104 protein-coding genes and 1 riboswitch (2 of these 105 running past the window's edge) are annotated in these 114,303 nt (G+C 68.2%); of the genes, 42 read left to right on the top strand and 62 right to left on the bottom strand.

What is annotated here, in order from left to right; translation table 11 throughout:
* A protein-coding gene (gene trpS, locus ACWDTI_RS07695) for a tryptophan--tRNA ligase (RefSeq protein ID WP_449737472.1) crosses the window boundary here: on the bottom strand, window positions 1-93 show its beginning. 942 nt of this gene lie to the left of the window's left edge; only the first 93 of its 1,035 coding nucleotides appear in the window; it begins with the start codon at window positions 91-93; its stop codon lies beyond the left edge, outside the window.
* A 52-nt stretch (window positions 94-145) separates the two neighbouring features.
* A complete protein-coding gene (locus tag ACWDTI_RS07700) occupies window positions 146-991 on the bottom strand; it encodes an exodeoxyribonuclease III (protein ID WP_449737473.1) in 846 nt (281 codons plus the stop codon).
* A 126-nt stretch (window positions 992-1,117) separates the two neighbouring features.
* Between ACWDTI_RS07700 and ACWDTI_RS07705 the strand changes: the two genes are divergently transcribed.
* From ACWDTI_RS07705 to ACWDTI_RS07715, 3 genes are all read left to right on the top strand, one after another.
* Window positions 1,118-1,300 (top strand): (2Fe-2S)-binding protein, encoded by a 183-nt coding sequence (locus ACWDTI_RS07705; RefSeq protein ID WP_449737738.1) that lies wholly within the window; start codon window positions 1,118-1,120, stop codon window positions 1,298-1,300.
* Window positions 1,301-1,405: 105 nt separating this feature from the next.
* Window positions 1,406-1,891, top strand: coding sequence for a bacterioferritin (gene bfr / locus ACWDTI_RS07710; RefSeq protein ID WP_449737474.1), 486 nt, complete (start codon window positions 1,406-1,408; stop codon window positions 1,889-1,891).
* Between the two features lie 67 nt (window positions 1,892-1,958).
* Window positions 1,959-2,117: a hypothetical protein gene (locus ACWDTI_RS07715; RefSeq protein ID WP_449737475.1), complete on the top strand. Its 159-nt coding sequence runs from the start codon at window positions 1,959-1,961 to the stop codon at window positions 2,115-2,117.
* 47 nt (window positions 2,118-2,164) lie between these two features.
* On the opposite strand, the gene ACWDTI_RS07720 is transcribed toward ACWDTI_RS07715, so the two are convergent.
* On the bottom strand, window positions 2,165-4,075 hold the full coding sequence (locus tag ACWDTI_RS07720) for a PE-PPE domain-containing protein (RefSeq protein WP_449737476.1): 1,911 nt from the start codon (window positions 4,073-4,075) through the stop codon (window positions 2,165-2,167).
* Window positions 4,076-4,256: 181 nt separating this feature from the next.
* A riboswitch (SAM riboswitch) is annotated at window positions 4,257-4,376 on the top strand.
* A gap of 63 nt (window positions 4,377-4,439) precedes the next feature.
* Between ACWDTI_RS07720 and ACWDTI_RS07725 the strand changes: the two genes are divergently transcribed.
* Together ACWDTI_RS07725 and metX are read left to right on the top strand one after the other, a co-directional pair.
* A complete protein-coding gene (locus ACWDTI_RS07725) occupies window positions 4,440-5,759 on the top strand; it encodes a bifunctional o-acetylhomoserine/o-acetylserine sulfhydrylase (protein ID WP_449737477.1) in 1,320 nt (439 codons plus the stop codon).
* 61 nt (window positions 5,760-5,820) lie between these two features.
* Window positions 5,821-6,969 (top strand): homoserine O-acetyltransferase MetX, encoded by a 1,149-nt coding sequence (metX, locus tag ACWDTI_RS07730; protein ID WP_449737478.1) that lies wholly within the window; start codon window positions 5,821-5,823, stop codon window positions 6,967-6,969.
* Between the two features lie 29 nt (window positions 6,970-6,998).
* Here the strand turns inward: metX and ACWDTI_RS07735 are convergent, their stop codons facing one another.
* The 3 genes from ACWDTI_RS07735 to ACWDTI_RS07745 all read right to left on the bottom strand — a co-directional run bounded on the left by ACWDTI_RS07735 (window position 6,999) and on the right by ACWDTI_RS07745 (window position 9,817).
* Entirely contained in the window at window positions 6,999-8,432 is a 1,434-nt protein-coding gene (locus ACWDTI_RS07735) for an Hsp70 family protein (RefSeq protein ID WP_449737479.1), read from the bottom strand.
* A 159-nt stretch (window positions 8,433-8,591) separates the two neighbouring features.
* Window positions 8,592-8,942: a DUF3017 domain-containing protein gene (locus tag ACWDTI_RS07740; RefSeq protein WP_449737480.1), complete on the bottom strand. Its 351-nt coding sequence runs from the start codon at window positions 8,940-8,942 to the stop codon at window positions 8,592-8,594.
* Complete coding sequence (locus tag ACWDTI_RS07745; RefSeq protein ID WP_449737481.1) at window positions 8,939-9,817, bottom strand: bifunctional methylenetetrahydrofolate dehydrogenase/methenyltetrahydrofolate cyclohydrolase; 879 nt, start codon at window positions 9,815-9,817, stop codon at window positions 8,939-8,941. Before ACWDTI_RS07745 ends, ACWDTI_RS07740 begins: the two co-directional genes overlap by 4 nt.
* 74 nt (window positions 9,818-9,891) lie before the next feature.
* Here ACWDTI_RS07745 and ACWDTI_RS07750 point away from each other — a divergent pair, with 74 nt between their 5' ends.
* Entirely contained in the window at window positions 9,892-10,356 is a 465-nt protein-coding gene (locus tag ACWDTI_RS07750; RefSeq protein ID WP_449737482.1) for a tRNA (cytidine(34)-2'-O)-methyltransferase, read from the top strand.
* 10 nt (window positions 10,357-10,366) lie between these two features.
* Here the strand turns inward: ACWDTI_RS07750 and ACWDTI_RS07755 are convergent, their stop codons facing one another.
* Both ACWDTI_RS07755 and ACWDTI_RS07760 read right to left on the bottom strand, forming a co-directional pair.
* Window positions 10,367-10,597 (bottom strand): DUF167 domain-containing protein, encoded by a 231-nt coding sequence (locus ACWDTI_RS07755; protein ID WP_449737483.1) that lies wholly within the window; start codon window positions 10,595-10,597, stop codon window positions 10,367-10,369.
* Between the two features lie 14 nt (window positions 10,598-10,611).
* Complete coding sequence (locus ACWDTI_RS07760; protein WP_449737484.1) at window positions 10,612-13,872, bottom strand: error-prone DNA polymerase; 3,261 nt, start codon at window positions 13,870-13,872, stop codon at window positions 10,612-10,614.
* A 168-nt stretch (window positions 13,873-14,040) separates the two neighbouring features.
* Between ACWDTI_RS07760 and ACWDTI_RS07765 the strand changes: the two genes are divergently transcribed.
* Window positions 14,041-15,963: an SDR family oxidoreductase gene (locus ACWDTI_RS07765; protein WP_449737485.1), complete on the top strand. Its 1,923-nt coding sequence runs from the start codon at window positions 14,041-14,043 to the stop codon at window positions 15,961-15,963.
* Entirely contained in the window at window positions 15,960-17,102 is a 1,143-nt protein-coding gene (locus ACWDTI_RS07770) for an alanine racemase (protein WP_449737486.1), read from the top strand. The genes ACWDTI_RS07765 and ACWDTI_RS07770 overlap by 4 nt, the downstream gene beginning before the upstream one ends.
* Window positions 17,103-17,221: 119 nt before the next feature.
* On the opposite strand, the gene ACWDTI_RS07775 is transcribed toward ACWDTI_RS07770, so the two are convergent.
* The 3 genes from ACWDTI_RS07775 to ACWDTI_RS07785 all read right to left on the bottom strand — a co-directional run bounded on the left by ACWDTI_RS07775 (window position 17,222) and on the right by ACWDTI_RS07785 (window position 20,745).
* Window positions 17,222-18,811, bottom strand: a complete 1,590-nt coding sequence (locus tag ACWDTI_RS07775) for a DNA polymerase Y family protein (protein WP_449737487.1) — start codon at window positions 18,809-18,811, stop codon at window positions 17,222-17,224.
* Complete coding sequence (locus tag ACWDTI_RS07780) at window positions 18,811-19,575, bottom strand: hypothetical protein (protein WP_449737488.1); 765 nt, start codon at window positions 19,573-19,575, stop codon at window positions 18,811-18,813. The genes ACWDTI_RS07775 and ACWDTI_RS07780 overlap by 1 nt, the downstream gene beginning before the upstream one ends.
* A 129-nt stretch (window positions 19,576-19,704) precedes the next feature.
* Entirely contained in the window at window positions 19,705-20,745 is a 1,041-nt protein-coding gene (locus ACWDTI_RS07785) for an Rv2578c family radical SAM protein (protein WP_449737489.1), read from the bottom strand.
* A gap of 79 nt (window positions 20,746-20,824) precedes the next feature.
* On the opposite strand from ACWDTI_RS07785, the gene ACWDTI_RS07790 reads away from it, so the two are divergent.
* Window positions 20,825-22,039, top strand: coding sequence for a serine/threonine-protein kinase (locus ACWDTI_RS07790; RefSeq protein WP_449737490.1), 1,215 nt, complete (start codon window positions 20,825-20,827; stop codon window positions 22,037-22,039).
* A 167-nt stretch (window positions 22,040-22,206) separates the two neighbouring features.
* Here the strand turns inward: ACWDTI_RS07790 and ACWDTI_RS07795 are convergent, their stop codons facing one another.
* Both ACWDTI_RS07795 and ACWDTI_RS07800 read right to left on the bottom strand, forming a co-directional pair.
* A complete protein-coding gene (locus tag ACWDTI_RS07795; RefSeq protein ID WP_449737491.1) occupies window positions 22,207-22,875 on the bottom strand; it encodes a LuxR C-terminal-related transcriptional regulator in 669 nt (222 codons plus the stop codon).
* Window positions 22,872-24,161 carry a PspC domain-containing protein gene (locus tag ACWDTI_RS07800; RefSeq protein ID WP_449737492.1) on the bottom strand — a complete coding sequence of 430 codons (1,290 nt, stop codon included), beginning with the start codon at window positions 24,159-24,161 and terminating at the stop codon, window positions 22,872-22,874. Before ACWDTI_RS07800 ends, ACWDTI_RS07795 begins: the two co-directional genes overlap by 4 nt.
* A 96-nt stretch (window positions 24,162-24,257) precedes the next feature.
* Here ACWDTI_RS07800 and ACWDTI_RS07805 point away from each other — a divergent pair, with 96 nt between their 5' ends.
* Together ACWDTI_RS07805 and ACWDTI_RS07810 are read left to right on the top strand one after the other, a co-directional pair.
* Window positions 24,258-25,568, top strand: coding sequence for a PspC domain-containing protein (locus ACWDTI_RS07805; protein WP_449737493.1), 1,311 nt, complete (start codon window positions 24,258-24,260; stop codon window positions 25,566-25,568).
* Window positions 25,565-25,780 carry a hypothetical protein gene (locus ACWDTI_RS07810; protein WP_449737494.1) on the top strand — a complete coding sequence of 72 codons (216 nt, stop codon included), beginning with the start codon at window positions 25,565-25,567 and terminating at the stop codon, window positions 25,778-25,780. The genes ACWDTI_RS07805 and ACWDTI_RS07810 overlap by 4 nt, the downstream gene beginning before the upstream one ends.
* Window positions 25,781-25,801: 21 nt before the next feature.
* On the opposite strand, the gene guaA is transcribed toward ACWDTI_RS07810, so the two are convergent.
* Window positions 25,802-27,382 carry a glutamine-hydrolyzing GMP synthase gene (gene guaA, locus ACWDTI_RS07815; protein ID WP_449737495.1) on the bottom strand — a complete coding sequence of 527 codons (1,581 nt, stop codon included), beginning with the start codon at window positions 27,380-27,382 and terminating at the stop codon, window positions 25,802-25,804.
* 78 nt (window positions 27,383-27,460) lie between these two features.
* Between guaA and ACWDTI_RS07820 the strand changes: the two genes are divergently transcribed.
* Genes ACWDTI_RS07820 through ACWDTI_RS07830 form a run of 3 tightly spaced genes read left to right on the top strand, consistent with a single transcriptional unit; the run spans window position 27,461 to window position 29,387 of the window.
* The gene (locus ACWDTI_RS07820; RefSeq protein WP_449737496.1) at window positions 27,461-28,069 is read left to right on the top strand and encodes a biotin transporter BioY; all 609 of its coding nucleotides are present in this window, start codon (window positions 27,461-27,463) and stop codon (window positions 28,067-28,069) included.
* A 44-nt stretch (window positions 28,070-28,113) separates the two neighbouring features.
* Window positions 28,114-28,788, top strand: coding sequence for an energy-coupling factor ABC transporter ATP-binding protein (locus ACWDTI_RS07825; protein ID WP_449737497.1), 675 nt, complete (start codon window positions 28,114-28,116; stop codon window positions 28,786-28,788).
* Window positions 28,785-29,387 (top strand): energy-coupling factor transporter transmembrane component T family protein, encoded by a 603-nt coding sequence (locus ACWDTI_RS07830; protein ID WP_449737498.1) that lies wholly within the window; start codon window positions 28,785-28,787, stop codon window positions 29,385-29,387. The genes ACWDTI_RS07825 and ACWDTI_RS07830 overlap by 4 nt, the downstream gene beginning before the upstream one ends.
* A 9-nt stretch (window positions 29,388-29,396) precedes the next feature.
* Here ACWDTI_RS07830 and ACWDTI_RS07835 read toward each other — a convergent pair whose 3' ends face one another.
* Both ACWDTI_RS07835 and guaB read right to left on the bottom strand, forming a co-directional pair.
* Window positions 29,397-30,557, bottom strand: coding sequence for a GuaB3 family IMP dehydrogenase-related protein (locus ACWDTI_RS07835; RefSeq protein WP_449737499.1), 1,161 nt, complete (start codon window positions 30,555-30,557; stop codon window positions 29,397-29,399).
* A 55-nt stretch (window positions 30,558-30,612) separates the two neighbouring features.
* Entirely contained in the window at window positions 30,613-32,124 is a 1,512-nt protein-coding gene (guaB, locus tag ACWDTI_RS07840; protein WP_449737500.1) for an IMP dehydrogenase, read from the bottom strand.
* A gap of 133 nt (window positions 32,125-32,257) precedes the next feature.
* Here guaB and ACWDTI_RS07845 point away from each other — a divergent pair, with 133 nt between their 5' ends.
* Entirely contained in the window at window positions 32,258-32,650 is a 393-nt protein-coding gene (locus ACWDTI_RS07845; protein WP_449737501.1) for a DUF5319 domain-containing protein, read from the top strand.
* Window positions 32,651-32,672: 22 nt separating this feature from the next.
* Here ACWDTI_RS07845 and ACWDTI_RS07850 read toward each other — a convergent pair whose 3' ends face one another.
* The 3 genes from ACWDTI_RS07850 to ACWDTI_RS07860 form a co-directional block, all read right to left on the bottom strand.
* A complete protein-coding gene (locus ACWDTI_RS07850) occupies window positions 32,673-33,716 on the bottom strand; it encodes an anti-sigma-D factor RsdA (protein ID WP_449737502.1) in 1,044 nt (347 codons plus the stop codon).
* The gene (locus ACWDTI_RS07855; protein WP_449737503.1) at window positions 33,700-34,287 is read right to left on the bottom strand and encodes a sigma-70 family RNA polymerase sigma factor; all 588 of its coding nucleotides are present in this window, start codon (window positions 34,285-34,287) and stop codon (window positions 33,700-33,702) included. The genes ACWDTI_RS07850 and ACWDTI_RS07855 overlap by 17 nt, the downstream gene beginning before the upstream one ends.
* A gap of 110 nt (window positions 34,288-34,397) precedes the next feature.
* Window positions 34,398-35,168, bottom strand: a complete 771-nt coding sequence (locus ACWDTI_RS07860) for a hypothetical protein (RefSeq protein ID WP_449737504.1) — start codon at window positions 35,166-35,168, stop codon at window positions 34,398-34,400.
* Between the two features lie 436 nt (window positions 35,169-35,604).
* On the opposite strand from ACWDTI_RS07860, the gene ACWDTI_RS07865 reads away from it, so the two are divergent.
* Window positions 35,605-35,901 carry a WhiB family transcriptional regulator gene (locus ACWDTI_RS07865; RefSeq protein WP_449737505.1) on the top strand — a complete coding sequence of 99 codons (297 nt, stop codon included), beginning with the start codon at window positions 35,605-35,607 and terminating at the stop codon, window positions 35,899-35,901.
* Window positions 35,902-36,026: 125 nt separating this feature from the next.
* Here ACWDTI_RS07865 and groL read toward each other — a convergent pair whose 3' ends face one another.
* The 20 genes from groL to eccCa all read right to left on the bottom strand — a co-directional run bounded on the left by groL (window position 36,027) and on the right by eccCa (window position 57,799).
* Complete coding sequence (groL, locus tag ACWDTI_RS07870; RefSeq protein WP_449737506.1) at window positions 36,027-37,646, bottom strand: chaperonin GroEL; 1,620 nt, start codon at window positions 37,644-37,646, stop codon at window positions 36,027-36,029.
* Window positions 37,647-37,728: 82 nt separating this feature from the next.
* The gene (gene groES, locus ACWDTI_RS07875; protein ID WP_006334733.1) at window positions 37,729-38,028 is read right to left on the bottom strand and encodes a co-chaperone GroES; all 300 of its coding nucleotides are present in this window, start codon (window positions 38,026-38,028) and stop codon (window positions 37,729-37,731) included.
* A gap of 225 nt (window positions 38,029-38,253) precedes the next feature.
* A complete protein-coding gene (gene tsaD / locus ACWDTI_RS07880; protein ID WP_449737507.1) occupies window positions 38,254-39,282 on the bottom strand; it encodes a tRNA (adenosine(37)-N6)-threonylcarbamoyltransferase complex transferase subunit TsaD in 1,029 nt (342 codons plus the stop codon).
* Entirely contained in the window at window positions 39,279-39,812 is a 534-nt protein-coding gene (rimI, locus tag ACWDTI_RS07885; protein WP_449737508.1) for a ribosomal protein S18-alanine N-acetyltransferase, read from the bottom strand. Before rimI ends, tsaD begins: the two co-directional genes overlap by 4 nt.
* The gene (gene tsaB / locus ACWDTI_RS07890; RefSeq protein ID WP_449737509.1) at window positions 39,809-40,519 is read right to left on the bottom strand and encodes a tRNA (adenosine(37)-N6)-threonylcarbamoyltransferase complex dimerization subunit type 1 TsaB; all 711 of its coding nucleotides are present in this window, start codon (window positions 40,517-40,519) and stop codon (window positions 39,809-39,811) included. Before tsaB ends, rimI begins: the two co-directional genes overlap by 4 nt.
* The gene (gene tsaE, locus ACWDTI_RS07895) at window positions 40,498-40,953 is read right to left on the bottom strand and encodes a tRNA (adenosine(37)-N6)-threonylcarbamoyltransferase complex ATPase subunit type 1 TsaE (RefSeq protein WP_449737510.1); all 456 of its coding nucleotides are present in this window, start codon (window positions 40,951-40,953) and stop codon (window positions 40,498-40,500) included. Before tsaE ends, tsaB begins: the two co-directional genes overlap by 22 nt.
* A complete protein-coding gene (locus tag ACWDTI_RS07900; RefSeq protein WP_449737511.1) occupies window positions 40,950-42,080 on the bottom strand; it encodes an alpha/beta fold hydrolase in 1,131 nt (376 codons plus the stop codon). The genes tsaE and ACWDTI_RS07900 overlap by 4 nt, the downstream gene beginning before the upstream one ends.
* Window positions 42,073-43,206, bottom strand: coding sequence for an alanine racemase (gene alr / locus ACWDTI_RS07905; protein WP_449737512.1), 1,134 nt, complete (start codon window positions 43,204-43,206; stop codon window positions 42,073-42,075). The genes ACWDTI_RS07900 and alr overlap by 8 nt, the downstream gene beginning before the upstream one ends.
* A gap of 54 nt (window positions 43,207-43,260) precedes the next feature.
* Window positions 43,261-44,694, bottom strand: a complete 1,434-nt coding sequence (locus ACWDTI_RS07910; RefSeq protein WP_449737513.1) for an NAD(P)H-hydrate dehydratase — start codon at window positions 44,692-44,694, stop codon at window positions 43,261-43,263.
* 8 nt (window positions 44,695-44,702) lie between these two features.
* Window positions 44,703-46,565, bottom strand: coding sequence for a glutamine--fructose-6-phosphate transaminase (isomerizing) (gene glmS, locus ACWDTI_RS07915; protein ID WP_449737514.1), 1,863 nt, complete (start codon window positions 46,563-46,565; stop codon window positions 44,703-44,705).
* 23 nt (window positions 46,566-46,588) lie between these two features.
* Window positions 46,589-47,539 carry a dienelactone hydrolase family protein gene (locus ACWDTI_RS07920; protein WP_449737515.1) on the bottom strand — a complete coding sequence of 317 codons (951 nt, stop codon included), beginning with the start codon at window positions 47,537-47,539 and terminating at the stop codon, window positions 46,589-46,591.
* Between the two features lie 9 nt (window positions 47,540-47,548).
* On the bottom strand, window positions 47,549-47,752 hold the full coding sequence (locus ACWDTI_RS07925; protein WP_449737516.1) for a hypothetical protein: 204 nt from the start codon (window positions 47,750-47,752) through the stop codon (window positions 47,549-47,551).
* 25 nt (window positions 47,753-47,777) lie between these two features.
* Window positions 47,778-48,782 (bottom strand): hypothetical protein, encoded by a 1,005-nt coding sequence (locus ACWDTI_RS07930; protein ID WP_449737517.1) that lies wholly within the window; start codon window positions 48,780-48,782, stop codon window positions 47,778-47,780.
* Entirely contained in the window at window positions 48,779-49,114 is a 336-nt protein-coding gene (locus tag ACWDTI_RS07935) for a hypothetical protein (RefSeq protein ID WP_449737518.1), read from the bottom strand. The genes ACWDTI_RS07930 and ACWDTI_RS07935 overlap by 4 nt, the downstream gene beginning before the upstream one ends.
* Window positions 49,115-49,213: 99 nt before the next feature.
* On the bottom strand, window positions 49,214-49,912 hold the full coding sequence (locus tag ACWDTI_RS07940; RefSeq protein WP_449737519.1) for an HAD family hydrolase: 699 nt from the start codon (window positions 49,910-49,912) through the stop codon (window positions 49,214-49,216).
* On the bottom strand, window positions 49,909-51,249 hold the full coding sequence (glmM, locus tag ACWDTI_RS07945) for a phosphoglucosamine mutase (RefSeq protein ID WP_449737520.1): 1,341 nt from the start codon (window positions 51,247-51,249) through the stop codon (window positions 49,909-49,911). Before glmM ends, ACWDTI_RS07940 begins: the two co-directional genes overlap by 4 nt.
* Before the next feature lie 2 nt (window positions 51,250-51,251).
* Window positions 51,252-51,842, bottom strand: a complete 591-nt coding sequence (gene rpsI, locus ACWDTI_RS07950) for a 30S ribosomal protein S9 (RefSeq protein WP_449737521.1) — start codon at window positions 51,840-51,842, stop codon at window positions 51,252-51,254.
* Window positions 51,839-52,282 (bottom strand): 50S ribosomal protein L13, encoded by a 444-nt coding sequence (rplM, locus tag ACWDTI_RS07955; RefSeq protein ID WP_449737522.1) that lies wholly within the window; start codon window positions 52,280-52,282, stop codon window positions 51,839-51,841. Before rplM ends, rpsI begins: the two co-directional genes overlap by 4 nt.
* A 184-nt stretch (window positions 52,283-52,466) precedes the next feature.
* Window positions 52,467-53,768, bottom strand: a complete 1,302-nt coding sequence (locus tag ACWDTI_RS07960; protein ID WP_449737523.1) for a type VII secretion-associated protein — start codon at window positions 53,766-53,768, stop codon at window positions 52,467-52,469.
* A gap of 11 nt (window positions 53,769-53,779) precedes the next feature.
* On the bottom strand, window positions 53,780-57,799 hold the full coding sequence (gene eccCa / locus ACWDTI_RS07965) for a type VII secretion protein EccCa (RefSeq protein ID WP_449737524.1): 4,020 nt from the start codon (window positions 57,797-57,799) through the stop codon (window positions 53,780-53,782).
* Window positions 57,800-57,906: 107 nt separating this feature from the next.
* On the opposite strand from eccCa, the gene eccD reads away from it, so the two are divergent.
* Together eccD and mycP are read left to right on the top strand one after the other, a co-directional pair.
* Complete coding sequence (gene eccD / locus ACWDTI_RS07970; RefSeq protein ID WP_449737525.1) at window positions 57,907-59,442, top strand: type VII secretion integral membrane protein EccD; 1,536 nt, start codon at window positions 57,907-57,909, stop codon at window positions 59,440-59,442.
* Window position 59,443: 1 nt separating this feature from the next.
* Window positions 59,444-60,847 carry a type VII secretion-associated serine protease mycosin gene (mycP, locus tag ACWDTI_RS07975; protein ID WP_449737526.1) on the top strand — a complete coding sequence of 468 codons (1,404 nt, stop codon included), beginning with the start codon at window positions 59,444-59,446 and terminating at the stop codon, window positions 60,845-60,847.
* Between the two features lie 69 nt (window positions 60,848-60,916).
* On the opposite strand, the gene ACWDTI_RS07980 is transcribed toward mycP, so the two are convergent.
* The gene (locus ACWDTI_RS07980) at window positions 60,917-64,000 is read right to left on the bottom strand and encodes an ATP-binding protein (RefSeq protein ID WP_449737527.1); all 3,084 of its coding nucleotides are present in this window, start codon (window positions 63,998-64,000) and stop codon (window positions 60,917-60,919) included.
* A 17-nt stretch (window positions 64,001-64,017) separates the two neighbouring features.
* Window positions 64,018-65,106 carry a class I SAM-dependent methyltransferase gene (locus tag ACWDTI_RS07985; protein ID WP_449737528.1) on the bottom strand — a complete coding sequence of 363 codons (1,089 nt, stop codon included), beginning with the start codon at window positions 65,104-65,106 and terminating at the stop codon, window positions 64,018-64,020.
* A 139-nt stretch (window positions 65,107-65,245) separates the two neighbouring features.
* On the opposite strand from ACWDTI_RS07985, the gene ACWDTI_RS07990 reads away from it, so the two are divergent.
* The gene (locus tag ACWDTI_RS07990) at window positions 65,246-66,691 is read left to right on the top strand and encodes an amidase (protein ID WP_449737529.1); all 1,446 of its coding nucleotides are present in this window, start codon (window positions 65,246-65,248) and stop codon (window positions 66,689-66,691) included.
* Between the two features lie 9 nt (window positions 66,692-66,700).
* Here ACWDTI_RS07990 and ACWDTI_RS07995 read toward each other — a convergent pair whose 3' ends face one another.
* Window positions 66,701-67,654, bottom strand: coding sequence for a 4-hydroxy-3-methylbut-2-enyl diphosphate reductase (locus ACWDTI_RS07995; protein WP_449737530.1), 954 nt, complete (start codon window positions 67,652-67,654; stop codon window positions 66,701-66,703).
* An 82-nt stretch (window positions 67,655-67,736) separates the two neighbouring features.
* On the opposite strand from ACWDTI_RS07995, the gene ACWDTI_RS08000 reads away from it, so the two are divergent.
* From ACWDTI_RS08000 to ACWDTI_RS08010, 3 genes are read left to right on the top strand one after another with little or no spacing between them, the layout of a single operon-like run.
* Window positions 67,737-68,423, top strand: coding sequence for a lipid droplet-associated protein (locus tag ACWDTI_RS08000; RefSeq protein ID WP_449737531.1), 687 nt, complete (start codon window positions 67,737-67,739; stop codon window positions 68,421-68,423).
* The gene (gene xseA, locus ACWDTI_RS08005; RefSeq protein ID WP_449737532.1) at window positions 68,420-69,673 is read left to right on the top strand and encodes an exodeoxyribonuclease VII large subunit; all 1,254 of its coding nucleotides are present in this window, start codon (window positions 68,420-68,422) and stop codon (window positions 69,671-69,673) included. The genes ACWDTI_RS08000 and xseA overlap by 4 nt, the downstream gene beginning before the upstream one ends.
* The gene (locus tag ACWDTI_RS08010) at window positions 69,670-69,906 is read left to right on the top strand and encodes an exodeoxyribonuclease VII small subunit (protein WP_449737533.1); all 237 of its coding nucleotides are present in this window, start codon (window positions 69,670-69,672) and stop codon (window positions 69,904-69,906) included. The genes xseA and ACWDTI_RS08010 overlap by 4 nt, the downstream gene beginning before the upstream one ends.
* An 11-nt stretch (window positions 69,907-69,917) precedes the next feature.
* Here the strand turns inward: ACWDTI_RS08010 and ACWDTI_RS08015 are convergent, their stop codons facing one another.
* Entirely contained in the window at window positions 69,918-70,484 is a 567-nt protein-coding gene (locus ACWDTI_RS08015) for a DUF4245 domain-containing protein (protein WP_449737534.1), read from the bottom strand.
* Between the two features lie 138 nt (window positions 70,485-70,622).
* Between ACWDTI_RS08015 and glpX the strand changes: the two genes are divergently transcribed.
* The 4 genes from glpX to ACWDTI_RS08035 all read left to right on the top strand — a co-directional run bounded on the left by glpX (window position 70,623) and on the right by ACWDTI_RS08035 (window position 75,626).
* Window positions 70,623-71,615, top strand: coding sequence for a class II fructose-bisphosphatase (gene glpX / locus ACWDTI_RS08020; RefSeq protein WP_449737535.1), 993 nt, complete (start codon window positions 70,623-70,625; stop codon window positions 71,613-71,615).
* A gap of 75 nt (window positions 71,616-71,690) precedes the next feature.
* Window positions 71,691-73,391, top strand: coding sequence for a fumarate hydratase (locus ACWDTI_RS08025; protein WP_449737536.1), 1,701 nt, complete (start codon window positions 71,691-71,693; stop codon window positions 73,389-73,391).
* 139 nt (window positions 73,392-73,530) lie between these two features.
* Window positions 73,531-74,931 carry a class II fumarate hydratase gene (locus ACWDTI_RS08030; RefSeq protein ID WP_449737537.1) on the top strand — a complete coding sequence of 467 codons (1,401 nt, stop codon included), beginning with the start codon at window positions 73,531-73,533 and terminating at the stop codon, window positions 74,929-74,931.
* Between the two features lie 5 nt (window positions 74,932-74,936).
* Entirely contained in the window at window positions 74,937-75,626 is a 690-nt protein-coding gene (locus ACWDTI_RS08035; RefSeq protein ID WP_449737538.1) for a PIG-L deacetylase family protein, read from the top strand.
* A gap of 13 nt (window positions 75,627-75,639) precedes the next feature.
* Here ACWDTI_RS08035 and ACWDTI_RS08040 read toward each other — a convergent pair whose 3' ends face one another.
* From ACWDTI_RS08040 to ACWDTI_RS08055, 4 genes are read right to left on the bottom strand one after another with little or no spacing between them, the layout of a single operon-like run.
* Window positions 75,640-77,496, bottom strand: coding sequence for an ABC transporter permease subunit (locus tag ACWDTI_RS08040; protein ID WP_449737539.1), 1,857 nt, complete (start codon window positions 77,494-77,496; stop codon window positions 75,640-75,642).
* Window positions 77,493-78,668, bottom strand: a complete 1,176-nt coding sequence (locus tag ACWDTI_RS08045) for a polyamine ABC transporter substrate-binding protein (RefSeq protein WP_449737540.1) — start codon at window positions 78,666-78,668, stop codon at window positions 77,493-77,495. The genes ACWDTI_RS08040 and ACWDTI_RS08045 overlap by 4 nt, the downstream gene beginning before the upstream one ends.
* Window positions 78,665-79,780: an ABC transporter ATP-binding protein gene (locus tag ACWDTI_RS08050; RefSeq protein WP_449737541.1), complete on the bottom strand. Its 1,116-nt coding sequence runs from the start codon at window positions 79,778-79,780 to the stop codon at window positions 78,665-78,667. The genes ACWDTI_RS08045 and ACWDTI_RS08050 overlap by 4 nt, the downstream gene beginning before the upstream one ends.
* A complete protein-coding gene (locus ACWDTI_RS08055; protein ID WP_449737542.1) occupies window positions 79,781-81,430 on the bottom strand; it encodes an amidohydrolase in 1,650 nt (549 codons plus the stop codon).
* A gap of 136 nt (window positions 81,431-81,566) precedes the next feature.
* Between ACWDTI_RS08055 and ACWDTI_RS08060 the strand changes: the two genes are divergently transcribed.
* Entirely contained in the window at window positions 81,567-82,958 is a 1,392-nt protein-coding gene (locus ACWDTI_RS08060) for an NAD(P)/FAD-dependent oxidoreductase (protein ID WP_449737543.1), read from the top strand.
* Between the two features lie 94 nt (window positions 82,959-83,052).
* Here the strand turns inward: ACWDTI_RS08060 and ACWDTI_RS08065 are convergent, their stop codons facing one another.
* The 5 genes from ACWDTI_RS08065 to ACWDTI_RS08085 all read right to left on the bottom strand — a co-directional run bounded on the left by ACWDTI_RS08065 (window position 83,053) and on the right by ACWDTI_RS08085 (window position 89,362).
* Window positions 83,053-84,057, bottom strand: a complete 1,005-nt coding sequence (locus tag ACWDTI_RS08065) for a L,D-transpeptidase family protein (protein ID WP_449737544.1) — start codon at window positions 84,055-84,057, stop codon at window positions 83,053-83,055.
* Between the two features lie 215 nt (window positions 84,058-84,272).
* A complete protein-coding gene (locus ACWDTI_RS08070; RefSeq protein WP_449737545.1) occupies window positions 84,273-85,577 on the bottom strand; it encodes a PhoH family protein in 1,305 nt (434 codons plus the stop codon).
* A 272-nt stretch (window positions 85,578-85,849) separates the two neighbouring features.
* Window positions 85,850-86,722, bottom strand: a complete 873-nt coding sequence (locus ACWDTI_RS08075) for an acyl-ACP desaturase (protein ID WP_449737546.1) — start codon at window positions 86,720-86,722, stop codon at window positions 85,850-85,852.
* A 70-nt stretch (window positions 86,723-86,792) separates the two neighbouring features.
* On the bottom strand, window positions 86,793-88,070 hold the full coding sequence (gene glyA / locus ACWDTI_RS08080; protein WP_449737739.1) for a serine hydroxymethyltransferase: 1,278 nt from the start codon (window positions 88,068-88,070) through the stop codon (window positions 86,793-86,795).
* 41 nt (window positions 88,071-88,111) lie between these two features.
* Entirely contained in the window at window positions 88,112-89,362 is a 1,251-nt protein-coding gene (locus ACWDTI_RS08085; RefSeq protein ID WP_449737547.1) for a DUF885 domain-containing protein, read from the bottom strand.
* A 61-nt stretch (window positions 89,363-89,423) separates the two neighbouring features.
* Between ACWDTI_RS08085 and coaA the strand changes: the two genes are divergently transcribed.
* Entirely contained in the window at window positions 89,424-90,365 is a 942-nt protein-coding gene (gene coaA, locus ACWDTI_RS08090) for a type I pantothenate kinase (RefSeq protein ID WP_449737548.1), read from the top strand.
* A 317-nt stretch (window positions 90,366-90,682) separates the two neighbouring features.
* Window positions 90,683-92,302, top strand: coding sequence for a PGRS repeat-containing protein (locus ACWDTI_RS08095; protein WP_449737549.1), 1,620 nt, complete (start codon window positions 90,683-90,685; stop codon window positions 92,300-92,302).
* A 273-nt stretch (window positions 92,303-92,575) separates the two neighbouring features.
* Here ACWDTI_RS08095 and ACWDTI_RS08100 read toward each other — a convergent pair whose 3' ends face one another.
* Window positions 92,576-93,355 carry an isoprenyl transferase gene (locus tag ACWDTI_RS08100; protein ID WP_449737550.1) on the bottom strand — a complete coding sequence of 260 codons (780 nt, stop codon included), beginning with the start codon at window positions 93,353-93,355 and terminating at the stop codon, window positions 92,576-92,578.
* Window positions 93,356-93,428: 73 nt separating this feature from the next.
* Between ACWDTI_RS08100 and trhA the strand changes: the two genes are divergently transcribed.
* Window positions 93,429-94,100: a PAQR family membrane homeostasis protein TrhA gene (gene trhA, locus ACWDTI_RS08105; protein ID WP_449737551.1), complete on the top strand. Its 672-nt coding sequence runs from the start codon at window positions 93,429-93,431 to the stop codon at window positions 94,098-94,100.
* An 11-nt stretch (window positions 94,101-94,111) separates the two neighbouring features.
* Here trhA and ACWDTI_RS08110 read toward each other — a convergent pair whose 3' ends face one another.
* Both ACWDTI_RS08110 and ACWDTI_RS08115 read right to left on the bottom strand, forming a co-directional pair.
* Window positions 94,112-95,182: a 3-deoxy-7-phosphoheptulonate synthase gene (locus ACWDTI_RS08110; protein ID WP_449737552.1), complete on the bottom strand. Its 1,071-nt coding sequence runs from the start codon at window positions 95,180-95,182 to the stop codon at window positions 94,112-94,114.
* A 273-nt stretch (window positions 95,183-95,455) separates the two neighbouring features.
* Window positions 95,456-95,902, bottom strand: a complete 447-nt coding sequence (locus ACWDTI_RS08115; protein ID WP_449737740.1) for an Lrp/AsnC family transcriptional regulator — start codon at window positions 95,900-95,902, stop codon at window positions 95,456-95,458.
* 97 nt (window positions 95,903-95,999) lie between these two features.
* Here ACWDTI_RS08115 and rocD point away from each other — a divergent pair, with 97 nt between their 5' ends.
* Complete coding sequence (rocD, locus tag ACWDTI_RS08120) at window positions 96,000-98,102, top strand: ornithine--oxo-acid transaminase (protein ID WP_449737553.1); 2,103 nt, start codon at window positions 96,000-96,002, stop codon at window positions 98,100-98,102.
* Here rocD and ACWDTI_RS08125 read toward each other — a convergent pair.
* Both ACWDTI_RS08125 and ACWDTI_RS08130 read right to left on the bottom strand, forming a co-directional pair.
* The gene (locus ACWDTI_RS08125) at window positions 98,092-99,345 is read right to left on the bottom strand and encodes an RNA polymerase sigma factor (RefSeq protein ID WP_449737554.1); all 1,254 of its coding nucleotides are present in this window, start codon (window positions 99,343-99,345) and stop codon (window positions 98,092-98,094) included. The genes rocD and ACWDTI_RS08125 overlap by 11 nt on opposite strands.
* A gap of 19 nt (window positions 99,346-99,364) precedes the next feature.
* Window positions 99,365-99,751, bottom strand: a complete 387-nt coding sequence (locus ACWDTI_RS08130) for a YciI family protein (RefSeq protein ID WP_449737555.1) — start codon at window positions 99,749-99,751, stop codon at window positions 99,365-99,367.
* A 144-nt stretch (window positions 99,752-99,895) separates the two neighbouring features.
* On the opposite strand from ACWDTI_RS08130, the gene ACWDTI_RS08135 reads away from it, so the two are divergent.
* Window positions 99,896-100,504, top strand: a complete 609-nt coding sequence (locus ACWDTI_RS08135) for a histidine phosphatase family protein (protein ID WP_449737741.1) — start codon at window positions 99,896-99,898, stop codon at window positions 100,502-100,504.
* Between the two features lie 22 nt (window positions 100,505-100,526).
* Here ACWDTI_RS08135 and ACWDTI_RS08140 read toward each other — a convergent pair whose 3' ends face one another.
* Entirely contained in the window at window positions 100,527-100,886 is a 360-nt protein-coding gene (locus ACWDTI_RS08140; RefSeq protein WP_449737556.1) for a cytoplasmic protein, read from the bottom strand.
* A gap of 67 nt (window positions 100,887-100,953) precedes the next feature.
* On the opposite strand from ACWDTI_RS08140, the gene ACWDTI_RS08145 reads away from it, so the two are divergent.
* Complete coding sequence (locus ACWDTI_RS08145; RefSeq protein ID WP_449737557.1) at window positions 100,954-101,574, top strand: TetR family transcriptional regulator; 621 nt, start codon at window positions 100,954-100,956, stop codon at window positions 101,572-101,574.
* A 14-nt stretch (window positions 101,575-101,588) separates the two neighbouring features.
* On the opposite strand, the gene ACWDTI_RS08150 is transcribed toward ACWDTI_RS08145, so the two are convergent.
* Genes ACWDTI_RS08150 through mca form a run of 4 tightly spaced genes read right to left on the bottom strand, consistent with a single transcriptional unit; the run spans window position 101,589 to window position 105,324 of the window.
* Window positions 101,589-102,095, bottom strand: coding sequence for an N-acetyltransferase family protein (locus ACWDTI_RS08150; RefSeq protein WP_449737558.1), 507 nt, complete (start codon window positions 102,093-102,095; stop codon window positions 101,589-101,591).
* The gene (locus tag ACWDTI_RS08155; RefSeq protein ID WP_449737559.1) at window positions 102,088-104,130 is read right to left on the bottom strand and encodes a thioredoxin domain-containing protein; all 2,043 of its coding nucleotides are present in this window, start codon (window positions 104,128-104,130) and stop codon (window positions 102,088-102,090) included. The genes ACWDTI_RS08150 and ACWDTI_RS08155 overlap by 8 nt, the downstream gene beginning before the upstream one ends.
* Entirely contained in the window at window positions 104,105-104,425 is a 321-nt protein-coding gene (locus ACWDTI_RS08160; protein WP_449737560.1) for a hypothetical protein, read from the bottom strand. Before ACWDTI_RS08160 ends, ACWDTI_RS08155 begins: the two co-directional genes overlap by 26 nt.
* Window positions 104,422-105,324 (bottom strand): mycothiol conjugate amidase Mca, encoded by a 903-nt coding sequence (gene mca / locus ACWDTI_RS08165; RefSeq protein ID WP_449737561.1) that lies wholly within the window; start codon window positions 105,322-105,324, stop codon window positions 104,422-104,424. The genes ACWDTI_RS08160 and mca overlap by 4 nt, the downstream gene beginning before the upstream one ends.
* A gap of 48 nt (window positions 105,325-105,372) precedes the next feature.
* Here mca and ACWDTI_RS08170 point away from each other — a divergent pair, with 48 nt between their 5' ends.
* The 9 genes from ACWDTI_RS08170 to ACWDTI_RS08210 all read left to right on the top strand — a co-directional run.
* The gene (locus ACWDTI_RS08170; RefSeq protein ID WP_449737562.1) at window positions 105,373-105,846 is read left to right on the top strand and encodes a DUF4307 domain-containing protein; all 474 of its coding nucleotides are present in this window, start codon (window positions 105,373-105,375) and stop codon (window positions 105,844-105,846) included.
* Entirely contained in the window at window positions 105,843-106,598 is a 756-nt protein-coding gene (locus ACWDTI_RS08175) for a queuosine precursor transporter (RefSeq protein WP_449737563.1), read from the top strand. Before ACWDTI_RS08170 ends, ACWDTI_RS08175 begins: the two co-directional genes overlap by 4 nt.
* A gap of 126 nt (window positions 106,599-106,724) precedes the next feature.
* Complete coding sequence (gene greA, locus ACWDTI_RS08180; protein ID WP_449737564.1) at window positions 106,725-107,219, top strand: transcription elongation factor GreA; 495 nt, start codon at window positions 106,725-106,727, stop codon at window positions 107,217-107,219.
* 194 nt (window positions 107,220-107,413) lie between these two features.
* A complete protein-coding gene (locus ACWDTI_RS08185; RefSeq protein ID WP_449737565.1) occupies window positions 107,414-107,611 on the top strand; it encodes an antitoxin Phd in 198 nt (65 codons plus the stop codon).
* Window positions 107,608-108,024: a type II toxin-antitoxin system death-on-curing family toxin gene (locus tag ACWDTI_RS08190; RefSeq protein ID WP_449737566.1), complete on the top strand. Its 417-nt coding sequence runs from the start codon at window positions 107,608-107,610 to the stop codon at window positions 108,022-108,024. The genes ACWDTI_RS08185 and ACWDTI_RS08190 overlap by 4 nt, the downstream gene beginning before the upstream one ends.
* A gap of 25 nt (window positions 108,025-108,049) precedes the next feature.
* Window positions 108,050-109,504 (top strand): DUF3375 domain-containing protein, encoded by a 1,455-nt coding sequence (locus ACWDTI_RS08195; protein WP_449737567.1) that lies wholly within the window; start codon window positions 108,050-108,052, stop codon window positions 109,502-109,504.
* On the top strand, window positions 109,501-110,094 hold the full coding sequence (locus ACWDTI_RS08200; protein ID WP_449737568.1) for a DUF4194 domain-containing protein: 594 nt from the start codon (window positions 109,501-109,503) through the stop codon (window positions 110,092-110,094). The genes ACWDTI_RS08195 and ACWDTI_RS08200 overlap by 4 nt, the downstream gene beginning before the upstream one ends.
* A gap of 4 nt (window positions 110,095-110,098) precedes the next feature.
* On the top strand, window positions 110,099-113,491 hold the full coding sequence (locus tag ACWDTI_RS08205; protein WP_449737569.1) for an ATP-binding protein: 3,393 nt from the start codon (window positions 110,099-110,101) through the stop codon (window positions 113,489-113,491).
* A gap of 13 nt (window positions 113,492-113,504) precedes the next feature.
* On the top strand, window positions 113,505-114,303 hold the 5' portion of the coding sequence (locus tag ACWDTI_RS08210) for a Wadjet anti-phage system protein JetD domain-containing protein (protein WP_449737570.1). 374 nt of this gene lie beyond the right edge of the window; only the first 799 of its 1,173 coding nucleotides appear in the window; its start codon is at window positions 113,505-113,507; its stop codon lies off the right edge, out of view.

The following is a 114,303-nucleotide window of genomic DNA, read 5'->3' on the forward strand; positions in this document are numbered from 1 at the left end:
GTAGTTGCCGAGGTGGAAGGAATCGCTCGTGGGCTGGATTCCCGACAGCACGCGCGGGCGCGTCTCGGGGGCCGTGGTGTCGGTGGTGCTCATGGGCTCCAGTCTCTCAAACGCGGGCCAACGGTTTTCGCGCCGTCGGTCGTGCTCAGTCGTAGACCACCGTCATCGGCGCGTGATCCGACCAGCGCAGGTCGTAGGCGTCCGCACGATCGACGGTCGCCTTGACCGCCCGCCGCGCGAGCAGACGATTGGCCAGCTGATAGTCGATGCGCCAGCCGGAATCGTTGTCGAAGGCCTTCCCACGCCACGACCACCACGTATAGGGGCCCTGCTCGCCCGGCGTGAGGTCACGATGGACGTCGGACCAGCCGGCGTCGAGCAGCGCACCGACCCAGGACCGTTCGTGCGGCAGGAATCCGGGACTCCGGAGATTGCCCTTCCAGTTCTTGATGTCGGGCTCGGCGTGGGCGATGTTCCAGTCGCCGCCGACGACGACGTTCCGACGACGCCGCGCCAGCGACCGCAGGTGCGTGCCGAACGCGTCGAGGAACCGCACCTTCTCGTCGTACTTGGCCGTGAGTTTGGTGTCGGTGGTCGCGGTCGGCGCGGCGGCACCCTTGGGCAGGTACAGGCTGGCCACCGTCGTCGGTCCGAGCGGACCGTCGACGTCGGCCTCGAGGTAGCGGCCGAGGGGATCGAACTCGTCGCTGCCGAAACCGACGCGGACCGCACCGAGCGGCAGGCGGCTGAGCACGCCGACGCCGGCGTGCCCCTTGATCACCGACGGTGACATGGCGAGCCCCCAGCCGTCGTCCAACGCCGGCGCGAGGGCCTCCCTGGCCAGATCCTCGTCGGCACGGATCTCCTGCAGCAGGACGATGTCGGCACCCGAGGCATCCAGCCACGAGTGGAACCCGCGGTTGGCCTCGGAGCGGTGTTTGACGGCGGCCCGGATGCCGTTGACGTTGACCGTGCTGATGGTGAGCGACACAGCGCATCAGCCTACTGCGAGCGAATTCCGCATCTTGGTGCGTCCGTACCAAAGGTTAGGCAACCCTTGCGCACAGTGAGGCTTTATGTAATCCTTGCCTAACTGAAGCAAGAAGAGGTGACCACGATGTTCGTATGTATCTGCCGGGCGGTGACGGAGGACGAAGTCCACGAGCACTGCTCCTCGGGCGCCATGTCGGTGGATGCAATCGGCGAGCGTTGCGGCGCCGGCGAAGGCTGCGGCACATGCCTCGAACGGCTTCAGCAAATCGTCAGCGAAAGGGTGGCAACCGCCAGCAGCGCCGCATGACCCACGGGCTCTGACCCACCCGCTCCACAACCCCGCGTCTATTGCAGACGCGGGGGCTTTTGCCGTGTTACGTTCTTATCCACCACGGCGAACGGAGACTTCATCATGCGCGGCGACGACGAGGTGATCGCTCTACTGAACGAGCAGCTCACCAGTGAGCTGACGGCGATCAACCAGTACTTCCTGCACTCCAAGATGCAAGCGAATTGGGGTCTGACGGAGATCGCGAGCAAGACCCGCGCCGAATCCATCGAGGAGATGACGCACGCGGAAATCCTCACCGATCGCATCCTGTTCCTCGAAGCGCTCCCGAACTATCAGAAGATCCTCCCCTTGCGCATCGGCCAGACACTGCGAGAGCAGTTCGAGGCCGATCTGGCCATCGAACACGAGGTGGTCGAGCGGCTGCGCCCCGGTGTCGCCATGTGCCGCGAGAAGGGCGACATCACCAGCGCCAACATCTTCGAGGACATCCTCAAGGACGAGGAACACCACATCGACTACCTCGAGACCCAGCTCGAGCTGATGGACCTGCTCGGCGAGCAGCTGTACCTGTCCAAGACCGTGGCGACGCCGCCGGACGTCGGCTGAGACCCGGTCGATCTCCCTTCTCTGCGTACCAATCGAATACGCGCCTTCCGGAGTCGGTGCGACGGAAGTGCCACGCCGCGACCTCGGACTCGCCGACGCGCAGGCGATACTCACGGGGTTGATCGACGAGTATCTGACCGAGGCGCAGCGCTACGACCAGTTGGGGCAGGCGGATGCCGCGGCACGGCTGCGCGACGAAGCCGACACCTTGCGCATCTACCTCTGATCGGTCCAGACCCATCGACCGATCGACTCATGCCGACGGCGGCGCGACTACGCCGACGGCGACGTGCCGCCACCCGTCGTCGCGCTCGTCACCCCACCCGACTGCGTCGCGCCTGTCGTGTCCGACTTCTTTTCGCCGGTCCCATCCGACGGGGTTCCGGCGGTGTCCGAGGTGGTTCCGGAGGTGTCCGACGAGGAGGGCGCGTCGGTGTTGGGCGCTTCCGTCCCTCCCTGATCTCCGCTCGGCGCACCGTCGTCGTGCGCGCCATCATTCGCCGTCGGAGTCGTGGGAGTGTCTGTCACAACGGGGTTTTCGTCGCCCGATCCTGCGTCGCCCGATCCCGCGCCGCCCGATCCCGTGTCACCCGTTCCCGCGCCGCCCGATCCGCCGTCGCCGGCGACGCTGTCGACCGCAGCCCCTCCGGGCGCGGCAGGTGCCCCGGCGTCAACCGGATCGGTGGACGCCGGTGGGGTCACCGCGTCGGTGGTCGGGTCGGACGGCACCACAGCGGATGCCGGTTGCGACTCGGGTGCGGGAGCCTCGGCGGGTTCTGAACCGCGGGAAGCGGTTTCGTCCGCGAGTGCCGACATCGGGGCGGGCGCGGCGAGGGCCTGCCGGGATGCCTGCGTCGTGACGGTCGTCTGCGTGGCCGTCTGCGGGCCGAGTGAGGCGATCCATTCCTTCAGCGCCTCCCAGGACGGGCGGTACGCGGGTCCGGGGAAGGGATTGGGCTCGACGCCGGCGACCCGATAGAGCCAGTAGCCGCCGGCGTTGACCGGGATCAAGACGATGCTCGCGGCGCTCGTCGCGAGTTCGCGGACACCGGCGATGAACATCTGCGGTTGCAGGGTGAACACGCCCTGGATGATGTTCTGGAAGGCGTATGCGCTGGCGAGTGTGCCGCCGTAGCCCAGATCGGGCAATTGCGGGAACCACCCCATGACCCACCGGATCGGGGGCTGGAAATCCGCCAGGGTGATGCCGAAGATATCGGGCAGGGTGAACCGGTACGGCAGCAGATCCGGCACCGACCAGTCGATGCCCAGCGCGTCGACGAACTGCTGCGTGAGGATCGCGGTCGACGACGGGGACGAGACGACGCAGGTGGTGACGTTGCTCGACGCACCCGTGCCCGCGGTGCAGGTGGACGGCTCGTCGGTGCCGTACATGTTCCAGCTCGCCCCGGTCGGCAGATACATGTAGTAGGGATAGAGACCGTGCTTGACCCAGTAGCCGAGCAGTCCGTCGAGCGCACCGATCGGGTCGTGCAGCAGATCCGGCAGGTCACAGATGGGGTCACCCGCGATGCAGTAGGTGGTCACCGGCAGACCACCGTAGTCGGAATCGGTGCGTGAACCGGCCATCGTCAGGCCCGGGATCACGCCCACGAGGACAAGTTCGATCCCTCGACCCCACAGGGTTCCGGCCTGGCGGGGGTCGGAGTACACCTCACCCGAGACGTTCGTCTTGTCGATCGTGTACTCGCCGGTGGTGCCATTGCCGATGTCGGTGAGCGTGTCACCGACGATCCCGGCCCCCTGGGAGTAGCCGGCGATGACCACCTTCTTGTCGGTGCCACAGTCGGCCTGATATTGCGCCACCGCGGCGAGGACCGCCTCCTCACCCTGGGCTTGACTGTCGTCGAAGCCGAAGGACCCCAAGGGCCAGATGGACGCCGGATAGTCGATGACCTCGGTGGTGTATTGGTCCTCGGGCGGTACCGGCGCCGCCGGCGGTGTGCCCTGGTAGCGCTGCTTGATCCCGACGACACTGTCGCCGGCACTGTCCCAGGTACCCCCGACGAGGAACACGCGGCCCGGCCCACTGCAGTCGGTGGACGTGTCCGCCCGCGCCACACCCGACCCGAACGACTGGCCGACGGTGAGCGCGACGGCCAATGCCACTCCGCTCATGCCCACCAGCACACCCCGGGCTCGCCCCCGACTGCGATGCGCCATCGTCGATCCTCACACTCATGGTGTCCGAGTCCGCATGTCGGACACGCGCCCGACGGAATCCTATCCGCATTCACGAATGCAAATGCGCACTTGATCATCTACGACCGACCGAGACTCGTTACAGCCACCGAGCGCGAGATGGTTTTCACGCTCATCGGGGCGTGCTATATCCTTGTCGCCAGGTCATGAGCATCAGCGCAAAGCCCCGGCTTGCTGATCGGCAACCCTCCAACCGCGGTGGGGTGCTCCGGGTGATGACCGGGTTGGGAGCACACAGCGTGTTTCCCGGCAAGCGCGGGTCCGAAGGTCGGACCCCACCAGGGTCGTGGCACCCTGCCGACCGTAGAAAGCGATCAACACAGTCATGTCCGACGCCAAAGACGTCACCAATCCGGAAACCTGGAGCTTCGAGACCAAGCAGGTGCATGCGGGTCAGACCGCCGACGCGAGCACCAACGCACGGGCACTGCCGATCTACCAGACCACGTCCTACACCTTCAACGACACCCAGCACGCCGCGAATCTGTTCGGGCTGGCCGAGCCGGGCAACATCTACACCCGCATCATGAACCCCACCCAGGATGCGGTCGAGCAGCGTCTCGCGGCTCTCGAGGGTGGCGTCGCAGCCCTGCTGCTCGCCTCCGGCCAGGCCGCCGAGACCTACGCGATCCTCAACATCGTCGAGAACGGCGGACATGTCGTGTCCAGCCCGCGTCTCTACGGCGGCACGTACAACCTGTTCCACTACACGCTGCCCAAGCTCGGTGTCGAGGTCGGCTTCGTCGACGACCCGGAGGATCCCGCATCCTGGCAGGCGGCCATCCGCGACAACACCCGCGCGCTCTACGGCGAGACGATCTCGAACCCCAACAACGAGATCCTCGACATCCCCGGCATCGCCGAGGTCGCCCACCGCAACGGGCTTCCGCTGATCGTGGACAACACCGTGGCGACGCCCTACCTGCTCAACCCCCTCGCGCACGGCGCCGACATCGTCGTGCACTCGGCCACCAAGTACATCGGTGGTCATGGCACCGCGATCGGCGGCGTGATCGTCGACGGCGGCACCTTCGATTGGCGTGTACAGCGTGACGGCAAGGATCTCTTCCCGGGCTTCACGACGCCCGACCCGAGCTACCACGGTGCGGTGTTCGCCGATCTCGGCGCGCCGGCGTACGCGCTCAAGGCCCGGGTGCAGTGGTTGCGCGACACCGGTGCCGCCATCTCCCCGTTCAACTCGTTCCTGCTGGCACAGGGCCTGGAGACGCTGAGTCTGCGGGTCGAGCGGCATGTGGCCAACGCGCAGCGCGTCGCCGCCCACCTCAACGACCATGCGCAGGTGGAGTCGGTCGCGTACGCGGGGCTGACGTCGTCGCCGTGGTACGACCGCGGGCAGAAGCTGCTCCCCAAGGGTCAGGGCGCGATCATCGGCTTCGAGATCGTCGGCGGGGTCGATGCCGGCAAGCGCTTCGTCGAAGGGCTGACCCTGCACAGCCATGTCGCCAACATCGGTGACGTACGGTCGCTGGTGATCCATCCGGCGTCGACGACCCACAGTCAGTTGACGCCTGACGAGCAGTTGGCCGCCGGCGTGACACCCGGTCTGGTGCGGCTGGCCGTCGGAATCGAAGGCATCGACGACATCCTCGCCGACCTCGAGCGAGGATTCGCGGCCGCGAAATGACCGCCGGGTCCCCATCGGACCCCCGAACGATTGACGAGGTGAATCGCAGAGTGAGTGACTTGTGTCGGTGAGCATCGAACCGGATATTGAGGCCGCGGACCGTCCCGACTGGGAGCAGTTGCCAGACGGGCAGACGATGCGCGTCGACATCGGGTCGGTCTCGCTCGACAATGGTGGGCAGATCGACGACGTCACCCTGGCGTTCCAGCGCTGGGGTGCGTTGGCCCCGTCGCGCGACAACGTGATCCTCACTCTGCACGCCCTGACGGGAGATTCCCATGTCACCGGGCCGGCCGACGAGCACAATCCGTCGGCCGGCTGGTGGGACGGGCTCATCGGGCCCGGCTGCGCGATCGACACCGACGAGTGGTGTGTCATCTCCGCCAACGTGCTCGGCGGATGTCGCGGCTCCACCGGACCGGCATCCCCGGATTCCCAAGGGCACCCGTGGGGTTCACGGTTCCCGCAGATCACGGTGCTCGATCAGGTCCGCGCCGAGCGCCAACTCGTCGACCGGTTGGGTATCAGAGGGATCGGTGCCGTCCTCGGCGGTTCCATGGGTGGTGCACGCGCCCTGGAGTGGGCGATCGAGTATCCCGAGATCGTGCGCAGCGCGCTCGTTCTCGCCGTCGGTGCACGTGCCACCGCCGATCAGATCGGTACCCAGACCACCCAGATCGCGGCCATCACCGCCGATCCCGACTGGCAGGGTGGCGACTACCACGGCACGGGCCGGGTTCCGTCCGCCGGAATGGGCGTCGCACGTCGGATCGCGCACCTCTCCTACCGCGGCGAGGTCGAGTTGGACCAGCGGTTCGTCAACGAACCACAGGGCAACGAAAAGCCTCTCGCCGGTGGACGTTACGCCATCGACAGCTACCTTCAGCATCAGGCGGACAAGCTCATCTCGCGGTTCGATCCGGGCAGCTACGTGGTGCTGAGCGAGGTCCTCAATCATCACGACGTGGGCCGGGGACGTGGCGGCGTGCGGGCCGCGCTGAACTCGTGCCGGGTGCCGACCATCGTCGGCGGAATCGTCTCGGATCGGTTGTATCCCTTGCGGTTACAGGTCGAGATCGCCGAGCATCTGGGCAATTGCGTCGGCGGTCTGCAGGTGATGCACTCCGACAACGGACACGACGGCTTCCTGACCGAGTTCGACGCGATCAGCGACCTGCTCAAGCGCACGGTCGAATTGGCCCGCGGCTGAACCGCTTCCGCGCCGGGTGACGGTCGGCGTCAGCCCGCCGCGTCCGGCGTGGTGGTCGGCGGCGTCGACCGGGGTGGTGCCGACCGGTCCGGCGTCTGCTGCGTGGGCGGTGCCGGCGGCACCGTGGTCGTCGGCGGTGCGATCTCGGGCGGGAGCAACCCCGGCGGAATCGTCGGCAACGACGGCATGGGGAATGGCGACAATGTCCGCGTCGACGTGTTCGACGCTTCCGGGGCGGGCGGCAATTCCGTTGTCGCCCAGCCGGGTCCGTCGTCCCAGCGGGGCTGGGTCGCCGGCGCGGCCGCGGTGGGCGCAATCGGTTCGGTCGGCACCTCCGGCCCTGTCCTCGGCGGAACCGGCAACGGCACCGTGCTCGTCGGCGCGCTCTGGACCATCTGATGCGACGACGACGCCACCGACGGGCTCGCCGACGACGAATACGCTCCGGACGCCGGCACCGACGTATTGTGTCCGGTCAGCGACGAACTGACCGCGTAGATCGTCATCAGCGTCGCGGCCAGAATCGCCGCGATCACGGCCAACGGCATGGCCGACAACCACTCTCGCTGCCGACTACCCCCGATGAACGCGAGACGGGACGTCGTGTCCGACGTGGTCTTGGTGCGCGCCAACAGCGCGGCCCCCACCGACGCCGCCAGTTCCGGTGTGCGTGGGACCACCAACTCCGCGTCGGTCCCCTCGACCATGCCGCGCACGGCGGTCAGGTTCGCCAGGCCACCGACCAGGACGATCGCATCAGCCGCGACGTTACGCTCGGCGATGTCAGAGAGATAGCGCTGCAACACTTTTCGCGCATCATCGACCATCGGCTCGGCCGCCTGCGAGATGGCCTCGGCGGTCAGCACGATCGTGCCGGCCCCGCCGGCCAGCAGGATCGGTGAATTGCCATCCGCCGCAGTCTCGGTCGAGACCTCCTCCTTCGCGGTGCGGCACGCGCTCAGCAGCGCACGCCGTCGCGGCCGTCCACCGGCGGTCTGGGACGGGTCGGCGAGCAACCGGTCGACGATGGCACGGTCGAGGGCACGACCGCTGATCGCCCGCGACCGCTCGGGCATCGAGATCCGCTTCGTCGACGGGTCCACCGTGTAGAGCGACATACCGGTGTCCCCGCAGTCGACCACCACGACCGCCGAGAAGCGGCTGATCTCGCCGGTCGCCGTCAGATATTCGACCGCCGCCGCGTCCTCGTCCACGAGGTGGATCTGACGGCGGGGCCCGGCGCCCCGTGATCGGAGTTCCCGACGTTGTGCTCCGGTGCGTGCCGCGACGCCGATCGGCCCGACACGCACACCGGCATCGCGAGCCGTCGTCAGCATCAGATCGATCCCGGCATTGACCCGGCCGGCCGGGTCGAGACCGTCGTTACGGTCGACGTCGATGACCCGGGTGTCGATGACGCTGCGGCCCACGTCGTCGCGGGTCAACAGAACGAAGTGGATCATCCCCTCGCCTGCCGACACACCCATCGACGCGGAGTCGTCCGGAATGGTCGAATCGCCGGTATCGAACGTCGAAGTGATACGTACCCTCCCGTGGTCTCGGTTCTGCCAGTTCACGCGACAGATCGAGCCCAAAAGGTCACGCGATGGTCTCTATTGTAATCAATCTGTGCCCAAAGAATCGACCGAGGTCGCCAGCCAGAGGATCAGCGCACCGACCGACGCCATCGCGGTGACGTCGAACAGACGCCCTCTGACCTGCAACAACCCCACGCGGGGCGTCGGGATGACGGCGCGCAGGAGCGCGCCGAGAACGAGTGCCGACCCGAACACGAATGCGCCTCGTCGCCATCGGTCGAAGAGGACGAAGATCGCCGCGATCACCAGTCCGAGGATGACGAGGAAGTAGGGGATCTGAATGAGGTAGGCCCGCACCCGGCGGGCGTGTCGAAGGCGCGCGACACGGCCCGGCCCGACGTCGTCGAGCCGCCTCGCGCGCGACGACGAACTCACCCGGCCACTCCCGCACCGGAACGCTCGGCCAGTTGTGCCTCGGCCCGCTCCACCACGTTGACGAGAAGAAAGGCGCGCGTCAGCGGCCCGACCCCACCCGGGTTCGGTGACACGTACCCGGCGACATCCCACACATCGGGGGCGACATCGCCCACGAGTCCGTCGTCGGTACGGCTGACGCCCACATCGATGACCGCGGCGCCCGGCTTGACCATGTCGGCGGTGATCAGGTGCGGCACGCCTGCGGCACCGATGACGATGTCGGCGCGCGAGACCTCGGCCGCGAGGTCACGCGTGCCCGTGTGACACAACGTCACCGTCGCGTTCTCGCTGCGACGGGTCAGCAGCAGACCGATCGGGCGGCCGATGGTGACGCCACGTCCGACCACGGTCACCCGAGCGCCGGCGATCGGGACGTCGTAGCGGCGCAGGAGATGGACGACACCGCGGGGCGTGCACGGCAGTGTCGACTCCTTGCCGAGAACCAGGCGGCCCAGGTTGATCGGGTGCAGTCCGTCGGCATCCTTGGCCGGGTCGATGCGCTCGAGGGCCGCGTTCTCGTCGAGGTGCTTGGGGAGCGGGAGTTGCACGATGTAGCCGGTGCAGGACGGATCGGCGTTGAGCTCGTCGATCGCCGAGTTGAGTTCGGCGGTGGTGGCATCGGCCGGCAGATCCTTGCGGATCGACTCGACCCCGATCCGCGCACAGTCGGCGTGCTTGCCCTTGACATAGGAGTGCGATCCCGGATCGTCCCCGACCAGGATGGTGCCGAGGCCCGGGAGGATGCCGGCCGCGCGGAGCCTGTCCACCCGCACTCGCAGATCGCCGAAGATCTCGTCCCGGGTCGCCTTACCGTCAAGTCGTATCGCGCTCACGGTGCTCCATTGTTCCATCCGGTCGCCGCTGCGGTGCCAAGCGCGTCGGTGTGACCTCATAGAATCGGCTGATCATGTTCCGCATCATGTTCTATCAGCCCTGCATCCCGCCCAACACCGGCAACGCGATCCGCCTGGCCGCCAACACCGGATGCGAGCTGCACCTCATCGAGCCGCTCGGCTTCTCCATGTCCGACGCCCAGGTCAAGCGCGCCGGGCTCGACTACCACGAAATGGCGACGGTCACAGTGCATCCCGATCTGCCGGCGGCCTGGTCGGCGCTGCGGCCGACTCGGGTGTTCGCGTTCACCGCGCACACGTCGCGGTATCACACCGATGTCGACTACCAGCCGGGCGACGTCCTGCTCTTCGGACCGGAGCCGACCGGCCTGCCCGACGAGGTGCTCGCCGACCCACAGGTGACGGATCGGGTGCGGATCCCGATGCTCGCCGGTCGGCGTTCCCACAACCTGGCCAACGCCGCGAGCATCGTCGTCTACGAGGCGTGGCGGCAGAACGGATTCGCCGGCGCGGTGTAGCCGGCGGGCCTCAGGAATCGACGCGAAACCGCTTGGTGCGTGCGGTGGCGCCGCCGACGAGGGCGATCTTGGACTTCGGGACGCCGAGATGCCCGGCCAGGATCTCGGCGACCGCCTTGTTGGCCCGGCCTTCGACGGCCGGTTCGCGCACGTAGATCGTCATCGACCCATCCGGACCGGTCTCCACGAGCGGCCCCTTGCGGCTACTGGGTTTCACCGTCACCACGACCTGCCTCGGCATGCGTCCTCCGCTTCCTAGTGCCAATCCCTCGAACGAGTCCCGACCCGAAGATCCAAGCGCTGCAATCGCTCTGCCACCACGGTCACCGCCCCCTCGGCGTTCTGCACGGTGCCACGGATCAGCAATGCCGATGCCGAGTGTGCCAGATTTCGGTAACGGTTCCACAACCCGACCGAACACACCACATTGACCATGCCGGTTTCGTCCTCCAGGTTGACAAACGTCACGCCCGACGCGGTCGCCGGGCGCTGCCGATGGGTCACCGCACCGGCCACCGTCACGCGGGAACCGTCGGCCACCGACAGCAATCCGTCGGCCGGTATCACCCCCATCGCGGTCAGTCGGGGTCGCAGGAATTCCGTCGGATACGACGTCGGGGTGATCCCGGTCGCCCAGGCGTCGGTCGCCGCCAGCTCGATGTCCGACAGCCCGGGCAATGTCGGCGTCCGGGCCGATGACGCGAGTGGTAGCTGATCGGCACGGACCGTCGCCGCCGCCCCGGCCTCCCACAGCGCCTGTCGCCGGCTGACGCCGAACCCGGAGAAGGCGCCCGCACCGGCGAGTCCCTCGAGTTGCCGGGCGCTCAGCTCGGCCCGGCGGGACAGATCGGTCACGTCGACGAAATCACCATCGGAATCACGGCATTCGACGATCCGTTCGGCGACGTCATCGCCCACCCCCCGCACCCCGGCGAGCCCCAATCGCACCTGCGTTCCCTCGCCTTCCAGCGTGGCGTGTGCCAGTGAACGATTGATGTCCGGCCGATGTACGACGACACCGTGCCGTCGGGCATCGGCCACCAGGGATTGCGGCGAGTAGAACCCCATCGGCTGCGCGCGCAGCAGTGCCGCGCAGAACGCCGCCGGATGATGCAGTTTGAACCACGACGAATAGAACACCAACGATGCGAAGCTCTGCGAATGACTCTCCGGGAAACCGAAATTCGCGAAGGCGGCCATCTTCTCGAAGATCCGGTCGGCGACCTCCCCGGTGATGCCGTGCAGTTCGGACATCCCGTCGTAGAACCGACGGCGCAACCGTTCCATCTTCTCCGTCGACCGTTTGGACCCCATCGCACGGCGCAACTGGTCCGCCTCAGAGGCGTCGAAGCCGGCCACGTCGACGGCGAGTTGCATCAACTGTTCCTGGAACAGCGGAATCCCGAGAGTCCGGTCGAGTGCCTTGCGCATCGACGGGTGTTCGACGGTCGGCTCCTCGATTCCGTTGCGGCGCCGGATGTACGGATGCACCGAACCGCCCTGGATGGGTCCGGGCCGGATGAGCGCCACCTCCACCACCAGGTCGTAGAACGTGCGCGGTTTCAATCTCGGCAGCGTCGCCATCTGGGCCCGCGACTCCACCTGGAAGACACCGACCGAGTCGGCCCGGCAGAGCATGTCGTAGACCTCGCGCTCGGTGAGATCCAGCGACGCCAGGTCGACGTCGATCCCCTTGTGCTCGGCAACCAGGTCGATGGCGTAGTGCAACGCCGAGAGCATACCCAGCCCGAGCAGGTCGAACTTGACGAGACCTATTGCCGCGCAGTCGTCTTTGTCCCACTGAAGGACACTGCGGTTCTCCATCCGCGCCCATTCGGTCGGGCAGACGTCGGCGATGGGCCGATCGCAGATCACCATGCCTCCGGAGTGGATGCCGAGATGCCTTGGCATGCCGAGGATTTCACTCGCCAGATCGGTGACGTCGCCGGGCGCCTCGTCGGGTGTCTTGCTCCAGGCGTCCTGCTGTCCGGTGGCGTACCCCAACGCCCGGGCCATGTCCCGGACCGCGGATTTCCCACGGTAGGTGATGACGTTGGCGACCTGCGCGCTGTAGTCCCGGCCGTAGCGCCGGTAGACGTACTGGATCGCCTCCTCGCGACGATCCGACTCGATGTCCACGTCGATGTCGGGGGGACCGTCACGTTCCGGCGCGAGGAACCGCTCGAACAGCAGCTTGTTGGCGACCGGATCGACGTTGGTGATCCCCAGGGCATAGCAGACCGCGGAGTTCGCCGCGCTCCCCCGGCCCTGGCACAGGATTTCGTTGCGTTTGCAGAAGTTCACGATGTCGGCGACCACGAGGAAGTACCCGGGAAAGGTGAGCGTCTCGATGATGGCGAGCTCGTGCTCGATCTGCCGATACGCCTGCGGATGCGCGGTCGGGGTTCCGTACCGATGCAACGCCCCGGCCATCGTCTGCTCGCGCAGCCAGCTGTTCTCGTCGTGACCGTCGGGGACGTCGAACGGCGGAAGCTTCGGGGCGATCAGGCCGAGCGCAAACGCACAGTCGGCGGCCAGCCCGACCGCGTTGTCGATGGCATCGGGGTGACCGGGCAGCAGGCGCGCCATCTCGTCGCCACTGCGCAGGTGGGCACCTCCGACGCCGGGCAGCCAGCCCTCGATGGTCTCGATGTCGGTGCGCGCCCGAACCGCGGCGACGGCCATGGCCAGTCGCCGGCGACGCGGCCCGGCGAAATGGGCGCCGGTGGTGGCCACCGTCGTGAGGCCGACGTCGCCGGCGAGGCCGGCCAGCAGTGCGTTGCGTTCGTCGTCGTCGGGCAGTCCCTGAGCGGTGAGTTCGACGGCCACGTTGTCCCGGCCGTAGCGGTCGACCAGATCGGTGAGCGCCGCCCGAGCCGCGCTCACGCCGCCACGGTCGAGAGCCCTGCGCACCGAACCCTTACGGCATCCGGTCAGGATCAGCCAATGCCCGCCCGCGGTGCCCGGGAGACGGTCCCGGTCATACCGCAGCAATCCCTTCTCCCCGGCGACCATGTGCGCATCGGCGATGGTCCGCGAGAGACGTCGATAGCCCTCGCTGTCGCGGGCGAGAACCAGCAGATGCTCCCCCGGTGGGTCCGGCACCCCGGTGCGGGTGACATCGGGTTCCAGGGACAGTTCCGCCCCGAATACCGTCGGCATACCGAATTCCCTTGCGGCTTCGGCAAATCGGACGATCCCGTAGAACCCGTCGTGGTCGGTGAGCGCAAGTGCGCGCAAATCCAGCCGCTGCGCCTCGGTGACCATCTCCTCGGGCATCGACGCTCCGTCGAGGAAGCTGTAGGCGCTGTGGGCATGTAGTTCGGCGAACGGGACCGCCGACCGCCCGCGCTCGATGTCGTCGGCGTGATAGGCGCCGCGCTTACGCGACCAGGCGGGGCTGTCGTTGCCGTCGCCGGGGCCGAACGCCTCGCCCGGCCGGCCACCGTCCGAAGGGCGGCCCGACAGCACGCGCTCCATCTCCGACCACGTCGGTGGACCCTGATCCCATCCCACACGACCAGTCTATAGAACATACGTTCGACACGACAGTCGGCGCCGCAGGTGTTCACGCGTCGCTGGTTGCCATCCGCCGATGTGAGTGTCACCCTATGACAGAAGGGTTCTTACTGAACGGTAAGAACGTGTCGCGAGCCACGTGCGCGGGAGAATGCAACCGACATCATGACCACCTACTTCATCACCGGCGGTACCGGATTCATCGGCCGTCGGGTCGTCGAGCGACTACGCGTCACCGAACCCGATGCCCGCGTCCTGGTGTTGGTCCGCGCGGCATCGATGCCGCGCTTCGCCGAGCACTTCGATGTCGACGGCGACTCCGATTCCCCGATCCCGGTCGTCGGCGACCTGACCGCACCGGGACTGGGCATCGCGACCGGCCAGCTGCCGCCCATCGACCACGTCGTCCACCTGGCCGCGATCTACGACATGGCGGCCGACGCCGAGAGCCAGCAGGCGGCGAATGTGGACGGCACGTCGCGTGTCGCCGACTTCGCACTCGCGCACGGCGCTATGCTCCACCACGTCTCGTCGATCGCGGTCGCCGGAGACCATCGCGGCACCTACACGGAGCACGACTTCGACACGGGCCAGGGATTTCCCTCGCCGTATCACCGCACCAAGTTCGAGGCCGAGAAGGTGGTACGGGAACGAGAAGGATTGCGCTGGCGCGTCTATCGGCCCTCGGTCGTCGTCGGCGACTCGCGAACCGGCGAGATGGACAAGGTCGACGGTCCGTACTACTTCTTCGGCAATCTGAAACACCTGGGTCACCTACCGTCGGCACTACCGCTGCCCATGCCCGACCTGGGCTCGGTGAACATCGTCCCGGTCGACTTCGTTGCCCAGGCGATCGTCGCGTTGATGACGGTCGACCCCACCCGCAGCGGCCTGGTGTATCACCTCGGCGATCCCCGACGACGGACCATCACCGCGATGTACAACGCGATCGCACCCGGCTTTCACGGCCCACGCGGATACGATGTGATCCCCAATCTCCTGGTCGAACCCTTCCTGCGCCTGGCCGGAACCGGGCCGTTGCGGGTGGGGCGGGACCTGCTCGCCGCCCAACAGGGCATACCGCCGGCATTGCTCGACACCCTTTCGCTGCCGGTGGACTTCCGATCCGACGAGACGCTCGCGGCGCTGCACGCGCACGGCATCTGCCTCCCCGATCTCGACGAGTACGGCCCGCGCCTGTACTCCTACTGGGCCGACCATCTCGACCCCACCCGGCACCGTCGGGACGATCCGCGCGGACCCCTCGTGGGCAAGCACATCCTGATCACCGGCGGATCGAGCGGCATCGGCAAGGCGACGGCACGGATGTGTGTGGCGCGAGGCGCGACGGTGTTCATCGTCGCCCGCGGTGCCGATGGCCTCGACGCGGCCGTGGCCGAGCTGAGCGCCACGCCGAGCAAGGAGGGCATCCCGCCGGGCCGCGTATTCGCCTATCCATGCGACATCACCGACGAGGCCGAGGTCGCCACGTTGATCAAAACCGTTCTCGCCGAACATGATCACGTCGACGTCCTGGTCAACAATGCGGGTCGGTCGATTCGGCGTGCGACGATCAACGCCACCGACCGCCAGCACGATTATCATCGCCTGATGGCGGTCAACTACTTCGGCGCGGTCAACCTCGTGCTGGGTCTGCTGCCGCACATGGTGCGACGGCAATCCGGGCATGTGGTGAACGTGACGTCGGTCGCGGTGCAGTCGCGGGGACCGCGATTCGGCGCCTACGCCGCATCCAAGGCCGCACTGGAGGCGTTCAGCGACGTCGTGCGCACCGAAAGCCTCACCGACCACGTGACGTTCACCAATGTCCGTCTGCCACTGGTCCGGACACGGATGATCGCACCGACCGAGGCCTACGACAACCAGGCTGGCATCTGGAGCGTGGACAAAGCCGCGGCGCGGGTGCTGCACGGCATCATCGACCGCCCGGAGCGCGTCGGTTCGCTGATCGGCGATCTGGCGGAGTTCGGCCATCGTCACGCTCCGCGGGTGACCACCCGCATCCTGCACCAGGAATTTCTGATGTCCGCCGAATCCGCTGCGGCGCTGGGCAAATCCCGGTCGTGACCGACACCCCGTTTCTTGCCGTCGACGTGACCCGCCTGGACCGTAACCTCGGCAGGATGGCGCAGCGGACGGCGGCCGCGGGCCTCGAGCTGCGTCCGCACGCGAAGACCCACAAGTGTGCGGAGATCGCCGAACGCCAACTCGCTCTCGGTGCAACCGGTTTGACCGTTGCGACCATCGGTGAGGCGGAGGCATTCGCGGATGCGGAGGCGTTCGCGGATGCGGCGGCGTTCGCGGATACGGCGGCGTTCGCGGATACGGCGGCCGATGCCGATGCGGGACGGGCAGACCTGTTCATCGCCTATCCCCTGTGGGTGACGGAGCACAAAGGGGCGCGGCTGCGCGCCCTGTCGGCCCGCGCCGGGTTGCGCCTGGCCGTCGACTCGGTTGCCGGCGCCGAGCGGCTCGCCGCCGAACTCCGCGATCACGACGTCGAGATCCTCGTCGAGATCGACTCCGGACAGCACCGGACCGGGGTCGCACCGGATGATGCGGGAGAAATCGCTGCCGCTGCACGGGCATCGGGCCTCGATGTGATCGGCGTGTTCACGTTCCCCGGCCACGGTTATGGACCCGGCGACGCTCGGCACATGGCTGCGGAACAAGAGGTCGACGCATTGGGGCGGGCAGCAGAACGATTGCGGGACAAAGGAATCGAACCGAGGGTCATCAGCGGTGGCTCGACGCCGACGGTGGCATTCGCCGATGGCGGCGTGCTCACCGAGGTGAGACCGGGGGTCTATCCGTTCAACGACGCGCAGCAGGTGGAACTCGGGTCGTGCGACTTCGACGACGTGGCACTGACCGCGGTGGCCACCACGGTGCATCGATCCGGTTCCCGCATCGTCACCGATGCGGGCAGCAAGATCCTCGGCGCCGACCGCCCGGTCTGGGCATCGGGTTTCGGTCGATTGCCCGACCATCCGCGGGCCCGGATTGTCGGCTTGTCCGAACATCATTCGGTGATCGAGTTCCCCGACGACACACCGTCGGCCATGGTCCCGGAACTCGGGTCGGTGGTTCGACTCGTGCCCAACCACGTGTGCACCGCGGTGAATCTCGTCGACGAGCTGGTTGCCGGGCACCCGGACGGTGCCGCGGCGCACTGGCCGGTGATGGCGCGCGGCGCGAACAGCTGACTGTTGCCCGGTAAGGCCGAGAAGGCCGCAGCCCGCTCCCGGAATCCGAGTCCGCTCCCTCGACCGACGGAGCGGATTCCGAACGGAGGAGCGGATCCCCCGCCGCCAGACCGCAAGGGTCACTCGTACACTCCCTCGACCACCCACCCCTCGTCGACATAGCTGAGCAGCAGTGCGCGGGAATCGTCGAGCAATACCTGCGCACGTGCCGTGATATCCCCGCCTTCGCCTGCCCGGCCGCCGAAGCCGGTCAGCCAAGGTCCGGCCCACCATCGCAATTCCCAGGTACTTCGTTGTCGACCAACCGTTTCCATCCGGATCGTGGTCGGTTCGGTCGAGAAGGCACCGCGGCCGGTGACCGCCACCGACTGCCCGGCGAGGTCGAGGACCTGTACCGGGGTCTTGAGCAGCACCGTCGGTGCCGGCCGCGGCAGACGTCCCGGCCAGGGCGCGCCCGGCGCCCGGTCGCCGACACGTTCGTCGCCGAGCGCGATCATGGTGATCTGTTCGCCGGGCCCCCGCCCACCACTCGGGATGGGGACCTGGACCGCGTCGCCGCCGAGCAACCCCTGCACGCGCACCAATGACCGTCGGGCACGCTCACCGATCTCCGGATCCTCCGGTAACCCATTGCCGCTCAACGTGTATTGAAGCGCTCCGGCGCTGACCACCTCGACCGGCTCGAGACGGAGCACACCGACCGGCGAGTCCGGCCTCCCCTCGGCACCGGACCGGCCGCCGGTCAGCCAGCCTTCGAGCTGCCAGCGAATCCGGTCGGCAGTCGCCTCCGGGGTCAGTGGCGTCGCACAACGCCAGGTCCGGGAATGCCGTTGGCCACGTTCGGTGATCGCCTCCACGGTGAGTCGGGTGCATGCCACCGCGGCGGCGGCCAACCGGTGCGCCAACTCATCCGCGAGCCGACGCCCCAGGAAGGCGGCGGCGTCCACGCGGTCGAGCGGCGGATCGCACGTGTGCTCGATCACCAGATCGACCGACGGCACCGCACCGGCCGGCGACCGGGACGGGCGGGCGTTGGCCAGTCGATGCGCGAGAACGGCATCGGCGGAGAAGCGGGTGGCGACATCGGTGATCGAGAGTGCGGCGAATGCCCCGATCGTGGAAACCCCCAGGCGCCGAAGCAGATCCACCAGCTCGGTGCGCGTCGGGTCACTCAGGCTGGGCTCGACGGCGAGATCGGTCACCGGCCGATCGGCCAGATAGTCGGCATCCCCACCCGGTTCCACATGGCGACCATGCCGGGCGGCGAGCGCCGCGGTGAACACCTCGTCGGCCACCCCCACCTGGCACTCCACCCCGATGGCGGCGACCGCATCGATCAACTTCTCGGCGACGGTCTCCTCCGTGCCGAAGTACCGGGTGGCGTTTCCCGACGGCACCACCAGCAGCCCCGGACGCAGCACCTCGACGACGGGGACCAGATCGGCCACCACCGACACCACCAGCTCGAAGACCCGGCCGTCACGGTTGTCGTCGGCGGCGACAACCGTCATCTCCGGGCAGGTCGACTGTGCTTGCCGTTTCCGCATCCCCCGGCGCACCCCGACCCGGCGGGCCGGTGCCGAACAGGCGATCACCCGATTCGCGTGCAACACCGCGATCGGCTGCCGTGGCGGGAGATCCGCATCGATCGCCGCCGCGGTGGCCGGCCAGTCCGGGCACCACAGGGCCAGCACACGTCCGGCGCTCATCAGTTCGCCACCGCCAACTCCGGTGCCCGACGATGCGGCACCGGCACCAACTCCAGCGCTCTGCTGTCGCCGAAACCGCTTGCCACCACATCGATCTCTCCGACATGCCGGCGTTCCCCGCGATCCGTGACGGCCACCTGCAGCGACATCCCGCCGATGCGGCCATACCCACGTGGCGCCGCGGCCAGGTCCGTCTCCCGGGTGTCGGCGGGGACGTGCCGATAGGTGAGCACCTCGGTGTCCAGCCTCAGATGCGCGCCCGGCCACCGCGCATCGGTCAACAGTGTCGACCCCTGCTTGCGCACCCGTCCCATCACCACCCGGGTCCGCGACGGCGGTACCGCGACCCCGGCCATGCCGAGCACCACCAGATCCATCCCGTCGAGCAGCACCCCGGCCACCTCGACCGGATCCACTCCCGGCTCCGGCACCGTGGCGATCCGCGACAGATCCCCACCCCACTCCACCACCGCCTCGAGATTGAGGGCCGGCATCCCCACGATCCCCACATGGGCACCCGAAACCGTGACCGCGGCGATCACCGACAGCAGGAGCGACCGGGCACCAGAGACCGTGACCACGCTGCCACGGGCGATGCCCCGCCTCGGCAACAGATCGGCCAATGCCGCCGGCACGGCCAGCATGTCCCCGGAACGATCCCGGACCTCGACGGACCGCTGATCCGGCCTGCCCGACATCACCGCGATCTGCCGGCGAAGTCGCTCGAGCTCAGGGTTCTCCCGAGCACCGACCACACCACTCATACATCCTCCTGACCTGCGTGTATCCGCAATCAGCACGCCGGGAAGATGCAAGCTGTTCGAACATGTTTTCGACTGAATTGATAGTAGGACGGCCCACCGACAACCGTCAACGCGTGCCGACCGAGGTGCTCAGAACAATGTGAGCGCCTGCTGCAACTCCGGTGCCGCGACCGTCTCGGCGACATCTGATGCCGAGTCCACGCCACCGGAACCGCGCGACGTCGACGACCCCGCCAGTCCGTACCGTTCGACGAGCGGAGCCAGCCGACCCCGAAGCCACCCCGAATACTCCGGCGACACGTACGCCCCACGGCCGTAGAGCCCGCGATACCGCCGCACCAGCGCCGGATGTGTCTGTGCCAACCACTCCATGAACCACGGCTTGGTCGCACCGCGCAGATGCATGGGAAAGGCGGTGATCCCGAACGCGCCGGCCTCGGCCAGGTCCGCCAACAGTCCATCGAGGTGCGCGACGGAATCGGTCAGATACGGGATCACCGGCGCCACCATCACGTGCGGGGTGAACCCCGCATCGGCCACCGCACGGATCAACTCCAACCGGGCACGCGGCGACGGCGTCCCCGGCTCGATCGCCTTCTGCAGATCGGCATCGCCGATCGCCAGCGAGATCGCGATACTCACCGGCACCTGCCGCGACGCCTGCCGCAGCAGCGGGAGGTCCCGGCGCAACAAGGTCCCCTTGGTCAGGACGGAGAAGGGGGTCGCGGATTCGGCGAGAGCCGTGATCACCCCCGGCATCAGCCGATACCGACCCTCGGCCCGCTGATACGGGTCCGTGTTGGTGCCCAGTGCGACCGTCTCCCGCGTCCAGGAACGCCGCCGCAACTCCTTGCGCAGCACCGCCGCGACATTGAGTTTCACCACCACCTGGGTATCGAAATCGCGCCCCGCGTCCAGGTCCAGATATTCGTGAGTGGGCCGGGCGAAACAATACCGGCACGCATGGGTACACCCGCGAAATGTGTTGACGGTGAATCGAAACGGCAGATGCGAGGCCTCCGGCACCTGATTGAGCGCACTCTTGGCCAGCACCTCGTGGAAGGTGATGCCCTCGAACTCCGGGGTCTGTACCGACCGCACCAATCCGGCCTTTCCCAGGCCCGGGAGTGCGCCGTCGTCGACCTCGATACCCTGGTCGGACCACCGCATGAGGCCAATTCGAACACGTGTGCGATGCCCTGTCAAGCCACCGTCGCCCACCACGGACAATCGGACACTCCCGACTATCATGCTGCCTATGTCGATCACCGATCCCGACGGCGCCGCGCGCCGCGACGGCCACCGGACACCAGGACCGCGGTACCTGGTGGCCGGTCGGTATCGGCTGCAGTCGCGCATCGGCGGTGGCGGCATGGGCACGGTCTGGCTCGCCCAGGATCAGCGCCTGCACCGCGAGGTCGCGGTCAAGCAGGTGGTGTCCACCGAAGGCCTGTCCGACGAGTCCGCCGACAGCATCCGGCAACGCGCCATGCGCGAGGGACGCAATGCCGCCAAACTGTCGCACCGCAACGCCATAGCAATGCAGGACGTCGCACTCGACGGCGGTGAGCCGTGGCTGGTCATGGAATACATGCCGTCGCGCAGCGTGGCCCAGATCCTGCACACCACAAGGACTCTCGACGTTACGCAGGCCGCGCAGATCGGTGCGCAGGTGGCCGACGCGATGGCCGAGGCGCACGCGGCCGGAATCATCCACCGCGACATCAAACCCGGCAACATCCTCATCTCGACGGCAGCGCGCAGCGCCGGACTGGTCAAGATCACCGACTTCGGCATCTCCCGCGTCAAGGACGAGGTCGCCGCCACCCAGAGCGGCGTGATCACCGGCACCCCAGCCTATTTCGCACCCGAGGTGGCCCGAGGTGCCGAGCCGTCGGAGGCCTCGGACGTCTACTCCCTGGGTGCCACCGTCTACACCATCGTAGAGGGCCAGCCCCCGTTCGGCGTGGACGACGACTCGCTCGCCCTCCTGCACAAAGTCGCACGCGCACAGATCAATCCGATGACCAAGGCTGGTGACCTCGCGCCCGTGCTGTTGCGCCTCCTCGAACCGAATCCCGCCAAGCGACCGACGATGGCGCAGGCGCGAGACCTCCTCGCCGGCGTCGCGGCCGGCCCTCGGCAGTCGCCTCAGCAGGTGCTCACCAGCCCACTCACCCGATCCGATGGCGGGGTTCCGTTGTGGGCGCAGCGTTCTCCGCGACTACCACGCACCGTCGACACCGTGGTGGAACCCGCAACGCCATGGCCCGCCGACGCAGGCACGGCGGCGGTCTCGTCGGATCCGCTGCCCACCGCGCTCGTGGTCGGACGGGCATCGGCCCCGGCGGCGGCGCACATCGAGCGCCGATCCGCCGCGCGGTCGCCGCTGTCTCCGAAAGTCGCTGTCGCCCTGGCTATCTTCGTGATCGTCTTGATCTTCGTGATCGCGATGGTGCTCTGATCACGGGCTGCACGGAGGCGTGCGACGGCGATCTCGATGCGCTCGTCGCTACGCTCCTCGCTTACTCGATCAGCGGGGAAAGTGCCCGACCTCGGGGAAAGTGCCCGACCTGCGGAGAACAGTGCCCAGCCCACGGAGGACGGTACCCGACCTGCGCCGAACCAACCTCACCCGATATGCCGGGTGGCCGCCCATCGAGTGAGGGCGTTGCGGTTGGACTGCTGGGTCTTGCGCAGCACGTTGGACGCATGGGTCTCCACGGTCTTGATCGAGATGAACAGCTCGTCGGCGATCTCGCGATAGGTGTAGCCACGCGCCAGCAGCCGCAGCACCTCGAGTTCGCGTTTCGTCAGCGAGTCGAGTTCGGGATCCAGCGGCGGCTCGGGGGCGGCGGATTTCCCGGTGAACGAGTCGAGGACGAATCCGGCCAGTCGCGGACTGAACACGGCATCGCCGTCGGCGACGCGGCGCACCGCGTCGGCGAGGTCCTTGCCGTCGATGGTCTTCGTCACATAGCCGCGCGCACCGGCGCGGATGGTCGCGATGACGTCCTCGGCGGCATCGGACACCGACAGCGCCAGGAACACCGGCGCTCGTTCGCCCATCGTGTCGGAGACCCCGCGGAGCACGGCGACGCCACCGCCGGCCGGCATGTGCACGTCGAGCAACACCACGTCGGGCGCCAGACGCACGATCCCGTCGACCGCCTCGGCGACGGTACCGGCCTCGCCGACCACGGCCAGTCCCGGTTCACCGGCCAATTCGGCACGCACCCCGGACCTGAACACGGCGTGATCGTCCACCAGGAACAGTCGGCAGACGGCGGGTTCGGTCATCGCTGTCCTTCCTGTTGAGGTTCGCCGTCGAGATGCGAATGCTCTTCTGCAGCAGCATTGTCGGTGTCGGAGTCGGGCCGCGCGACGCCGCGGCGCGGCAGCGTCAGGCGGACATTGGTGCCGCGCCCCGGCGTGGAGTCGACCGACGCGTCACCGCCCGCCCGCCGCATCCGGGCGCGGATCGAACGGGCGATGCCCTGGCGGTCCTCGTCGATGTCGCCGGGGTCGAAGCCGACGCCGCGGTCCCGGACGAACACCTCCACCTGATCGTCGGTCACCTCGCCGTACACGTCCACCTTGCGTTCGCCGGAGTGCTTCGCCGCGTTGATCAATGCCTCACGGGTGGCGCCCACCAGAGCACTGTATCGCCGGCGTTGGGCCGGCGGCTCGTCGTCCGGACGCAGATCGCCGACGGTGATCACGTCGACCTCGATCCCGTAGTCGTCCTCCACCTCGGCGCCGACACCGTCCAGGCTCGCCGACAGCGACCCCGCCCGCTGGGCAGGGTCGCCGAACAACCAGCCGCGCAGCTCGCGCTCCTGACTGCGGGCCAGCCGTGCGACCTCGTCGGGTTTACCGGCCTGCTTCTGGATGAGTGCGAGGGTCTGCAGCACCGAATCGTGCAGGTGCGAGGCGATCTCCTCGCGTTCGGCATTGCGGATCCGGGCGGCGCGTTCCTCGTTGAGGGCCCGCCACATCCGCATCCACAGCGGCACGGTGAGCAGGACCACCCCGATGAGGGTCGCGATCACGGCGAGCAGCGTGGTGGGCAGTGACCCGAAGCTCCGGTCGCCGGCCAGCACGATGACCACCAGGCCGCCGATCACCAGCATCGCGCCACCGATCAACCGGGTCCAGGTGAGCAGGGGCGCCCGCGGCGAGGTCCGGGTGGTGTCGAACTCGCGCCACACCAGGCTGGCGCCGACGACGACGAACACGAACGGCACGAGGTAGGCGGCCGGTGTCCCCGACGCGGCGAAGCCGACCACCGACATGGCGACCAGCCCGACCAGCGCGAGGCCGTAGGCCTGCCGTCGTTCCCCGGGGCGGGGTGGAGCGGTGTCGGTGCCGGGCGGACAGAAGAACCAGAGGAGCCCGTATGCCAGGACCCCGGCCCCGGCCAGGGCGGCGAGCACCATGAACACCACCCGCACGCGAAACGCGTCGACACCGAGGTGGTCGGCGACACCGCCCGCGACGCCCGCGATGACCCGGCCGCCGTCGCGGCGCACCAGCCGCGGCGCGGCGGCGGGCGATCGGGGTACGGGCACACCACTGCTCACCATTCGATAGTGGCACGGTCGGCCCGTACCGCACATCAGGGACGGTCTCAGGGTGTTCCCCCGATGCGCTGGGCCCTCGTCGCGCGTCACGATGGCTGCATGGACACGAAGCAGCTCGAAGGGATGTGGGCGACACGGCCGATCCGGCCGAACGCCGGACGCACCATCGCCGGTGTCTGCGCCGGCATCGGTGCGCGCTATCGCGTGGACCCCACGCTGGTGAAGGTCGCCTTCGTCGTGGCGACGCTGTTCGGCGGCAGCGGTCTGGTGCTCTACATCGCGGCCTGGGTCGCATTGCCGAGCCAGGACCACTCCGACGAGGTGGGACCGATGTTCGGCGGGCCGTCGGCCCCACACCGCGGACCCGGAAACCGGCCGCACCGCAACGGGAAACTCGTGTTGTTGATCGTGCTGGGGATCATCCTGGTGACGTCGTTCGGACCCAACAGCACATGGAGTTCCGGCGGTCTGGTCGGTGCCGCGCTGATGCTCTTGGGGTGGTGGCTGCTCTATCAACGCACGCCCGAACCGCCTCCCGGCACGAGCGCCGACACCCGCACACCGCCGGCACAGCCGTCGACGTACGGCGACGCCGATCTGCGACGATGGACCCCGCGCGGCATGACGTGGCCCCCACCGGCTGCCGAACAACCGGCGGCACAACGCTTCTCCACGACCTCCGCCGGCGCGACGCCCACGCCGGGACAGCCCACCGACTACGCGCAGCGCACGCCCCCGGCCTGGGATCCACTGGGCGCAGCCCAATTCGCCTGGGATCTGCCCGAACCCACACCCACCGACGTCCCCGCCGGCCGACCCGAACGACGGTCGCCGTTGACCCTCATCGTCCTCGGCGTCGCGGTGGTGGTGGCCGCGGCGGGAGCTGCGGCGCACGAGGCCGGCGCCGACTGGTTCACCCCAGCCCGCATCCTGTCGCTGTCGCTCGCGGTGGTCGCCGGCGGCCTGATCCTCGCGGGATTGCGCCGCCGCCGCTCCGGCGGCCACAGCACCGGTCTGGTCCCGCTCGCCCTGGTGTTGGCCGCTGCGGTGATCGCCACTACGGCCGCGACCCATTTCGACGGCCCGCCACCCGGCGGAGCGGGTGAACGTGTGTGGAAACCGTTGAGCGAGAACGATATCAAACCCGAGTACACCTTGACGGTGGGCAAGATGACCCTCGATCTGAGCGACGTCGACCTGACCGCCGACCGCACCGTCGACCTGCGCAGCGGTGTCGGTGAGATCCATGTCCTGGTGCCGCCGGACATGAACATCCGTGCGCACTGCAACACCACCGTCGGCGACTACACCTGTCCCGAGGGATTGTCCGGTGGCGGCGACGGCACCGACGGTCCGGTGCTGACGATCAACGCGACCAGCACCGCGGGAAAGGTGGAGGTGACCCGATGAACGACCCCACCGACATCGAACGCGGCGATACCCGCCACCGGGCCCCCGGTCTCGTCCTGCTCGGCGTGGCGGCTCTGCTGGTGGCGGGCTGGGGCATCGCGGGAGGCCCCGACCTCCCCGACGCCGCCTCGCTCGGCTGGATCGCGGTGGCGGCCGGGCTGTCGATCGGCCTGATCCTGATCGTCACCGGCGCACGGTCATCACGACGCTGAGGTGGCGTCAGAGCGTGGGCGTCACTCCCACTCGATGGTGCCCGGCGGCTTGCTCGTCACGTCGAGCACCACACGGTTCACCTCGGGCACCTCGTTGGTGATGCGGGTCGAGATCACCTCGAGCACCTCGTATGGCACGCGGGTCCAGTCCGCGGTCATCGCGTCCTCGCTCGACACCGGCCGCAGCACGATCGGATGTCCGTACGTCCGGCCGTCTCCCTGCACGCCGACACTGCGGACGTCGCCGAGCAGCACCACCGGACACTGCCAGATCTGGTTGTCGAGGCCGGCCGCGGTGAGTTCCTCCCGGGCGATCAGATCGGCCTTGCGCAACAGGTCCAGGCGGTCGGCGGTCACCTCGCCGACGATGCGGATGGCCAGGCCCGGCCCAGGGAACGGCTGCCGGGCGACGATCTCCTCGGGCAGGCCGAGTTCGCGGCCGACCGCCCGGACCTCGTCCTTGAACAGCAGGCGCAGCGGCTCCACCAGGGAGAACTCGAGGTCGTCGGGCAGTCCGCCGACGTTGTGGTGGCTCTTGATGTTCGCGGTGCCGCTGCCGCCACCCGATTCGACGACATCCGGGTACAGGGTGCCCTGCACCAGGAACTCGACGGCGTCGCCGTGCTCTGCCCGATCGCCGAGAACATCGGTGACCGCACCCTCGAAGGAGCGGATGAACTCACGGCCGATGATCTTGCGTTTGGTCTCCGGATCGCTCACCCCGGACAGTTCAGCCAGGAACGTGCCCGCGGCGTCGACGGTCACCAGTCGCGCGCCGGTGGCACTGACGAAGTCATGTTGCACCTGCTCACGTTCACCGGCACGCAACAGTCCGTGATCGACGAACACGCAGGTCAGCCGGTCACCGATGGCCCGTTGCACGAGCGCGGCCGCGACGGCCGAGTCGACACCACCCGACAGCCCGCAGATCGCGAGTCCGCCACCGATCTGGTCGGCGACGGCGTCGATCAGCTGGTCGGCGATGTTGGCGGGTGTCCAGTCGGCCTCCAGCCCGGCGATCTCGTACAGGAACCGGGTGAGCACCTGCTGACCGTGCGGCGTGTGGAGCACCTCCGGGTGATACTGCACCCCGGCCATCTGGCGCTCGACGCACTCGAAGGCGGCCACCGGGGCGCCGGGCGTCGACCCGGTCACCGTGAACCCCTCCGGTGCCACCTGGACCGCGTCGTTGTGACTCATCCACACCGGCTGGGTGTCGGTGAGACCCTGATGCAGGATGCCGTTCCCGTTGAGCGACAACGTGGTTCGACCGAACTCTCGCCCACCGGTGTTGGCGACCTCGCCGCCGAGTGCCCTCGCCATCGCCTGGAAGCCGTAGCAGATCCCGAACACCGGGACGTCGAGGTCGAACACACCGGGGTCGAGCGCGGGGGCGTCGTCGGCGTAGACCGATGCGGGACCGCCGGAGAGGATCAGCGCCACCGGGTTGCGCGCCCGGAATTCCGCGAGCGGCGCGTCATGCGCGATCACCTCGGAGTAGATGCGGGCCTCACGGACCCGACGGGCGATGAGCTGGGCATACTGTGCGCCGAAATCGATCACCAGAACCGGACGTGGAACCCCTGCGGAAGAATCGGTCACCTGAGCGAGTGTAAGTGGTGCGGGTCAACGGTGGCCCGGCGGTCGGGGCGTGCGCGCCCGGCAGCCATAATGCAAGCCATGTCCTCGAGTACCGACACGCCCTCGTCCCGGCGGTTCGCCTTCTCGGTGACCGATCTGACACAAGCGGCGGTGTTCGCGGCGCTCATCGCGGCACTCGGTCTGCCGGGCACCATCACCATCGGGTCGTCGGGTGTGCCGATCACGCTGCAGACACTCGGTGTGATGCTGGCCGGATCTATCGTCGGACCGCGCAAGGGAACCCTCGCGGTGCTCATCTTCGCGGCGCTGGCGATCGCGGGTCTCCCCATCCTCGCCGGCGGGCGCAGCGGTCTGGTCTCGCTCGCCTCACCCACCGCCGGGTTCTTCGTGGGGTTCCTGCCCGCCGTGATCGTCATCGGAGTGGGGACCGCGCTGATGATGCCGCGGTATCGAATCCTCTGGGGCATCGTCGTGAACATCCTCGGCGGCATGGTGGTGCTCTATGCGTGCGGCATCATCGGCCTGCTGCTGCGCACCGACCTGTCGCTGTGGGCCGCGATCTCCACCAACGGCATCTACATCCCCGGCGACATCGCGAAGGCGGTCGTCGCCGCACTCGTCGCATCACAGGTCCATCGCGCCTACCCGGGGCTGATCACCCCGATGCGATGGCGCCGGGCGGCATGACCGCGCGGCATTGATCGAGTTCCGCTGATGACCGAGTTCCGCTGATGATCGAGTTCCGTGACGTCGGGCACACTTTCGGGGATCGTGTCGTGCTCCGCGACATCACCCTCGAACTGCCCGAGCGGCGCATCGGGATCATCGGCGCGAACGGCAGCGGCAAGTCGACTTTGGCACGAATGATCAACGCCCTGGTCGTCCCCGACCGGGGGACGGTGTGTGTCAACGGGATCGACGCGGCTCGGGAGAAACGGCGGGTCCGCCGGGAGGTGGGATTCATCTTCAGCGATCCGGATCGGCAGATCATCATGCCGACGGTGTCCGAGGACATCGATCTCTCGTTGCGGCGCACCATCTCCGATCGCGCCGACCGCGCCCGGCGGGTGAGCGCGGTGCTCGACCAGTTCGGGCTCGCCGGCCACGCCGACCATCCGGCGCATCGGCTCTCCGGCGGGCAGAAGCAGCTGTTGGCGTTGGCGTCGGTGATGGTGACCGGCCCGGGTGTGCTCGTCGCCGACGAGCCGACCACCCTGCTGGACCTGCGCAACGCGTCGATGCTCCGCGACGTGTTCGCCACGCTCGACGAACAACTCGTGGTGCTCACCCATGACCTCGACATGGTCGCCGACTTCGACCGGGTCATCGTGCTCGACGAGGGCCGGGTCGTCGCCGACGACTCCCCCGGCCCGGCCGTGGCCGCCTACCGCGCGCTGATGTCATGACGACCCTCGGTGTCTACCGGCCGGGAACCTCGCTGCTGCATCGGGTTCCGGCCGGGGTCAAGCTCGTGGCGCTGGCCGTCGCCATTCTGGTCATCGGACTGTTCGTCCGGACGCCACTGTCGTTGGGGGTGACGGTGATCGGGGTGGCCGCGGTCTACGCGGTCGCCGGCATCGGGCCGCGCGAGGCGTGGCGACAACTGAAGCCGATGACCTGGGTCCTGGTGTTCATCTTCGTCTTCCAGGTGATCTTCACCGATTGGCAACGCGCGCTGGTGGTCTGCGGCGTCCTGGCCACCTCGGTGGCACTGGCCGCCGCGGTCTCGTTGACCACACGCACGACCGACATGCTCGACGCCCTGATGCGTACGCTGACACCGTTGCGGCGTTTGGGGATTCGCACCGACCAGGTCGCCCTCACGCTGGCGCTGGCGATCCGGTCGATTCCCCTCATGGTGGAGGTGGTCGGCCAGGTCGACGAGGCACGTCAGGCTCGCGGACTACGGCCCGGCGCACGGATTCTGGTGGCGCCCATCGTCATCGAGGCCCTGCGGATGGCCGACGGATTCGCCGACACGATGATCGCGCGCGGACTGGACTGACGCGCCGGCTCACACCCGCAGCGACAGGCCGACCTTCTGGAACTCCTTGAGGTCGCTGTACCCGGCTTTCGCCATCGACCGGCGCAGCGCACCAACGAGATTCAGCTCGCCGAACGGATCCTGCGACGGCCCGTTCAGCACGCACGCGAGGCTCGGCCGGTCGTCGGCGGTGGCCACCTGGAGCAGCGCACCGCGCGGGGTGTCGGGGTGGGCGGTCGCCGACGGCCAGTACCAGCCCCGGCCGGGCGCCTCGGCCGACGCGGCCAGCGGGGTCCCGAGCACGGCGGCATCGGCGCCACACGCGATCGCCTTCGCGAGGTCACCCGACGTGTGGATGTCGCCGTCGGCGATCACGTGGACATACCGCCCACCGGTCTCGTCGAGGTAATCGCGGCGTGCGGCGGCCGCGTCGGCGATCGCGGTGGCCATCGGCACCCCGATGCCGAGCACCTCGCCGGTGGTGGTGGCGCCGGTCGCCGAGCCGTAGCCGACGATGACACCGGCCGCACCGGTCCGCATGAGATGCAAGGCCGTTCGGTGATCGTGGACGCCGCCGGCGATGACCGGGATGTCCAGGTCCGCGATGAAGGTCTTGAGGTTGAGCGGTTCCCGCGCGGCACCGCCCATCGGATCCGCCTGTTCCACATGCTCGGCCGAGATGATCGTGCCGTGCACGACAAGGATTTCCACGCCGGCCTCGAGCAGAGCCGGCGTCAGTTCCAGCGCGTGCTGCGGGCTCACCCGGACCGCGGTGGTCACCCCGGCGTCACGGACGGTGGAGATCGCCTCCCGCAACAGTCCGGTGTCCAAAGGAGCCGAATGCAGTTGCTGGAGATGACGAATCGGCGCGAACGGATCGGCACTCTGTGTCGCGACCGTGATCAGCTCGTCGATCTTGGCGTCGACGTCGCGGTGGCGCGCCCACAGACCTTCGCCGTTGATGACACCGAGCGCACCGAGTTTGCCGAGCTCGATCGCCATCTCGGGCGAGACGAGCGCGTCGGTCGGGTGGCTGAGAATCGGTGAGGTGAACCGGTACGCATCGATCTGCCAGTCGGTCGAGACGTCCTTGGACGACCGTGTCCGCCGGGACGGGACGATACTGATGTCCTCGAGTTCGTAGGTGCGGCGCGCGATGCGCCCCATACCGATTTCCACGTCGTCACGCACCGTTGCGCCTTTCTATACGCGAGCTGAACTTTCGCACCGGACCCAGCGTCCGGTGTCAGCGGGAATAGTAGTTGGGCGCCTCGGCGGTCAGCGTGATGTCGTGCGGGTGCGACTCCTTGAGTCCGGCCGCGGTGATCTGCACGAATCGGGCGTTCTGCAGGTCGGCGATCGTCGACGCACCGGTGTACCCCATCGCGGCGCGGAGTCCGCCGACGAGTTGGTGGATCACCTGGCCGAGCGGCCCGCGGAACGGCACCCGCCCCTCGATACCCTCCGGAACCAGCTTCTCCTCCTTGAGGACATCGTCCTGGAAGTACCGGTCCTTGGAGTACGACTTGCCCTGCCCGCGACCCTGCATCGCCCCGAGCGAGCCCATGCCGCGATAGCTCTTGAACTGCTTGCCGTTCACCAGGATCAGATCGCCGGGGGCCTCCGCGGTGCCGGCCAGCAGCGACCCCAGCATCGCGGTCGACGCACCGGCGGCGAGCGCTTTGGCGATGTCCCCGGAATACTGCAATCCACCGTCGGCGATGACCGGGACGTCGTGCGACTTGCACACCGCGACGGCCTCGAGGATCGCGGTGATCTGCGGTGCGCCGACCCCGGCGACGACGCGGGTCGTGCAGATGGACCCCGGGCCCACACCGACCTTCACCGCGTCCGCACCGGCCTCCACCAGCGCGAGCGCTGCCTCCCGGGTGGCGACATTGCCGCCGACGACCTGAACCCGCTCTCCCACTTCGGCTTTCAGCTTCGCCACCATGTCCAGCACGAGCCGGTTGTGCGCGTGCGCGGTGTCGACGATGATGACGTCGGCACCGGCGTCGGCCAGCGCCATCGCGCGATCCCACTGTGGGTCACCGGTTCCCACGGCGGCCCCGACGAGCAGGCGGCCGTCGGCGTCCTTGGTCGCCAGCGGATGCTGCTCGGTCTTGACGAAATCCTTGACCGTGATCAGCCCGGTCAGCCGGCCGTTGCCGTCGACGATCGGCAGCTTCTCGATCTTGTTGCGGCGCAACAGTCCCAGGGCCGCCTCGGCGGACACCCCCTCCTGCGCGGTGATCAGCGGCGACTTGGTCATGACCTCGGACACCGGGCGCGACTGATCCACCTCGAACCGCATGTCACGGTTGGTGATGATGCCGACGAGTTCACCGCGTTCGTCGACGACGGGCAGCCCGGAGATGCGATAGCGGGCACACATCCCGTCGACCTCGGCCAGGGTGTTGGTCGGCGAACAGGTGACCGGGTCGGTCACCATCCCGGCCTCCGAACGCTTCACCGTCTCGACCTGGCCGGCCTGGTCCTCGATCGACAGATTGCGGTGCAGCACACCCATGCCGCCGGCACGGGCCATGGCTATCGCCATCCGCGACTCGGTGACAGTGTCCATCGCGGAACTGACGAGTGGGACGCGCAACGTGATGTTCTTGGTGACCCGCGAGGATGTGTCGGCATCGCTCGGGATGACGTCGGAGGCCGAAGGCAGCAGCAGGACGTCGTCGAAGGTGAGGCCGAGCATCGCGACCTTGCCGGGGTCATCTCCACCGGTGCGAACGTGCGTCATCGCTCCATGGTATCGGCACCGCCGCAGTGGCGACGCTCACCCTCGATCCGACCGTCGGACTGCCGGACACAGGCCGGGCGGGTCTGTGGAGTCCTCACCGCATCAGAGCCGGTTCATCGGCTACCGTGGACGTGTGCGTGACCACCTTCCACCCGGCCTCCCGCCAGACCCGTTCGCCGACGATCCCGGCGGCGACCCGGCGGCCGCTCTCGACTCGGTGGAACCGGGCATCCCTCTCGACGAGAACGAGCGGATGGCCGTCGAAGAAGACCTGGCTGACCTCGCGGTTTACGAGGCCCTCCTGGGCCATCGAGGCGTCCGTGGACTCGTCGTCGTCTGCGACGACTGCCAAGAGGATCACTACCACGACTGGGACATGCTGCGCGCCAACCTGTTGCAGCTGCTGATCGACGGATCCGTCCGTCCACACGAACCCGCCGTCGATCCGCGCCCGGACGCATACGTCACCTGGGACTACTGCCGCGGATACGCCGACGCGCACGCACACTTCGACGACGAGCGCTGAGCCCGTCCATCTGCCCCAACCGTCAGTGGAACGGTGCGTACCACCACGGCCACAACTCCGTCGTGGTTGTCGGTAGCGGTACCGTCGGTTGCGTCTGGACGGGTGGCAGCGGCTGGGTCGTCGGTACCGTCGGCACCGTCGTGGGCTCGGGTACCACGGTGGTCGCCGGCTCCACCGGTGGAATGGTCGTGGTCGTCGCCGGTGGCTCGGGTTGCGGAACAGTCTGATTGGTGACCGGTGGGGGGGTCTGCTCGGTGGTACCCGGATTCCCGGTTCCGGTTCCCTGGTCACCGCCACCTGGCTGCGGCTGCGGCGAGACGGTCACGGTGGTCGACGTATTGTCGCCACCTGAGCGCTGCAGATCACGCGGCGGCGTCGCCGGCCCGGTGACGGCAGGCGGCGTGAGCGGGGTGCCCGCGGACGTCGTGTCGGTCGCCGAGGTCGAGGCCGACGTCGGCGGCAACGAGGTGCCGGCATCGGCCGCCAACCGTTTCATCCACTCGTTCATCCGATTTCGGGTTTCGGTGTCCCGAACCGGCTGCAGATCGTTCTGCGCGCTCGCGATGAGTGCGGCGGCCTTGGACATGTCGCCGGCCGCGACGGCGGCCTCCGCCTTCTCCAGATTCGCCTGCACGTCCATCGACGCCTGCGTCTGTGTGGCCTCCTCGGCGAACACCACCCGCTTGACGCCCCAGAGCGGGTCGCCCGGGGACGATCCCTCGGCGAGAACCGTGAGCCCCGCCCCGGCCACGATGACCACCGCGGCCGCACCGGAGATGATCCGCAGATGCCGTGCGACCCCACGGCTGCGGCGTGCCCGCTCGGTCGCGGCGATCGCGGCCTCGACGTCGTCGATGGTCGGCATGTCCGGTGCGGGCGCCGCCACGACTTCGTGCCGCCAGCTCGAGAGCAGTTCGGCGAGTTGATATTCGGCGGCGTCCCTGGTGGGGACCGGACGATCGGCGGCGAGCGAGTCGAGGAACTGGTCGTCGGCATGCACCTCGGTCATGTCGATCGGCTCGGTGTGGTCCCAGCCGTCACCGGAAGGGTTATGCACGTCGTTCATCGGTCTCACCTGCCTCTCGCAGTTGGTCTTTCAGTTTTGCCAGTGCCCGGTGCTGAGCGACACGCACCGCGCCGGCCGTACTGCCGACCGCGTCGGCGGTCTCCTCCGCCGACAGCCCGGCCACGAGACGCAGGATGAGCACCTCACGCTGCTTCTCCGGCAGGATCGTCAACAGCTCCCGCATCTGACGGCTGGCATCCGCGTCCAGGGCAGACTGTTCGGGGCCGCCGGTCACGACGACGGTCTCCGGCAGGACCTCGACCGGGTCCGACTTGACCCGGGCGGCGACGCGCATCGCGTCGGCCACCTTGTGTGCAGCGATGCCGTAGACGAAGGCCATGAATGGCTTGCCCTGGTCCTGATACCGGGGCACGGCGGTCATCACCGCCATCAACACCTCCTGCGCAATGTCATCGGCAGAGAACAAGTGTCGTTCTCCGACGCCAATCCGCCCTCGGCAGTAGCGCAGAATCGGGTCCTGCACACTTTCGAGAACTGACGCGAGCGCGTCGCGGTCACCCTGCCTGGCGGCGCGGACAACCTCGTCGAGCTCAGCACCCGTCAGTTTCATCGTCAGTTGAGATCCCCGTGTTACATGTGTGCTTGTCGTTGCGTGCGGTACCCCCAAGTAACCTTACTGACGGCCGCAGACAATCCGGGGACCCCCACCCGTGCCGGGGCTCACGCAGCCTCGAACGGCACCCCGCGTCGGATCAGTTCGGCCCGGGTTTGTGCGAGTTGGCGCCGGGTTTCGTCGTCTGCCCCGTCCAGCCCCGCACGCAGCGCCCATGACGCCCACTCGAGCGGCAGCAGACCGGCGGCCCGGGCGCGGGTCGTCACCTGTGTCGCCCGGTTGCGCGCCAGTCGACCATTGCCGGCCGCCGCGTCGGCCGCCGCGGCGATGAGCAGGGTTTTCACTCGGTGCCGCTCGGGCGTGCCGTCGATCTCGCTGATCTCGAGCGCCGCCCGCGCGTGCCCGAGGGCAGCGGCCGGGTCGCCGGCATACATACCGAGTTCCGCGGACACCCATTCGATGCGCAGGGACGGGCGGCGATCGCCGAACCACTCCGCATCACCGTTCGTGGGGAAAGCACGGGCTCGACGAAGCAATCGGGCGGCGGCACCGAGGCGCAACCGGCCGAGGTCGTCGGCCGCGAGACCGACGAGGGCATCGAGTGTGGCCGCCCGATGCCACGTCGACGCGCGCCGGCGGACAGGCCCGGCGAGCAACAAGGCATGCCCGTCGAGGGCGCTCGCGGCGGCGTGACGGCCCGCCTGCCGGAGCAGTGAGGCGCGTGTCGAGAGAGCCAGGGATGCGAGCGAATCGTCGCCGGCCAAACGACCGAGCCGGGTGAGAGCCTCCAGTCGGGCCGTCGCACCCGCGGTGTGACCGAGACCTCCCTGTTCTACGGCCTGCTGCCAGACCAGTCGCCCGTCCGACCATTTGCCCATTTCAGACCCTATTTTCTCACGCCTTCCGAACGGTTCCGAAAGCGGTAACAGGTTGCAGTTAGCATGAATTTAACCTGTCGTCACAAACATTAATTCACCCAGAAGGTCACGAACAAATAAGCGGAATATGTCCACGAGGTTACGTGGACACATTCCGCGCCGCACCCGATCACGCGACAGGAATGAACGCCAATCACTCTGCCTTCCAAGAGAATTGCCAGGTCAGGAAGATTGTCCAGACATAATCGGGGGGCGGATGCACCTGTCCGAAAGGACATGGTATGCCAATCCGATCAGACAATCTCACGTTAACAACAATGGAATTTTCGCCATCGTTCAAAGGCTATTTGGCGGTATTGACTCGATTTCTTCCGCTTGCCTACTGTGAGCGTGCGCCGATGAAAACGAGTGCTCATGCAGACAAGGAGCAGCTGTCATGCCTCAGCCCAATCATCTCCCCGGACCCAACGCCGACATCTGGGACTGGCAAATGAAGGGCCTGTGCCGAGGGGTCGACTCGTCGATGTTCTTCCACCCGGACGGCGAACGCGGACGCGCGCGTGCCCAGCGTGAGCGTCGCGCCAAGGAAATGTGTCATCAGTGCCCGGTCATCGCCCAATGCCGCGAGCATGCGCTCGCGGTGGCGGAACCGTACGGGATCTGGGGGGGACTCTCGGAATCCGAACGCAGCATGTTGATGAAGCGCGGCGTCGGCCGTCGCATCGCAAGCTGAGCACACCGGACCACCCGCTCGTCTGACCCAAAACATGCCATCGGGGGCACCGATCGTTGCCGATCAGTGCCCCCGATTGGTGTGTGTCGTCGAGCCGGGCGGGCAGCCTTACCGAGCGTGTCCGCCTAGTGAGCGTGTCCGTGGTGGCCGTGGCCGCCCGCAGCAGCCTCTTCCGGCTTGTCGGTCACCGCGGTCTCGGTGGTGAGCACCATGCGGGCCACCGACGCGGCGTTCACGATCGCCGAGCGGGTCACCTTGACCGGGTCGATGATGCCGTCGGCGAGCAGGTCACCGTAGGTGAGCGTGGCGGCGTTGTAACCGTGCCCACGCTCGGCGGCGGCGACCCGATTGACCACGACCGCGCCGTCGACGCCGGCATTCGTGGCGATCCAGTACAGCGGCGCATCGAGTGCGTCGCGAACCACCCGCACACCGAGCGCCTCCTCCTCGGGCAGATCGGCCGCGAGCTTGTCGAGCACGACGGCGGCCTGCACGATCGCCGACCCACCACCGGGGATGATGCCCTCCTCGACCGCGGCCTTGGCTGCGGCGACCGCGTCCTCGACGCGATGCTTGCGCTCCTTGAGCGCGGTCTCGGTCGCCGCGCCGACGCGGATGACCGCGACGCCGCCGGCCAGCTTCGCCAGACGCTCGGCGAGCTTCTCCTTGTCCCAATCGGAGTCGCTCTGCTCGATCTCCCGACGCAGCTGCTCGGCCCGCTCGGTGATCGCCTCGCGGGTGCCTCCGCCCTCGACCAGGGTGGTGGCGTCCTTGGTGACCACGGCGCGCCGCACGGTGCCGAGCTGATCGAGCTCGACGTTCGACAGCGACAGGCCGATGTCGGTGGTGATGACGGTGCCGCCGGTGACCACGGCCAGGTCCTCGAGGAAGGCCTTGCGCCGGTCACCGAAGAACGGCGCCTTCACGGCGACGGCCTTGAGCGTCTTGCGGATCGAGTTGACGACCAGCGTCGAGAGCGGCTCGCCCTCGACGTCCTCGGCGATGATGAGCAGCGACTTACCGGCTCCCACGACCTTCTCCAGCAAGGGCAGGAAGTCGGGCAGCGAGCTGATCTTGTCGCGGTAGAGCAGCACGAGGGCGTCCTCGAGCACGGCTTCCTGGTTGTCGGCGTCGGTGATGAAGTACGGCGACAGGTATCCCTTGTCGAACTGCACACCCTCGGTGATCTCGAGTTCGGTGTTGAGTCCGGAGCCTTCTTCGACGGTGACGACACCGTCGGTGCCGACGGTGTTCATCGCCTTGCCGACCATGGTGCCGACCTCTTCGTCGCGCGACGACACGGTCGCGACCTGGGCGATCGCCTTCTCGCCGTCGACCGGGGTGGCGACGCGCAGCAACTCGTCGCTGATCGCGTCGGCGGCCTTGCCGATGCCGGCGCCGAGCGTGATCGGGTTCGCACCCGCCGCGACGTTGCGCAGGCCGGTGGTGACCATGGCCTGGGCCAGCACGGTGGCAGTGGTGGTGCCGTCACCGGCGACGTCGTTGGTCTTGGTGGCGACCGACTTCACCAGTTGCGCACCGAGATTCTCGGACGGATCCTCCAGGTCGATGTCACGGGCGATGGTGACACCGTCGTTGGTGACGTTGGGGCCGCCGAAGGACTTCGCCAGCACCACGTGGCGGCCGCGGGGGCCGAGGGTGACCTTGACGGTGTCGGCGAGCTTGTTGATGCCGCGCTCGAGCGCGCGCCGCGCCACATCGTCGTATTCAATGTTCTTGGGCATGGGTCTCTTTCACTCTGGGGAGACAGATCCGCCCCGGCGCCCACTGGGCACCGGGGCGGAACGGCGATGAGTTCGCGAGTCTCTACTTGCCGATGACGGCCAGGACGTCGCGGGCCGAGAGGATCAGGTACTCCTCGCCGGCGTACTTGATCTCGGTGCCGCCGTACTTGCTGTAGATGACGGTGTCGCCTTCCTTGACGTCGACCGGGACGCGGTTACCCTGCTCGGTCACGCGGCCCTCGCCAACTGCGATGACGGTGCCTTCTTGCGGCTTCTCCTTGGCGGTGTCCGGGATGACCAGACCGGACGCGGTGGTCGTCTCTGCCTCCACGGCCTGCACCAGGATCTTGTCCTCAAGCGGCTTGATGTTCACGCTCGCCACGATGTGGGTCCTCAACTTTCGTACTGAGTTCGTTGAACGGTGTAACGATTTGCACGTTCGTGACGCTGGGCCGAGGTCTCGTCGTCGCGGGTGCCGAGGCCCCAGACAGTGTCACTAGCACTCTATACACGAGAGTGCCAGCACTCAAGGGCGGAGGCTGCAAAAGTCCCGGTTCGGTGATCCGCTGACGGCGAACACGGCGGCAATACGGCCGGGCCGGACGGGTCAGAGCTGGCTGACCTGCACCGACATTCCGGGGTCGGTGGCCACGGTCAGCGGGGACGGTTCCGCGCCGCCACCGATGACGTGCGCCCCGAGCGTCGCGATCATCACGCCGTTGTCGGTGCACAACCGCGGCTTGGGCACGCGCAGCGTGATGCCGGCCGCCGCACACCGCTCCTGCGCCAGCGACCGGATGCGCGAGTTGGCGGTCGCGCCGCCGCCGAGGACGAGGGTGTCGACGTCGAGGTCGGTGCAGGCCCGGATCGCCTTGCGCGTCAGCACGTCGGCCACGGCCTCCTGGAACGAGGCGGCGACGTCGGGGATCGGCACCTCGCGGCCTTCTCGTTCACACTTCTCGACGTAGCGCGCGACGGCGGTCTTGAGGCCGCTGAAGGAGAAGTCGTACCGCGCGTCACGGGGCCCGGTCATCCCGCGGGGGAACGCGATGGCGCTCGGATCACCGTCGGCGGCGGCACGATCGAGTGCCGGCCCACCCGGGAATCCGAGGTCGAGCAGCCGCGCCACCTTGTCGAACGCCTCGCCCGCCGCGTCGTCGACGGTGGTGCCGAGTTCGACGATCGGATCGGCGAGGTCGGTGACGTGCAGCAGGTGCGTGTGACCGCCGGAGACCAGCAACGCCACGCATTCGGGCATCGGGCCGTGCTCAAGGGTGTCCACCGCGACGTGCCCGCCGAGATGATTCATCGCGAAGAGCGGCACGTCCCATGCCAGCGCATAGGCCTTCGCCGCCGACACCCCGACCAGCAATGCGCCGGCGAGGCCCGGTCCGATCGTCACCGCGATCGCGTCCGGCCGGTCGATGCCGGCCGCCTCACGCGCGCGCTGCATCGTCGGCACGATCGCCTCGAGGTGCGCGCGTGACGCGATCTCGGGGACCACGCCGCCGAACCGCGCGTGCTCGTCCACGCTGGAGGCCACCTCGTCGGCGAGCAGCGTGGCCGCATTCCCGTCCCAGGCGACGATCCCGACACCCGTCTCGTCGCAGGAGCTCTCGATACCCATGACGATCATGTGGGCCCTCCCGGCGCGTTCTCGGTTGACTGTTCGGTCGGCAGATCCGCCGCCCGGTTCGGCGCCGGCCGGATCATGGTGAACGCGTCGGCCCCCGACGGCTGATAGTAGTTGCGGCGAATCCCTGCCCGCACGAAACCATTTCGCTCATAGAGCGCGATCGCGCCGTCGTTGTCGGTGCGCACCTCGAGGAACACCGGGGCGGCACAGACCTCGGCGACCTCGAGCATGGCCGCCAGCAACGCGCGTCCGTACCCGAGGCCGCGGTGCGACTGCGCCACCGCGATGGTGTGGATCTCGCACTCGTACGATCCGGGCGTCCCGAGGATCGAGATCCCGGCATAGCCGACGACCTCCCCGGCCCGATGGTCACGGGCGGCGAAATACCGGTTGTACGGAGCGTTGAGTTCGGCCCGGAACGCCGACGCCGGCCATGGCGAGTCATCGGCGAACATCTCCTTCTCCAGCGCCGCACACCGCGCGATGTCGGAGTACTCGAGCCCGTCGATCAGCACGTCCGAGGCGGTCATCGACCCACCTCGGCGCGTTTGCGTTTCGTCGGCTCCTTGGCGTCCGGGCGCCGGAGATAGAGCGGTACCAGTGGATGTGGCATTGCGCCGGCAGCCAATTCGTCGGCGGCCGATGCGACGAGGCCGCCCACCGAGGGCGTCGTCACCGCGCCGACGGGACGGGCGAAGAGTTCCGCGTGTGCCGGCGACCCGACGACGAGATCGATCGGTTCGGCGGCGAGGTCCTCGACCAGATTCGCGGGTGCGATCACCGCCGGATCACCCATCCGGCGGCCGTCGAGGTAGCGGGCCCAGTAGACCTCCCGTCGCCGCGCGTCGGTCACCACCAGCAACGAGGTCGCCGACGGTGTCATCCACAGAGCTTGGCGCGCAAGGGCATCCAGCGAGCACACACCGTGGACCGGCAGTCCGAGCGCATCGCCGAACGCGGCGCCGGTCGCCATACCGACCCGCAGTCCGGTGAACGGCCCGGGTCCGCAGCCGACCACGACGGCGTCGAGATCGCTACGCGCCGTACCGGATTCGGCGAGCACCTCACCGATCAGGGTGGTCAGGATCTCGGCGTGGCGGCGGCCGTCGGACACCGTGCGCTCGGCCACGGTGTCGATCGTCTCCGCACCGTCGCCGAGGATCACCACCCCCGTCACCACGGCATCCGTGGCGGTGTCGATCGCCAGTACGCGTTTCACGATTCCACCCATTCCCATTCGGCGCGACGCACTTCCGAGTCGTCGGCGCGGCGCAACCGCACCCGCAGATGCCGGTCGGCGAGCCGTTCGGCGACGCCCTCGCCCCACTCCACCACGACCACCGACCGGTCGAGGTCGCTGTCGAGGTCGAGCGCGTCGAGTTCGTCGAGGCCGCCGAGTCGGTAGGCGTCGACATGGATCATGCCCGGACGCCCTGGGGCGCCGGCGCGATGCTCGCGCGCGATGATGAAGGTCGGCGACGACACCCGGCCGACAACCCCCAGCCCGGCGGCGATTCCCCGTGCCAACGCGGTCTTCCCGGCGCCCAGCGGCCCATCGAGGATGACCAGGTCGCCGGCGCGCAGGACACCCGCGAGCTCACGTCCCAGCTCTTCGGTGTCCCCGACCTCCGGTAGCACCCGGGATCCGTTGGTCTGCAACGCATCCGTCATGTGCGCTTCCGCATCTTCCGCCACCATCGACGCCGCGGTTGCGGTGCCGCCGCACGCGCCCGGTCGACCAGATCGGCGATCGCGTCGGTCACCGTGTCGGGTTGCTCCATCTGCACCATGTGCCCGGCCCCCTCCACCACCACGAGACGGGAGTCCTCCCCCAGTTCGCCATACATGCGAACGGATTTCGGCAGCGGGGTCAGCCGATCCCGATTGCCGCACACGACCACCGACGGAACCTGGGCGAGTACCGGTAACGCGGTGGACTCGTCGTGGTCCTCGAGGGCATGCAGAAAGTTGACGATCGTCTGGATCGGGGTGTTCTGGATCATCTTCTCCACGGCACGGCCCGCCGACGGACTGTGGAAGTCGGGTCCGAAACTCGCCGCGACCAGGACCGGTTCGAGAACCTGGCGGGTGATGCCACGCCCGGCCTGCACGAGTGTCGGTGCATGGCGCACCGACAGCCGGAACGCGTCGAGCACCGGATTTGTCAGGCCCTCGCCGAGTCCGGCCTCGGTCAGGCCGCGGCTCGCGGTCGCGACGAGCGCGACCCCGGTGACCTGTCCGTCGGGCCCGAACAGTGCGGGGTGACGTCGAGCCAGCCCCATCAGCGCCATACCGCCCATCGAATGCCCCACCAGCACAAGTGGTCCCGTGGGTACGACGGCCCGGATCACCGCGGCGACATCGTCGGCGAGCTGCGCGATGGTGCACGTGTCGGTGGGTGCGTCGTCGCTGCGACCGTGCCCGCGATGGTCGAAGAAGACCATGCGGATGGTCCGGTCGGCCCAGTGCCGCGCGAGTCCAAACCGCTGGAAGTGCCAGGCCGCCATCCGCAGGCTGAAACCATGGATGAACACGACGGTCAGTTCCGGGTGGCTGTGGTCGCCGCCGTCGGGTCCGGTGACGACCGTCCGGACTGCCAGCGACAGTCCGTCATCGGTGGTGACGGTCGTCGCGTCGTCGTCGTAGATCGTGGTGAAGTCTTCTCCGGCAAACGGATCGATGTGTCCGTCCATCCTGCGGCGGGTCATGTTCCGCGCCACTCCCCCGGCGGCCACCGCCCCGAGCGCGGCGACACCGGTGACGCCCGCCAGCCATCCGACACGTTCGGAACTATCCACCCGCACCACCCATGTAGCGCCGGATCGCACGCTGCCCGATGCCGGACACGATCTCGTAGTCGATGGTGCCGATCGCGTCGGCCCAGTCCTTGGCCGTGGATCCACCGTCGCGGCCCGTGCCGAAGAGTTCGGCGACGTCCCCCTCGCGCACCCCGCCGCCGTCGGGCCCCAGGTCGATCACGAACTGGTCCATACAGATTCGTCCCACCCCGGGGAAACTCCGATCACCGATCCGGGCGGTGATGCTGCCGGACAGCAACCGCGGCACCCCGTCGGCATACCCCGCGGGAATGACGGCGATGGTCGTGTCGATCGGCGACACCCAGGTGTGGCTGTAGGAAACACCTTGTCCGGCAGCCAGTTTCTTCACCAGTGACACGCCCGCGGTGAGGGTCATCGCCGGGATCAGCCCGAAGTCGCCGCGCTCGGGGATCGGCGTACGTCCGTAGAGCGCGATTCCGGGGCGCACGAGGTCGCGGGCGAGATCCGGACGGGTCAGCGCGGCAGGCGAATTGGCGATGTGCATCACCTCGGCGGGCGCACCGAGACGGCGCAGGTCGGCGGCGGCGGTATCGAGCCGCTCGGCCTGTGCCGAGTTGAGCGGGTGGTCGGGTTCGTCGCCGCGCGCGAGGTGGCACATGATGGCGCGGACCGTGACGGCCCCGTCCGCGCGCGCCTTGGCGAGCTGGTCGGCGAAATCGGCCCACTCGTCGACGGCCACCCCGCTGCGGTTGAGCCCGGTGTCCACCTTGACCGTGACCGTCGCCGTCGTGCCGCGTGCGGTCGCGGCGGCGATCACCGCGTCGAGCTGACGCGCCGAGGACAGGGCGACGTCGATGTCGGCGCCGATGGCCGCACCGAAATCGGCGTCGGGATGGTGGAGCCAGGACGTGATGTGAGCGGTGATCCCGGCGGCCCGCAGCGAGAGTGCCTCGGTGATGTGGGCCACGCCGAGTTCGGTTGCGCCGGCGGCCAGGACCGCGCGGGCGACCGGAACTGCGCCGTGCCCATAGGCGTCGGCTTTGACGACGGCGAGGACACCGACTCCGGCAGCGGTCCGCACGATATCGACGTTGTGCGCAATCGCATCGAGATCGATGGTCGCGGTCAGGGCAGATGAGGTCATCGTCGTTCATTGTCCCAGATGCGGTTGAGTGCATCGCGTATCGCGCACCGCGGGTCAGGCCAACAGTTCCCGGATCGCCGGTCGCAGCGCCGCCAGCAGGGCCGATGCCCCGATCGGTGCGCCGCGGCTGGCGAGTCGCGCGGCGTGCGCGTGCACCCTGGCGGCGGCGGCACCCGCCAGATGGGGGGCGATTCCGGCCGCCAGGAGGGAACCTGCGATCCCGGAGAGCACGTCACCGGCACCGGCGGTCGCCGCCCAGGAGCTGCCCGCGTCGTTGCCGAAGACCACGCCGTCCGGTTCGGCGACCAGGGTGATCCGGCCCTTGAGCAGCACCGTGACCTGCCACCGGGCGGCGAGGTCGCGCACCGCGCCAAGGCGATCGGGGCCGACCTCGGCACCGGCCAGCCGGGCGAACTCACCGGCGTGTGGCGTCAGCAGGGTTGGTGCGTCCCGGTCGGTGACCAGTTCGGGGTGCTGCGCCAGCAGGGTGAGTCCGTCGGCGTCGACGAGCACCGGCAGGTCGGTCGTCAGGATCTCGCGCAGCAGGCGCAACGCGGTGTCGTCGACACCCATCCCGGGTCCGACGGCCCAGGCCTGCACCCGTCCCGCATCGGCGACGGATCGGGCCGCGACGACCTCGGGCCAGTGTCCGACCACCTCGTCCGCGGCGGTGCCGACATAGCGGGTCATTCCCGAGGTTGCGGCGACGGCAGCGCCGCTCGCCAGGATCGCGGCGCCCGGGTATCTCGCCGACCCGGCGATGACGCCCACGACACCCTGGGTGTACTTGTCGTCGGTCGGGCCGGGCAGCGGCCACAGGGCCGCCACCTCGTCGTCTGTCAGGGACAGCAGCGGCGGATCGACATCCGGGACGTCGATGCCGATGTCGATCAGCTCGGTCCGCCCGCAGCGCGGCGCCGCCAGCAGATGAGCGTTGCGGTGCACGCCGAACGTCACCGTGAGATCGGCGTGCACCGACGGGTCGTGGATCTCGCCGGTGTCGGCGTCCACACCGGATGGCAGGTCGACGGCCACGATGACCGGGCCACCGGCATCGGCCGGTGTCAAGCCACCGAACACCGCGGCAGCGTTCGGGCGGAGTGGTCCGCGTCCGCCGATGCCGACGACCCCGTCGATCACCGCGTCGAGACCTGCGCGCAGATCTGCCACGACCCGGCCGCCGGATCGCCGGAACGCCCCGAGTCCGCCGGGATGGGCCTTGTCCGGTGCGAGCAGTACGGCCTGGCAGGCGACTCCGCGGCGCCCGAGCAGTGCACCGGCGTAGAGGGCGTCGCCACCGTTGTCGCCCGCCCCGATCACCAGGCCGACGCGTCGGCCGTAGCAGCCGCCGGTGCGTGACAGGTATCGGCCGACCACGTGCGCGACACCCGCCGAGGCACGCGCCATCAAGGTCCCGTTGGCCAGGAGATCCCCGGAGGCACGTTCGGCGTCACGGACGGCGTCGGCGGTGAGGTACGGGATCGGCATGCGACCGGCTATTCGACGGTGACGGACTTGGCCAGGTTGCGTGGTTTGTCGACGTCGTAGCCGCGGGACTGGGCGACGGTCGCCGCGAACACCTGCAGCGGCACCGTCGACACCATCGGCTGCAGCAACGTGGGCACCTTGGGAATGGGGATGAAGTGATCGGCCACCGCGCGGGCGGCGAGATCGTCTTCTTCGCAGATCACGATCGTGCGGGCGCCCCGGGCCTGGATCTCGCGGATGTTGCTGACCATCTTGGAGTGCAGTACCGCACGCCCGTCGGCGGACGGCATCACGACGATGACCGGCAGATCATCTTCGATCAACGCGATGGGGCCGTGCTTGAGCTCGCCCGCGGCGAATCCCTCGGCATGGATGTAGGCGAGCTCCTTGAGCTTGAGCGCACCCTCGAGGGCGACGGGGTAGCCGACGTGACGTCCGATGAACAGCACAGTGTTGTGGTGTGCGAGGGATCGTGCGAGGTCACGGACCGGTTCCATGGTGTCCAGCACCTCGGTCACCGCGTCGGCCATGAGCTCCATGGCGGCGAACTCACGGGACACCTCGTCGGCGAATTTGGTGCCACGGGCCTGGGCCAGCGCCAGGCCGACGAGGTAGGCGGCCGCGATCTGGGCGAGGAAGCACTTCGTCGAGGCGACCCCGATCTCGGGTCCGGCGTGCGTGTAGAGGACCGCGTCGGATTCCCGCGGAATCTGGGCGCCGTTGGTGTTGCAGATGGCCAAGACGCGGGCCTTCTGGTCCTTGGCGTGGCGGACGGCCTCGAGGGTGTCGGCGGTCTCCCCGGACTGCGAGATGGCCACCACCAGGGTGGACCGGTCGAGCACGGGATCGCGGTAGCGGAACTCGCTGGCCAGTTCCACCTCGACGGGCAGCCGGGTCCAGTGCTCGATGGCGTACTTGGCGAGGAGCCCGGCGTGGTAGGCGGTACCGCAGGCGACGACGAACACCTTGTCGACGTCGCGGAGATCCTGATCGGTCAGACGCTGCTCGTCGAGGACGATGCGGCCGTCCTGGAGGTGACCGAGCAAGGTGTCGGCGAGCGCGGCCGGCTGCTCGGCGATCTCCTTGAGCATGAAGAAGTCGTAGCCACTCTTCTCCGCGGCCGCGAGGTCCCAGTCGATGTGAAAAGGCTTGCCGGAGCGGACTTCTCCGTCGAAATCGGTGATCGAGTAGGTGTCGGCGGTGATCACCACCACCTCGTCCTGTCCGAGCTCGACCGCGTCACGGGTGTGCTCGATGAACGCGGTGACATCGGAGCTGAGGAACATCTCGCCGTCACCGACGCCGAGCACGAGCGGTGTCGACCGACGAGCAGCGACGATGGTGTCCGGGTGATCGGAGTGGGTGAACACGAGGGTGAACGCACCCTCGAGGCGACCCAGCGCCGTGTACGCGCTGGCCACGAAATCGCCGGCGGTCGGCCCGGCCGCGTACTCGCGCTCGATGAGGTGCACCGCGGTCTCGGTGTCGGTGTCGGAGCTGAACTCGATGCCGGCCTCTTCGAGTTCGGTCCGCAGGGCGGCATAGTTCTCGATGATGCCGTTGTGCACGACGGCGATCCGGCCGTCGGTGCTCACATGCGGGTGCGCGTTGCGGTCGGTCGGCTGACCATGCGTTGCCCATCGGGTATGACCCATACCGGTGCTGCCGGACAGACGGTCGCGGCCGACCGTCGCGATCTGCTTGTCCAGATTCTCCAGCCGGCCGGCCTTCTTCTGGATGACGGTTCCACCGCGCCCGTCCAGGATGGCCACACCCGCCGAGTCGTACCCCCGGTACTCCATCCGCCGAAGTGCCTCGACCACGATGTCCAGAGCATCGCGCTGGCCTACATATCCGACGATTCCACACATAGCTAGTCAGGGTACCGGGGAATTCACCCCTTCTTGCTACGGCGCTTCTTGGGTTTTGCTCCGAACAGCCGCGATACCGGATCCACCGTGATGGGCGGCGGGGAGTCGAGATCGATCAGACCCAGCTTGCCGACGGTCTCGGACGGATCGGCGAACCCCGAGTAGGCCGCCTCGCCGGCCACCGTGTGCAGCAGGAATCCCGTGCACAGCGCCCGCACCAGACCGTGCAGCGCCCGGTCGGAACCGTTCCGGCCGATGACCGCCTTGACGGTGCGCCGTTCGAGAAGGTCACGCGCGTTGCCCTTGGGGATGGTGCGCAACACCACATCGCCGCCATATGCCTTGGCCAGGGCCAGGGCATTGGAATCCATCGTCTCGAGGTCACCGGCCCCTGTGACGATCAGACCGGGTGCGGAGACGAGACCGGCGGCCGGCAACAGGATCGACGTCGTCGGTGCCGGGAAGAGCGCGGCCACACCGCCGACGGACGGCACCGGGAGACCACCCAGCGGCTGATCGGATGCGGCCACGACCGCCGCCGATGCGCCGAACCCGTGGCCGACGAATCCCAGTCGATCGGCGTCGACGGTCACCGCACCGAGCCCCAGCGGGATGTTGGTCACCACGCCGAGGGCGGACCGGAGATCGGTGGCCAGCCCGATGTCGGAGGCGAGAAAGCCGGTGTTCGAGTCGGGTGCGACGGTCACGAAGCCCCACGACGCGAAGTGATAGAGCAGGTCACGGTATCGTTCGCTGCCGGCCAGCCAGGTGTGACCGAACGCGACGGCGGGCAGTCGTCGCCCGGTCGCCGGTGTGAAGATCTGCCCTCGCATGCCGACGACGCCCAGGTTGCCGCGCAACACCTTGTGCGGACCGCGGCGCGCGAGCTCACCCATCAGCTTGCCGGGCGAGCCGGTTGGTTTCGTACGCCGATCCCGCGCGGATGTCGCCGACGCCTGTTTGGTTCCCGCCACGACGACAGCCTATTCGCCGGGGGCCGGTTGGTGGGGACCGGCCTCGGCCACGTCGGCGGGCACCATCGTGACATCGGACTCGTCGGTCGAGGACCGGTGCTCGGCAAGCTCCGTGGTCAGTCGCCGCTGCGTGGCGGAGAACTCCTTGGACGCGTCGACGACCCGGGTTGTGGCGGCCCGGGCGATCGCCTCGATCTGGTCGGCCAGGTTCATCGATGCCTCTCGTGTCTTCGGGCGTTCACTCGTCGCCGGCGAGGGCAAGGCTCCCGGACGGCGCCGTCTCCTCGGACCGCCCGGCACCTGCCGATGCGTCCGCCGGGACACCCGACGGCTGCGGCGCGATCAGGGCTGCGTCCCCGGCCGGCGCGGCCGGTTCCACCGGACCGAGCTGCAACGGGACGTCGAGATCGCCGGCCTCGTCGCTCGGGCCGTCATCGCTGCCGTCCGGCGGCAGATGCGGTGATTCGACGGCGTCCGGCACCGGCTCGGCGATGACCCCGGTCGGTGTCACCTCGACAGCGGAGTCCGGCGTCCGGTCGGGGTCGACGCGCGGGGCCGGGTCGACGCGCGGGGCGGGGTCGACGCGCGGGGCCGGGACAGGGTCTGTCGGGTATGGATCGGCGTCCATGTCGTCGGTGGCACGGGTGAGTTGTCGCAGTATCTCGTCGATACCGTCGACGGTGGTCGCCGCCGAGGTGAAGTAGAGACCGGCCCGCGAGGTGATGTCCTCGGCGACGATCTTGAGCGGCACCTGACCGCTCACGACGGCCTCGGGTACTGCCTCGATGGGCACACCCGCGACGAGTGGGGCGGTCAGCCGCACCACGGTGACGTACCAGGTGCGCAGGAGCTGGTCGATGCCCGATGCCGCCGCGCCGGTGGCGTCCGACAGTGTGCGCAGGGTGTGCAGGTCGGCCTCCGCACGGCGCTGATGCGCGACGACGGCGCCGACCGCCCGGGTGCCGCTGTCGCCGGTCCAGCCGCGGTCGAGCCGGATCTGTTGTTCGGGCAGTCGGTGCAGGTGATCGGCGACGGAACGGTAGGCGACGGCCAGGCGGTGACTGTCGGCGGCAAATGTGGCCGCGTCGAAGGCCCCCACCTTGAGAAACGGTGGCTCCACATCTGCCGGGTCGGCGGCATCGATGTTCAGCCGCTCGGCGAGACGGAGGATCGCGATCAGGTCGTCAATCCCGGACACCGCTCGATCACGCAGTGCCGCAAGCGAATCGGACCGCGCGGTCACCGAGTGACCTCACCCGGATCGCGGTCTGCCGGGCGTGTGAGATCATGCCGGATGTCGCTGTCGGCGTCGGTCAGCACGGTCAGTCCGTGTTCGAGCGCGATGGACAGGCGGTCGGCGGCGACGGACTGTTCGGCGAGTCGCAGGGCGATGATCCGCCCCATCTCGCGGTAGCGGTCACCGAGTTCGCGATAGTCGTCGTCGAGGGCCCAGTCCCCCAGCTCCTCGGCACCGAGATCGGCAGCGGCGGCACCGACGACCTCGGCCGCCGAGCGGTAGAAGGAGACCACGTCGGCGATCTCGTCGGCATCGATGAACAGCCGCGAATCCGGCATTGCCTACCCCCTTGCGCGCGTCCGCTTGAAGTTTAGACGCGCGCGACGGCCGGTGCGTTCCCCGTTTGTCGATCGAACAGGCGACGTCGAATCGCGCCGTCAGTCCCCGATCGCGATTCCGTGTGCTCGCACGGCGTCGAGCAGCGCGGTCGGTCGCTGTGCCGGCGCGGTGTCGTGGACCAGCTCGAAGGCACATCCGAGCTGACGCGCACCGCCGTCGGCGACCTCGCTGTCCCCGATCATGAGTGCGTCGGAAGGTTCCACACCGAGCGGCTCGAGGGCGGCACGGAAGATGTCCGGGCTCGGCTTGATCGCGCCGACCTCGTAGGAGAGCGCGTAGACGTCGACGAGGTCGTCGAGTCCGAACCGCGCCAGGACCTCGCGCACATCGAACGCGATGTTGCTGACCACGCCCACCGCGACACCGGCTGCGCGCAGTCCGCGCAATACCGTCTCGGTGTCGTCGAACCGGCACCACGACTGCGGGTCGAGGACGCGCGCGTACAGCTGCTCGGCCTGGCCCTGCACCGTCAGGCCCGATGCCCGCAGCATCGCCAGGTATGCGCGACGATGCTGCGCCGGGTCGAGATCGCGGTCCTCCCAGGCGGTTCGGTCGTAGTGGTCGATCTCTGCGGGGATGCCCACCGGCTGGGTCATACGTCGGATCAACTCGGCCTGGTGGTCGAGGTGCAGCGCGTTGCCCTGCTCGTCGTGCAGCCCGTCGAACCATTCGTCGCGCGCCTCGAACCGGAACAGCGTTCCCGAGAAATCGAACAGGACCGCCTTGGGCGCGTTCATGATCCGACGGACTCGACGATGTCGGCTATGCGCCGGGCGACCGCCTGCGCGGTCTGTGGGGTCGGAGCCTCGACCATCACTCGCACCAGTTGCTCGGTGCCCGAGGCACGCAGCAGGACGCGGCCGCCGTCCCCGAGTTCGGCTTCCGCCTCGGCGACCGAGCGGGTGACCGAATCCGAGTGCGCCACCGCATGTTTGTCCGCGACGCGCACGTTGATCAGTTCCTGCGGCAGCACGGTCATGCCGGCCGCCAGTTCGGCGAGCCGCTGACCGGTCGCGGCCATCTGCTCCATCAGCAGCAGGCCGGTGAGGATGCCGTCGCCGGTGGTGCCGTAGGCGGGGACGACGATGTGGCCGGACTGCTCCCCGCCCAGTGAGTAGCTGCCGCGTCGCAGTTCCTCGAGGACGTACCGGTCACCGACCGCCGTGGTCGCGACCGTGATCCCCGCGTCCCGCATCGCGATGTGCAGACCCAGATTGCTCATGACCGTCGCGACGAGAACGTTGTCGTGCAGGCTGTTTCGCCGCGACATCGCGGTCGCCAGGATCGCCATGATGACGTCACCGTCGACGATCTGACCTGTCGAGTCCACGGCCAGACACCGATCGGCGTCGCCGTCGTGCGCCAGCCCGAGATCGGCCCCGTGTTCGAGCACGGCGGCCTGCAGCTTGCCCATGTGGGTGGAGCCGCAGTCGTCGTTGATGTTGAGGCCGTCCGGCTCGGCGTGGATCGCGACGACGGTGGCACCGGCATCCGAATACGCTTGCGGCGCAAGCTCCGACGCGGCGCCATGCGCGCAGTCGACCACGACGGTGAGACCGTCGAGCCGATGCTCGAGAGCAGTGGCGAGATGGGCCCGGTAGCGGTCGCCGGCGTCGGGTGCGTCGACGACTCGGCCGACCGCCGCACCGATGGGGCGAACGAACTCGTCGGCCATCGCGGCCTCGATGCGGTCCTCGACCGCATCCTCGAGTTTGTGGCCGCCGCCGGAGAAGAACTTGATGCCGTTGTCCGGCATGGGATTGTGTGACGCCGAGATCATCACGCCGAAGTCGGCGCCGTAGTCGGCGGTCAGGAAGGCGACCGCGGGCGTGGGGACCACACCGACGCGGATCGCGTCGACACCGGTCGCGGCCAGGCCGGCGCAGACCGCCGCCTCGAGCATCTCGCCGGAGGCACGTGGATCGCGGCCGACGACCGCACGCGGGCGGACGTGGTCGGTGGAATCTTGTTCGAAGACGACCGCGGCGGCCGAGGCCAGGCGCAACGCGAGCTCGGGTGTGAGCTCGTCGTTGGCCAGGCCTCGGACGCCGTCGGTACCGAAAAGGCGTGCCAAGATCAGCGCTTGGAGTACTGCGACGCCTTGCGGGCCTTCTTCAGGCCGTACTTCTTGCGCTCGACCGCGCGCGGGTCACGCGTGAGGAAGCCGGCCTTCTTGAGGGCGGGACGATCCTCCGGGGTGACCTCGATGAGGGCGCGGGCGATGCCCAGGCGCAGCGCACCGGCCTGGCCCGAGGGGCCGCCGCCGACGAGCTTGGCGTAGATGTCGAACGACTCGGTGCGCTCGACGGTGACCAGCGGCGCCTTGATGAGCTGCTGGTGGACCTTGTTCGGGAAGTAGTCCTCGATGCTGCGGCCGTTCAGGTGGAACTGCCCGGAGCCCGGGACGAGACGCACGCGGACCACGGCCTCCTTGCGGCGGCCGACGGTCTGGATCGGGCGGTCGATGACGACCGGCCCGCGATCGACGACGGCCTCGGCCACGACGGCCTCGGTGTCGTAGTCGTCGGTGGCGCTCTCCACGGCCTCGACGGCGTGCTCGACCGCGGTCTCGGCGGCAGCGGTGTCGTCACCGGCATCGGCCTGCGCGGCGGCCGCATCTTCCACGGCGGCCTCGACGGCTGCGTCGCTGATGTTCTCGTTGCTCACTGGGCCACCTGCTTGATCTCGAAGGACACGGGACGCTGGGCCTCGTGGGGATGGTTCGGGCCGGCGTAGACCTTCAGCTTGGACGCCATGGCGCGACCGAGCTTGGTGTGGGGCAGCATGCCCTTGATGGCCTTCTCGACGACGCGCTCGGGATGGCTCTCGAGGAGCTCGGCGGTGGTCTGGACCTTGAGCCCACCCGGATGCCCGGAGTGGCGGTAGTTCAGCTTGCGCTCGGCCTTGTTGCTGGTCAGCACGACCTTTTCGGCATTGATGATGATGACGTAGTCGCCACCATCGACATGGGGCGCGTAGGTCGGCTTGTGCTTGCCGCGGAGCAGGTTCGCGCTCTGCACGGCGAGGCGGCCGAGCACCACGTCGGTGGCGTCGATGACATGCCACGTACGTGTGATGTCACCGGCCTTCGGGGTGTAGGTGGGCACAGTTGTCCTCAGCTCTGTTCGATTCGGGTACTGGTCGGGTGGCGTGGCAGAGGGCGTTCCGGCGACCAGCGGGGACCCGGACCTCGACGACCTCAGTCGGCCGTGCTGACGCACGGAGAGACGGAGGTGCCACGCACCAGCGATCCAGGGTACGCGACGGCGCAGGTCAGGGTCAAAACGCGCCTCACCGGGGCGGTGCGATCCGGGCGCTCGACACCGCGGTCTGACACTCGCGGTCCACGGACTGTCCCGCGGTGCCCGCCTGACAACCGATGGACACCTGCAGGGCGTCGTCGACCAGGACGTACCACCGGATGCCGCTCCCCGATGCCGGCGCCTCGCGGTAGCTGATCACGTCGCGGCCCATGAACCGGGTGGATGACGAGAACTCGGTGACGACGTCGTCGCCGCGCTGCCGGATGCGGTTGGTCAGGCTCGTCGCGACCGAGGCGAGCGTCGAATCCGACCGCACCTCGCTCTGCACCACCAGGATGCGGCGACCGTCGTCGCGGCCGGCGAACACGATGCGCGACGCGTCCGGAGTGCCCGCGCCGAGTTCGCTGCGCCGCCAGTCGGCCGGCACGGCGAGGCTGGTCCGGCCGATGGTCACCGTCTCTTGGGGGTGGGCTGCGTCGTCGCCCCGTTGCAGGAACCCGATGACCCCGGCGACGACCGCCACGACGACGGCCACCGCGCCGGCCGCCGCGATCCAGGTGCCGGATCGGCGCCGGCGGGGCGGCGAGTCCTCGGTCGGCGCGATGGGTGGGGCCACCCGATCGTCGGAGGCGTCGGCACGTCCGGTGCGCCAGCCGTAGCGGGCGATCATGTCCCGATCGACCGGGATCACCCGTCCGGCCAGCGCATGGGTGGCGACGACGTCGACGGCGTGGGCGATGTCACCGCGATCGTCGCCGTCGACGAGCACCATCTCCACCGAATCGTCGATGAACGTCTCGGTGCGCGGACCGATGTCGTCGGCGCCCGGTTCCAGCACGTCGGAGGCCTCGATCTCCCACCCGGCGGCGGTCCGGCGCAGGCGGGTGGCGCTCCACCACCCGGCGGACGGCCGCGCCGGATCGGTGGCCACCGTCGGCCGCTGCGTGGTCTCGACGACGACGCATCGTTCGACGGCCGGGTCCGTGTGGCTGCGCGCGATGAGGACCGCTCGGCCGACCAGCGTGACCGGAACCCCCAGGTCGGCCGCCGAGCGCGCCAACACCGAGGCCCGGCGCCGTCCCCACGTGCTGGGGTGACCGACGATCAGCGGCCGCGGCCCCGACCCGTCGCGCTCCGGCAGTCCCAGGTCACGCCACACGCCCTGCCACGCCTGGTGGTTGTACCGCGGCGTCCCGTCCACCAGCACGGTCGGCGCGTCCACCGCGTCGAGCAGGCCGGTGACGTCGGCACAGCGGGTGGCGTCGATCCGCACCTGGCCGTACGCGAGGTCGACCACGGTCGGCCGGGTGGTGGGAGAGGTCGATCTCATCGATGTCGCTGTCATGGTCCTGTCTCGGGTCCTTCGTAGCCGACCTGGATCATCTCCTGCGGCCGGTTTCTCGAGATGAGCTCACCGCGGCCCGGCACCAGGTCGGACATTCTCGCGCGCCCGGCGATGTATCCCTCGTCGCGGTCACCACTCATCAGGAGGATGTCGCAGGAGAGATCTTTGAGGTGGGCGATCAGCGGGTCGAACATCGCCCGGCCGAGGCCGCCGGACCGCCGGGCGAGTATCAGGTGCATGCCGATGTCCCGAGCGTGTGCGGCGAGTTCCACGAGCGGGAGCAGCGGGTTGCCGGATGCGGCGGACACCATGTCGTAGTCGTCGACGATGACGTAGACGTCGGGACCACTGCGCCACGAGCGGTCGCGCAGCTGCTGCGGTGTCACATCCTCCGGCGGGAGGCGGCCGGCGAAATACTGTGCGAGTTCGGTCATCATCGGCCCGGCGGTGACCGCCGAGCTCGCGTAGCCGGCCAGGTGGTCGCCGTCGATGATGCCCAGCATGGTCCGGCGATAGTCGACGAGGACGATCTTGACCTGATCCGGTGTCGCGGTGCGCACCAGTCCTCGAACGATGTTGCGCAGCAGCGTCGTCTTCCCGTGGGCGGCGTCGGCGAACGCCATCAGGTGTGGCTGCACGGTGAAGTCCAGAATCACCGGCGCGAGTTCGAGCTCGCCGACGCCGATCGCGATCTGATTGGGTCCCAACGCCATTCCCGACGATGTGACCAGCTCGTCGATGCGCTCCTGGGCGATGTGTGCTCCGAGTCTGCGGACCGGCATCGCGGTGCGCCCGGGGTACGCGCCGGCGAGCCGCTCGACGGCCCGGGCGACGCCCGCCGGCAACGACTCCGCCGGGGACTCCGTGTCGAGACGCGGAAGCGCGACCAGCATGTGCAACTCGTCGGATGTCAGTCCGCGGCCGGGTCGATCCTGCGGCACCGATGCCGCTGCACGCCGGCCCATCTCGGAGTCCATCGCGTCGCCGAGTCGCAGCTCGAGGCGGCTGCCGAGGAGGTCCTTGATCCCCGGCCGGATCTCCGCCCAGCGCGTCGCGGAGACGATGACGTGCACGCCGTAGGACAGACCCTGCTGCACGATGGCGTCGACCTGTTCCTCGACGAACTCGAGTTCGTTGCGTAGCACGGCGATTCCGTCGAGCACGAGGAACACGTCACCGTGCCGGTCACCGGCCGTCGGATCGTTCTGGGCGACCTGTCCGGAGCGCAACCACTCGGCGCGGCGGGTCCGGTAGTCGCGCATCGACTCGATCCCGAGTCGGCCGAAGAGTCGCTCCCGCTCACGGATCAGCGCGGTCAGCTCGGCGACGGTCCGCCGCACCGCGTCCATGTCGCCGCGGGACGCCACCGACCCGACGTGCGGCAGCCCGGCGACCGTGGCGAGACTGCCGCCGCCGAAATCCAGGCAGTAGAACTGCACCTGTTCGGGGGTGTGGGTGGCGGCCATGGACAGGATGATCGTCCGTATCGTGGTGGACTTCCCCGACTGTGGGCCGCCGACCACGGCGACGTTGCCGGCCGCGCCGGACAGGTCGAGACGGTGGACGTCGCGGCGCTGATCGTACGGCCGGTCGACGATCCCGACCGCCGGCCGCAGCTCCCCCATACCACCGGGCACTCGCCAATCACGTTTCCCGACAAGGTCTTCGACGGTCGGGGAGGCATCCAGCGGCGGCAGCCACACCGCGTGGGCGGGCGGGCCGTGACCGGCCATCCGGGCTACCAGCGTGTCGAGCAGACAGGGCGCCGACGCGGCGGCCGGATCGTCGAGTTCGGCCGTGTGCGGGGCACTGTCCCCGATCGGCACGGGCAGCGCGGTGAACATCGTCACCCGTCCCTGCCGCCCGTGGCCGTCACCGGCGACGGCGGGCTCCGAGGGCGGCGGGTGATACGGCCCGGAGACGTAGGAAGTGGTGAACCGCAGCGGCTCCGACGAATCGAATTTCAGAAATGCCGATCCGGGCACGCTGGGCAGATGGTAGGCGTCCGGCACTCCCAGGACCGATCGGGATTCGTTGGCGGAGAACGTTTTCAGGCCGATCCGGTAGGAGAGGTGACTGTCGAGTCCGCGGAGCCTGCCCTCCTCCAAGCGCTGCGAGGCGAGGAGGAGGTGAATGTGCAGCGACCGGCCGAGCCGGCCGATCGCCACGAAGAGTTCGGCGAAATCCGGTTTCTGCGAGAGCAATTCGGAGAACTCGTCGACGACGATGAACAGCGCCGGTAGCGGCTCGAGGCGAGCCCCGGATGTCCGGGCCCGTTCATAGTCGGTGACGTTGGCGAAGTTCCCGGCGGCGCGCAACAGTTCCTGCCGTCGGGTCATCTCGCCGGACAGGGCATCGCGCATCCGGTCGACCATCGACAGTTCCCGCTCGAGATTGGTGATCACCGCCGCCACGTGCTGCGCCCGTTCCAGACCGAGAAATGTTGCGCCACCCTTGAAGTCGACGAGAACGAGATTGAGTTCGGTCGGCGAGTGGGTGGCCAGCATCGCGAGCACCAAGGTCCTGAGGAACTCCGACTTGCCCGAACCCGTCGCGCCGACGCAGAGGCCGTGCGGTCCCATCCCACCGTGCGCGGCCTCTTTGATGTCGAGGTCGACGGGGGCGCCGTCGGGCGTGTAGCCGATCGGCACCCGTAGGCGCTCACGGCCGGTGCGGCCGCGCCACGCGACGGCGGGCTCGAATCGGCCAGCATCGGGAATGCCCAGCAGGGCGGGCAGTCCCGGGTCGGTCGGCGTGACCTCCGACTCCAGATCGGCGAGCGTGGCCGCGGTCGCCAACCGGTAACGGGCGATCCGGCGGGCCAGGCTCTCGGCCTCGGGGACGGTCAGCGAGTCCGTGTCGGCGAACTCCTCGACGCCGAAGGCACTTCGGGCAGCCACTTTTCCGTCACGCACCACGAGCTGCAACCCGCGTCGCGTGGCGAGACCGTCGGGCCGGGCGGCGAGGTCGACGAGGGTCACGCCGTCGGCGCCGGCGTCATTGGTCAGCCGCTCGTCGCCGGAGACGTACCCGTCGTCGAGGATGATCACGAGGTGCGCGCGGCCGGGCGTCGGTGGGGCCGAGCGACTGAACCGGCCTCGGTCGTCGAGGTCGGCGGCCATCGCGTTCTCGAGATCGGTGAGCCTCGGATAGATCATGCGCATCGGCCCGAGGCCGTCGTGCAGCGTCGGATGTCCCACGTGCGGAAGCCATTTGGCCCAATCCCACGCCTCGCCCACCGGGTCGGCCGTGACGATCGCGATGCGCAGGTGATCGGGCCCGTGGAAGGCACACAATTCGGCGACCATGGCGCGCACCAGTTCCCGCGTCTCCTGACGCTCCCCCGCGACGCTCACCGCGGGGAATCCGCGCATTGCGATCGCGGTCGGGAGTCGGTGCACCACGGAGTGCGTGCGCACGAATCGTCGCAGGGCGACCATCGACACCGGTTCGAGGTCCTCGAGCGGGCCGGTCTCCGGTGGCACCAGCCGTGTCGCGAGCCGCTGTGACCCGACGCCGACCCGCACGTGCGCGAAATCGCGGTCGGCCGGACGGCGTTCCCACATGCGACGGGAACCGATGATGTCGAGCAACGTTCTCGGGTCGGGATGGCTCCAGCACAGCGCAGTTCGCTGGGCATCGACGGTCTCGAGTACGTCGGATCGGGCCTGACCCAGGTAGCGGAGGTAGTCTTTGCGCTCCTCGTTCAGTTCCGCTGCGCGCTTGCCGCCCCCGCGACCGCTGCCGGCGAACATGCCGACCATCGACATCACCATCATCAGCGGGAACATCATGAACAGCGGATTGGTCAGCATCGATCGCCCGCTGGTCGTCACCATCAGCCCGAGCATGCCGATCACCGCGACCACCATCACGATCGGCAGGACGGTGCGCACGAGGCCGCCGGGCACCGCGCGCGGCACGTCCGGTGGAGCTGCGATGGTCAGCTCGCCACCGGGTGTCCTCGGCGGCGTGATCCGCGGATGCCGCACGAACCCGTCGGTCGTCGAAACCACGATGCACTCCCCCCGAATGATTTTCTCCCCGAACCGCTCCGCATCCCTGGTACGGAATTGTCCGGTTCGTTATGTTAACCGCGAAACGGGGCGGGGAGGTCCAGCAGATGTCCACTGTGGATACGCGATCGACCGGGGTGCGACCGGCCAACGCGACGGCTTCCGGGGGCACCGCCCGGGACACCTCCATCGAACCCGTCTTGGTACGGGTGTCCGTGGTCGGTGGCGATACCCAACTCGATGTCGGTCTACCTGCGGCGATACCGGTGGCGGTGTTCATGCCGGACCTGGTCGCGCAGATCGGATCTCGCGCCCCGACGCACCACGGCTACGGCCAACCGGACGACGGCACCCGTGCCACCGACGATGCCGGCCGATGGACGTTGGCGCTGGTGGGGCACGACCAGATCGCCCCTCACCGATCACTGGCCGAATCGGGCATCCGTGACGGTGACCTGCTGGTTTTGCGGTCGGTCCGCACCAGCGAATCACCGGAGATGTTCGATGACGTGCTCGACGCCGTCGCTCGTCTGAATGAATCCCGGTTCGCGAGCTGGTCGCCGCGGGCCGCGCGCCATGTGGGCCACGTCGTCGCCGTCCTGGCGGCGGTGGCCGCCGCCGTCGGGCTCTGCGCATACCGGTGGACGCGCGACGGCGTGTGGCCGGCCGGGTTGGGTGCGATCGTCGCCGTCGCCCTGGTCGCTGCGGCCACCATCGTCGCCCGGCACCACCGGGACACGGCCACCGCGACGGTCCTGGCGGCGTCGTCGACGCCGCTGGCGTTCGTCGCCGGAATGCTGCTCGTACCAGGTTGTTTCGGTGCCGCTCACCTGGTGCTGGGATGTGCGGTGGCGCTGGTGTCCGTCGTGCTCTCCCACCGGCTGACCGCCGTCGGCACGGCCCTGCACACCGCGTCGGCCGCCGCGATGCTGCTCGGCGGCATGGGCGCAGCCGCGGTCATGCTGCTCGGTGCCCCGGTTGCCGATGTCTCGGCGGTCGTCGCGGCGACCGGGGTGCTGGTGATCGCGCTCGCGCCGCGCGCCACGATCGTGCTGGCGAGACTTCCGCTGCCGCCGGTCCCCACGGCCGGGGCTCGGATCGAGACGACGATGGACGATTCCGCACCGGACATCGAGGGCATCGGAGCGGTCGGGGCGATCGCTCTGCCGAAAGCCGATGCGCTGGAACGCCGCTCGTTCGTCGCGAACGCCTACCTGACCGGCATCGTCGCCGGGACCACCGCCGTCACCGCGATCGGCGCGATGCTCGCCGCGGCACCGCAGGCGGGGTTCGACGCCAAGGCCGCCGCTTTCGCCGTGGTCGTCGGCGCGGTGCTGTGTCTGCGCGGCCGATCGCACAGCGACCTCGGACAGGCCTCGGTGCTGATCGGTGGCGGCGCGGCAATAGCATTGGCGTTGACCGCCGAACTGGCGTTCGGCCCTGGCAGCCGACCCATCCCGGCGTTCGTGTTCGGCATGGTGATTCTGGTCGCCGCACTGGTTTTCGGTGTTCTCGCACCGGCCACCGAGTTCTCCCCGGTGATGCGTCGTGCCGCGGAGATCGTCGAGTATCTGCTGGTCGCCGTCATCGTGCCGTTGCTGCTCTGGCTGCTCGACCTGTACCGGATCGTCCGGGAGATCTGAGATGGGTATCCATGGCCGTACGCGGACCGGGGCCGGCGCACTGCTCGTGATCATCGTCGGCGTCGTGATCATCGGCGCGGTACCCGCCGCCGCGATCACTGAGCCCCGCGTCGATCCGGGAGCCCTCGTGCGGTCGGCCCGGGTGGGGCCGGCGGAACCGACCGAGCAGCGCACGTCCTGCGCGGCGCCGCGGTCCACCGGACGGCACGACACAACGAAACCCACTGCCGCCCAGGCGATGATGAACCTGCCCGAGGCGTGGCGATTCAGCCGTGGCCGGGGACAGACGGTGGCGGTGATCGATACTGGTGTCACGCCGCATCCTCGTCTCCGACGGGTCCGGGCGGGCGGCGACTACGTGTCGACCGGCAACGGTCTGGTCGACTGCGACGCCCACGGCACGCTCGTCGCGGGCATCGTCGCCGCCCAACCGAGTCCACGCGATGCGTTCGCGGGGGTCGCGCCGGAGGCCACGCTCATCTCCATCCGCCAGTCGAGTAGCGCGTATGCGGCCAAGGATCATCGTGATCCGGCGGAAGCCGACCCGACCGTCGGGTCCGGTTACGGGTCGGTGCGCACACTGGCCCACGCCGTGGTGCGAGCGGTGGATCTGGGTGCGACGGTACTGAACATCTCCGAAGTGGCCTGTGCGCCCGCAGGTTCCGCGCTCGATGACGCGAGCTTGGGTGCGGCGGTGAAGTATGCGTACGACCGCGATGTCGTCGTGGTCGTCGCGGCGGGCAATCTGTCGCCGAACTCGAAGTGCCGCGATCAGAATCCGGAGTCGGCTCCCACCCGTGACGGCGGGTGGGGTTCGGTGGCGACGGTCGCGAGCCCCGCCTGGTTCGTGCCGTATGTCCTGACCGTGGGCGCGGTGAACGCGCCGACCGGCGTGCCGAGTTCGTTCAGCCTGCACGGCCCGTGGGTGTCGGTGGCCGCGCCCGGGACCGACATCGTCAGCCTCGACAGCACGCCCGGATCAACGGGGCTCGTCGACGCCCAGACCGGTGAGCGCGGCCCGGTGCCGATCGCCGGCACCAGCTTTGCCACACCGTATGTCGCCGGGACGGTCGCCCTGGTGCGTGCCCGCTTTCCGACCCTGACGGCACGGCAGGTGATGGACCGGATCACCCGCACCGCACACGCGCCGGGCGCCGGGCATGACTCGCAGATCGGTCACGGGGTGATCGACCCTGTCGCCGCACTCACCCACGAGATCCCCGGAGAGCTGCCGGATCCGAATGCCGCCCAGCAGATCGCCGCGCCGTCGGCGCGTGGCGTGCCCGATCACAGCACTCGCGATGTGGCCCTGATCGGCGCCGGAGTCTGCGCCGCGGTCGTGGTTGTGGTGCTGGCCATCTCACTGCCGCGCCGGGTCAGGCGTCCGGATCCCGAGGAGTACTGAGAGTTCGCCGGTTCATACCGAGTCGATCTCGGCGGCCGGATAGCGTTGCGGCGTCAGCGGTTCGCCGCGTCAACGATCTCCTCGGCCACGCTGCGGCACCGCATCTGTATTCGCCTTGATGGTGCGTCGCTCGGGTGCCGGACTCCCGCACCGCCACTCGTGCGGTGTCGTCGGCTGATATGTGCACGACGTCCCGAGATGCACCGATGCCCGCATATGCGCGGCGAGTTCGGGGTGCACCCGCTCGATCTTGCCGAGGCTCACCCGGATTCGCGCTCCCACGGTCTTTCGTGCGCGCTCGGTCGCGTCTCCGAGCCGACGGTCGCGTCCGCCGAATCCGCCCGCCGCGGCGAGTTCGGCGATGATCGCCGACCGCTCGTCGTCAAGGCGTTGCGCCCCATGGGAATCCCCGATGTCCTCGGCCTCGGTGATCCCCGCGGCCAACTCGTCGATACGTGCCTTGTATTCCGCCTTCGCGCGATCGTCCAGGACGCGGTCGGCGCCCGTCCACCCGACCTGGGCGGCCACCTCGGGACCCAACAGGTCCACCACATGGACCGGCCGCCCGTGTGCAGCGATGATCGTGTGCAGGTCGGCGAGACCTTTTGCGTCGGGCAAGGTTGCCCGACGGTCGGCGAACGACAACGACCAACGGTCGTCGATCAGGCGGAACTCGTTGGCGGGCAACGCCTTGTCCAGACCCTGGAGCTCGTGACGAGTCAGCTCGACCCAGCCCGCTGCACCCAGTTCGGTGTGCATGCGCAGAGCATCGGTGAAATGCGCACGCGCGCAATCCCGGTCGCCCATCGATGCCGCCAAGGCACCGAGATGGTGATCGACCGCGGCATGGTAAGCGGCGCATCCACCGATGATCACGTGCAGACCGGCGTGCGGCTTCAGCATTCGATACGCCCATTGGCGTTGGGCGGTGGTACCGACGCCCGCGAACACCACCGCCGCAACGGCCAGCTTCTCGAGGTCGTAACCCGGCGTGATCGCGAGGACACTGAAGTCTCCGAGCAACTCTCGGGCCCGTTCGAGGTCACCGCGTACGACCAGCGGCCATGCGCGCATCAGCGGGAACAGCGGCCACAGCGGATCTGCCGTATCGAGCGTGGCGGCGGGCTCTCGGACGCCGAGGGCGACCAGTGACCACCGCTGCGTACAGAAACACCCCATGGCATCCGGCTCGGCGATCGCCTGCCCCAGCTCATAGGCCTCCTCGCCCAGGGCGGCGGCTTCGGCCGCCCGGCCGGACAGCTGCGCGTATGTGGCCTTGCGGGTCAGCGATCCCCACCGCCCGCGGGCGTGGCCCAGTCGCGCGGCCAGATCGACGTACTCGAGGAGCTCATCGCGTCCCGACGAGTCCCCGATCTCGAGGAGCGCGGTCGCCCGCAACAGATGCCCCTGAGCGACGAGATCCCGGTCACCGGCCCTGTCGGCGGCCTCGATCATCGCGTCCACGACGGGTTTGCGCTGCGCCGCGCTGCCGGGCATCCACAGCGCATCGTGCAGGGCGAGGTAGGCGTCCGCCAGCGCATCGGCGTCATCGCCCCCTTCGGCGAGCGCCACCGCTTCCCTCGCCATGCGGACCGGTTCCGGTGCCCCTGGAACCGTCGACGATCCGTGGATCATCACCCGTGCCGACGCCGCCTGCACCCGCGAACGCAGACCCACCGGACCGCCGCACCGTTCCAGCATGTCGACAGCCTCCGCAAGGAGGGCGATCGCCTCGGTGTCCTGCTCGCCGGACCGATGGCCGAGGGCCTGCAGTCCCAGGGCGCCCCGCGCCAGCAGCGTCGCATCGCCGCAGGCCCGGCCCGCCGACACCACCCGACGATAGGAGTCGCGCGCGTCCTCGAGCCGTCCGGCGCGGTCCTGCGCCACTGCGAGACTCACCAGCACGACGTTGCGGTCTCGTCCCGGCGCCATCAGGGCCAGGGCGTCGCGATAGTGGCCGATCGCGGCGGTGTGGCCGAGGCGACTGGTCGCCACCTCGGCGGCCTGCAGCGACGCGACGACCGCCTCGTCGCTGGCCGCGGTTCCGGCGGCCAGCAGATGAGCCGCCGCACGCGCCGCCGAATCGGGGTCGCCGATGCCGGCGAGGACACGTCCGAGCGCATGGTGGATCTCTCTGCGCAGCGGCGTTCCCATGTCCTCGAGGACGGCCTCCCGGTAGAGGTCGTGGACGAACGCCGGCGGATCCATGGTGATGATCCCGGCCCGCTCGGCGTGGGCGAGCTCGTCGGCGGCGACGTCCGCGTCGTCGGTCGCACCGGCCGCCACGAGCAAACCGACGTCGATCTCCTTGCCCCCGACCGCGCACCAGTCGAGCAACCGCACGCACGTGCTCGACAGTCGGGCCAGGCGTCGCCGGACCGTTTCGATGATGCTGGCGGGCAGGTGTTTCGGCGGTGTCGCCGATCCGTGGGCCTGGACGAGGCGGGTGAGTTCACCGACGAAGAACGGGTTGCCACCGCTGCGGCGCCAGACCTGTTCGACCACCGCGGGCGCGGGCACCGGACCCGGGATAGCGGCGACCATCGCCGCGACCTCCGCACGCTCGAGTCCGACGAGGACCACCTGTGTGGCCACCGATGAGACATCCGACATCTCGTCGGGGGCCTCGGTGTCCCGGAAGGCGCCCACCAACAGCACGGGGGCATCACGGACGGCCCGGGCCACAAAGGCGAGGAGCGCCAGCGATCCCGGGTCTGCCCAATGCAGATCATCGATCACCACCACGACCGGTCGGTCGCTCGACGCCCGGACCAGGAACCGCGACACCGCGTCGAGCAACCGGAACTGCGCATCGGCGGCCTCGGCGACCCCGTCGGGCACCGTGGATCCGGCCGGGTCGAGCAACCGCGCCGCCTCACCGAGTTCGGCGGCCGACGCGTGGCTCGCGCGCAGCACCTGCGACCACGGCCAGTAGGGCGGTGCACCGGCGTGCTCGGAGCAGAATCCACGGAGTACCCGGCAGGTGGGCGTGGCCCGATCGACCAGCCAGGCGAGAACGGCCGACTTGCCGATACCGGCCTCCCCGGACACCAGGACCAGATTGCCGGCACCGGACACCTCGGCGCTCTCCAGTGCCTCGTCGAGCACCGCGACCACATGGCTGCGTCCGAGCAACTCGGGGATGCCGCCCATGACGCAATCGTCGCCGGTCAGGGCCGTAGTTGCAAGATCAGGTTCATCGGCGCACCGATGTCGATCTGCTGCACCGACGAGAAGCCGGCGCGCTGCGCCAGGTCGGTCAGGGCACGGATGCCGGCCAGCGCCCCGAGCGGCTCCGACGACGTGTCGGTCCGTTGCGACACGGCGTTCGGGGTGCACACCAATGTGGACACCGCGTAGAACATCCGGCCGCCCGGGTTCAGGTTGTCGCTCACGTGATCGCCGCCGGGCGGTTCGACGAGCACCACTGCGCCGTCCGCGGCGACCGCGCGGCGGGCCGCCAAGAGCGCGCCGAGCGGATCACCCATGTCGTGCAGGGAATCGAAGAAGGTGATCAGCGTGGCACCCGAATCCGCGAGGTCTCCGGCGGGGCACACCTCGAAGCGCAGATTGCCGATCGCGTCGGCGGCCGCCACCGACCGGGCGTGCATGATCGACGCGTCGTGGTAGTCGATGCCGACGACGTCGGCATGCGGATACAGCCGGGCGATCGCCGTTGTCGGCGCTCCGTAGCCGCACCCGACGTCGACGACGCGGCCCCCGGACGTCAGGGTCTCGTGTACGCCGGACACCCCGGCGAGCGCGGCCCCGATGAGTTCGGGCGGCAACGCCGTCCGGGTGAACAGGTCGGTGCCGTGCCAGTGCTGCACGGTCCGCTGATGCCAGCCGAATCCTTGTCCGCCGCCGAATGCTTCGGCGAAGTCGGCGAAACCGTCGACCATCGACGAGAGCATCTCGACGCACGCCTCCACGATGGCCCCGCCGGGTCCGTCGACCAGCACACCGCGCATCCCCTCCCCGAGCCGGAAGGTGTCCGCGTCGGCGTCGTAGTCGAGGTAGCCGCCGGCGGCCTGGCCGCGTAGCCACTCACGCACGAGGGATCGGTCGACATCGACCTTCTCCGCCACCTGCGCCGCCGTCAACGGCCCGGCTCCGGCCAGCGCCGCCCACAAGCCGCTTCGCGTGCCGAGCGATATCAGCAGTACCCCGAGGGTGCTGCCGAGATCTGTCTCCAACCTGCCCATCCCCAGTTCGATGTCCCGCTCGACGTCCGCCTCGGCGTCGATCTCGATGGTCATGATCGCGTCCTCTCCTCGGATCGGGACCGATCGTGCATCGGCCCTCATCCAGAGATGCGCGAGTCGGCACCTCGCGGATCGCTAGGTCGCGACTCGCGCACCACCTGGTGACGGGAGAGCCCCGATGAACGGAGGAATCATGGACAGCATCTACGACGCGGTGGCCATGGCCGAGGGTGTGCGCACCGGCGAACTCAGCGCCGTCGACCTCACCGAGGCCGCGATCACCCGGATCGAGGCGGCCAACCCGGAGCTGAACGCGGTCATCACACCGATGTTCGACCAGGCTCTCGAGGCGGCCGCGACGGTTCGGCCCGACGCCCCGCTGGCCGGCGTACCGATGCTGGCGAAGGATCTCGTCGTCGAGATCGCCGGTGTGCCGTTCCACGAGGGTTCCCGCTTCCTCGACGGCATGGTGTCGCACACCGACAGCGAACTCGTGCGGCGCTGGCGGGCAGCCGGCCTGGTCATCCTGGGCAAGACCAACACCCCGGAGTTCGGCATGGCACCGGCGTGTGAGCCGGTGCTGCACGGTCCCACCCGCAACCCGTGGGACCCGAGCCGCTCGACGAGCGGATCGAGCGGCGGATCGGCCGCGGCCGTCGCGTCGGGCATGGTCCCCATCGCGCACGGGAACGACCTCGGGGGATCGTTGCGCTACCCGGCCTCGGCGTGCGGGGTCTTCGGGTTGAAGCCGACCCGGGCCCGCAATCCGCTGGGCCCGGAGTACGGCGACGCGGTCAGCGGGTGGGCCGTCGAGCATGCGCTGACCCGCACCGTCCGCGACAGCGCAGCCTTACTCGACGCGACTTGCGGTGCCGCACTTGGTGATCCATATCCCGCGCCACCGCGGACCGCTCCCTTCCTCGACGAGGTCGGCCGAGATCCGGGGCGGCTCCGGATCGGGTACACCGAGCGGACACCCGATGGGGTTCCCGGCCATCCGGACTGCACCGCCGCCCTCGGCGACGCCGTCGAACTCTGCGCAACACTGGGCCACGAGATGGTGGAGGTCGACCTCCCCGGCCTTACGCCGGAGGTGGGCGCCGCCATCGGCGAGGTGTTCTGTTCGGCGACATCCTGGATCCTCGACTACTGGATCCGACGCACCGGACGACGGCCCGGCCCCGACGACCTCGATCCGCTCACCCGCTACTACTGGGAGAAGGGTGAACAGGTCAGCGCGGGACGGTATCTGCTGGCGATCGAGACCTGCCAACGGTTCGCGCGTCGCGTCGCATCGTTCCTCACCGAGGTGGATGTCTGGCTCACGCCGACGCTGTCGCAACCGCCGGCACGGATCGGCGAGATCACCTCGACTCGCGAGGACCCGACGCGTGCGCTGCGGGCGGGCGGACCCACGGTCGCGTACGCGGGTGTGGTGGCGAACATCACCGGCAATCCGGCGATGTCGGTCCCGCTGTGGTGGAACGGCGACGGCCTGCCGATCGGGGTGCACTTCCTCGGGGCCTTCGGTGACGAGGCCCGGCTATTCCGGCTGGCCGGTCAACTCGAACGGGCACGGCCGTGGGCGGATCGCCGGCCGCCGATCTGGGCGGGCGACGTCCTTGCCGAGCTCTGGTGAAGCCGGCCGCTACTTCGCGGTGCGTGCCGGCCGCAGCTCGCGCGGAAGCGCGAAGGTCAGCGTCTCCTCGGCCGTGGTAACCGTCTCGACGGAGTCGAAGCCGTGTTCGGCAAGCAGATCGACCACGCCGCGCACCAACACCTCCGGGACCGACGCACCCGACGTCACGCCCACCGTGGTGACACCCTCGAGCCAGGCCGGATCGATCTCGCGGGCGTAGTCGACGAGGTAGGAGGCCGACGCGCCGTTCTGCAGCGCGACCTCCACGAGTCGCTGGGAGTTCGACGAGTTCTGTGATCCGACGACGATGACCAGATCGCACTGCGGGGCCATCGCCTTCACCGCGACCTGCCGGTTCTGGGTGGCGTAGCAGATGTCGTCGCTCGGCGGATCGTTCAGCAGCGGGAACCGCTCCCGCAGACGCTTGACCGTCTCCATGGTCTCGTCGACCGACAGCGTCGTCTGCGACAGCCAGATCACCTTGGACTCGTCGCGCACCTCGACATCGTCGACGTGGTCCGGGCCGTCGACCAACTGGATGTGTTCGGGCGCCTCCCCGGCGGTGCCCTCGACCTCTTCGTGACCCTCGTGCCCGATGAGCAGGATGTCGTAGTCGTCGCGCGCGAACCGCTTGGCCTCCTGGTGCACCTTGGTGACCAGCGGGCAGGTCGCATCGATCGTCTTCAGCTTCCGTTCCGCGGCCGTCCGGTGCACCTCCGGCGAGACGCCGTGCGCGGAGAACACCACCAGCGCACCCTCCGGCACCTCGTCGGTCTCGCCGACGAAGATCGCTCCCCGCTCGGTCAACGTGTCCACCACGTGCCGGTTGTGCACGATCTCCTTGCGCACGTAAACCGGTGCGCCGTGCTTGTCCAGAGCCCGCTCGACGGTCTCGACGGCACGGTCCACCCCGGCGCAATAGCCGCGGGGTTCGGCCAGCAGGACACGCTTGCGATCAACCATGGTGTCCAGGGTACGGAATGACGGCCGATCGAGAGGAATGCCTCGTTGTCACACCACCGCCGGGTGGTGGCAGAGTATGGGCATGGTTCGCGCACCCTATCCGGCCCGTATCGCCGCAGGCCTCGTCGTCACCGCGATCGAGGAGACCAGGAAGCTACCCGCCTTGATGATCACGCTGCCCATGACCGCGGTCAGCCAGACGCTGCAGGCCGGCATGCGCATGCAACAGAGCATCGCCGAACTGGCCATCAAGGGTGACGCCGCCCTCGAGATGCTGTTCGATCGTCCCTCCGAGCAGCCCGAGTGGGCTCGATTCGACGAGGACGACTCGATCGACGCCGAGGCGTCACGCACCCCGATCGAGAGCCGCGCCACACCGTCGGCACCATCGGCACCCGCGCCGGCAAAGCCCCGCCCGGCCACGAAGGCGGCGCCGGTCGGACCCACGGAGCCGACCGACACCGAGGCACCGGACACGTCCGCCGGCCGCTTCGCGCTGTACAGCGCGCCGCCGCAGAATCTCGTCACCTCCGACGGCCCCGCCGGCCCGCCGGAGGTCCCGGTCAATGGATCGGTTCCGGAGATCGTCGAGTATCTCGAGTACGACAACCTGACGCTCGCACAACTGCGTGCCAAGCTCCGGACGGTCAGCCTGCCCGAGCTCGAGGACCTTGCCGCATACGAGAAGGCCACCAAGTCCCGGGCTCCGTTCGTCACGATGATCGACAACCGCATCGCCTCACACACCAAGCGCCCGACGTCCACGTGACACCCGCGTCGCAGGCCGATTCGGCCGGGCAGCCGAACTCCGCCGAGCACCCGTGGCCGGTGCGCTCGGTGAACCTCAAGATCCAGAACTGGATCGCTCGGCTGGGGCAGATCTGGGTCGAGGGTCAGATCGCCCAGCTCAATGCGCGACCCGGTACGCGCACCGCGTTTCTGACGCTGCGCGACCCCGCCGCCGACATCTCCATCTCGGTGACCTGCAACCCGGATCTGTTGTTCCGCGGCGAGGTGCCGCTGTCCGAGGGCAGTCGGGTCGTGGTGCTCGGACGACCGGATTTCTACGCCCCGCGCGGCACGATCTCGTTGAAGGTCAGCGACATTCGGCCGGTCGGCATCGGCGAGCTGCTGGTGCGGATCGAGCGCCTGCGTCAGTTGCTCGCCGCCGAAGGCCTGTTCGATCGCCGCCGGAAGCTGCCACTTCCGTTCCTGCCCAAGGCGATCGGGCTCATCACCGGGCGCGCCAGCGCGGCCGGGCGGGACGTGGTGTCGGTGGCCGGCACACGCTGGTCGGCCGTGCGGTTCGAGATCCGGGACTCACCGGTGCAGGGCCCGACCGCAGTCGGCCGCATCCTGACCCATCTCGCCGACCTCGACAGACACCCCGAGGTGGAGGTCATCATCATCGCCCGTGGCGGCGGCAGCGTCGAGGACCTGCTGCCGTTCTCCGACGAGGCACTCCTGCGCGCGGTGTCGGCGTGCCGGACGCCGGTGATCAGTGCGATCGGCCACGAACCCGACACCCCGCTGCTCGACCTGGTCGCCGATGTCCGCGCCGCCACCCCGACCGACGCGGCCAAGCGGGTGGTCCCGGATGTGGCCGCCGAACGGGCGGCGATCACCACCCTGCGACATCGCAGCGCGCAGGCGTTACGCCAGTGGGTGCACCGCGAGGAGCACCGGCTCGACGGGATTCGGCAGCGACCCGTGCTCGCCCGGCCGATGACGCTGATCGACACGCGCGCCGACACGATCGCGCGGATGCGCACCGACATCCGTCGGGACGTCACCCGTCTGGTCGACGCCGAGCACCGCCGCAGCGAACACCTCGCGGCGCGCCTCGACACCCTCGGACCGGCACAGACGCTCGCGCGCGGCTACGCGGTCGTGCAGCGACTCGACGGTGATCGGCACGTGGTGTCGACAACCGGCGACATGCCGCCCGGCACCCACGTGCGCATCAGGGTGTCCGACGGCGCAACCCACGCCCAGGTGACCGAAGGAGAGCGCACGTGAGCATCGACGACCGCACCCCGGTGGCCGAGCTGGGGTACGAACAGGCCCGCGACGAGTTGATCGACGTCGTCGCGACCCTCGAGCGCGGCGGCCTGGACCTCGACCATTCGCTGGCGCTGTGGGAGCGCGGTGAAGCGCTCGCGGCGCGCTGCGACGAACACCTCGACGGCGCACGGGCCCGGATCGAGGCGGTTCTCGCCGAGCGGGACGACTCAGACGAGGCCGAGGGCTGACCGTCCTCCGATCACGCGCGCCCGGGTAGCGGCTGCTGCGCCAGCACCGCCGTCGCCAACTTCTCCATGTCGTCGTCCGGGCCACGGGACAGCACCGCGATGCGGACGTCGCCGAGATCGGTGATCCAGAATTTCTTGCCGTCGGGGGTCGTGTAGACCACCCACTCGTGACCGCCCACCTGCCGGGTCCCGGCGCCGAGCGCCTCGCCCTCACCGAGGTTGACGACGAGATCCTCCTCGGTGGCGTTGGTCTGGCTGAGCTGGATGTATGCGCCGACATCGGTGATCCAGCCGACGTTGCTGACGCGGGTCCCGCCGACGGGCTGGGTGGATCCCGAGTTCGGCTTCCAGCCGTCCGGCGTGGCCGGCCGGCGGATCGGGAACGGCAGGTCACGTGCGTCGGCGGCCAGCGCGGCGTTCACCTCGAACGCCGGCGTCTTGTCGTCGGAGGCCTGCCCGGTCAGACCCACCGAACAGTTGCCGGACGCGATGGCCACGAACGCGCAGATGATCAGCAACGGCACCAGGGACCAGATCATGTCCTTGGAGCTGTGCAGAATACGTGGTTTGGCGGCCATGGGCGCCAGTATTCCAGTTCCGGCGGGCGGCAGATCCGTGCGGGGTTGTCGCCCTCGTGGTCGGTGTGACATGCAAGGATGGACGAGACGCGAGCCACCTGGCCCCTTTGTCACCGCCGCCACGCCGAGGAGTCCGATATGTCCCCATCCCAGCAGGCCCCCGATCGCAACCTCGCGATGGAGCTCGTTCGTGTTACCGAGGCCGCGGCGCTGGCCGCCGGCCGCTGGGTCGGCCGGGGCGACAAGAAGGGCGGGGACGGAGCCGCCGTGGATGCGATGCGTGAACTGCTGTCCACGGTCTCGATGCGCGGCGTGGTGGTGATCGGCGAGGGTGAGAAGGACGAGGCGCCCATGCTGTTCAACGGCGAGGAGGTCGGCAACGGCGTCGGACCGGAAGTCGACGTCGCCGTGGACCCGATCGACGGAACCACCCTGATGGCCGAGGGCCGCCCCAACTCCATCGCGGTCATCGCGGTCAGCGAGCGCGGCTCGATGTATGACCCCAGCGCCGTCTTCTACATGGACAAGATCGCGGTGGGCCCCGAGGCCAAGGGTGCGATCAACATCGAGGAGTCGGTGGAGTGGAACATCAACTCGGTCGCGAAGGCCAAGGGCATCGACATCGCCGACCTGACGGTCGTCGTCCTCGACCGTCCCCGGCACGCCGACCTGATCGCCGACATCCGCAAGGCCGGCGCGAAGATCCGCCTCATCTCCGACGGTGACGTGGCGGGCTCGATCGCGGCCGCCGGTGACTACAGCTCGGTGGACATCCTGATGGGTGTCGGCGGCACCCCGGAAGGCATCATCAGCGCCGTCGCCATGAAGTGCATGGGCGGCGAGATCCAGGGCAAGCTGTGGCCGCGCAACGACCAGGAACGGCAGAAGGCCATCGACGCCGGGCACGACCTCAGCCGGGTCCTGACCAACGAGGATCTGGTGAGTGGCGAGAACTCCTTCTTCTGCGCCACCGGCGTGACCAACGGCGACATGCTGCGCGGTGTCACCTACCGCCCCAACGGCGCGACGACCCGCTCGCTGGTGATGCGCTCGAAGTCGGGCACGATTCGCCGTATCGAGGCCGTGCACCAGACGTCCAAGCTGCGTGAGTACGCCCGCCTCGACATCTGACACAAGGCACCCGCACGGCAGCCGTCCGTGCGGGTGGCCGGTCGGCTCGCTGACCGGCCACGATACGATTCACGGGTGAGCGAAACAGCCCCCGCTCCGGAGTTCCGCTATGCCGACCTGCTGCCCTCCGGCGCCGACGAGACCCCCTACCGCCTGATCACCACCGAAGGTGTGTCGACCTTCACCGTCGACGGCCAGACCTTCCTGAAGGTCGCCCCCGAAGCCCTGCAGAAGCTGACCGCAGAGGCGATGCACGACATCAGCCACTATCTGCGGCCGGCGCATCTCGCCCAGCTGCGGAAGATCATCGACGACCCCGAGTCGTCGGGCAACGACCGCTTCGTCGCCCTCGATCTGCTCAAGAACGTCAACATCTCCGCGGGCGGTGTGCTGCCGATGTGCCAGGACACCGGCACCGCGATCGTCATGGGCAAGAAGTCCGAGGGCGTGCTGACCGGCGCCGACGACGGCGAGTGGATCTCCCGCGGCGTGTACGACGCCTACACCAAGCTCAACCTGCGGTACTCACAGCTGGCCCCGCTGACGACGTACGACGAGAAGAACACCGGCACGAATCTGCCTGCGCAGGTGGAGATCTACTCGACGCAGCAGGGCCCGAAGGGTCCGGAGTACAAGTTCCTGTTCATGGCCAAGGGCGGTGGTTCGGCGAACAAGTCGTTCCTCTACCAGGAGACCAAGGCGATCCTGAATCCCAAGCGGCTCTTGGAGTTTCTCGACGAGAAGATCCGCTCGCTGGGCACCGCGGCCTGCCCGCCGTACCACCTGGCGGTGGTCATCGGCGGCACCTCGGCCGAATTCGCTTTGAAGACAGCCAAATACGCGTCCGCGCACTACCTCGACACCTTGCCGACCGAGGGATCGATGTCCGCACACGGCTTCCGGGACACCGAACTCGAGGAAGAGGTCTTCAAGCTGACCCAGTCGTTCGGGATCGGTGCGCAGTTCGGCGGCAAGTACTTCTGCCACGACGTCCGCGTCGTGCGGCTCCCCCGCCACGGCGCATCCTGCCCGGTCGCCATCGCCGTCTCCTGTTCGGCGGACCGCCAGGCGCTCGGCAAGATCACCGCCGACGGCGTGTTCCTCGAGCAACTCGAGACCGACCCGGCGCACTACATGCCGGATGCGGGAGTGGCCGAGGACATCGAGGGCGGTGCGGTCGTCGACATCGACCTGAACCGCCCGATGCCCGAGATCCTGGCCGAACTCTCGAGGCACCCGGTCAAGACGCGCCTGTCGCTGACCGGTCCGCTGGTCGTGGCGCGGGACATCGCGCACGCCAAGATCAAGGAGCGTCTCGACGCGGGCGAGCCGATGCCCGACTACCTGCGTGATCACCCCGTGTACTACGCCGGGCCGGCCAAGACCCCCGAGGGCATGGCGTCCGGCTCCTTCGGCCCCACGACGGCCGGCCGGATGGACAGCTACGTCGAGCAGTTCCAGGCGGCCGGCGGGTCGATGGTCATGCTCGCCAAGGGCAACCGGTCCAAGCAGGTCACGCAGGCCTGTGACAGCCACGGCGGCTTCTACCTGGGATCGATCGGTGGGCCGGCGGCGCGACTGGCGCAGGACTGCATCAAGAGCCAGGAGGTCATCGAATACCCCGAACTCGGTATGGAGGCGGTCTGGAAGATCGAGGTGGAGAACTTCCCCGCGTTCATCGTCGTCGACGACAAGGGCAACGACTTCTTCACCGATCCCGGTGGCGCCGTGACGGTTCCGCTGGGTGGGGTGCGAATCCGGTCGCGCGAGAACTGAGTCCTCGGCTCGAAACCGAGCGCTTCACACCTGGCGGCTGCGTCGGGGCGGCAGATCTCACACTGTGCGACCACCCCGACGCAGTACGGTGGAGTAAGGATTACCTATCTCCATCGACGGAGCCGGAGGCGCAGCGCACATGAGCGAACAGCAGTACCGCATCGAACACGACACGATGGGCGAGGTCAAGGTGCCCGTCGACGCGCTGTGGCGGGCGCAGACCCAGCGGGCGGTGGAGAACTTCCCGATCTCGCACCGGCCGCTCGAGCGCACCCAGATCCGGGCGATGGGTCTGCTGAAAGCCGCGTGCGCCCAGGTGAACAAGGACCTCGGACTGCTCGACGCCGACAAGGCCGACGCGATCATCGCGGCCGCCACCGAGATCGCCGACGGGCAGCACGACGACCAGTTCCCGATCGACGTGTTCCAGACCGGTTCGGGCACCAGCTCCAACATGAATGCCAACGAGGTCATCGCGTCGATCGCGAAGAACAACGGCGTGGAGGTCCACCCCAACGATCACGTCAACATGTCGCAGTCGTCGAACGACACCTTCCCCACCGCAACCCATGTCGCGGCCACCGAGGCGGCGGTCACCGATCTCATCCCGGCTCTCGACCACTTGCGGCTTGTGTTGCTGGACAAGGCAACACAGTGGCGGGACGTGGTGAAGAGCGGCCGCACCCATCTGATGGACGCGGTGCCGGTGACACTGGGCCAGGAGTTCGGCGGGTACGCCCGGCAGGTGCAGGCCGGTATCGAGCGCATCACCGCCACCCTGCCCCGCGTCGGCGAACTGCCGATCGGCGGCACCGCCGTGGGCACCGGGCTCAACGCCCCCGACAGCTTCGGCACCATGGTCGTCGCCGAGCTGGTCAGACTCACCGACGTGCATGCGTTGTCGTTGGCCGAGAACAACTTCGAGGCCCAGGCGGCGCGCGACGGTCTGGTCGAGCTGTCGGGTCAACTGAAAACCGTTGCGGTGTCGCTGACGAAGATCGCCAACGACATCCGCTGGATGGGGTCGGGTCCGCTCACCGGCCTCGGCGAACTCCATCTGCCCGACCTGCAGCCGGGCAGCTCCATCATGCCCGGCAAGGTGAATCCGGTACTGCCCGAAGCGGTCACGCAGGTCGCCGCCCAGGTCATCGGCAACGACGCGGCCGTCACGTGGGGTGGTGGCAACGGCGCGTTCGAGTTGAACGTGTACATCCCGATGATGGCGCGCAACGTCCTCGAGTCACTCAAGTTGCTGGCCAACGTGTCCCGGCTGTTCGCCGACCGGTGTATCGCCGGACTCACCGCGAACGAGGAACGTCTGCGCACACTGGCCGAGAGTTCACCGTCGATCGTCACACCGCTCAACAGCGCGATCGGCTATGAAGAGGCCGCCGCCGTCGCCAAGCAGGCACTCAAGGAACACAAGACGATTCGGCAGACCGTGATCGACCGCGGCCTGATCGGCGACAGGCTGTCCGAGGCCGAGCTCGACAAACGTCTCGATGTGCTGAAGATGGCCAACCTCGACCACAAGCGCTGACCGCCATGCCGGCACTGCTCGAGTTCCCCGCCGACTGGCGCACCGCCCTTGCGCTCGTCGCGCATCCCGACGATCCGGAGTACGGCATGGCGGCCGCCGTGGCCCGCTGGACCGGTGAGGGCAAGCGCGTCGTCTATGCCCTGGCGTCGAGCGGTGAGGCCGGCATCGAGGGCATGGACCCGTCACGGGCCGGGCCGCTGCGCGAGTCGGAGCAACGAGCCTCGGCGGCGATCGTCGGGGTCGATGAGGTGGAGTTCTGGGGCTTTCCGGACAGCGCGATCCGCGATACCCCGGAGCTGCGGGCGAAGATCGCCGAGACGGTCAACCGCGTTGCACCACAGGTGATCCTCTCGCTGTACGGGGGCCCGGAGTGGGCACCGGGCCACCCCAATCAGCCCGATCACATCGAGTTCGCCGCGGCCGTGCGCAATGCCTACGATTCACTCGACCCGGCCACGCGTCCACGATGGCTCTTCGAGAACGGCCCCGGGGCGACGCACGCCGTCGAGGTCACGGATCAGATCGAGTCTGCGGTGAAATCACTTGCCGCCCACGAGAACTACCTGTCGGTGCTCGATCCGGCCACCCCGGTCGTCGATCAGGCGCGACGCCAGGTGGAGATGACGACCGCGCCGCGCGACGATTTCGGCGGCGTACCTGCCGTCGGCTTCGCGTTGCGGCGCGGCCCGTCCTGACCGGACGCCCCGGTCAGGACCCCATCATCTTGGCGATCGACGTGCTGTCCTCACCCGTGCGCCGCAGGATCAGGCCGGTGATGCCGAGCGCGACCAGGGTCAGCAACAGCATCAGGGTGGACATCGCGGCGATCTCGGGTTTCAGCGCGATCCGCACCGTCGAGAAGATGTAGACCGGCCACGGGGTGTAGCCCGGCTGTTGCACGAAGCTCGAGATCACCACATCGTCGAGACTGAAGGTGAAGGCCAGCAGGAAACCCGCGATGATGCCGGGCATGGCGGTCGGCAGGATGACGTGCCGCAGGCGTGCGAACGGTTTCGCGTACAGGTCGGCAGCGGCTTCCTCCAGCGCGGGATCGAGTGACATCACCCGTGCCCGCACGATGAAGGTCACCACCACCATCGAGACCGCGGCGTGCGCGACCACCAACCGCACCAGACCGATGTTGAACGGCAACAGATTCCAGTCGACGCCGAGCGTGACGAACCACGGCAGGAACGCGATCGCGTTCGCGATGTCCGGCGTCACCAGGGTGACGGTCAGCAGCGCGACCAGGCCGATACCCCACCACGACCGTTTGCGTTTGATGCCCAAGGCGATGCCGGCCAGCGATCCGAGGATCGTGGACAGGATCGCCGAGAGCACCGCGACCTCCAGCGAGACCTTGACCGACTGCACGATGGTGTCGTTGGTGATCGCGTCGGAGTACGGGGTGAACCCGAATCCCTGGAACGCCGCCAACACCTTTCCGGTGTTGAACGAGTACACGATGATCACCGCGATCGGCAGGAACAGGAAGGCGTAGACCACCACCGACCACACCTTCAACGCGATCGTGTACCAGTCGCGGGTGCTGCGGGATCGCTTCATCGTCAGGCGGGGCAGACTCGGCAGACGTTCGGCACGAGCCGACGCCGCGGGCATCGGGACGTTGAACACACCGCGATCCAGCCAGGTGGCGATGCCCTTGACGACCAGCGCGACGATCGCCACACACAGCAGCACCAAGAGCATCAGACTCACCGTCATCGCACTGCCCAGCGCCCAGTTCTGGGCGGTCTGGAACTGGCTCGCGATCATCTGCCCGGCCATCGTGCCCTTCGCCCCGCCGAGCACCTCGGGTGTGACGTAGTCGCCCATCAACGGGATGAACACCAGCAGACAGCCCGACACGATGCCCGGCGAGGCGAGCGGCAGGGTGATCCGGAAGAACGTGGTCCATCGGTTGGCGCCGAGGTCGCGGCTCGCTTCCCGCAGGGACAGTCCGGCCCGGTCCATCGCGACGAACAGCGGCAGGATCATCAGCGGCAGATAGTTGTAGACCACGCCGATCTGCACGGCGGTGCGGGTGAACAGCAGCTCGAGTTCGCCGCCACCGAAGAACTGGATGAGCTTGGACAGCCACCCGCTCGGCGCGAGCGTGATCTGCCAGCCGATCGTGCGCACCAGGAAGTTGGTCCAGAACGGCACCATCAACAGCGCGATGTAGAGCCCTCGGCGGCTCGGTTTCGCCTTCACCGCAAGCCAGTACGCGAAGGGAATGCTCACGATCAGCGCGAGCACGACCCCCGTGGTGGCGATGCCGAGCGTGTTCCAGAATGTCGACCGGTACTGCGAGCCCAGGGCCTCGCCGTAGCGGCCGAGACTCAGCTGGTCGGTCGCATACGTGGTGAACTGGTCCGGCTTGTACCCGAAGCTGTACCAGAGGACCAGTGCCAGCGGGATCGCGAAGAAGAACACCACATAGGCCCACGCCGGGAACGTGAGGCCGCCGACGCCGAACAGTCGTTGCCGCAGCGGGGGTTTCGGGGTCGGTACGCGGTGCACCTCGGGCGCCGGATCTCTCGGCGGGGATACGACGGTGGTCATTGTGCGCTCCTCGCCTGCATCTCGTTGACGATCTCGGTTCGTTGCTGGGTGGCGTCGTCGATGGCCGCCACCTTCAACCGGGCGACCACCTCATCGGGTGGGAACAACAGTTCGGGGAATGGCAGATTCGCCGCCTTGCCCTTCTCGACCATGCCTTTGACACCGGTCTGGTAGCCGATGTACTGCATCTCGTTGAACGAGATCTCCGGGTCGAGCATCTCGTTGATGAACGCGTGCGCCGCGCCCGGATGCTGGGTGCCGTGCACGATCGCGAAGTTGTCCGTCCAGAGGTTGGCGGTGGGTGTCGGATACACGAAACCCCACTTGTCCGGATCGGATTCGTTCATCAAGGCCAGCCGTGCGTCCCCGTTCCAGGCCTGCAGCAACGTGAAGCCGCCGCCCGCCACCACCGTCGTGATCGACGAGTTGTAGCCCTTGATGGTCGGGGCCAGCTGGTTCAGCAACAGGTCCCGGCCCGCGGCGAGATCGTCGGGATTGGTGGAGTTCGGGTCGAGGTGCAGCGCACCCATGGCGATCGACAGCACCTCCCACGGATCCTCGAGGACACTGACCTTGCCGCGGGCGGGACCCTCGGCGAGGGTGACAAAGTCCCCCCACGAGGTGGGGTTTCCCTTGATGACCGTCTTGTCGTACATGTAACCCGTTGTGCCCCAGTCCTTTGCCGCGCCGTGCCGGGAGTTGGGGTTCCATGACGGGTTGAAGAACCGCTCCTCGAGGTTGGCGAGGTTCGGGACCTTCGAGTGGTCGAGTTCGTCGAGCAAGTTGTGCTCCACCATCTGCGGGATGTACACGCCGGTGGGCACCACGACGTCGTAGCCGGACGTGCCTCGCGCCGCGGCGAGTTTCGCGATCATCTCCTCGTTGGAACCGTAGGAGTCGACCTGCAGCCGGAACCCGTACTTGGACTTGATCGCATCGAGGTCGTCGGGGTTCTCGTAATCGCCCCAACTGTAGTAGTTGAGACGGTCTTCGATGCTGTCGGTCAGCGGCGCCGACGGCGCGACCGACCGATCCGGTGTACAGGCCGACACGGCGGCGCCGGCGGCGACGACGCCGATGCCCGCGAGGAAGCTGCGACGACTGATCCGGCGCACCGACGCATGCGGCGCGAGGGCACGGACCAGCCCGGTGTCGTTGTGGCGATGGGTCATTTCGCGAACACCTGTGTGTCGCCGGCGGCGAAGGTGCAGCTGACCCGCTGCCCTTCGGTCAACGGCGGGAAGTTGCGGGTGGCACCGCGCACCAGGACCTCGGTACCGGCGTCGGTGGTCACCACCACCTGCGTCAGGTCACCGAGGAATGAGACCCCTTCCGCGATACCGGACAGCACGTTGTCGGCGGTCGTGACGTCGGAGTCGTTCTCGGCGAACCAGATCGACTCCGGACGCACGGCGACGACGAGGTCCCCGGTGAGTCCGTCGACGCCGGACGCGGTCTTGAACGCACCGTCGGTCGTCTGGATACGGCCGTCGACGACACCGCCGGTGACCGCGAAAAAGGTCTGCTTCCCGATGAAGTCGGCGACGAAGCGGTCGACCGGCGCGGCGTAGATGTCCCGGCCCTCACCGATCTGGGCGATGTGGCCTTCGCTCATCACCACGATCCGATCGCTCATCGAGAGGGCCTCCTCCTGATCGTGCGTCACGAAGATGAAGGTGGTGCCCAGATCCTTCTGCAGGAGTTTGAGTTCGATCTGCATCTCCTCGCGCAGTTTGCGGTCGAGCGCGCTCATCGGCTCGTCGAGCAGAAGGACGTCGGGCCGGTTGGACAGGGCCCGCGCGAGTGCCACGCGCTGTTGCTGACCGCCGGACAGCGTGGCCGGCTTGCGGTCGGCGAATCGCGACATCTGCACCATCTCGAGGGCTTCGGCGACCCGCTCCCCGATCTCGTTCTTCGCGACTTTCCGTTGGCGCAGACCGAATCCCACGTTCTGCGCCACGGTCATGTGCGGGAACAGGGCGTAGGACTGGAAGACGGTGTTGACCGGCCGGCGTTCCGGTGGCACGTCGATGATCGACTCGCCGTCGAGCAGGATGTCGCCCTCGGTGGGCCGCTCGAATCCGGCGAGCATGCGCAGCAGCGTGGTCTTGCCGCAGCCGGACGGGCCGAGCAGCGAGACGAACTCGCCGGCCGCGACCTCCAGGTCGATTCCGGTGACCGCGACATGTCCGTTGTCGTACACCTTGGTCACCGATGCGAGGGTGACGGCACCCCGGACGGCGGTCCCCGCCGGGGCGGTGGAGGTCGGCTCCGTGATGGTCATCTATCGATTCCTTTCATGGACGATCACGCCGTCGGCGACGGTCATGTCGGTGCCGGTCTCCCACAGGGAGTCCGGCGGTTGGTGGAAGGGATTGCGGTCGGCGACAACCAGATCGGCGGCCGCACCGATGCGGATGGCGCCGGCACCGCGGCGACGGTTGAGCCACGCCGACCCGCGCGTGTACGCCGACAGCGCGGTGGCCGGATCGAGGGCCTCGTGCGGCAGCAGGGGTTCGGTGTCCTCGCCCGGCGGGGTGCGGTTGACCGCCACCGAGATCGCCTGCCACGGATCGGGAGTCGACACCGGCCAGTCGCTGCCCATCGCCAGCCGGGCGCCGGTGGCCGCCAGCGACGCGAACGGGTAGTGCCAGCGGTACCGGTCGGCGCCGATGGCCGGATGGACGAGGTCGACCATCTGCTCGTCGTTGCACGCCCACAGGGCCTGCATGTTGACACCCACCCCGAGACGCGCGAACCGCGGCACGTCGTCGGGCCGCACGAGTTGCAGGTGCGCGATGTGGTGCCGGCCGGAGGTGATGCCATTGGCGATGCGGGCCTGCTCGACCGCGTCGAGCGCGACGCGCACCGCACCATCGCCGATCGCATGGAAATGGATGTCCAGACCGGCCGAGTCGCAGGCGGTCACGGCCGCGGTCAGCACCTCCGGGTCGAAGTAGGACAACCCGTGATCGGGCGGCGCACAACGGCATTGGCCGCAGTAGGGCTCGTCGAGCAGAGCAGTGCGGTTCTCCACCACCCCGTCGACCATGATCTTGACGGAGTTCATGCTCCAGCGCCGCCCCGACGTGGCGTCCTTCCGTGCCAGGAACTCGGCGACGGTGTCGGCGACATCGGCCGGCTTTGTCGGTCGCGGAAGCCACGAGGCACCGACGACCTGGGCGGTCAGGTGCCCATCGGCCTCGAATTTCTCGTAGCAGGGCGCGAGGTCGGCCATCCCCGGGTAGTCGCCGACGATGGCCTCCTGCCAGCCGGTGATGCCCAGCGAGTGCAGGTAGCTCTGGGCCGTCGCCAATCCGGCGAGCTGCTCGTCGACCGTCGCCGGCGGGACCAGCCGGCCGACGAGGTCCATCGCCCCTTCGTGCAGCGTTCCCGTCGGTCGCCCGTCGGAATCGCGTTCGATGCGGCCGTCGGCGGGGTCGGGAGTGTCGGCGGTGATCCCGGCCAGCGCCAGCGCCCGGCTGTTCACCCAGGCCCCGTGGTGGTCGCGATTGAGGAGGTACGCCGGCCGGTCAGCCACTGCGGCGTCGAGTGCCGCCGCGGTGGGGCAGCCGCCCGGGAAGTGGCTCATCGACCATCCCGACCCGACGATCCAGTCGGCCTCGGTGCTCGCCGCGTAAGCCGCCACCGCGCCCAGCGCGTCGGTGGCACTGTGTGTCGCGGTGAGGTCGCAGGCGTTGCGGTCGACACCCGCGCTCAGCGCGTGGATGTGCGCGTCGGTGAAACCCGGATGCAGAAGGCGGCCGGCGAGGTCGAAGGACTCGGCCCCCGGCAGCCGTTCGGCCACGTCAGACAACGTCCCCATCGCGACGATACGGCCCGCATGCACACCGACCGCGAGATCCCGCTGCACCACACGTCGGCCGTCGAACACCGGTCCCGAATGGAACACGGTGGTCGGCAACTCACTCACCACCGTCGAGCTATCCCCTCACCAAATACGCTTTTCGTTGCAGATCGAATGAATCATGACTGATTCAGCAGGTCTTCGCCACCCAAACAACTGATTCTTAATGCGTGTGCAACATGTCGCCAGGTAGCGTGTCGGCATGCTCAACGGCCACGTCTCGTTCTGGCACCACTCGATTCCACCCATCACGCACCGATCGCCACTGCCCGGCGACCGGGCCGTCGACATCGCGATCGTCGGCGGCGGACTGACCGGGCTGTGGGCGGCGTACTACCTGCGGCGGGCGCGCCCCGATGCGTCCATCGCGATCATCGAGAAGGAGTTCTGTGGTTTCGGCGCATCCGGCCGCAACGGCGGGTGGCTCTCGGCCGAGGTCGCCGGGAATCGGGCGACCTACGCCGAGATCGCCGCGAACCGGGGGCGGGACGGCCTCGACGCGAACCGCCGGCTCACCGCGACGATGCGCGCCGGGGTCGACGAGGTCCTCGACCGCATCGGCGAGGAGGGCATCGACTGTGACGCGGTCAAGTCCGGGGTCCTGCACGTCGCCCGCTGTCCCGCTCAGTTCGAGCGGCTGTCCCGGGCCGTCGACCATGAGCACGAGATGGGCGCCGACGACTGGGTTCTGTTGTCGGGCAAGGAATCCCGCCGTCGCATCGAGGTCGCGGACATGGTGGGCGCGATGTATTCACCACAGTGTGCGCGGGTGCACCCCGCCAAGCTGGCCCGCGGTGTCGCCGATGCCGTCGAGCGCTCCGGCGTCACGATCTACGAGCAGACCACCGTGCTCGACATCGCGCCGCGGCGAGTGGTCACCGATCGGGGCCGTGTCACCGCGGAGACCGTCCTCGTCTGCCTGGAAGGTTTCGGCGCGACGCTACCCGGCCGGCGCCGGCAGCTCCTGCCACTCAACTCGTCGATGATCGTCACCGAGCCGCTACCCGAGGACGTCTGGTCCGAGATCGGCTGGGACGGCTGCGAACTGCTCGGCGAGATGGCGCACGCCTACACGTATGCGCAACGCACCGCCGACGGCCGCATCGCCCTCGGCGGTCGCGGCGTGCCGTACCGCTACGGCTCGGCGATCGACGATCACGGCGCCACCCAGCCACGCACCGCCGACGCTCTCGTCAAAGCCCTCCACGAACGTTTTCCCGCCACGCACGACGTACCGATCGCGCACGCCTGGTGTGGCGTCCTCGGCGTGCATCGCGACTGGTCGGCATCGATCTGCCACGACCCGACGACGGGCATCGGCTCGGCATCCGGCTACGTGGGCTCCGGCCTGACCACCACCAACGTCGCCGGACGCACACTGTGCGATCTCGTACTCGGCGACCGCACCGATCTCACCGAACTCCCCTGGGTCGGCCACCGCGCCCGCGGGTGGGAGCCCGAGCCGCTGCGCTACGTGGGTGTGGCCACGATGTATGCCGCCTACCGCACCGCCGACAAGCGCGAGTTGGCAAAGGCGTCGTCGAGCACCGACGCCATCGCCCGGATCGCCGACGCGGTCTCGGGGCGCGAGTAGCCCGCGGCGGATCGGCACGGACCCGGACAGCAGAAACGGGGACCGGCACGATGCACGATCCCCGTTCCTTTCGAAACAAGCCTTGCGCCGGCGGCTAACTCGCGTTGCCGGCACCCAGCAGCGCCGGCACCAGACCGACCAACTGCTTCAGGAGTTGCGTCAGCGAGTCGGCACCCGGGATGCTCGACAGACCCGACAGCAGGCCCGCGCCGCCGGGTGACGTCGTGGCCGGAGGCGTGGTCGAGGTTCCCGGGCTCGACGGTGTGGGACTCGTCGGGGCGGGACTCGTCGGGGCCATACCCGATTGCGGTGCGGCCTGATTCACGCCGATCGCGATCTTGGGGTGCTTGGCCGGGTCCAGCCAGACGAGGACCTTGCGCATCAGTTCCTTGTCGATGGCGACACACCCCTGTGTCGGCTGATTGTTGGTGACGTGCAGGAACATCGCCGACGCCTTGCCGGGGATGCGCTGCGGATTGTGCGCGATGTTGACGGCGTAGTCGTAGACCGGTCCGGCGTCGTACAGGTTCTCGCTGTCACCACCGGGGCTCTTCGGCTGCCGCACCAACTCGTTGTAGGTGGGCGAGCGCATGTTCGAATCCCACCAGTCCTGCCGGTCCACCTTGGTGTACGGCATCTTGGTTCCGGGATTGGGCAGACGGCCGAAGGCCTTGTCGAGTCCGAACGTCCCGGACGGTGTGCGGTAGACGTTGTCCTTGGGCTCGCCCATCCCCAACGAACCGAGGAACGCCTTGGTGGGGCCGATCACCGGCTTCCACGTGCCATCCGACCCCCGCTCGAATGCGGTCAGGGTGGCCGTGGTGTCGGCCGCCTTGGGTGCGGTGACCACGATCATCTGGCTCGTGTCACCTCCCGACGATCCCGCCGAACCGCCCGGACCACTCGAGTTTCCGGCCAGCGTGTTCAGCAGAGTGTCGAGCAGCGGGATGCCCGTTGCCGGAAACGACGAGGTCGTCGACGGTGTGGTGGTCGTCGACGGGGCGGCCGGGGTGGTTGTGGTGGGAGCAGCCGACGCCGTCCCGGCACCACCCACGACAGCGGCCAGCACCGCAATCACCAGTAGTCCCAATAACCTCATTCGCCTCATCAGTAACTTCTGCACCACACCAGTGTGCCAAAGCGCAAGAGTGCATGAATCACGTGATGGTCAGGATCAGGTCACCAATCCGCAACTCGCGGTGCACACCGGCGTCCCGACCGTCGTGTGTGCGTCCCCATCCAACGAGAAGGCGCCCCGCCTGACCGGCGGGGCGCCCACTCGACGAAATTCAGCGCCCACTCGACACAAAAGATTCAGTACGCGACTCCCGGCGCGAACTCCTCGAGCATCTCGGTGACCAGCGCGGCGATCGGCGACCGCTCGCTGCGGGTCAGCGTCACATGGGCGAACAGCGGATGGCCCTTGAGTTTCTCGATGACCGCGGCCACACCGTCGTGCCGCCCGACGCGCAGGTTGTCGCGCTGCGCGACGTCGTGGGTGAGGACGACGCGGGAACCGGCACCCAGTCGCGACAACACCGTCAGCAGCACGTTGCGCTCCAGCGACTGCGCCTCGTCGACGATCACGAACGAATCGTGCAGCGACCGACCGCGAATGTGCGTGAGCGGCAACACTTCCAGCATTCCACGGCTCAACACCTCTTCGATCACCTCGGGCGACGCCAGACCTTCGAGGGTGTCGAACACGGCCTGCGCCCACGGACCCATCTTCTCGGCCTCGCCACCGGGCAGGTAGCCGAGTTGTTGTCCGCCAACGGCATACAGCGGGCGAAAGACGACAACCTTACGCTGCGTGCGCCTTTCGAGGACGGCCTCGAGCCCGGCACAGAGTGCGAGGGCCGATTTGCCGGTGCCCGCCTTGCCGCCCAGCGATACGATGCCGACACTGTCGTCGAGCAGAAGATCAAGTGCCACACGCTGTTCCGCCGACCGACCGTGCAGACCGAAGGCCTCCCGATCACCCCGGACCAATTGCACACGTTTGTCCTGATTGACCCTGCCCAGGGCACTCGAGCCGTGGCCGAGAAGCCGAATGCCGGTGTGGCACGGCAACTCTCGTGCCGCGTCGAGATCCACGACACCCTCGGCGAACAACGCGTCGATGGTCGAGGTCTCGACGTCCAGCTCGGTCATGCCCGACCAGCCGGAGACGACGACGTCCTGGGCGTGATACTCGTCGGCATCCAGACCGACGGCGCCGGCCTTGACGCGCAGCGGGGTGTCCTTGGACACCAGGGTCACATCGTTGCCCTCGGCACGAAGGTTCAACGCGCAGGCGAGGATTCGAGAATCGTTGGTGTCGGTCCGGAAGCCCGCCGGCAGCACCGCCGGGTCCGTGTGATTCAACTCGACCTGCAGGGTGCCGCCCTCGTCACCGATGGACAGGGGCTGGTCGAGTCGGCCGTGCTCGAGACGCAGATCGTCGAGCATCCGCAACGCCTCACGCGCGAACCAGCCGAGTTCGTGGTGATGACGTTTGCCCTCGAGCTCGCTGATGACCACCAGCGGTAGCACCACATGATGTTCGGCGAAGCGCATGACCGCCCAGGGATCGGACAGCAGCACAGAGGTGTCGAGGACGTAGGTGCGTGTGGTCACGTAGGGCTCCTACGTTTGTGCGGCACCCGCACAAACCAGTTGCGACGACCGGCTGGTTCTTGCCCGTCCCGGCTGGTCAGCCGAGGTGGACGAGGACCGGGGCCGGCCCTCTCGCGTTGCTGGTTAACACCACGAATCGAACCTCCCGGACGAACCGCTTCCCCGCGGCCCGTCACTGGTCAACGTACGCCGACACGCCCCATCCGGCTCGCCGGAAAGGGGTGTGTCGGCGTGAATTATGGGTTAACGCAGGTTGCCGCGAGGTGTGCGAGTCAGCGACGCGCGGCGGCGAGGATCCGTGTCCGCGCGGCCTCCGCCTCGTCCCCGAGACCCTGTACCGTGTCGAGTTTCAGCTGGTCAGCGAGCTTCGCCGCAATCGCTGCGCGGGTGTCGTCGCTCTCGTACCCGGCGATCAGCGAACGCTCGGCATCGAAGTCGGCGATGTCGAAACCGATGGATTCTGTGACAAGTCGCACAAGCGCCCGATCGACGGCCAGCACCGTGCCCTCGGGGTCGGCGACCAGTCCCGCGTTGAGAAACGCGCCGAACGTGGCGGCCTGCAGCGCATCATCCGCCGAGATCTTCGCGAGGATCTGGATGAACACGTCGTCGGTGGTGGCCTCACGGAGTTTCTCGATGAACCCGACGCATTGGTTCTCGTGCACCGCCATCAGTGCGAGGGTGTCGAGCGGGCTGAGTTCGGCGACCGCAGCTTCGTGCTGCCGGTAGCCGGCGGTCACGTGGATGCGGCGACGCTCCTCGGCATCGACCGGGTCGATCGCGCGGGTCACGACGAGGTAGTCGCGCAGCACGATCGCATGCCGGTTGTCCTCGGCGGTCCACACACCCACCAGCTGCCGCCAGTCGGAGAACGCCGGGAAGTGTTGGGCGATGACGCGGTGATACGACGGCAGATTGTCCTTGGTGAGCAGCAGGGCCAGCACCCCGGCACGCGCCTCGTCGGAGATCGTCTGCTGCGACGGCTCCCAGTCCTCACCGCCGAGGAACGCGAAGTTGCGGCCCAGATCCCACGGCACCCAATCGTGTGGGTTCCAGGCGAGTGCCGATGCCTGATGGTCCTCGGCGATCTCCGGGAGCGCCTTCTCCAGCGCGATGATCAGCTCGTCCTCGGTCAATGCGTTCATCGGGAAAAGGATAGAGAACCAGGCATGGGTGTGGGAAATCCGGGTGCCGGCGACAAGCGCTGGGCCCGCGTTAGGCCCGGCTCATCAGCCCCCAGTGCTCGAGACCGTCGTAGAGCGGGAAGTCCAGCGCGAGCGACGACACGCGGGCGCGCAGCGCCGACACGTCGGCGTCGGTGCCGGCGGCGAGTGCGGTGCCGATGATGTCGGCGACCTCGGTGAACTGCTCGTCGCCGAACCCGCGGGTGGCCAGCGCGGGGGTGCCGATCCGCAGGCCCGAGGTGACCATCGGCGGACGCGGGTCGAACGGTACGGCGTTGCGGTTGACGGTGATGCCGACCTGATGCAGCAGGTCCTCGGCCTGCTGGCCGTCGAGTTGGCTGTTGCGCAGGTCGACGAGCACCAGGTGCACGTCGGTCCCGCCGGTGAGCACCGACACACCGGCCTTCTCCACGTCGGCCCCGGTCAGCCGGTCGGCGAGGATCTTGGCGCCGGACAGGGTGCGGCGCTGGCGATCGGCGAACTCGTCGGAGCCGGCGATCTTGAGCGCGACGGCTTTGCCGGCGATGGCGTGCATCAGCGGTCCACCCTGCTGTCCGGGGAAGACCGCCGAGTTCAGCTTCTTGGCCCACTCCTGGCGGGCCAGGATCATGCCCGAACGCGGGCCACCCAGCGTCTTGTGCACGGTGGTGGACACCACGTCGGAGTACGGCACGGGCGACGGGTGCAGGTCGGCGGCCACGAGTCCGGCGAAGTGCGCCATGTCGGTCCAGAGGTAGGCGCCCACCTCGTCGGCGATCGACCGGAACGCCTCGAAGTCCAGCGTCCGCGGGTACGCTGACCAGCCCGCGCAGATCACCTTCGGCCGGCCGGCCAGGGCGATCTTGCGGACCTCGTCCATGTCGATGCGGAAGTCCTCTTTGCTGACGCCGTAGGACTCGATCTCGTAGAGCTTGCCGGAGAAGTTCAGCCGCATGCCGTGGGTGAGGTGACCGCCGTGCGCGAGGTCGAGGCCGAGCATCTTCTCGCCGGGATTCATCAGCGCCATCAGGACCGCGGCGTTGGCCTGTGCGCCGGAGTGCGGCTGCACGTTGGCGAAGTCGGCACCGAAGAGTTCCTTCGCGCGGTCACGCGCGATGTCCTCCACGACGTCGACGTATTCGCAGCCGCCGTAGTAGCGACGGCCGGGATATCCCTCGGCGTACTTGTTGGTCAGCACACTGCCCTGCGCCTGCAGCACGGCGCGCGGGACGAAGTTCTCCGACGCGATCATCTCGAGGGTGTCGCGCTGCCGACTCAGTTCGCCGTTCATCGCCGCGGCGACGTCCGGGTCGAGATCGGCCAGTGACATCGAATTGACGGACATCGAATTGGCGGATTCCGAATTCTGGCTCATGGCTGACCAGTGTATGAGCCGGGTCCGACGGCGAGGATTTCGGCTCTCAGCTGCGCGGGGGTCAGTGGTTCGTCGAGCAGGCGACCGAACCGCGCGAGCCGGTCGTGCGCCGGCGCGAGATCCAGCCACTCCCCCAGCAGCCGGTAACCCTCGACGTAGGTGGAGATGTAGGCCCGCCACAACGGTGAGGTGAGGAACCGCAGCATCTGGCGGGCCCGTTCCGGTGGCGTCAGCAGCCAGCGCTGCAGGAACTCTGCCACCGAATCCTGGTCTGCCCCACGGTCGTGAAGCAGCAGCGCCGCGTCCTGGCGCACGCCGAGCAGACCCGCCGATGCCCGCGAGATCCGCTGGGCGCGCTCCCCGTCGAAACGCAGTCCGAGGTCGGCGTAGATCTCCTGGGCCCACCGCCCCCAGTCGGGGCCCATGGCCGCATGCAGCGCATGATCGGCGAGCCCCTCGGCCATCAGGCATTGCGGCGTGTTGACCAGGAAGATGGTCTGCTCGGCCTGCCCGCCGCCGACCAGGATCTGTTCCTTGCGGCAGTGTTCGGTGTGATGCCCGGGATAGGCCTCGTGCGCGATCAGGTGCGGCAGAGACGACATGTACTGCGTCAGATCGGTGTTGATGGCGACGGTGGAACGGTAGCCGCCGAGGTAGTAGTTGAAGCCGGACCACGGTTTGTCGCCGACGACCTCGAACTCGACGATCTCGTTGTCCGGCAACGGATATGTGTCCCGCACCCGATCCCGCAGCGCACTGGCGAAGGCGCGGACACACTCGTCGACGCGGTCGGCCGGGATCTCGTCGGCACGTTTGTGCGCGGCGTAGGCGTCGGCCAGGGCGCTCCCCGAGGCACCGGGCACACCGAGTTCGGCGGCCAGTGCCGCGTGCGCATCGCGGTAGCCGTCGTCGTCGTTCATCGCGATGTCGACGTCGAAGTAGGCCTTCACCTCGTCGACGAAACCGATCTGTTCGCCGGCGAATTTCCGCGCCGAGCACTCGAGGGCGGCGAGGTGGGACTCGACGAACGCCGCCCGCGGCGCGGGGAGATCGGCGGGCAGCTCGCCGCGCAGTCCGCGCGCCCGATCGGCCAACTCGCTCGGCTCGGGTGCCGGAGCGTTCGCCACCTCGGCGCGCAGCTGGGGGTCTCCGGTGAACGCGTCGACAAAACCTTCTTCGAGTCGATCGAAAGCCAGTCCCAGGCGCAGGTAGTCGGCGACCACCGGGGACATCGGAGTCGAGGTCATGGTTGTGCACGGTACCCACCGGTGACGGATCGTGCGTGGGGCGATGCATAAGCTGTACGCCATGGCACGCGATACAACCGGGCGCGACCCCAGTCTGTATCTGGAGCTCGACCGCCGGCAGTGGCGCGACCTGCGCGAATCGATGCCGATGGTGCTCAACGAAAGTGACCTCGCCCAACTCGTCGGCCTCGGCGAGCAGGTGGACCTCGACGAGGTCGCCGACGTCTATCTCCCCCTCTCCCGTCTGATCCATCTGCAGGTGGCTGCCCGGCAACGTCTGTTCGCGGCGACGTCGACCTTCCTTGGCGAACGGCAGACCAACCGGCAGGTGCCGTTCGTCATCGGGATCGCGGGCAGCGTCGCCGTCGGCAAGTCGACGACCGCCCGCGTGCTCGCCGCCCTGTTGGCGCGCTGGGAGTCCCATCCCAAGGTCGATCTCGTCACCACCGACGGTTTCCTGCTCCCGACCAAGGAGCTCGAACACCGAGGAATCATGCACCGCAAGGGTTTTCCGGAATCCTACGATCGCCGGGCACTGCTGCGGTTCGTCACCGAGGTCAAGTCGGGCGCACACGAGGTGACCGCGCCGGTGTACTCACACATCGCCTACGACATCGTCCCCGAGGTCGCCCACTATGTACGCCAGCCCGACATCCTGATCCTCGAGGGCCTGAACGTGCTGCAGACCGGCCCGACGCTGATGGTCTCCGATCTGTTCGACTTCTCGATCTACGTCGACGCCAAGACGGCCGACATCGAACAGTGGTACATCTCGCGATTCCTGAAGATGCGCACCACGTCGTTCGCCAACCCGGATTCGCACTTCCATTACTACGCAACGCTGACCGACGATCAGGCGACGATCGCGGCGCGCGATCTGTGGACCTCGATCAACCTGCCCAATCTCAACGAGAACATCCTGCCGACCCGGCCGCGCGCGACGCTGGTGCTGCGCAAAGACCCCGATCACTCGATCAACCGGGTTCGCTTGCGAAAGCTCTGAGCGAACCACCAGCCCACCGGATTGTGGGTCGCTTCCACCCGCCGGTTGAGTAGCCCCGAGCGAGCGAAGCGAGGACGAGGCGTATCGAAACCCTCGTGCGGAGACCTAGATCACACCGCAGCCGGAAGTTTCATCCGCGTCAGAGTAGTAAACTTAATTATTGTTAACGCACAACTGAATAGCGCACAAGAAATACACCACCGTGCGCGAGCGGCCCTCGCGCACTCACTATTTCGGGGGTGAGGTCAATGGCGACCACACACAGAGTCAGCAGTATCGGCCACAGGATCAGCGGTCGCAGGCTCTCGGCCGCAGCCATGATCGGCATCGGAGCAGCCGTCCTACCCATCGCCGCCATCGGCGTCCACGACACCTACGGATTGTCGGCCCCGGTCAGCCGCTACGACCACACCGAATTGGCAAGCCTGGTCAGCAACATCACCCCACGCTCAGCGGTCACCACCACCAGCGACGGACAACACAACGCCGGCCTCGCCTCCACCGCCGACGTCCTCACCGCCCTCCAACAAGCCACCGCCAACGGTGACGCCAGCCCGGCCATCACCCACCTCGCCGACAATGTGCGTGCCGCGATCAGGCAACTCACGGGGCAATCGCTTGAAGACGTGGTCGCCCAACTCAACAGCGGTGGCGGCAACACACCCACCTCGACGGTCACCACCACAGCGGTCGGCTACACCACCAACAGCGGGCAACAGCTGATGTCGTCTGACAGTCTGACGTTCGACAACGTCGTGTCGTCGGTCGTCAACGGGGCGCAAGACATCTACCTGGCAATCTGGAACAGCGCCGCCTCAGTCGGCGCCACCCCCGGCGCGTTGATCACCATCAACGCCGACGGCATCGACCTCGGCTTCCTGCTCACGGTGAAGCAGGGCGACAACGGCGTCCAGATCTCCAGCTTCGGCATTCTCTGGGTCGGCAACGGCAACAACGGCAGCAGCGAAAAGGGGGAAAGCGCCGACGGCCAAGACGGCGGACTGCTCTGGGGCAACGGCGGCAACGGGGTCACCGGCTACGACGGCAACGGCGGAAACGGCGGAAACGCCTGGCTCATCGGACTCGGCGGCAACGGCGGCAACGCCACCAACGGCGACGGCGGAAACGGCGGAAACGGTGGACTGCTCTTCGGCGGCGTCACCACCAGCAGCACCGGCATCACCCTCCTCTTCGGCAACGGCGGAAACGGCGGAAACGGAAGCGTCGCAGGCGGCGACGGCGGCAACGGTGGCAACGGCGGCAACGCAGGACTCCTCGGCGTCGGCGGTGCCGGAGGTACGGGAGGCGACGGCAGTCTCGGCAGTCTCGGCGGCACCGGGGGTATCGGTGGCAACGGCGGCACCGGAGGCCTCCTCGTGGGCACCGGCGGCAATGGCGGCAACGCCGGCAGCAACATGAACTCGGAAGCCGACGGCGTCCGTGGCGGAAACGGTGGAAATGCCGGCCTGATCGGCACCGGCGGCACCGGTGGCAACGGCGGCAACAGCGAGGCGGTCGGCGATGGCGGCACCGGTGGCAGCGGGGGCAAGGGCGGACTTGTCGCCGGCGACGGCGGCAAGGGCGGCACCGGGGGAACCGGCGGAATGGGACGCATCTTAGGGACCGGGGGGACCGGTGGGGCCGGGGGAACCGGGGGCGACGCCGGCCTCGTCGGCACCGGCGGCGACGGCGGCACCGGCGGTAACGGCGGCAAGGGCATGGCTACCGAGCACAGCAACGGCGGCAATGGCGGCACCGGCGGCAGCGGTGGCAACGCTACCGTCATCGGCAATGGCGGCACCGGCGGCACCGGCGGCAGCGGCGGCACAGACGGCATCGGTGGTGGCAGCGGCAACCACGGGGATGGTGGCACCGGTGGCAGTGGCGGTGCCATCAGCGGCACCGACGGAGATACCGGCAGCAGCACAACACAGTGAGGGCAGGTCGGCCCACCCACGTGGGTGGGCCGACGTGCGCTGCCAACAGCAGACGCACACCGGGATTGACCACTCCGGGGCATCGCCTTCCCCCGGAACCTGATACCCATCACCCAGTTCGCTCGGTGACCTATCTTGCCGGACAACGGTTTTGGCGATGTGGACGATGTCGGTCCCCGCCGGTCCGGCGATCTCGACGTCACCGCCTGTCGGATGCCGCCATATACCCCGGACATCCCGGTACCCCGGTACCCCGGTACCCCGGAGCGACACTCACTTGCCGAACCGACGACTCCTGGCCGCGTAATCACGCAGTGCGCGAAGGAAATCCACCCGACGAAACGCCGGCCAGTAGGCCTCGGTGAACCAGATCTCCGAATAAGCGCTCTGCCACAACAGGAATCCGGAGAGCCGCTGCTCACCCGAGGTGCGGATGACGAGGTCCGGGTCGGGCTGGCCCCCGGTGTAGAGGTTGCGGTCGATCGCTTCGACGGTCACCGCGTCGATCATCTGCTCCGACGAGTCGCCGGCGTCGAGACGCTCGGACAGCAACGATCGCACGGCGTCGACGATCTCCTGCCGTCCCCCGTACCCGACGGCCACGTTCACGTTCATCCCGGAACGACCGTGGGTGCGGTCGGACGCCGCCTTGAGCCGGGCCGCGACCGCGTCGGGCAGCGGATCGAGGTTGCCGACGATCCGCACACGCCAGTCACCGGGCCCGGAGATCTCGTCGACGATGTCCGGCACGATCTCCATCAGCGCGTCGAGTTCGGCGGAGGCCCGTTCCAGATTCTCGGTCGACAGCAGATAGATCGTGACGGTCTCGATGTTCAGCTCGGCACACCAGCTCAGCATGTCGGCGATCCGCTGCGCCCCGACCCGATGGCCGTGACTGACGTCCTCGAATCCGGCCTCCCGCGCCCAGCGCCGATTGCCGTCACAAATGATCGCGACGTGGCGCGGCAGCTGCGCGGGATCGAGCGTCTGCACGACACGACGCTCGTACACGCTGAGCATGGGTCGCCGGAGCCGATCGGGAAGAAGCTTCATCGGTGTTCGATCCTAGGGCATCGTCACCGCCCCTAGAACGATCCCGGCAGAAAGTTACGGTACCGTAGGTTTCGTGAACAGCCTGACCGAACCACTCGAGGCCGCCCAACGACCCCGCCTGCGCGGGGTGATCCACCAATATGCGGCTGTCGCCGCCGCACTACTCGGGGTCGCGGTGGTGATCGGCGCCGCCGTTCTGCAAGGCACCGGCGCCGCCGTCGCGTGCGCCGTGTACGCGGTGACCGTGGTCGGAGTCTTCACGGTCAGTGCCATCTATCATCGCATCGCCTGGAAGACGCCGCGCGCGTACGTGCGGATGAAACGCGCCGACCATTCGATGATCTTCGTGTTCATCGCCGGCTCATACACCCCGTTCTGTGTGCTTGCCCTCCCCGAGAACGTGCGCTGGTGGGTACTCGGCATCGTGTGGGCCGGCGCGCTCGCCGGGGTGACACTCAAGCTGATCTGGCCGAGCGCGCCACGCTGGCTCGGCGTGTCGCTCTACATCCTGCTCGGCTGGGTCATCATCGTCGTGGCCCCGTCACTCGTGGCCGAGGCCGGCATGACCGTGGCCGTCCTGCTCGCGCTCGGCGGGGTCTTCTACAGCATCGGCGCAATCCTGTTCGCGGTGCGCTGGCCCAACCCCTGGCCGGCCACCTTCGGTCATCACGAGTTGTTCCACGCCTGTACCGCGGTGGCCGCTCTGCTGCACTATGTCGCCGTGTGGCTGGTGCTGATCGGCTGAGGTGCCACCGGTCAGCTGCGCGCCAACGCGTTCAACACCGCGGCACTGGTCTCCCAGCCCATGCACTTGTCGGTCACCGACTGGCCGTAGGTCAGGGGCCGGGCGTCGGGCGACTGCGCACCGGGTTCGAGGAAGCTCTCGAGCATCACGCCGGAGATGGTGACCGCGTGACCGGCGGTGCGTGCGGCCCGGATGGTCGTGGCGATCTCCTCGGCGACCAACGCCTGCCGGACATGGTCCTTACCCGAATTGGCGTGGCTGCAGTCGATCATGACCCGCTGCGGCAGGGACGCCTTCGCGAGTGCGGCGACGGCGCCGGCAACGGATCCGGCGTCGTAGTTCGGGCCGTCGGTGCCCCCGCGCAGGATCACATGGCAGTCGTCGTTGCCGGCGGTCTCCACCACGGCGCCGTGGCCGAAGTCGTCGACGCCGAAGAAGACATGTTGTGCGGACGCGGCCTTCACGCCGTCGATGGCCACCTGCACGTTGCCGTCGGTGCCGTTCTTGAAGCCGATCGGCATCGAGAGACCCGACGCGAGCTGGCGATGCACCTGCGACTCGGTGGTGCGCGCGCCGATCGCGCCCCAGGCGACCGCGTCGGCGATGTACTGCGGGCTGGTCGGTTCGAGGAACTCGCAGCCGACGGGCAGGCCGAGGTCGATGATGTCGAGCAGCAGCGAGCGCGCGGTCCGCAGACCTCGCTCGACGTCGAAGGTGCCGTCCATGCCGGGATCGTTGATCAGGCCCTTCCAGCCGACAGTGGTGCGTGGCTTCTCGAAGTAGACCCGCATGACGATCTTGAGGCGGTCGGCGTACTGCGCGGCCAGCGGCGCGAGGAGGCGCGCGTAGTCGAGTGCGGCGATCGGGTCGTGCACCGAGCACGGTCCGACGACGACGAGCAGCCGGTCGTCACGTCCGGCGAGGATGTCGGCGATCTCGTCACGATCCGCCTGCACGGCCAGCGCCCGCCGAGCGGTGAGCGGCAGTTCGCTGCGGATGGTGTCCGGCGACGGGATCGAGCGGAAGGATGTGATCCGGCGATCCGAGGTGGATTCCGCGGTCACATCGGGGAGGGTGGTCATGGTCACTGCCTTTCGGGGTCAGGCCCTGTCGGTCTCGGTGGGCGCCCCGGTTGGTTTCACCGCGTGCCGGCGCCCTTGAAATGACAAGAGCAGCGACCTGCTGGTCGCTGCTCGGGGCTCCGGGTCGTGGTGCGCGCGCTGGTGGTCAGCGCTTCATCGCAGGCTCACCCGGAGCCTCGATAAAGCGCCAATAGGCGCGTGCGGTGATGATCACGTCGGTCAGGCTAGCACGCGCAGAAATCAGCGCCAATCAGCCCTCCGAACGACGCGAGATCACGGGTGCCCGCGATCGATGAGCTGGCTGAGCACGATGATCGACTCGGAGTGGTCGACCGGACCCGCGCTGCGGATACGTTCGAGCGCCTGCTCGAGATGCCCGACGTCGCGGGCCCGCACGCGCAGGATCGCGTCGGCCTGACCGGTGATCGTCGCCGCGCTGACCACCTCGGGAATGGGTTCCCACGCGGCGCGCAGCACCTGGGGCGAGATGTTGCCCCGGCACGAGACCTGCACATACGCCTCGGTGTTCCACTCCATCGCGTGGGGATCGATCACCGCGGTGAAGCCCTTGATCACCCCGTCGTCGAGCAAGCGGTCGACTCGCCGCTTGACGGCCGGCGCCGACAATCCCACCTCGTCGCCGATTTGCGCATAGGTCGCCCGCGCGTCGCGGGTGAGGCAGGCGAGCACCTTTTCGTCCAGATCATCGAATCCACGCAACGTTTCTTCATCTCCTACCGGACTGCATAACTTTCGTTGCACTGATGCGCAATGAACGGCGATTGATTGCGCCAGATAACGAGAATAGCCTCGATTCATGACGATCACGAGCCCCTCTGTGCCCTCCGGGGCCATGCCCTCGGTGTCCCCGACCTGTCACACCGCCCCGAGACTCCCGCGCACCCGGACCTACGCAATGACCCCGCCGACCCATTTCGCCGTCGAGTACGTCATCAACCCGTGGATGGATCCGACGACACCGGTCGACACCGCGCGCGCCGTCGAGCAGTGGTCCACGTTGCGTGACCTGTTCGTCTCGCTGGGGCACGCGGTCCACATCGTCGACCCGCAGCCCGGGTTGCCCGACATGGTCTACGCCGCCAACGGCGGATTGAGCGTGGGCGGCGCCACCATCGCCGCGCGTTTCGCGTTCCCGCAGCGGGCCGCCGAGGGCGATCACTACGCCGACTGGTTCGGCACCAACGGGCACGGACCCGTGCACCGGACCGACGGTATCCAGGAGGGCGAAGGCGACTTCCTGGTGATCGGCGGGCGCATCCTCGCCGGCACCGGCTTCCGCACCGACCGGACCACGCATGCCGAGATCGCCGCCCTGACCGGCCTCCCGGTGATCACCCTCGAACTCGTCGACCCCCGCTACTACCACCTCGACACCGCTCTCGGCGTGCTCGACGACGACAACATCGCCTACTACCCGCCGGCCTTCTCGCCCTCCTCGCAGATGGTGCTGGCCGAGCTGTTCCCGCACGCCATCATCGCCTCCGACGACGACGCGGCCGCGCTCGGGCTGAACCTCGTCTCCGACGGGCATCACGTCGTGATGACCGATGCCGCACCACGACTCGCGGCCGCACTCCGCGCGGCCGGCTACGAGCCGATCGGCATCGACCTGTCCGAGCTCCTCAAAGGCGGCGGTGGCGTCAAGTGCTGCACCCTAGAATTGAGGGCACTGCACGACGACCCCGCCGACGTGGCCGTCGAAACGGAGGCCGATATGCCGCTGATCGCCGAACCCCATGTCGCGCACAACTATTCCCCGTTGCCCATCACCGCCGCGACCGCCGAGGGCGCGTGGATCACCGATGTCGACGGACGTCGCTATCTCGACTGTCTGGGGGCGTACTCGGCGGTGAACTTCGGCCACCGCAACCCGCGGATCGTCGCGGCCGCGATGGATCAGCTGCAGCGTGTGACACTGACCAGTCGCGCGTTCATGTCGGATCGTCTCGAACCGTTCTGCGCCGCATTGGCGACGTTGTGCGGCAAGGACATGGTCCTGCCGATGAACACCGGCGCGGAGGCCGTCGAGTCCGCGATCAAGGTGGCCCGCAAATGGGGTTATGACGTCAAGGGCGTCCCCGACGGTCAGGCGAAGATCATCGTGGCCGGCGGCAACTTCCACGGGCGCACCATCAGCATTGTCAGCTTCAGCGACGACCCCGACGCCCGCAGCGGATTCGGTCCGTTCACACCGGGTTTCGTGACCGTCCCGTACGGAGACGCCGCCGCCGTCGCGGATGCCATCGATGCGAACACCGTCGCGGTGCTCGTGGAACCCATCCAGGGCGAGGCGGGCATCGTCGTCCCGCCCGACGACTATCTGCCGCGGATCCGCGCCCTGTGCACCGCCCACGACGTGCTGATGATCGCCGACGAGATCCAGTCCGGACTCGGACGCACCGGCACCACATTCGCCGTCGAGCACTGGGGTGTGCAGCCCGACGTGTACACGCTCGGCAAGGCGCTCGGCGGCGGCATCCTGCCCGTCTCGGCGGTGGTCGCCGACTCCGACGTGCTCGGCGTCCTGCATCCGGGCGAGCACGGCTCGACGTTCGGCGGGAATCCGCTCGCGGCAGCGGTGGGACTCACGGTGGTGGACATGCTCGCCGAGGGGACGTGGCAGGCCCGGGCGGCCGAACTCGGCGAGCGCCTGCACAGCCGCTTGCGCACGCTGGTCGGCAATGGCGTGATCGCGGTGCGCGGCAAAGGCTTGTGGGCCGGCATCGACGTGGATCCCGCACTCGGTACCGGCAAGGAGGTCTGTCTGCGGCTGTCCGAGCTCGGCGTCCTCGCCAAGGACACCCACGGATCGACACTTCGGCTGGCGCCGCCGCTGGTGATCACCGAGGACGAAATCGATTGGGCGGTGGACCAACTGGCGAAGGCCGTCAGTCGCTGAGCATGTCGAGCCGGCGCTGCAGGTGCCGCCGTTCAGCCGGGTTGCGGACATGCGTGAGCGCTTCGGTGAATGCGCTGCGCGCCTCGTCTTCTCGCCCGAGCCGAGCCAGCATCTCGGCTCGGGCGGCATGCCAGAGATGATGGTCCGACAAGCCGGCGACGTCGTCGAGGTCGTCGAGGCCACGTGCCGGACCATCCGCCATGCCCACCGCGATCGCCCGGTTCAGCCGCACGATCGGGCTGGGGTTCATACGTTCGAGGATGGCGTAGAGCTCGGCGATGGTGGTCCAGTCGGTGTCCGCAGAACTCATCGCGCGGGCATGGATGCCGGCGATCAGCGCCTGAATCCGGTAGGGCCCCACACCCGGTCGCGCGACGGCCGTCGCCAGCACGTCCCGGGCGCGGGTGATCATCGCGTCATCCCACCGCCCGCGATCCTGGTGCTCGAGCGTGACCAGATCGCCGTCCTCGTCGACCCGGGCGGCGAATCGGGAGCGGTGGAACAACTCCAGCGCGAGTAAGCCGTGTGCCTCGCCGTTGGCGTCCATCAGCGAGGTGAGCACCTCGGACAGCCGGATCGCCTCTTCGGCGAGGTCGACGCGGACGAGTGCCGCGGCGTCACGGTCGGTGGCGAGGTACCCCTCGTTGAAGATCAGATACAGCACCGCGAGCAGCGCGTCGACGCGGCCGTCGAGATCGTCGGGGATCACCAGCGGGATCCTCGCGTCACGGATCTTCCGTTTGGCGCGCACGATCCGTTGCGCCAGAGTCGATTCCGGAACCAGGAAGGCGGCGGCGATCTCGTTCGTCGTGAGTCCCCCGACCAGGCGCAGGGTGAGTGCGGTCTGGGCGGCGACATCGAGCGCGGGATGACAGCACAGCAGCATGAGGCGCAGACGCTCGTCGCCGACCTCGGCGCCGGTGCGGACCGTCGGGAGCGATACGTCGGCGTCCACGGGCTCGTCGGCAGTCAGATCCCTTGCCGCGGCAGCCAATCGGCGTCGAGAACTCGCGCTCCGCCGCAGCTGGTCGACCATCCGGTTGCGTGACACCGTGAACAGCCAGGCGGCCGGGTTGTCCGGAATTCCCTTGGTACGCCAGGTTTCCATCGCCTGTAGGAGTGCGTCCTGCACGCAGTCGTCGGCGAGGTCGACGTCGTCGAACCGGGCGGCGAGGAGAGCAAGCACGCGCCCGCTCTCCTCGCGCGCCACCGCCGTGACCGCGGCGTCGACGACGTCACCCATGGATGACCGCTTGTGCGCGTCAGGGATTCGCCGGTGTCGGGGTGCCGTCCGGCCCCGCATAGAGCCGCACCGGCCGCACCTCCACCACCCCGAACGGAAGCGGGATCTTGCCCGCCCACGCCAGGGCCGCGTCGAGATCCTCGACCTCGATCCGGTAGTAGCCGGCGAGCTGTTCTTTGGCCTCGACGTAGGGCCCGTCGGTGATGGTCGGTGACGTGCCGAGCGCGATCCGCATGGTCGTGGCCGAGCTGCTCGGTGTCAGGCTGGCGCCGTCGACGAGGACACCCGCCGACGCCAGGGCACGACCGTAGGTGGTCCATGCCTCACGCATTTCGGCGAAGCCGGGGTCGCCCGGAGCGGGCGCGGGGACGGATTCGTCGAGGGTGATCGCCAAGATGTACTGCATTGTGGGGTCCCTTCGGTCGGCGGATCCACGAGGTCCGTGAATCCGATGATGACAGCCCGATGCCGCCGTCACCCCTATGACGCAGCGATCGCCCCGGATCGACATCGGTGATGTGCCTATTCTCGAGAGGTGTCCGAACCTCGCATGCATCACCGGGTCCTGCTCGTCCGCCACGGTCAGACGGAGTGGTCGTTGTCCGACCGTCACACCGGCAGCACCGACATCGATCTCACCGAACGCGGCGAGACCGATGCGCGGAATCTGCGGGGGATCGCCGAGAGGCTGCAGCTGCGAGACCCCTACGTGCTCGCCTCGCCGCGCCGCCGGGCCCGGCGCACCGCCGAGCTCGCCGGGTTGCGGGTCGACGAGGTCGACGATCGCCTCGCGGAATGGGACTACGGCGACTACGAGGGATTGACCCGACCACAGATCCACGCCGAGCACGATCCCGACTGGGCCATCTGGACCAAGGGCGCGCCCAACGGGGAGTCGGTGGAACAGATGACCGCTCGGGTCGATGCCGCGGTCGAGGTCGTCGGCCGACGGCTGGCGGCCTCGGACGTGATCGTCGTGTCGCACGGACACTTCTCCCGATCGTTCGTCTGTCGGTTCCTCGGCTGGCCGATCGCTCACGGCGCCGACATCGACCTCCGCCCGGCGGGTGTGGCACTGCTGCAGGACGTCGGCGGCGATCGCCGCCTGTCGACACTCGTCGGCCCGGAGGGTGCGGCGGCGACGCGATCGGCGGTGTGACCGGCCGCGCTACCCCGTCGCCCTACCCCGCGGGCCCGAGCGCTTCCGGCATCTCCTCGCGTCGGCCGGCTTCCTTGAGTTCGACGAAGATCGCGTGAGTCGGCGTGGTCCCGATGTTCGTCCCCTGGTGATGCTGCGCATCGAGCCAGCGCACCGCGAGCGGCTCGAGTTCCACCTCGGCCTGCCGATCGTCGACGGTGAGGCGTCTGCGGAAGTGCGCGAGCGGGATCATCACACTGTCCGGGTGATGGTGCGTGTGCGTGGCGTCGCCGGGCTCGTCGCGGTACTCCAGGACCCGCACGTGGTCGTTCTCGAGGAGCACCCGGTACAGCGTGGGATCGGTGACGATCGGGTCGGTCGCGACCGTGTCGATGTCGGACATCGTGTCCTCCTTCGTGGGCCTTTCATGGGATCTCTGTCCCATTACGGAACAATGGTACCGTGAAGCCGTGGCGGCGTCGAGACATTCCCCGGCCGGGCGGGCGGTGCCCTATGAAGCGGGAGGCCGGGCACGCCAGAAGCAGCGCACCCGGGAGGCACTGGTGGCGGCCCTGCACGAACTGATGGCGACCACCGCCTCGCCCACCGTCGACGAGGTCGCCCGGCACGCGGGCATCTCCCGCACCACCGCTTACCGCTACTTTCCCGACCAGACCGCGCTGATCTCGGCCGGCTATCCGGAGATCGCCGAGAGCCCCCGGTTCACCGGTGACCGCCCGGAGGATGCGGCGGCCCGGGTGCGGGTGGTCGTCGACCTCCAGCTCGACATCATCGAGAAGTGGGAAGCGCAGTTGCGGGCCGCGCTCCGGACGGCGCTCGACACCGATCCCGACCGCGCCCCGCTGCGGGGTGGGCGGGCGATCGGCTGGTTCACCGCGGCACTGGCCGTGCTCGGCCCGTCGTGGTCGGGCGACCGGACTCGTCGTGCCGCACTCCGGTTGCGCGCGGTGGCCGGCATCGAGGCGTGGATCTGGCTGGTCGATGTCGCCGGGGTGTCCCCAACCGAAGCGCGTGGCATCATCCGCGACAACGCCGACGCGGTGTTGCGATCAGCGCTCGACGAGCGCTGAGCCGTACCGCCCGCCTACTCGCCGAGTATCAAGCCCATCTCCACCACATCCCACAGTTCGCCGTTACGTCGGCGATAGTGGCTGCGCCGCAGCCCTTCCCGTACGAATCCGCGCGAGGAGTAGAGGCCGATCGCGGCCTCGTTGTGCGGCCACACCTCCAGGATCACCTTGTGCGCGTCTCGGCGTCGGCTCCAGGCGAGCAGCGCATCGACCAGGGCGCCACCCACACCTCGACGCCGCCACTGTAGCGCCACCGCCATACCGAAGGTCGTGACCCCGGGCAGTACGGTGAAGACCGCGACAAAGCCGATGACGGTCCCCGACTCATCCACGGCGACAACGGCATACGACGAATCAGCGTCGAGCACGTCGAGAAACCTCCGCGCGAAGTCGTCGACGTCGACGGGTGGCTCGGTGCCCAGCCACCGCCCCTCGGCAGCGACGCGGGCCCGCAGCTCACTGACCACGACGGCGTCGTCGGCCACCGCCTCGCGGACGGAGAACGCCGCGATATCAGTCACTGCGCTTGCCGAGCAGGATGTCGATCGCGTCGGCGTCGACGACGGGCGCCTTGCACACGGTCCCGTGGCAGACATACGCCGCGTCGACACCGTTGACGGTCCCCCGACCGTTGAGGAGTGGAACCGAATCACGTTGCCCGGCAATGATGATGGTTCCGCCGGGCGCGACCGACCACACGTGCGCGGCGAGCTCACCGGTGCTGTCGGGAGCCTGCGCGACCGCAACCCGCAGCGGACCCGACAACCGCGTCTGCGCCACCGCAAGCCAATGCCCCGCCGAGCGAGGCAGCTTCGCCAGCAACACCGCCGCGCGCGCCAGCGTGGCGTCGAGCAACTCCGCGTAACCGGTGGCCCGCCCGAACGGGGCGAGCGCGGATGCCACCAGCAGCGCTTCGGCCGCCAGCGATGCGCCCGACGGCGTCGCGCCGTCGACCGGATCGCGAGGCCGCGTGATCAGGCCCTCACCCGTCGCGTCGAACCACGATCCCGGCGCCGCCGGATCGGCGAACCTGTCGATCATGGTGTCCAGCAGCGCCAATCCGTCATCACACCAAGTCTCTTCGCCCGTCACCTGATGCAGGGTGAGCAACGCGGTGACCAGCGCGGCATGATCGTCGAGTCCCGCGGCCGGCACCCCGACGGCGCCCCCGAGCGACGACCGCCGCAGCTGCCCGTCGACGATGTGGGTGTCGATGAGCGACCGGGCGCACCAGGCCGCGAGTTCGATCCAGTCCGGCCGCCGCAGGCCCGCACCGGCCTCGGCCAGCGCGGTCACCGTCATCGCATTCCAGCCCGTGACCACCTTGTCGTCGCGAGCCGGTTGCGGACGGAGTGCGCGCGCGGCGAGCAGACGCTCCCGCACGGACGCGAATCGTGCGGGGTCATCGGGGTCCGAGCTCAGCTGCAGCGTGGACCGGCCGTGTTCGAAGGTGCCGGTGTCGGTGACCTCGAACAGCGTTGCCGCCCAGCCTCCGTCGTCGTCACCGAGGACCTCGGCCAGTTCCGTCGGCGTCCACACATAGGTGGAGCCCTCGACGCCGGCGGCATCGGCATCGAGCGAGGACGCGAACCCCGCCGACACGCGGAGATCACGCTGCAGGAACGTCACGGTTTCCTCGGTGATGCGCTGCGCCAGCGGATCACCGGTGCGGCGCGCGAGATGGGTGTAGGCGCGCAGCAGTTGCGCGTTGTCGTACAGCATCTTCTCGAAATGCGGTATCACCCAGTCGTTGTCGACCGCGTAGCGGGCGAATCCGCCGGCGAGCTGGTCGTAGATGCCGCCCCGTGCCATCACGTCGCACGTGCGCGCGGCCGCGGCGAGCGCGGCGGGGTCGCCGGTGCGTTCCGAGGAGCGAACCAGCCCCTCGAGCAACGCCGACGGCGGGAATTTCGGCGCCCCACCGAAGCCACCGGCCGTGCGATCCTCGTCGTCGAGGACCGCGGTGACCGCGAACTCCAGGAGCCGGTCGTCGAGCGAGATGTCGGCGACGGGTAACGCAGCAGCGTTGGCCTGCAGGTGTTCTCGCACCTTGACGCCCATCGCGTCGATCTGGTCGCGGCGCTGCAGCCAGGCCTCGCTGACCGCGCCCATGATCTGACGGAAGGACGGCATCTGCCCCCGCGGCGTGGACGGGTAGTAGGTGCCGCAGTAGAAGGGATCGCCGGCCGGGGTCAGGAAGCAGGTCATCGGCCAGCCGCCCTGCCCGGTCATCGCCACGGTGGCGTTCATGTAGATCGTGTCGATGTCGGGCCGTTCCTCGCGATCGACCTTGATGCACACGAAGTCCCGGTTCATCACCGCGGCCGTCGCGTCGTCCTCGAACGACTCGTGCGCCATCACATGGCACCAGTGACAGGCGGCATAGCCGACCGAGAGCAGGATCGGCACGTCTCGTCGTCGAGCCTCGTCGAGGGCGTCGGCCCCCCACTCCCGCCAGTGCACCGGATTGTCTGCGTGCTGCCGCAGGTAGGGACTTGTCGCGTCCCCTAACGTGTTGCGCTGCAACCGATCAGGTTCCGGCTGACTTTCGTTCATCGGCGTGCGCCCCATTCGTCGGGTCCACGGCACCGTTGTCGCCGGAATCGTCCGGCTCGGCGGCGAACGAGTCGGTGCCCTCGTCGAACGCCTGGTCGGCTTCCGGATGCTCGGTGTCGAAAGTCTTGGGCAGCTTCCTGAGTTGGGCGTTCATCGAGCGGATGAGCAGCACGGTGGCCACCAACAGCACCAGGATGATCAGCAGACCGAGCGGGGACGCCTTGCCGAACTCGGGCCCCTCCGGCTCCTGCGCGGCGAGGACACTGAGTCCGGTCACGATCGACGTCGGGCTCATCGTTCCTCGATTCCGGCGAACAGATCGGTCTCGGGGATCGATGTCTTCACCCGTGTCTGCGCGAGTTCGAACTCTTCGGTCGGCCACAGCCGTTGCTGCCACTCGAGCGGGACTGCGAAGAACACCCCGTTGGGATCGATCTGCGTCGCATGCGCCCGCAGGGCGTCGTCGCGCTGCGGGAAGTACTTGCCGCACTCGACCTGGGTCGTGATCCGGCCCATCAGATCACCGCGGCTGGGGTCACGCTCCCACCGTTCGAGCCACTCCTTGAACGGGCTCTCCTGACCGTGCCGCTCGAACTCGTCGGAGAACAGCACCATGCGGTCCTTGATGAACCCGTGGGTGTAGTACAGCTTCGAGACGGTCCACGGCGCGCCGGTGCCCGGGTACGCGTCGGGATCGCCGGCCCGTTCGAACGCCGCGACCGACACCTCGTGATCGCGGATGTGATCGGGATGCGGATAACCGCCGTGTTCGTCGTAGGTGATCATCACGTGCGGGCGGAACTCGCGCACCACCTTGACCAGCGCCTCGATGGGCTCCTCGATGTCGATCGCCGCGAACGAGCCCTCGGGTACCGGCGGCAGCGGGTCGCCTTCGGGGAGTCCGGAGTCGACAAACCCCAGCCACAGCTGCTGCACGCCGAGGGCTTTGGCCGCCTGCGCCATCTCTTCTTCGCGGATCTCGCTCATCCGGTCCTTGACACCGGGACGGTCCATCGCCGGGTTCAGGATGTCGCCTCGTTCGCCGCCGGTGAGTGTGACGACCAGGACGTCATTGCCTTCGGCGGCGTATCTCGCCATCGTCCCGGCGCCCTTGCTCGACTCGTCGTCGGGGTGAGCATGGACCGCCATCAGACGAAGCCCGGCGTGGGGCCCTCCTGCACGAGATTCGGTCACAGTTCCTCACCTTCGGATCGGTACTCCTCCCATGGTAGGTATTGACGCGTGAACAGTTCAGACGGGGGGACGGCGGCACCCGCCGATCCCGACGCGCCGCGCAGTGGTCCGCGTGCCACGTACCCGTCGACACAATCGTCGGCCAGTCGTCGTCGCTGGTTCTTGGGACTGTCGGTACTCGTCGTCGTGGCCGGCGTGGGACTCGCCTGGCTCGCCTACAACAGGTTCGCCACTCCCGATGTGTCCGGAGAGGCCACGGCCTACGAGATCCTGAACCCGTCCACCGTGTCGGTCCAGCTCACGGTGACCCGCAAGGATCCGTCGCGACCGGTGGCATGTGTGGTGCGTGGCCGATCCAAGGACGGCGACGAGACCGGCCGGCGCGAGATCCTGATCCCCGGCGGGTCACAGACCCAGATCGGCGTCCGGACCGAGGTCACGACGTCGAAACCGCCGGTGATCGGTGAGGTCTTCGGCTGCACCACCGACGTCCCCACCTATCTGACCCGCCCCGACACATGAGCGCGCCGACCCGCGATCGCGCGGTCTTCGCGACCGTCTCGAGCCCGTACTACGCGTTCGCGATGGCGCTGTTCGTCGGGGTGATGCTGATCAGCAACATCACCGGCACCAAGGGCGTCGTGTTGTTCGACGACTGGCTGCACCTGTCCGCCGGGCCCATCCAGATGAACGGTCTGGTCACCGACGGCGCGTTCTACCTGTTCCCGCTCGCGTATGTGCTGGGCGACGTGATCAGCGAGGTCTACGGCTTCCGCGCGATGCGCCGGGCGATCTTCGCGGGGTTCGCGATCCTCCTGCTGGCATCGATCTGCTTCTGGCTGACGATCGAGCTGCCGGCCGCCGGTTTCTACGAGAATCAGGACGCCTTCAAGGCGGTCGCCGGGGTGGTCCCGCAGTTCCTGCTGGCAGGGTTGGCGGGCTATCTCGCCGGCGAGTTCCTGAACTCGTTTGTGCTGGTCAAGATGAAGGAACGAGCCGGCGAGCAGCACCTCTGGGCGCGCCTCATCTCCTCGACGGTGGTGGGCGAATTCGCCGACACCCTGGTGTTCTGTTCCATCGCCGCATCGGCGCTCGGCATCTCCACCTGGGGCGACTTCATCAACTACACGGCCGTCGGGTTCGTCTGGAAGACACTCGTCGAAATCGTCATCATGCCCGTCACCTATCTGGTCTGCGGCTGGCTGAAACGACACGAGCCGAGCTACCAGGAAGCACTCTCCGAAGCACGCGCCGCGGAGGCGGATGTGCCATAGCTCTCACAGACTGGTATCCTGTACTGATACACGGCTCCGCGAGGGGTCGTGTTGCTGCATTTGGAGCAGTCCACATGTGCCGGGTGAAAAAGGAGCCCGGTGCGCGGACACCACGAAGGAGTGACCATGACCGACACCCAGGTGACTTGGCTGACGCCGGAGTCGCATGACCGCCTCAAGGGCGAGCTCGATGCGCTGATCGCCAACCGGCCGGTCATTGCGGCAGAGATCAACGAGCGTCGCGAAGAGGGCGACCTCAAGGAGAACGGCGGCTACCACGCGGCCCGCGAAGAGCAGGGCCAGCAGGAAGCACGCATTCGGCAGCTCCAGGAGCTGCTGAACAACGCCAAGGTCGGCGAGGCCCCCACCCAGTCGGGTGTGGCATTGCCGGGCTCGGTCGTCAAGGTCTACTACGACGGTGACGAGAGCGACACCGAGACCTTCCTGATCGCCACCCGCGAGGAGAGCGCCAAGGGCGGGTCCATCGAGACCTACTCCCCCAGCTCACCGTTGGGCGCCGCACTGATCGACGCGAAGGTCGGCGAGACCCGTGAATACAGCGTGCCGTCCGGCGCGCTGGTCAAGGTGACGCTGGTCAGCGCGGAGCCCTACCACAGCTAGAGCTCGTACTCGACCACTACGACCCGGCAGAGGCTTCCTCTGCCGGGTTCTGTCGTTTCTCCCCCCGGTTTGCGAGAACCCTCCGCAAGCTTTCGGGGGGTCTTTGCACAGTGTGCGGAAGAACCGCGGGTTGATCCGTGGGCCCACGGCACCGTGTTGGGTACCTTGGGGGGTACCTAGTGGGACGGATAGCCATGCCATCGCTCAACATCAGCTTCAGCGACGACGAACACCGCCAGATCCAGGAAGCGGCGAAGCGCCACAACATGGCGCTCAAACCCTTCGTCCGGGAGGCGGCGCTCAAGGCCGCCAGCGACTACCGCCGCGAAGTCCTCGATCTCGCGGATCGCATCGCGACGAGATCGGCCGAACTCAACAAGCGTCTCGAATGAGCGAGATCCGCTTCCCGGATCGCTGGGCGGTGATCACCGTCGGTTCGCGTGCTTGCGATTTCGTACTCATCGTCCGCGATGAGGGCCTGCTGCAGGCGGCGATCGCGCGACCACAATCCAGTGTGTTCGGCCTTGACGCGTATCCGACCGTTTTCGACAAAGCCGCCGCATTGATGCACTCCGTGGCGAGGAATCACCCGTTCGCCGACGGAAACAAGCGAACCGCGTGGGCGTCGGCGTGGCTCCTCCTCGGGCTGAACGGCATCGAACTCGCCGGCGATTTCGACGTCGATGATGCCGAAACGTTTGTGCTTGATGCGTCGCAAGGGACTGTGGATGACTGGCGTGACATCAGCGCGCATCTCCATCTGTTCGCCGACGTCGCGGCCCCGGAGTGCCCTGCCGGAAGTTGACGGACCCCGTCGCTAAGGTGGCGCCATGCAGTACGACGAGATCGTCTCCGTGCGCGCGAGCAGCGCCGCCTGGCGTCTGCTGCGTGCCGACAACGCACCACTCATCCTGGCATTTCTCGGCCGGGTGTTCGTCGACGACAATGTGCGTGAGATCTCCGCGCCCGAGCTCGTCGACCTGCTCGACGACGAGCTCTACGCGCTCAATCAGCGCCTGGGCGAAGGCACCTATCCCAAGTCGGCGAAGGCGTACCTCGACGACTGGTCGTCGGCCGATACCGGCTGGCTGCGCAAGTACTACGTCGCCGGCAGCGATGATCCCCACTACGACGCGACACCTGCCGTCGAACGCGCGGTCGCCTGGGTGGGGGCGCTTCGCGAGCGGGGGTTCGTCGGCACCGAGTCGCGGTTGAACACCGTCTTCGACCTGCTGCGCCAGATCGTCTACGGCACCGAGACCGATCCGGAGATCCGGCTCGCCGAGCTGCGGCGACGGCGCGCGGAGATCGACGCCGAGATCGCCGCGGTCGAGCGCGGCGACATCCGGGTGCTGGACTCGACCAGCCGCAATGACCGATACCAGCAGTTCGCGGACACGGCCAGGGCGTTGCTGTCGGACTTCCGCGAGGTCGAGGCGAACTTCCGTTCTCTCGACCGCGAGATGCGCGAGCGGATCGCGACGTGGAACGGAACGAAGGGCGAACTGCTCGACGAGATCGTCGGCAGCCGCAACCTCATCAGCGACTCCGATCAGGGCCGCAGCTTCCGCGCGTTCTACGACCTGCTGTTGTCTGCCGACCGGCTCGACGAGCTGACCGAGCTGATCCGCAGCGTGCAGTCGCTCGACGACCTGTCCGGCGTCGACACCCGGCTCGGTCATGTCCATCACGACTGGCTCGACGCCGGCGGGCGTGCACAGTCGACTGTGCGGCAACTCTCCGAGCAGCTCCGACGGTTCCTCGACGATCAGGTGTGGCTCGAGAACCGCCGCGTGATGGACCTGCTGCGCAGCATCGAATCCAGGGCGATCGGGCTGCGCGATCAGCGCGCCCACGATTTCACGCATCCGATGGACGACGCCGCCCCCACGGTCAGCCTTCCGATGGAACGCCCGCTCTACCGCAAACCGGCCACTGCGGCCGTCGATTCGAGCGGTGTCGAGGCCGGCCGGGCCGAGGGATCGGCCGACGCACTCTACGAACAGATCCACGTGGACCCGCTCCCACTGATCGACGGTGTCCGAAAAGTGTTGCGCCGCAAATCCCAGATCACACTGTCCGAGGTCGTGGCGGACGCCCCGCTGAGTCAGGGCCTCGCCGAACTCGTCACCTACCTCTCTCTGACCGACGAGACGTTCGCCAAGACCTTCGACGAGACCACCACCGACACCGTCTCCTGGATCGACGACGAGGGCGCCGAGCGCACCGCACGCATTCCCCGCGTCATCTACACCCGAGCCACGTCTGGAGCCCAATCCCGATGAGCCGTCCCATCTCCCGCGACGACCTGAGCCTGCCACTGGCCGTCACCACACTGATGAAAGGTGTCGTCTATCGCGACACCCACGAAGCGGTGTGGCAGCACATCGTCGGACTCTCCGCCCAGGTCAGCGATTACGTCGCCACCCTGGGACTGACCGTGATGATCGACGAGGCCGAGGGGTACGCGTTTCTGCGGTCCCGATCCGACGACGAGTTGGCCGAAAGGGGAATCCCGAGACTGGTTCCACGCCATCAACTCTCCCTGCACACCAGTCTGCTGATCGCGCTACTGCGCAAACGTCTCGCCGAGTTCGACAGCACCGACTCCGGAGCCCGACTCATCCTGACCAACGACCAGATCGTCGAGATGATGACACCGTTCCTGCCGCAGACCACCAACGAGGCGCGCACCGCGGATCAGGTGGAGACCGCCGTTCGGCGGGCCACCGACCTCGGGTTCGTCCGGCGAATCCCGAAGCAGGAAGGGCACTTCGAGGTGCGACGGGTGATCAAGGCCTTTGTCGATGCACAATGGCTGGCCGAACTCGACACCCACCTCGCCGAGTACACCGAGACCCTCGCGGAGGCCTGAGACGATGACCGGACTGTTCTCCCCCACCGAACTCCAGGGCGGCCCGAGCCAATCGGGTTTCCGGCTGCACACCTTCCAGGTGCTCAACTGGGGCACCTTCGACAGCCGTGTCTGGACCCTGCGACTCGACGGACGTAACGGTCTGCTCACCGGCGACATCGGTTCGGGCAAGTCCACCCTCGTCGACGCACTCACCACGCTGCTGTTGCCGGCCAACCGTGTGGCCTACAACAAGGCTGCCGGCGCCGACACCCGCGAGCGCGATCTGCGGTCGTATGTGCTCGGCCACTACAAATCCGAACGCAACGAGGTCACCGGCAGTTCCCGGCCGGTCGCGTTGCGCGGGACGTCGAGCTATTCGGTGATCCTCGGGGTGTTCCGCAACGACGGATTCGACGAGGAAGTGACTCTCGCGCAGGTCTTCTCGATGCGTCACGACAACGGTCAGCCCGAACGGTTCTTCACCGTCACCGATCGGGCCCTCGACATCGCCGCTGACTTCACCGACTTCGGCACCGACCTCAAGACCCTGCGTAAACGCTTGCGCCAGGGCGGCACCCGCATCCATGACCATTTCCCCGACTACGGCCGCGACTACCGCCGCAGCCTGGCGATCAAATCCGAGCAGGCGATGGAGCTGTTCCATCAGACCGTGTCGATGAAAGCCGTCGGCAACCTCAACGACTTCGTCCGCGACCATATGCTCGAACCGTTCGACTCGAGCACGTGGGTCGACACACTGGTGAGCCACTTCCACGACCTGACCGCCGCGCACGACGCCGTCGTCCTGGCGCGCACCCAACTCGCCGAACTCGAGCCGATGCTCGACGATTACGGACGCTACGCCGAACACACCCGGCAGGCCGACGAACTGCGGGCGCGGCGTGACGCGCTGCGCTTCTATTTCGCGCGGCGCCGCAGCGAGCTGTTCGCCGTCGAGATCGATGCGCGCACCGACGATCTCACCTCGACCCGAGCACAGTTGGTGGCCGTCGACCAGCAGTTGACGGACCTGCGGAGCCGGCTGCGGGAACTGGAGATCGAGCAGGCAGGCCACGGCGGCACCGAGATCGCCACGCTCGAGCAACGCATCACCGAAGGACAGCGGCAGCAGGCCGAACGCAGTGAGCAGCACCAGCGGTTCGTCGCACTTCTCGACGACGCGCAGCTGCCGGCCGTCGAGGACCGGGTCCAGTTCGATCATCGGCTGCACGAGGTGACAGCCACCGTCGAGCAGCTCGACGACGAGATCGCCGAGCGCCACAATGCGGTCACCGAACTCGGCGTGGATCGTCGGCAACTCGACAGCGACGGTCGACGCGTCGGCGACGAGATCGCCAGCCTGCGTGGCCGCACCACCAACATCCCCGACCACAATCTCCGCATCCGCGAATTGATCTGCGACGGAACCGGTCTGGGGTCCGACGATCTACCGTTCGTCGGCGAACTCATCGGCGTCCGCGACGACGAGACCCGGTGGGAGGGTGCGGCCGAACGCGTCCTGCGCAGCTTCGGTCTCTCGCTGCTGGTCTCGGCCGACGACTACGACGAGGTGTCGGGCTGGATCAACGACAATCACCTCGGCGGCCGCGTCGTCTACTTCAAGGTGCCGCCACGGACGTCGCTGCAGGGCATCACCACACCGCCGTCGAACGCGTTGGCGCACAAGCTCGACATCAAGGACGGGCCGTTCTACGGCTGGCTGGAACGCAAGCTCTTCGAGCGGGCGCGGCACGTGTGCGCCGAGACGATGGCCGAGTTCCGCAGCGAGGAGTTCGCGGTCACGGTGGCCGGTCAGGTCCGTTCCGGCGGCGGTCGCCACGAGAAGGACGACTCCTACCGGGTGGACGATCGACGACGCTACGTTCTCGGCTGGCGCAATGAGCAGAAGATCGCGGCACTTCTGGCCGAAGGCCAACGCATCCAGACCGAGCTCAATCGTATCGACGCCGACATCGCCGAGCAGACAACGCGACTCGGCGCGATCGACCGCCGCCGCACCGCACTCGGCAAGCTCACCGTGTTCACGTCGTTCGACACCATCGACTGGATGTCGGTGGCCGCCCGCATCGCCTCACTGGAGAAGAGGAAGGCCGAACTCGAGCAGTCGTCGCACGAACTGGCCCGGATCACTGCCGCCATCACGGCGACAGCGACGGAGATCACCGAGACCGACCTTCGGCGAGATACCCTGCGCGACTCACTGTCCCGCCTCGAAATCGCCCTGGACAACGCCACCACCGGGCGCGACGCCGCCGAGGTTATCCTCGCCGACGACGGATTCGCCTCTGCGGTGGGACATTTCCCGGCGATAACCTCGGCGCTCGGGGACGGCGGACTCACCCTGACCACCTGCGACCGCACCGAGAGTGCCATGTCGGCGCAACTCACCACCGACGCAGAGGGGCACGCATCCCGCGCGGGATCGCTCGCCACCCGTGTCGTCAACAAGATGTCGGAGTTCAAGCGCAACCATCCGGTGCTGACCACCGAGATGGACGCCGACATCGCCGCAGCCGGCGAGTTCATCGATTTGCAGCGCCGGCTGGCCGAAGACGATCTGCCGCGCTTCGAGTCCGAGTTCAAGAACTACCTGAACACCAACGCGATTCGCGACATCGCGATCTTCTCGGCACAGCTGAACAAAGAAGTCGACCAGATCCGCACCAAGATCGACACCATCAACGAATCGCTGTCGGGCATCGACTACAACGCCGGCCGCTACATCCGGCTCGAGGTGAATCCGTCGCACAATGGCGAGGTCCGCGAGTTCCGTGACCAGCTGCGCCGCTGCAGCGACGGATCGTTCGACGCGGACGCCGACGACCACTACGCCGAGGAGAAGTTCCTCCTGGTGAAGTCGCTGGTGGAGCGATTCCGGGGCCGCGAAGGGTTCACCGAAGTGGACCGCAAGTGGACGAAATACGTGACCGATGTACGTAATTGGGTGACCTTCGCGGCCTCCGAACGCTACTCCGAAACCGACGTCGAGTTCGAGAACTACACCGACTCGGACGGTAAGTCGGGTGGCCAGAAGGAGAAGTTGGCGTACACCATTCTCGCCGCGTCGCTCGCGTACCAATTCGATCTGAAGTGGGGGGTGACCACGTCGCGGGATTTCCGGTTCGTCGTGATCGACGAGGCGTTCGGTCGTGGCTCCGACGAGTCGGCACGCTATGCGTTGTCGCTGTTCGAGCGCCTCGGATTGCAGTTGTTGATCGTCACGCCGCTCACCAAGATCTACACGATCGAGCCGTTCGTGTCGGCCGTCGGCTACGTGGAGAATCGCACCGGCAGCAACTCGCAGCTGCAGTGCCTGACCATCGAGGAGTACCGCGAGCAGCGCCGGCTGCGGGAGATGGTGTCCATGGTCGGTGAGGATTCCCGCACCGGATGAGCGGTGAATTGCCGTGACGGAGTGCACCACCCCGTCGGATGTCGTTGCCACGCTGAGACGGCGCTGGGACCGCGGAGTCTTTCTGGCGGCGCGGGCCGCCGGTGAGGAGTTCGTGCCGGTCGACCTCCCGATCCGCGGGCCGAAGGCGGGCGAGCTGGGCGAACGGTTCGACGATGTCCGGTCCTGGGTTGCGCAGTGGCACAAGGCTGCCGAGTCGATGCCGTGGAACGTGTCGACGAAGACGATGGGCGGCAGGCGATTCGGTGTCAACGCGCTGCCCGCCCGCGTTCTCGTCGCGAGCATCGACGACCTGGCGCGGATTCTCGGCGCCACCAGGCAGATTCGGGACTTCGACACCCTGCTGGACACGGCCCGGGTGTACCCACCGATTGCCGAGTGGGTGGCCGCGAAACCGATGCGCGCCCTGGGACATCGCGACGAGTTCGTGCGACTGCTCAGTGCGGTGAAGTGGATCGCGGACAACGCCGGCTCCGGACGCCGTCTCCGGGAAATCGACGTGCCCGGCCTCGACACCAAGTTCATCGAACAGCACCATCGCATCCTCCTCGACCTCACCGAACTCGTCGTCGACCCGGATCTGGTTCGGCCACAGGAGAAATCGATCGCCGGGCGGTTCGGTTTCGCCACCGAATCGACGCGCGTCCGGTTCCGGCTCCTCGACCCCGACTGCCCCTCCCCTGCACCGGGATTCGACGACATCGAGGTGCGCACCATGGATCTCGCCGCCACGCCGCTGGCCGTCGACCGGGTGTACATCGTGGAGAACCTGGCGACCTATCTGTCCTTCCCGC

It is taken from the genome of Gordonia sp. NPDC003424 (genome assembly GCF_053588655.1).

What these genes read in the sequence shown, in the direction of transcription:
- ACWDTI_RS07705 (WP_449737738.1), top strand. Translation starts at nt 1,118, where the DNA reads ATGTTCGTATGTATCTGCCGGGCGGTGACGGAGGACGAAGTCCACGAG.
- bfr (WP_449737474.1), top strand. Translation starts at nt 1,406, where the DNA reads ATGCGCGGCGACGACGAGGTGATCGCTCTACTGAACGAGCAGCTCACC.
- ACWDTI_RS07720 (WP_449737476.1), bottom strand. Translation starts at nt 4,075, where the DNA reads ATGGCGCATCGCAGTCGGGGGCGAGCCCGGGGTGTGCTGGTGGGCATG.
- ACWDTI_RS07725 (WP_449737477.1), top strand. Translation starts at nt 4,440, where the DNA reads ATGTCCGACGCCAAAGACGTCACCAATCCGGAAACCTGGAGCTTCGAG.
- ACWDTI_RS07735 (WP_449737479.1), bottom strand. Translation starts at nt 8,432, where the DNA reads ATGATCCACTTCGTTCTGTTGACCCGCGACGACGTGGGCCGCAGCGTC.
- ACWDTI_RS07750 (WP_449737482.1), top strand. Translation starts at nt 9,892, where the DNA reads ATGTTCCGCATCATGTTCTATCAGCCCTGCATCCCGCCCAACACCGGC.
- ACWDTI_RS07755 (WP_449737483.1), bottom strand. Translation starts at nt 10,597, where the DNA reads ATGCCGAGGCAGGTCGTGGTGACGGTGAAACCCAGTAGCCGCAAGGGG.
- ACWDTI_RS07765 (WP_449737485.1), top strand. Translation starts at nt 14,041, where the DNA reads ATGACCACCTACTTCATCACCGGCGGTACCGGATTCATCGGCCGTCGG.
- ACWDTI_RS07775 (WP_449737487.1), bottom strand. Translation starts at nt 18,811, where the DNA reads ATGAGCGCCGGACGTGTGCTGGCCCTGTGGTGCCCGGACTGGCCGGCC.
- ACWDTI_RS07780 (WP_449737488.1), bottom strand. Translation starts at nt 19,575, where the DNA reads ATGAGTGGTGTGGTCGGTGCTCGGGAGAACCCTGAGCTCGAGCGACTT.
- ACWDTI_RS07785 (WP_449737489.1), bottom strand. Translation starts at nt 20,745, where the DNA reads ATGCGGTGGTCCGACCAGGGTATCGAGGTCGACGACGGCGCACTCCCG.
- ACWDTI_RS07790 (WP_449737490.1), top strand. Translation starts at nt 20,825, where the DNA reads ATGCTGCCTATGTCGATCACCGATCCCGACGGCGCCGCGCGCCGCGAC.
- ACWDTI_RS07795 (WP_449737491.1), bottom strand. Translation starts at nt 22,875, where the DNA reads ATGACCGAACCCGCCGTCTGCCGACTGTTCCTGGTGGACGATCACGCC.
- ACWDTI_RS07800 (WP_449737492.1), bottom strand. Translation starts at nt 24,161, where the DNA reads ATGGTGAGCAGTGGTGTGCCCGTACCCCGATCGCCCGCCGCCGCGCCG.
- ACWDTI_RS07805 (WP_449737493.1), top strand. Translation starts at nt 24,258, where the DNA reads ATGGACACGAAGCAGCTCGAAGGGATGTGGGCGACACGGCCGATCCGG.
- ACWDTI_RS07810 (WP_449737494.1), top strand. Translation starts at nt 25,565, where the DNA reads ATGAACGACCCCACCGACATCGAACGCGGCGATACCCGCCACCGGGCC.
- ACWDTI_RS07820 (WP_449737496.1), top strand. Translation starts at nt 27,461, where the DNA reads ATGTCCTCGAGTACCGACACGCCCTCGTCCCGGCGGTTCGCCTTCTCG.
- ACWDTI_RS07825 (WP_449737497.1), top strand. Translation starts at nt 28,114, where the DNA reads ATGATCGAGTTCCGTGACGTCGGGCACACTTTCGGGGATCGTGTCGTG.
- ACWDTI_RS07830 (WP_449737498.1), top strand. Translation starts at nt 28,785, where the DNA reads ATGACGACCCTCGGTGTCTACCGGCCGGGAACCTCGCTGCTGCATCGG.
- guaB (WP_449737500.1), bottom strand. Translation starts at nt 32,124, where the DNA reads ATGACGCACGTTCGCACCGGTGGAGATGACCCCGGCAAGGTCGCGATG.
- ACWDTI_RS07850 (WP_449737502.1), bottom strand. Translation starts at nt 33,716, where the DNA reads ATGAACGACGTGCATAACCCTTCCGGTGACGGCTGGGACCACACCGAG.
- ACWDTI_RS07855 (WP_449737503.1), bottom strand. Translation starts at nt 34,287, where the DNA reads ATGAAACTGACGGGTGCTGAGCTCGACGAGGTTGTCCGCGCCGCCAGG.
- ACWDTI_RS07860 (WP_449737504.1), bottom strand. Translation starts at nt 35,168, where the DNA reads ATGGGCAAATGGTCGGACGGGCGACTGGTCTGGCAGCAGGCCGTAGAA.
- ACWDTI_RS07865 (WP_449737505.1), top strand. Translation starts at nt 35,605, where the DNA reads ATGCCTCAGCCCAATCATCTCCCCGGACCCAACGCCGACATCTGGGAC.
- groL (WP_449737506.1), bottom strand. Translation starts at nt 37,646, where the DNA reads ATGCCCAAGAACATTGAATACGACGATGTGGCGCGGCGCGCGCTCGAG.
- tsaD (WP_449737507.1), bottom strand. Translation starts at nt 39,282, where the DNA reads ATGATCGTCATGGGTATCGAGAGCTCCTGCGACGAGACGGGTGTCGGG.
- rimI (WP_449737508.1), bottom strand. Translation starts at nt 39,812, where the DNA reads ATGACCGCCTCGGACGTGCTGATCGACGGGCTCGAGTACTCCGACATC.
- tsaB (WP_449737509.1), bottom strand. Translation starts at nt 40,519, where the DNA reads ATGGGAATGGGTGGAATCGTGAAACGCGTACTGGCGATCGACACCGCC.
- tsaE (WP_449737510.1), bottom strand. Translation starts at nt 40,953, where the DNA reads ATGACGGATGCGTTGCAGACCAACGGATCCCGGGTGCTACCGGAGGTC.
- alr (WP_449737512.1), bottom strand. Translation starts at nt 43,206, where the DNA reads ATGACCTCATCTGCCCTGACCGCGACCATCGATCTCGATGCGATTGCG.
- ACWDTI_RS07910 (WP_449737513.1), bottom strand. Translation starts at nt 44,694, where the DNA reads ATGCCGATCCCGTACCTCACCGCCGACGCCGTCCGTGACGCCGAACGT.
- glmS (WP_449737514.1), bottom strand. Translation starts at nt 46,565, where the DNA reads ATGTGTGGAATCGTCGGATATGTAGGCCAGCGCGATGCTCTGGACATC.
- ACWDTI_RS07925 (WP_449737516.1), bottom strand. Translation starts at nt 47,752, where the DNA reads ATGAACCTGGCCGACCAGATCGAGGCGATCGCCCGGGCCGCCACAACC.
- ACWDTI_RS07935 (WP_449737518.1), bottom strand. Translation starts at nt 49,114, where the DNA reads ATGCCGGATTCGCGGCTGTTCATCGATGCCGACGAGATCGCCGACGTG.
- ACWDTI_RS07940 (WP_449737519.1), bottom strand. Translation starts at nt 49,912, where the DNA reads ATGAACGCGCCCAAGGCGGTCCTGTTCGATTTCTCGGGAACGCTGTTC.
- ACWDTI_RS07960 (WP_449737523.1), bottom strand. Translation starts at nt 53,768, where the DNA reads ATGAGATCGACCTCTCCCACCACCCGGCCGACCGTGGTCGACCTCGCG.
- eccD (WP_449737525.1), top strand. Translation starts at nt 57,907, where the DNA reads ATGTCCACTGTGGATACGCGATCGACCGGGGTGCGACCGGCCAACGCG.
- mycP (WP_449737526.1), top strand. Translation starts at nt 59,444, where the DNA reads ATGGGTATCCATGGCCGTACGCGGACCGGGGCCGGCGCACTGCTCGTG.
- ACWDTI_RS07980 (WP_449737527.1), bottom strand. Translation starts at nt 64,000, where the DNA reads ATGGGCGGCATCCCCGAGTTGCTCGGACGCAGCCATGTGGTCGCGGTG.
- ACWDTI_RS07985 (WP_449737528.1), bottom strand. Translation starts at nt 65,106, where the DNA reads ATGACCATCGAGATCGACGCCGAGGCGGACGTCGAGCGGGACATCGAA.
- ACWDTI_RS07990 (WP_449737529.1), top strand. Translation starts at nt 65,246, where the DNA reads ATGGACAGCATCTACGACGCGGTGGCCATGGCCGAGGGTGTGCGCACC.
- ACWDTI_RS07995 (WP_449737530.1), bottom strand. Translation starts at nt 67,654, where the DNA reads ATGGTTGATCGCAAGCGTGTCCTGCTGGCCGAACCCCGCGGCTATTGC.
- ACWDTI_RS08000 (WP_449737531.1), top strand. Translation starts at nt 67,737, where the DNA reads ATGGTTCGCGCACCCTATCCGGCCCGTATCGCCGCAGGCCTCGTCGTC.
- ACWDTI_RS08015 (WP_449737534.1), bottom strand. Translation starts at nt 70,484, where the DNA reads ATGGCCGCCAAACCACGTATTCTGCACAGCTCCAAGGACATGATCTGG.
- glpX (WP_449737535.1), top strand. Translation starts at nt 70,623, where the DNA reads ATGTCCCCATCCCAGCAGGCCCCCGATCGCAACCTCGCGATGGAGCTC.
- ACWDTI_RS08030 (WP_449737537.1), top strand. Translation starts at nt 73,531, where the DNA reads ATGAGCGAACAGCAGTACCGCATCGAACACGACACGATGGGCGAGGTC.
- ACWDTI_RS08035 (WP_449737538.1), top strand. Translation starts at nt 74,937, where the DNA reads ATGCCGGCACTGCTCGAGTTCCCCGCCGACTGGCGCACCGCCCTTGCG.
- ACWDTI_RS08040 (WP_449737539.1), bottom strand. Translation starts at nt 77,496, where the DNA reads ATGACCACCGTCGTATCCCCGCCGAGAGATCCGGCGCCCGAGGTGCAC.
- ACWDTI_RS08045 (WP_449737540.1), bottom strand. Translation starts at nt 78,668, where the DNA reads ATGACCCATCGCCACAACGACACCGGGCTGGTCCGTGCCCTCGCGCCG.
- ACWDTI_RS08050 (WP_449737541.1), bottom strand. Translation starts at nt 79,780, where the DNA reads ATGACCATCACGGAGCCGACCTCCACCGCCCCGGCGGGGACCGCCGTC.
- ACWDTI_RS08060 (WP_449737543.1), top strand. Translation starts at nt 81,567, where the DNA reads ATGCTCAACGGCCACGTCTCGTTCTGGCACCACTCGATTCCACCCATC.
- ACWDTI_RS08065 (WP_449737544.1), bottom strand. Translation starts at nt 84,057, where the DNA reads ATGAGGTTATTGGGACTACTGGTGATTGCGGTGCTGGCCGCTGTCGTG.
- ACWDTI_RS08075 (WP_449737546.1), bottom strand. Translation starts at nt 86,722, where the DNA reads ATGAACGCATTGACCGAGGACGAGCTGATCATCGCGCTGGAGAAGGCG.
- glyA (WP_449737739.1), bottom strand. Translation starts at nt 88,070, where the DNA reads ATGTCACTGGCCGATCTCGACCCGGACGTCGCCGCGGCGATGAACGGC.
- ACWDTI_RS08085 (WP_449737547.1), bottom strand. Translation starts at nt 89,362, where the DNA reads ATGACCTCGACTCCGATGTCCCCGGTGGTCGCCGACTACCTGCGCCTG.
- coaA (WP_449737548.1), top strand. Translation starts at nt 89,424, where the DNA reads ATGGCACGCGATACAACCGGGCGCGACCCCAGTCTGTATCTGGAGCTC.
- ACWDTI_RS08095 (WP_449737549.1), top strand. Translation starts at nt 90,683, where the DNA reads ATGATCGGCATCGGAGCAGCCGTCCTACCCATCGCCGCCATCGGCGTC.
- ACWDTI_RS08100 (WP_449737550.1), bottom strand. Translation starts at nt 93,355, where the DNA reads ATGAAGCTTCTTCCCGATCGGCTCCGGCGACCCATGCTCAGCGTGTAC.
- ACWDTI_RS08110 (WP_449737552.1), bottom strand. Translation starts at nt 95,182, where the DNA reads ATGACCACCCTCCCCGATGTGACCGCGGAATCCACCTCGGATCGCCGG.
- rocD (WP_449737553.1), top strand. Translation starts at nt 96,000, where the DNA reads ATGACGATCACGAGCCCCTCTGTGCCCTCCGGGGCCATGCCCTCGGTG.
- ACWDTI_RS08125 (WP_449737554.1), bottom strand. Translation starts at nt 99,345, where the DNA reads ATGGGTGACGTCGTCGACGCCGCGGTCACGGCGGTGGCGCGCGAGGAG.
- ACWDTI_RS08130 (WP_449737555.1), bottom strand. Translation starts at nt 99,751, where the DNA reads ATGCAGTACATCTTGGCGATCACCCTCGACGAATCCGTCCCCGCGCCC.
- ACWDTI_RS08135 (WP_449737741.1), top strand. Translation starts at nt 99,896, where the DNA reads ATGCATCACCGGGTCCTGCTCGTCCGCCACGGTCAGACGGAGTGGTCG.
- ACWDTI_RS08140 (WP_449737556.1), bottom strand. Translation starts at nt 100,886, where the DNA reads ATGTCCGACATCGACACGGTCGCGACCGACCCGATCGTCACCGATCCC.
- ACWDTI_RS08155 (WP_449737559.1), bottom strand. Translation starts at nt 104,130, where the DNA reads ATGAACGAAAGTCAGCCGGAACCTGATCGGTTGCAGCGCAACACGTTA.
- ACWDTI_RS08160 (WP_449737560.1), bottom strand. Translation starts at nt 104,425, where the DNA reads ATGAGCCCGACGTCGATCGTGACCGGACTCAGTGTCCTCGCCGCGCAG.
- ACWDTI_RS08175 (WP_449737563.1), top strand. Translation starts at nt 105,843, where the DNA reads ATGAGCGCGCCGACCCGCGATCGCGCGGTCTTCGCGACCGTCTCGAGC.
- greA (WP_449737564.1), top strand. Translation starts at nt 106,725, where the DNA reads ATGACCGACACCCAGGTGACTTGGCTGACGCCGGAGTCGCATGACCGC.
- ACWDTI_RS08185 (WP_449737565.1), top strand. Translation starts at nt 107,414, where the DNA reads ATGCCATCGCTCAACATCAGCTTCAGCGACGACGAACACCGCCAGATC.
- ACWDTI_RS08190 (WP_449737566.1), top strand. Translation starts at nt 107,608, where the DNA reads ATGAGCGAGATCCGCTTCCCGGATCGCTGGGCGGTGATCACCGTCGGT.
- ACWDTI_RS08195 (WP_449737567.1), top strand. Translation starts at nt 108,050, where the DNA reads ATGCAGTACGACGAGATCGTCTCCGTGCGCGCGAGCAGCGCCGCCTGG.
- ACWDTI_RS08200 (WP_449737568.1), top strand. Translation starts at nt 109,501, where the DNA reads ATGAGCCGTCCCATCTCCCGCGACGACCTGAGCCTGCCACTGGCCGTC.
- ACWDTI_RS08205 (WP_449737569.1), top strand. Translation starts at nt 110,099, where the DNA reads ATGACCGGACTGTTCTCCCCCACCGAACTCCAGGGCGGCCCGAGCCAA.